The organism is Achromobacter sp. AONIH1 (assembly GCF_002902905.1).
Lineage (GTDB): Bacteria > Pseudomonadota > Gammaproteobacteria > Burkholderiales > Burkholderiaceae_B > Achromobacter.
The window spans coordinates 1,126,406-1,239,715 of record NZ_CP026124.1 but is presented as its reverse complement, the minus strand read 5'-3'; the positions used below and the strand labels follow the sequence as shown (position 1 = coordinate 1,239,715).

Genomic DNA, 113,310 nt, shown 5'->3' with positions numbered 1-113,310 from the left:
CGGTCGCGCGGCTGATCTCCGGGCTATATACGCCGTCGGCCGGATCGGTGCACTTCGGCGGCACCGACCTGACCGCGCTCAAGGGCGAGAAGCAGCTCAATCCCTTCCGCCGCCAGATCCAGATGATCTTCCAGGATCCGTATTCCTCGCTGAATCCGCGCATGCGCGTGCTGGACATCATCGCCGAGCCCATCCGCTTCCACCGGCTGGCCGACAGCGAGGCGCAGGCGCGTCGCATCGTCGCCGACCTGCTCGATGTGGTGGGCCTGGGCGAGCGCGCGGCCCAGCGCTATCCGCACGAATTCTCCGGCGGCCAGCGCCAGCGCATCTGCATCGCGCGCGCCCTGGCCACGCGTCCGCGCTTCCTGATCTGCGACGAGCCCACCTCGGCGCTGGACGTGTCCATCCAGGCGCAGATCCTGAACCTGCTCAAGGACCTGCAGGAACAGCTCGGCCTGACCATGCTGTTCATCAGCCACGACCTGCCCGTGATCCGCCAGATGTGCGACCGCGTCGGCGTGATGCGCCATGGCGAACTGCTGGAAGTGGCGGACACGGAAACCCTGTTCGATCGCCCGCAACACCCTTACAGCCAACACCTGCTGGGCCTGATGCCGCGCCTGCAATCCATGTCCCGCGAGGGGCTGGACGTGGCCGGCTAGGGCCGCATGCACAGAACCAAGGAACGAGACATGAGCACCTCGCAGCAAACCCTGTTCATCGGCGGCCTGGTATTCGATGGATTGGGCAAGACCCTGGCCGGACACGGCGTGCTGGTGCAGGACGGCCGCATCGCGCGCGTGGCGCCGGCGGCCGAGTTCGAAGGCTATGCCGGCCGCAAGGTCGACACCGCCGGCATGACGCTGATGCCCAGCCTGGCGGACTGTCACGTGCACCTGGTCTACACCGGCGGCCCCGACCCCAACGCGCAGATGAACAAGCAGGGCCCGGCGCAGATCACGCTGACCGCGCTGGAGAATGCGCAGGCCAGCCTGCGTGGCGGCGTCACCGCGCTGCGAGACTGCGGCGGCAAGGACTACCTGGAATTCGGCGTGCGCGACGCCATCGCGCGCGGCGTCTTCCCCGGTCCGGCGATCAGGGCGTCCGGCCGCATCATCTGCATGACCGGCGGCCACGGCAACCGCATCGGCCGCGTGGCCGACGGCTGCGAGGAAGTGGTGAAGGCCGTGCGCGAGCAGGTCCACGCCGGCTGCGACCTGGTGAAGATCATGGCCACCGGCGGCGTCATGACGCCGGGCGTCAGCCCCATGGACGCGCACTACAGCTTCGCCGAGATGAAGGCCGGCGTGCACGAGGCCAAGCGCTTTCGCAAGAGCACGGCCAGCCATGCGCAGGGCACGGAGGGCATCCTGAACGCCGTGCGCGCCGGCATCGACTCCATCGAGCACGGCATCTTCATGGACGAGGAATGCCTGCGCGAAATGCTGGAGGCCCGGACCTACCTGGTGCCCACCATCGCCGCCGTGCGCAACATCGTGGCCAATGCCGACAACGGCATTCCCGCCTACGCGGTGGAAAAGGCCCGCGCCGTCGAGCAGCGCCACCGCGAGTCCATCCAGATGTACTACAAGGCCGGCGGCCGCATCGCCATGGGCACCGACGCGGGCACGCCGTTCAACCTGCATGGCGAGAACGCCATGGAGCTGGCCTACATGGTCGAGTTCGGCATGACGCCGGTGGACGCGCTGGTCGCGGGCACCTCGCGCGGGCACGACCTGATGGGCATGGATGGGCACGGCGCCATCCAGGACGGCAACGCCGCCGACCTGCTGCTGGTGCAAGGCGACCCGACCGAGGACATCATGAAGGCGGCCGACAAGCGCTTCCATGTGGCGGTGCTGCAGGGCGGCGTGGTCCAGGCGGGCGCGCTGCCCGGATAAGGTCCGCCCCGATGCGCCACGCTGGCGGGCGCCAATGAAAAACGGGCCGATGCGCGCAAGGCGCATCAGCCCGTAATATTGCGACGCCGGCCTCGCGGGGCCGGCAGGGCGCGCTTAGCGCTTGCCCATGAAGCCACCCATGGCCATCATCAGGAACTGTTCCAGCGGCATCTTCTTGCCGTTGAAATCGACCTGACCGTCGGCGTAGTTCAGGTAGGAAACGACGTTGTCGTTCTCGACCTTGGCCAGGCCCATGGCGCCCGCCATGGTGCCGACCATGTCGGCCTGGCCCTTGGCGGTCTTGAGGGCCTGGTCGGCCGGCGCGCCGTCCTGCTGGGCCTTGAAGGCCATCAGGTCGGCCAGGCTGGCCTTGGACAGCACGACCTTGGCGTCCAGCTTGCGCACGGTCTGCATGGCCACGTCCGGGAAGGGCGCGTCCAGCGATGCCGGCTTGGCCAGGTTCAGATCCAGGTTGAAGGTCGACGCGCCGTTGGCGGTGCGCAGTTGCAGCGGCGCCACCGACAGGCTGGGGTTGCCGGCCAGCAGCAGCTGGACGTTGTCCTTCAGGATCTGCTGCTCTTCGGGCGTGAACTGCGGCGTCTTTTCCTCGCCGCCGCTCTGCAGCATGCGATGCGAGGCCTTTTCATAGACTTCGTTCAGGGCCTTGAGCGCCTTGGGATCCAGGTTCTTCATGTCCAGCGCGAACTTGACGCCGGTGACGTCCTGGTTCTGCACATTGATCATGCCGAAGTCGAGCACGGCCTTGGCGTTGACGCCGGCGTCGGCCTCGCTCGTGTCGATGGCCATCGAGGTGTCCTTGACGATCACGGGCGGCTGGGTGGCCGAGTTGATCGTCAGGGCCTTGAAGCCGATCTTCTGGCTGCCCATGTACATGTCGCTCTTGCCCGGCGCGCCGTTGCCGGCGATCGTCAGGCCCTGCAGCGCCATGCTGGTGATATCGCTGTCGTCGGACTTGCCGGCGATGACCAGGCTGTCCGACTGCGCGTTGAAGACGGCGTGCTTGGTGCCGGTGTTGACCTCGATATCGCCCTTCATGCCCGAGAACTTCAGGCTGTTCGCATCCTTGGCGAATTCGACGGCGGCCAGGTCGAACTTGCCGTCGACATTCTTGCCATAGCTGACGCTGTACGAGCCCGACAGCGGCACCGAGCCCTTGGCGGCGGCGAACCATTCCTTGACCGAAGGCGTTTCCACGAGCTGGAAGCGGCTGGCGACCATGGCCGGAGCCAGCTTGCCACGGCTCAGGTTCGACAGCGGGAAGGGGCCGTGGTCCAGGTATTCGACGAACTCGATCTCGCCGTCATGGCCGGGCTTGCCGTCCTTGGCCGGGATCGAGAACTTGACGCGAAAGCGCTCGGTCGACGAGAACACGCCGCGCTCGAACGAGATCAGCTCGATCGAGGGCGTGATGCCGGTGCGCTCGCCGAGCTTCTGCAGATCGACGTTGCCATCCTGAATCAGTTGCTTGACGAAGGTTTCGGCCTTCTTGCCCGTGTACCAGGCAGAACCGGTCCAAACCGCGCCCAGCGCCACGACGATGCCTGCAATTGCCGCCTTTTTCATAGCAATCCTTATTTTCAAATGGATGAAAGCGCACGGATTATAGGGAGTGTGACCTAGGGAATGTACTTATTTCGTAGATAGGTCGTGCAATTTGTTACCTGGTTATACCAGGACACCCCGGCGCGCCCATGCCCGGCTGCCACATCGGCTACAATCCCGCCGTGCGCTTTGCCAATCTGCGCACGTTCGCCGGGCCCTTCGCCGCCTGGCTTCGCCCTGCAAGGGCGCTTCCCTTTTCTCCTTATTCGTACGCCTGGATTGGAGTCTCTCAACTTGAGCGACGGGCTGCCGCTGGAGTTGTTTTGACTGCCTCTTCTAATTTCGCCGACCTCGGGCTGGCTGATTCCCTGTTGCGCGCCATCGCCGAGACCGGCTACACCGCGCCCACCCCCATCCAGGCCCAGGCCATTCCGCAGGTCCTGAAGGGCGGCGACCTGCTCGCCGCCGCCCAGACCGGCACCGGCAAGACCGCCGGCTTCACCCTGCCCATCCTGCACCTGCTGTCGCAGACCAAGCCCGCCCAGCGCAAGCCGGGCCGCCCGCGCTGCCTGATCCTGACGCCCACGCGCGAACTGACCGCGCAGGTGGCCGAATCGGTGCAGACCTACGGCAAGCACACCGCGCTGTCGTCCATGGTGATGTTCGGCGGCGTCAACATCAATCCGCAGATCAGCGCGCTGAAGAAGCCGCTGGACATCCTGGTGGCCACGCCCGGCCGCCTGCTGGACCACTGCGGCCAGCGCACCATCGACCTGTCGGGCGTCGAAATCCTGGTGCTGGACGAAGCCGACCGCATGCTGGACATGGGCTTCATCCGCGACATCCGCAAGATCCTGGCGCTGCTGCCGCAGAAGCGCCAGAACCTGCTGTTCTCGGCCACCTTCTCGGACGAGATCCGCTCGTTGGCGCGCGGCGTGCTGAACAACCCGGGCGAAGTCTCGGTCACCCCGCGCAACACCGCCACCGAACTGGTCACGCAGACCGTGCACCTGGTCGAACAGCACCACAAGCGCGACCTGATCAGCCACATCATCCGCGAAAGCGGCTGGCACCAGGTGCTGGTGTTCACGCGCACCAAGCACGGCGCCAACCGCCTGGCCGAAAAGCTGGTCAAGGACGGCCTGACCGCCGCCGCCATCCACGGCAACAAGAGCCAGTCGGCCCGCACCCGCGCGCTGGCCGGCTTCAAGGAAGGCACGGTCACGGTGCTGGTGGCCACCGACATCGCCGCCCGCGGCCTGGACATCGACCAGCTGCCGCAGGTCGTGAACTTCGAACTGCCCAACGTGCCCGAAGACTACGTGCACCGCATCGGCCGCACCGGCCGCGCCGGCGCCACCGGCGCGGCGGTCTCGCTGGTCGACAACAGCGAAATCAAGCTGCTGCGCGACATCGAGCGCCTGATCAAGAAGACCATCGACCGCAAGCCGGTCGAAGGCTGGACCCCGCCCGCCACGACCGCGGCCTCGTTCGAGCGCCAGGAACGCGACGAAGACTCGCGCCAGCCTCGCGGCGGCCAGCGCAACGGCCGTGGCGGTGATCGCGGCGGCGACCGTGGCGATCGCGGTGGCAATGGCGGCGGCCGCGGCCAGCAGCGCCCGGCCGGCGCCGCGCCGCGCGCGCCCTCGGGCAACCGCGCCCCCGCCCCGGCCCGCGCCGGCGGCGACGGCCGCGGCCACGCCCCGCGCGATGGCGAGCGCAAGCCGTCCGACCGTCCGGCCCACGCCGGCCGCAACGAAGGCCGCCCGCAGCAACCGCAGAACCACCGCCGTCCCGAGGGCGCCGCGCGCCCGGCGGGCAACGGCGGCCGTCCCGGCGGATCGCCGCGGGCCGCGCTGCTAAGCAAGTAATATCTGCGGATAGCCCCCACCCAGACAGCGACCCACGGACCCGCGCGCATCATGCCCTTATCGACCTGGTTGACGTTTTTCCTGGCCTCCTGGGCCATTTCGTTCTCGCCCGGCGCGGGCGCGATCTCGGCCATGTCCTCCGGGCTGAAGTACGGCTTCGCGCGCGGCTACTGGAACACGGCCGGCCTGATCATGGGCATCCTGTTCCAGTTCGTGGTCGTGGCCGTCGGCCTGGGCGCGGTGCTGGCCACCTCGGAGATGGCCTTCAACGTGGTCAAGTACCTGGGCGTGGCCTACCTGATCTACCTGGGCGTGCGCCAGATCCGCACCGACGCCGCGCCGGTCGCGGTCGACGCCGGCGATCCCAGGCAGGCGTCGATCCGCGAGCTGGTCATGCGCGGCTTCCTGATCAACACCATGAATCCCAAGGGCACGGTGTTCCTGCTGGCCGTGGTGCCGCAGTTCGTCGATCCGGCGCTGCCGATGGTGGCGCAGTACGCGGCGCTGGCCGGCACGCTGGCCTTCACCGACTTGGTGGCGATGGGCGTGTACACGCTGCTGGCGGCCCGCGTGCTGCGTCTGCTGCGCGACGCCAAGCACATCCGCTGGATGAACCGGACCTTCGGGTCGCTGTTCATCCTGGCAGGCGTGTTCCTCGCCTCGTTCCGCCGCCATTCCTGAACCCGACCGAACGGGGCTCGCCGCCTTCCCGGCGCGAGCCCCGCGCTTTTTTGCACGCAGCAGGACCGCGCCGGACCTGAAACACGGCGCCCGAATATTCCACCGATCATGAGCATTCAACAAGAAGTCGCGCGACGCCGGACGTTCGCCATCATTTCCCACCCCGACGCGGGCAAGACCACGCTGACCGAAAAGCTGCTGCTGTTCGCGGGCGCGATCCAGATCGCCGGCAGCGTCAAGGCCCGCAAGGCCTCGCGCCACGCGTCCTCCGACTGGATGGAAATCGAAAAGCAGCGCGGCATCTCGGTGGCCTCGTCGGTGATGCAGATGGAATACCGCGACTGCGTCATCAACCTGCTCGACACCCCGGGCCACCAGGACTTCTCGGAAGACACCTATCGCGTGCTGACCGCCGTGGACGCCGCGCTCATGGTGATCGACGCCGCCAACGGCGTGGAGCCGCAGACCATCCGGCTGCTGCAGGTCTGCCGCGCGCGCAACACGCCCATCATCACCTTCATCAACAAGATGGACCGCGAAGTGCGCGAGCCGCTCGAACTGCTGTCCGAGATCGAAGGGCACCTGGGCATGGATGCGGTGCCGTTCTCGTGGCCGGTGGGCATGGGCAAGGCCTTCGGCGGCGTGTTCGACATCCGCCGCGACCGCATGCGCGTGTTCCGCGCCGGCCAGGAGCGCCGCTCTGACAACGACGACTTCATCGAGGGCCTGTCCAATCCCGAGATCGGCCGCCGCTTCGGCTCGGCCTTCGAACAGGCCAGCGGCGAGATCGAGCTGATCAACGAAGCCGCGCCCGCCTTCGACCGCGCGCAGTTCCTGGCCGGCAAGCAGACCCCAGTGTTCTTCGGCTCGGCCATCAACAACTTCGGCGTGCAGGAAGTGCTGGACGCGCTGGTCGAGCAGGCCCCGCCGCCCGGCCCGCGCACCGCGCTGCAGCGCGAGGTGCAGCCCGAGGAACCCAAGTTCACCGGCGTGGTGTTCAAGGTGCAGGCCAACATGGACCCCGCGCACCGCGACCGCGTCGCCTTCGTGCGCGTGAGCTCCGGCCGCTTCGAGCGCGGCATGCGCCTGAAGGTGGCGCGCACCAACAAGGAAATGCGGCCCAACAACGTGGTGTCGTTCCTGTCGCAGCGGCGCGAGCTGCTGGACGAGGCTTATGCCGGCGACGTCATCGGCATCCCCAACCACGGCGTGCTGCAACTCGGCGACGTGCTGACCGAAGGCGAAACCCTGCAGTTCACCGGGCTGCCGTTCTTCGCGCCCGAGCTGTTCCAGGCGGTCGAAGTGAAGGATCCGCTGCGCACCAAGCAATTGCGCACCGGCCTCACGCAGCTGGGCGAGGAAGGCGCCATCCAGGTGTTCCGTCCCGAGGCGGCCGGCGGCTCGCTGCTGCTGGGCGCGGTCGGCCAGCTGCAGTTCGAAGTGGTGGCGCACCGGCTCAAGACCGAGTACGGCGTGGACGCCCGCATGCTGCCTTCGCGCTACACGATGGCGCGCTGGATCACGTCCGACAACCCCAAGGCGCTGCGCAAGTTCATGGATGCCAATGCTGCCCATATCGCCTATGATGTGGTCGATGCGGCGGCGTTTTTGATCGGTTCGCCCGCGCAGCTGCGCGTGGCCGAGGAACTGTATCCGGATGTGAAATTCCACGCCATGCGCGAGCACGGCGGCAAGGTTTTCGGAGACAAGGCGTAGACCCGTCCGGGTTCCGCACGGCAGAAGAGGTTTAGCAATGTCTTGGCGTTTTTTGTTCGCAACGCTGCTGGTCGCGCTGGGCGCGTCGGCCTGGGGCGGAATTCAACTTGGCGACTGGCTGGTGGCGCATGCCCCGGTCGCCGCGCCCGCGCCCGGCCAGGATGGGGCCGACGGCCAGCAACCGGTGCTGGACGCCAACGGGCGTCCCTATGTGGCGCAGCCACCGCAGCCGCGCATCGACGGCACGCTGGGCGTGCCCGACAAGCCGGCCGACCGCGAGTGGGCCATCAACACCGTGTCGCTGTTCGATTCCGTCAGCGATCCCAACGTCAAGCTGTCGCGCGAGCGCATCTCGGCCGACCAGGCGCGCGAAATCGCCGCGGCCTCGCAGCAGGTGCCGCTGCCCACGGGCACGTCCGACGTCAGCACGCTGGATCTGCAGGCGCCTGGCACCTCGACCGCCGTCAACGGCGGCGCGGGGCAGGGCCAGGTCCAGGCCGGCGGCTACGGCTCCGGCCAGATGATGCCCGCGCCGCCGCCCCCGAACACCGCCCAGGCACCCGGTGCTCCCGGCTGGCAGGACGCGCTCAAGCGCGAGCTGGCGCATTGCGCCACGCAGGGCTTCTTCGAGCGCCCCTCGTGTTCCTGGGCCGCGCGCAACAAGTACTGTGCGCCGAACCGCGCCTGGGGCACGATGGCCGAATGCCCGGCCCGTCCGCAGTAACGCGATCGCAACGCTATCGACGCGGCACTCTGGCCGCGTACCAAGACAAAGGCGCCCCTCGGGGCGCCTTTGTCTTGGCCGGCGATCCTGTGACCGCCGCCAGGCCGGCAACCGTTATTCCGGCACCGACATCTGGCTCTGCAGGTAGTTCTGCAGGCCGACCTTGTCGATCAGGTCGATCTGGGTTTCCAGATAGTCGATGTGCTCTTCGGTGTCGTCCAGGATGTCCTGGAACAGATCGCGCGACACATAGTCGCGCACCGATTCGCAATACGCGATGGCTTCCTTGACCGTGGCTTGCGCGCCTTGCTCCAGCTTGAGGTCACAGGCCAGCAGTTCCGGCACGTCTTCGCCGATCAGCAGCTTGTGCAGGTCCTGCAGGTTGGGCAGGCCGTCGAGCATGAAGATGCGCGCGATCAGGCGGTCGGCATGCTTCATCTCGCCGATCGACTCTTCGTATTCGTGCTTGCCCAGCTTGTCGAAGCCCCAGTGGTTCAGCATGCGCGCATGCAGGAAATACTGGTTGATGGCCGTCAGCTCGTTGGTCAGCTGCTTGTTGAGATGCTGGATGACGGTTTTATCGCCTTTCATGATGAGACTCCTTGCAGTCAGGCGCGATGCGAGCACATCGCGACAGGAAGACGCGCGATGCCGCGCGTACGCAACCCCGGCAGACTAACATCCGGCGCGGGGCCGCGCCTAGCCTTGCTCTGCATTTGGTAAACGGCTTTGCAAGCGCAACATGAAAGCGACAGGATAATGAGAATGAGTTTGCGTGAGCGATGCCTTGCACGCACTACGCAGACTTCATGCGGCCTGGAAGCGGCCATACCGCCCGATTGTGCGCCTTGATGCACGTCAAGCGCAGCGCGGATCGCACGCCGCCTCGCTGAAAAACCCGCGTGCGACGCGTGCTCCGCGCTGTTGCATATCTACGACCGCATGAGCGCGCGCGCCACCATCACGCATCGACTCGATGGATATCGCGGACTCAATCGGCGCGCCGCGTGGCCAGCCAGATGCCGAATGCGATCGGCACGATGCCCAGCAGGTCCAGCCACGACACCGGCTCGCTCAACACCAGCCAGCCGAACAGCAAGCCCAGCGGCGGCATCAGGAAGTGCAGCGCGCTGGCGGCGGTGGCGCTGGCGCGGCCAAGAATCATGAACCACAAGTAATAACCGCCAATCGACACGGCCACGATCATGTAGGCCATGCTCCAGAACAGACTGGCCGTCATGCGCGCCGCGCCCAGGTCATCGACGACCAGCGCGATCGGCATCATCGCGGCCGCGCCGGCCAGCGACTGGATGCCGGTGGCCATCCACAAGTCCGCGGACGGCTTCAGGCGCTTGTACAGCAGCGTGCCCGCCACCAGCGCGATCAGTCCGCCAACCACGAGCAAGGTGCCGTGCGCGTCTTCCTGCATGCCGCTCAACCGCGAACGCAGCACCACGGCCACGCCGGCCAGCCCCAGCAGCAGGCCCAGCAGCTTGCGCCAGCTCAACCGCTCGCCCAGCACCGGCCCGGCCAGCACGCCGATCAGCAGCGGATTGGTGCTGATCAGCACCGCGGTGAACGCGGATGACACCCGCGTCATGCCCGACCAGCTCAAACCCAGATACAGGGCGTTGTTCAGCAGGCCCAGCAGCGCCAGCGCGGCGACGTCGCGCCGGCTCGGCCAGCGCCAGCGGCCGCTGGCCGCGGCCACGCCCAGCATCAGCGCGCCGGCGATCAGGAAACGAAACGCCAGCAGGGTCATCGGCGGACAGTCGCGCACCGCGATCTTGGCGGCGGCGAACGCCGAACTCCACAACAGGCAAAACGCGGCGATGGGCAACCAGGCGACAGCGGCTGGAGAATCGGCGCGAGCGGGAGATGCGACGGCGAGCGAGGGGGTTTTCATGCGAGTCCCGGAGAGAGGGCGCCGCCGCTTTGGCGACAGGCTGGCGGCCATTTTGCGCGCCGCCCCATCCATTGACAAATGCTTTATTCAGATTAAAAGTATTCGATAATCGAATGGATAAACCCGCCGCCTGTCCAGGCTGCACGACTGCTTTCCAGGCCCCGCCATGCTCGATCTCGATCTACTGCACAGCTTCGTTTCCGTCGTCGACGCCGGCGGCTTCACGCGCGCCGGCGAACGCGTGCACCGCAGCCAGTCCACCGTCAGCCAGCAGATCCGCAAGTTGGAAGAGGCGCTGGAGTGTGCGCTGTTCATCCGCGACGGCCGCCAGGTCCAGCTGACCGAAGACGGCGAGCGGCTGCTGGGCTATGCCCGCCGCATGCTGGCGCTGTCCACCGAGGTGCGCGAGGCTGTCAGCGGCCGCCAGCGCGTGGACGTGGTGCGCCTGGGCATCCCGGACGATTTCGCGCCCGAAGCCTTGACCGCGCTCCTGGCGGCCTACGTGCGCGAACGGCCGACGCTGCGCCTGTCAGTGCGCTGCGATCTCAGCGCCGCGCTGACGCGCAGCCTGGAGCGCGGCGATCTGGATGTGGCGCTGCTCAAGCGCGAGCCCGGCGCCGGAATGGACACGGGCGCGGCCCTGGCCGCGTGGCCGGAGCACCTGCATTGGATCGCCGCCAGCGCCTTGCCGCTGCCCGATGTCGAGCCCGTGCCGCTGGTGGCGTTTCCGCAAGGCTGCATCTACCGCAACCGCGCCATCCATGCGCTGGAAGCGGCGGGCCGGCGCTGGCGCATCGCCTATGAAAGCCCCAACCTGCTGGGCCTGCAGGCGGCGCTGGCCGGCGGCCTGGGCGTCGCGCTGCTGGAGCGCCGCTGTCTGGCGCCCAACCTGCGCATCGTGGACGAGCATCTGCCGCCGGCGCCGCCCACCGAACTCGCGCTCTGCCTGGGCCGCGCGGCGCGCGAGCCGGCGCGCCAGGTGGCGCAGACGGTGCAGGCGTTCTGCGCAGCGCAGTGGCGCCAGCCCTCATCCTGAACGGGAACGGCTCCGCCGGACGGCCCAACGGCCGCAAGCCGCCAGGCGTGGAAAGGACACAGGCCGCCTGTGTGTGGAAGGAACCGCGCAGACAAAGACGCGAAAATCCACGCCGACCCATCCGCACAAAAACAAAAGCCACGGCAGGCGCCGTGGCTTCGTTGGATCAGGAACGGGGTCAGGCTACCGCGACCTGGATGACCGGATAGGTATTGGCCGCCGGCGCGCTGGGCTGTTCAGCCAGGGCGGCGGGAGGATTGACCGGAACGGCGATCGAGCGCACGTCGCAGACGCTGGAGCAACGACCGCCGGGCAGGTATTCCGTGGCGGTGGCTGCGCAACAGCCGCAACAGGTCGCCACGCCCAGCTCGAACTGCAGGTCGGCCAGCGTGGTAGCGCCCGCGTCCACGCTGGCGCGGACTTGGCGTTCGGTGATCGCGTTGCATACACAAATGTACATGAGAATAATTATCGAAAATTATTCTCGAACTGGCAAGCGGCTTGCGCAAAAAAAATTGCAACCGAGATGTCACGCAAGTGTTTGAAATCAGGGACGAATTTACAGTCATTCGTCCCTGATTTCAGCGAACCGAGGCCTGCGCCTTGCGCAGCGCCGCCGGCGCGATGCGCAGCGCCTCGCGGTATTTGGCCACCGTGCGCCGGGCGATCACGATGCCCTGGTCGGCCAGCTTTTCCATGATCTGACTGTCGGACAGCGGCTTGGCACGGTTCTCGTCCGCCACCATCTGCCGGATATGGGTCTGCACCGCCGTGGCCGAGGTGGCATCGCCGCCATCGGTCGACACCCCCGTCCCGAAGAAGCGCTTGAGCTCCAGCGTACCGAACGGGGTGAGCATGTACTTCTGCGTCGTGGCCCGCGAAATCGTGGATTCGTGCAGGCCCAGTTCGCCCGCGATGTCCTTCAGGATCAGCGGACGCATGGCCGCCGGCCCCTGGCTGAAGAAAGCCGTCTGGCGTTCGACGATGGCCTGGGACACGCGCAGGATGGTGTCGAAGCGCTGCTCGACGTTGCGGATCATCCACTTGGCCTGCTGCAACTGGGCCTGCAGGCCAGCGTGGGCCGATTCCTTCTGGTTGCCCAGCATCTGCGCATACAGGCCGTTGATCTGCAGGCGCGGTACGGCGGCGCTGTTGAGCGTGACCTGCCAGCCGCGCCGGGTTTTGCGCACGATCACGTCCGGCACGGCGTAGTCGGCGGCCGGCACGGTCCAGGCGCGTCCCGGACGCGGCTCCAGGCGCAGGATCAGGGCGTGCGCGGCGCGGAACCGGGTTTCGTCGCACCCCGCCGCCGCGCACAGACGGGCGACATTGCCGGTGGCCAGCAGCGGCAGGTGACGGGCGCAGATCTCGCGGGCGCAGGCCAGCGCCGCCGGGTCGGCCGCCTCGGGCAGGCGCGTGATGTCCGGGTGGCGCAATTGCAACAGCAGGCATTCCGCCATGTCCCGCGCGCCGATGCCGGGTGGATCGAAGGACTGCAGCAGCGACAGCGCCGCCTTCAGCTCGTCGATATCCGGCTCCAGCTCGGCCGGCAGCCAGCCCAGGATTTCCTCCAGCGGCGAGCCCAGGTAGCCGTTCTCGTCCAGCTCGTCGATCAGCAGGGCGGCCAATGCGGCGTCGCGCGGCGCCGCCCGGGTCAGCACCAGCTGGCCCAGCAGGTGCTCGCGCAGCGTGTCCGGCATGGCGGCCTCGGGCGGGCCGCCGTCCTCGTCTGGGTAGACCCCGCCGGAGCCGGGCATTTCCTCGATGGGCGCGTCGCGCTCGGCCGCCGGCTCGTCGTCCTGCACCGAGGACTCGCGTTCGGACTCTGCCTGCGCCTCGGGCGCCACGGGTTCGTCGTCGCGCTCGAGCAGCGGGTTGTCCGCCAGCACCTGCGAGATCTCGGCTTCCAGCTCGAGCGTGGACAACTGCAACAATCGGATCGATTGCTGCAGCTGTGGGGTCAGCGTCAGATGCTGACCGGGACGCAGTTCTAAAATCGGACGGGTCATAGGTACAATATTTTGCATGATGAATCAGACTTCGCCCGAGCGCGTTCGCCAGGATAGCCGCCTGATCGGCCAGACCCTGCTCAAACTTGCGCTTCCCAGACTCCTCCTGCGCGCGATCGTGATCGCCGTCGCCCTCATCATCTGGTATTTCGTCGCCAACTGGATACTGGACGCGGGCAAGCGCGTGAGCTTCGAATTCCTGCACTCGCTGGGCCAGCCCACGATGGACATGGTGCAGAAGTTCAGCCCCTACCTGTGGTGGGTCGGGGTCGGCATCTGGAGCCTCATCGTCTTCTTCGCGCTGCGCGCCTGGCTGAGCGCCAGCCTGGCCTCCGGCCGCGCCACGCCGGTGCAGACCGAGGTGCTGGCCGAACTGGCGCCGCAACTGTCCGACGAATCGCTGGGCGTGCTGCGCTGGACCTGGGGCGACCGCGAAGAACCCTTCACCGTGGGCGACCTGCGCCGCTCGCTGTCTGAAATCCGCCACAGCCGCATCGCCAAGATCGACATGGTGGCGCGTCAGGCCGAGATCCTGGAAGGCGGCGGCAAGCCCCGCGCCGGCTCCCGCGACGACGACGCACCGCGCCGCGAACCGCGCGCCGACCGCTACGTCGAGCCGCGCATCGGCCCCGCCCGATAAGCGACACCCTTCCGCGCAACCCGCCAGAAGCCGCCGTCCAGGCGGCTTTTGCATTTCAGTGCGCTGCCAGCAAGCCGCTCCTATACTGGCCTGCCACGCTCGCGCAACCGCGGGCCGCGCGTCATACCGACACCATGCGCCGGCGGCCCCGCCGCGGCGACCGCGCGGCCGACCTCCTGGAGTCCGCTTTCCATGTTCCGTACTTCCGTCCGGTTCGCCGCCAGCATGGCGCTGGCCTGCTCTGCCGCGCTCTCGTTCAGCGCGCCGGCGCGGGCTGCCTGGCCAGACAAGCCCATCACCTTCGTCGCCCCGTTCACCGCCGGCGGCGCCAATGATCTGGTCGCCCGCATCATCGCCAAGGCGGTCGGCGCCGCGCTGAACCAGCCCGTCATCGTCGAGAACCGTCCCGGCGCCGGCGGCGTGATCGGCGCTGCCCACGTGGCGCGCAGTCCGGCCGATGGCTACACCTACCTGGTCGGCAGCAACGGCACCGTCACCAACAGCCTGATCCGTTCCGACCAGCCGTACAAGGACGAGGCGCTGACGCCCGTGGCGCTGCTGTCGATCACGCCCTCGGTGATCGTGACCCACCCGTCCAACCCCGCCAAGGACCTGAAGGACTTCGTGGCGCGCGCCAAACAGGCCAAGACCGATCGCATCACCTTTTCCACGGCCGGCAACGGCAGCACGCCGCACTTCGTGGCCGAAATGCTGAAGGAAGCCACCGGCCTGCCGGTAGAGCCCATCGCCTACAAGAGCGGCTCGGAAGGCGTGAGCGCGGTGATCGGCAACCAGGTCGACGCCACCTCCGAGGCCAGCATCGTGACGCTGCCGCTGGTCCAGAGCGGCAAGCTCAAGGCGCTGGCCACCACCTGGGACAAGCGCATGGCCAGCGCGCCGGACATTCCGACCACGGCCGAGGCCGGCTTCGGCACGGTGCGCATCGGCCACTGGGCCGGCCTGTACGCGCCGACCGGCACGCCGGCGGACGTGCTCGACAAGATGAACGCGGCGGTCGAGCAGTCGTTGCAGACGCGTGAAGTGCAGAATGCGTTGCGCCAGAGCAGCATCGAGCCGGGCGGCGGTTCGCGCGCCAGCTTCGCCGAGTTCGCCGCCAACGAGCGCAAGCGCCTGGGCGAAGTGGTCAAGAACGGCCATATGCAGACGCAGTAAGCGCCTGAGCCGGAGCGCGCTCATGCTGTTGCGCGTCCGGCTGCGCGAGCCCCGCGCCACCGCGAAACGCGTGGCTCGCGCCGCGCCTGCCGGCCTGTCGAAAGAACCAGGGAATACCCTGAGGCGCCACCGTAAGACAGATACGTCCCCGGCTTTTTCATTTGCGCTTGCACAAAAAGTATGTTTGACTAGCATCCCTATGGCCGCTAACCGCAACCCCCTCGCGATTGCCACCGGACGCTACGACGCTCCGGTCGCCGGCCTGCGCGCCTCCTCCCTCAGCGTTGCCTCCTTCGCCGCGCTATCGCTATACCTACCGATCGGTTGCCGGGCCTAGTGCCTCGTGGTAGCTCGGCAGCCACACGCTCGCCACACGCGTATTCCCCTTTCTTTTCCTGTTTTCAAGACTGAATCCTGCCGGCCTGGCCAGTAGTTTCCGGGCATATCCACGGCAAATCCAGGCGCCAGACCGTCATCCGGGCGCGCGCCGCTTGCGGGACCCCGTCCCCGGGATTCAAAAGAAACCGATCGAGGTGTAGAGATGATGCTTGCCAACCCCGCCACCAAGTACGTACCGTTCAAGCCCTTCGCCAGCGACTATGCCGAGCGCACCTGGCCCAGCCGCCGCATCACGCAGCCGCCCATCTGGATGAGCACCGACCTGCGCGACGGCAACCAGGCCCTGATCGAACCGATGAGCGTCGAGCGCAAGCTCCGCTTCTTCGAGCAGCTGGTGAAGATCGGCTTCAAGGAAATCGAAGTCGGTTTCCCGTCGGCCTCGCAGACCGACTTCGATTTCGTGCGCAAGCTCATCGACGAGAAGCGCATTCCCGAAGACGTGACCATCATCGTGCTGACGCAGTCGCGCGAAGACCTGATCAGCCGCACGGTCGAAGCCGCCGCCGGCGCCAGGCAGGCCATCGTCCACTTGTACAACGCCTGCGCCCCGGCGTTCCGCAAGGTCGTGTTCAACATGAGCCGCGACGAAATCAAGAATATCGCCACCACTGGCACGCGCCTGGTCAAGCAATACGTGGCCCAGCATCCGGAAACGCAGTGGCGCTACCAGTATTCGCCTGAAGTCTTCAGCACCACCGAACCCGAGTTCGCGCTGGAGGTGTCCAACGCCGTCGCCGACGTCTGGCAGCCCACGCCCGACAGCAAGATGGTGCTGAACCTGCCCGCCACCATCGAGGCCACCACGCCCAACCTGTACGCCGACCAGATCGAGTGGATGCACAAGAACCTGGCCCGCCGCGACAGCATCGTGCTCAGCGTGCACCCGCACAATGACCGCGGCACCGCCGTGGCCGCCGCCGAATTCGCCGTCATGGCCGGCGCCGACCGCATCGAAGGCTGCCTGTTCGGCAGCGGCGAGCGCACCGGCAACGTCGACCTGGTGACGCTGGCCTTGAACCTCTACACGCAAGGCGTGCACCCCGGCCTGGACTTCTCGGACATCGACGAAGTGCGCCGCTGCGCCGAGTACTGCAACCAGCTTCCCGTGCACCCGCGCCATCCCTATGCCGGCGACCTCGTGTTCACCGCCTTCTCCGGCTCGCACCAGGACGCCATCAAGAAGGGCTTCGCGCAGCAGAAGCCGGACGCCGTCTGGGAAGTGCCTTACCTGCCGATCGACCCGGCCGACCTCGGCCGCAGCTACGACGCGGTGATCCGCGTGAACAGCCAGTCGGGCAAGGGCGGCGTGTCCTATCTGCTCGAACAGGAACACGGCCTGGTGTTGCCGCGCCGCCTGCAGATCGAATTCAGCCGCGCCATCCAGCGCGTCACCGACGAAACCGGCCGCGAAGTCACGGCCGACGATGTGCACACCATCTTCAACCGCGAATACCTCGAACAGAAGTCGCCGTGGAAGCTGGTGCGCCATCGCATCGACGGCAATCCGTCGGCCGGCGAAGGCCAGCACTTCAGCATCGAGGCCGAACTCGAATACAACGGCGAACGCCGTATCGTGACGGGCAAGGGCGACGGCGCCATCTCGGCCTTCGTGGCCGCGCTGGGCGTGCCGGTGCGCATCATGGACTACCACGAGCACGCCATCGGCACCGGCACCGACACCCGCGCCGCGTCCTACGTCGAACTGCGCGTGGGCGATTCCGGCACGGGCTTCGGCGTCGGGATCGACCGCGACATCGTCACCGCCTCGTTCCAGGCCGTGCTCAGCGCCGTCAACCGCCACATCAACGCCGGCGCCGACGCCACCGAACAAGAAACCGCCGAGGCCGCGTGATCCGCGCCCAGGCATGAAACGTCCGCGGCGGCGCGCCACATGCGCCGCCGACCGCCCGCCGCGCGCACCAGCGCCGGGCGCGAGGGAGACGAAGCAGCCCGCAGCAGCCAAACAGGCTGTTGCGGGCTTTTTTCATGGCCGGGCCGCCCCAAGAAAAAGCGCCCCCTTCGGGGAGCAGCAGCGCGCGCAGGGCGCGCGGCGTGGGGGTATTTCATTGAGCCGGACCGTCTGAATAGACAAAGCCCCCTTGCGGGGGCTTTGCATCACGCCACGGACTCAGCCGCGCGGCCAGATATCCGCAGCGCCGATGTCCGGCGCCTGCGTGGCCAGCAAGCGTTCATGCATCCAGGCTGAGATGGCCAGCGTGCGATGGTCCGCGTGACGCGGGCCGACCACCTGCAAGCCCACCGGCAGCCCTTGCGGCCCTGTGGCGAAGGGCAGGTTCAGGCAGGGCAGGCCGAACAGCGTCCAGCCGCGCGAGAACTGCGGATCGCCCGTGCCCAGGTCGGCGAAGGGCGCCTCGCCGCTGGCGCTGGGAGTGAACAGCACGTCGTAGCGGTCGAACCACAGGTCCACCCGCGCGCGCACCTCGGCGGCGCGCGCCAGGTTGCGTTGATGTTCCTCGGCCGTGATGCGCGCGCCGGCTTCGAGCACGGACTGGATCTTGGCGCTGAGCTGCGCGGCATGCTCCAGGCGTTCGTAGGCCAGCGATTGCGAGGCCTCGTAGGCCATGATGTCGGCGTGCAGCTGCACCAGCATGCAGTCGCCGGCCGGCGGCTGCGGCACTTCCTCGACCTGGGCGCCGGCCCGCGCCAGGATGGCGGCGGCCTGCGCATAGGCTTCCTTGGTCTCGGCCTGCGCGTGACGCCATTGCAGGCTGCGGTACATGCCGATGCGCGGCTTGGCGTCGTAGTTCAGGTCCAGCATGCGCGGATCGCGCATCAGCACCGACGCGAACAGGGCGATGTCCGGCACCGAACGGGCGAAGCCGCCCACGGTGTCCAGCGATTCCGCCAGGCTCTTGACGCCGGCGCGCGGAATCGCGCCGAAAGTGGGCTTGAAGCCGACGATGCCGCAATACGAGGCCGGACGGATGATGGAGCCGGCGGTCTGCGAGCCCAGCGCGAAAGGCACCATGTCGTCGGCCACCGCCGCGGCCGAGCCGCTGGACGAACCGCCGGGCGTATGGGCCTCGTTGCGCGGATTGCGCGTGGGGCCGGCCGTGTAGGTGGCGAATTCGGTGGTGACGGTCTTGCCGACCACGACCGCGCCGGCGCCTCGGCACAGCGCCACCGCGGCGGCATCCAGGCCGGGATGATGGCGTTCGTAGATGGGCGAGCCGTAGCGCGTGGGCAGGTCGACGGTGTCGAACAGGTCTTTCACGCCGATGGGCAAGCCGTGCAGCGGACCGCGCAGCGGGCCCTTGTCGAGCTGCTCGGCATGCTCCAGCGCCGCCTGCTTCTGCAGCGCGGTCCAGGCATGGATGGTGTTTTCGCGTTGTTCGATGCGCGCGAAGCAGGCGCGCACCAATTGCACCGCGGTCAATTCGCGCCGTTGCAGCTTGCGCGCCGCGTCAAGCGCGCCAAGTCTGTTCAAGGCAATGGACATTTGCTTTCCTCGTTCCCGGTGCCGCGCCCTGCGCGGTACTGACTTACGCACCCGGTCCCCTTGACCGTGGCCCGCGTGCGCGGACCTGCCAATTCATGCGACGCGTCAATTAGGAAAACTACCGAAAAACCCCGGTGATTTTCATGACTCGCGTCATGCTCGCGCATGTTGGCTTCGTGTTGTTGCGTTGCTGCCAGCATAGCGCAAACCCGTGCAACACAAAGGTCATATTTGTCTTGTAAGATGAAATCGTTTTCAGCATATAAGCAAAACACAGAGACATGGCCGCGCGTCCGTCGCCCCGCTTTTCCATCATCGAAGTGGCCCGCAAGGCAGGCGTCTCGCCGGCGACGGTTTCGCGCGCGTTCAACCAGCCCGAGATCGTGCATCCGGACACGCTGGCCCATATCCGCAGCATCGCCAAGCGCGCGGGCTTTCGCCCCAACCGCGTGGGTCGCAGCCTGCGCTCGGGCAGCACCCGAACCATCGGCCTGATCCTGCCCACGCTGTCGAACCCGGTGTTCGCCGAATGCTTCGAGGGCGCCGAGCGGCGCGCGCGCGAATCCGGCTACAGCGTCATGCTGACCGCCACCGGCTACGACCCCGCCGTGGAATCGGCGGCCGTGCAGGGCCTGATGGACCATCAGGTCGACGGCCTGATCCTGACGGTGGCCGACGTGGCCAAGAGCGCCACGCTGGACGATCTGGACAGCGCCGGCATGCCCTACGTGCTGGTCTACAACGAGTCGGCCTCCCATCCCTATGCCTCGGTCGACAACCGCGCCGCGGCCTGCGACATGGTCACTCACCTGGCCCAGCTCGGCCACAAGCGCATCGCGCTGGTGACCGGCCCGCTGACGGCCTCCGACCGCGCGCGGCGACGCCTTGTCGGCGCGCGCGCCTGCGCCAAGAAACTAGGCCTGGACGCCGTCCAGCACATCAGCATGAGCTCGCACACCGGCAGCGACGTCGAGGCGCTCAAGGCCGCGCTGCGCGGCAAGCAGGCGCCCACCGCGCTGTTCTGCTCCAACGACTTGCTGGCCACCGCCGTCATCGCCGACCTGGTCGGGCTGGGCCTGTCGGTGCCCGCCGACATCTCGGTCTGCGGCTTCGACGGCATGCGCTTCGGCGCCTTGCTCACGCCGCCGCTGACCACGGTGGCGCAGCCCAGCGACGGCATCGGCCAGGCGGCCTGTTCCAACCTGCTGGCGCAGATCCACGGCCAGCCTGCGCAATCGAACCGCCTGCCGCACTGCATCGTGGTGGGCGGCACGGCGGCGGCGGTGCGGCGCTGAACGCGCGCGCCGCCCTCACACCCCACGGATTCTTCATGCTCATCGCACAAATCACAGACCTGCACATGCGCACGCCGGGCGACAAGGCCTACGGCATCATCGACCCCGCCGCGTTCCTCGGCCCGGCCGTGCGCGCGCTCAACGCGCTGTCGCCGCGCCCCGATTGCGTGCTCATCACCGGCGACCTGACCGACCTGGGCCGCCCGCATGAATACGCGCAGCTGCGCGCGCAGCTGCAGGCGCTGGAAATGCCGTATTTCCTGCTGCCCGGCAATCACGACGACCGCGCAGGCCTGCGCGCCGCGTTCCCCGACCACGCCTACCTGCAAGGCGAGAGCCCGTTCATCCAGTATTCGGTCGACACCTATCCGCTGCGCCTGCTGGCGCTGGACACCGTGGTGCCGATGAAGAGCCACGGCGAACTCTGCGGCGAGCGCCTGGCCTGGCTGGAGCAACAGCTGGCGCAGCAGCCGGGCCGGCCCACGCTGGTGCTGATGCACCATCCGCCGTTCCTGACCGGCATCGAGCACATGGACGCCATCGGCCTGTTGGCCGGCGCGCCCGAGCTGGAGCGCATCGTGTCGCGCCATCCCAACGTCGAGCGCGTGCTCTGCGGCCACCTGCACCGCACCATCTTCCAGCGCTTCGGCGGCACCATCGCCTCGACCTGTCCGGGCACCGCGCACCAGCTGGCGCTGGAACTGGGCCCGCGGCCGACGCTGCAATACATCATGGAACCGCCGGGCTACCAACTGCACTGGTGGAACGACGGCCGGCTGGTCACGCACCACGCGGTGATTGGGGAATACCCCGGTCCTTACCCCTTCGCCTGAGGCCGCATCCGGATTAAAAACACAGGGCTGCCATACACCCGTCATGTTTGCGCCGCACAATGAAAAGGATTTCATCAGCGGCGACAATGCGGCTCCACCACACGCAACGACCCGATAGATCTACGAGAAAGCATGTCATCCATCGTCCTGGATAAGCTGACCAAGCAATACAACGGCGCCGCCGCCATTCACGGCGTGAGTTTCACGGTTCCGGCCGGCAGCTTCACGGTGCTGCTGGGCCCGTCGGGCTGCGGCAAGTCCACCACGCTGCGCATGATCGCCGGACTGGACACGCCCACGTCCGGCACCATCCACATCGGCGACCGCGACGTCACGCAGCTGCCGCCGGCCAAGCGCCGCATCTCCATGGTGTTCCAGTCCTATGCGCTGTTCCCGCACCTGTCGGTGCGCGAGAACATCCTGTTCGGCCTGAAGGTGCGCAAGGAGCCGGCGCGCGACTACGAACGCCGCCTGCAGCGCGTGGCCGGCCTGCTGGGCCTGGGCCACCTGCTGGACCGCAAGCCGTCGCAACTGTCCGGCGGCCAGCAGCAGCGCGTGGCGCTGGGCCGCGCCGTGATTTCCGAAGCGCCGGTCTGCCTGATGGACGAACCGCTGTCCAACCTGGACGCCCAGCTGCGCCATGACATGCGCCGCGAGATCCGCGCGCTGCAGCAGGACCTGGGCATCACCATGGTGTACGTGACGCACGACCAGACCGAGGCCATGAGCATGGCCGACCAGGTGGTGCTGCTGCGCGGCGGCCAGATCGAGCAGCACGACACGCCTGACGGCCTGTACGCGCGCCCGGCAAGCGAATTCGCCGCGCGCTTCATCGGCACGCCGCCCATGAACCTGATCGGCCTGGCCGCGCTGCAAGGCGCGACCATGATCGCCGGCGCGCAGGGCCCGGCCGTGACCGGCGCGCCCGCCGGCGCGGTCAAGCTGGGCGTGCGCCCCGAACATATCCGCATCGACGGCGAGGGCCGCGAGGCCACCGTGGAAAGCGTGGAGTTCTTCGGCGCCGACTCCATCGTGGTCTGCCGCATGGGCGACACCAGCGGCGTGGCCGTGCGCGTGGGCGGGCACATGCGCGCCCGCGCCGGCGAGACGCTGCGCCTGTCCTGGCCCGACGAACAACAGCATTTCTTCGCCGCCGATTCGGCGGCCATCAACACCGCCGGGCGCTGAAGCGCCCACCTCAGGAAAGGAAACACGACATGCGACGCATCGTACTCAAGACCCTGGCCGCCAGCCTGGCCGCCGCCTGCCTGTCGCTGCCGGCGCAGGCCCAGCAGAAGCCGGTGGAAGTGGAGTTCTACTACCCGGTGGCCGTGGGCGGCCCGATCACCAAGATCGTCGACGACATGGTGACGGACTTCCAGAAGGAAAACCCCAACATCAAGATCAAGCCGATCTACGCGGGCTCGTACCAGGACTCGATCGCCAAGGCCTTGACCGCGCTGAAGGGCGGCACGCCGCCGCAGCTGGCCGTGCTGCTATCGACCGACATGTTCACGCTGATCGACGAAGACGCCATCGTACCGATCGACTCGCTGGCCAAGAGCGATGCCGACAAGAAGTGGCTGGGCGGCTTCTACGACGCCTTCATGCAGAACAGCCGCAGCGGCGGGCATACCTGGGGCGTGCCGTTCCAGCGCTCGACCATCGTGATGTACTACAACAAGGACCTGTTCAAGGCCGCCGGCCTGGATCCGGAGCGCGCGCCCGCCACCTGGGCAGAACTGGTCGAATACGGCAAGAAGCTGACCAAGCAGGACGCCTCGGGCAACACCACGCAATGGGGCATCGAGATCCCGTCGGGCGGCGCCTTCGCCTACTGGCTGTTCCAGGCCCTGACCACGCCTAACGGCGCAATCCTGATGAACGAGGCCGGCAACGAGGTCTACCTGGACAAGCCCGCCGTGGTCGAGGCCGCGCAATACTGGCGCGACCTGGCCGCCAAGCACAAGATCATGCCCAGCGGCACGATCGACTGGGGCACCACGCCCAAGGACTTCCTGGAAAAGAAAGCCGCCATGGTCTGGACCACCACCGGCAACCTGACCAACATCCGCAAGAATGCCGACTTCCCGTTCGGCGTGGCCATGATGCCGCAGCAAAAGCGCGGCGGCAGCCCGACCGGCGGCGGCAACTTCTACATCTTCAAGAGCGGCACGCCCGAGCAGCAGCAGGCCGCCCTGAAGTTCGCGCAATGGGTCACCACGCCCGAGCGCGCCGCCGACTGGAGCATCGCCACCGGCTACGTGGCCGTGACGCCCGCCGCCTGGCAGACCGAAAAGATGAAGAAGTATGCGCAGGAAGTGCCGGCCGCCGCCGTGGCGCGCGACCAGCTGGAAGTCAGCGTGGCCGAATTCTCGACCCACGAGAACCAGCGCGTGACCAAGGTGCTGAACGACGCGCTGCAGGCCGTGCTGACCGGCTCGAAGGCGCCGCAGCAGGCGCTGACGGACGCCCAGCGCGAAGCCGACCGCATACTGCGTTCCTACAAGTAATCACGTTCTAGCACGATGAGCCGCTCTTTGAATGCGCTTTACGGCTGGCTGTTACTGCTGCCAGCCGTCGTGCTGCTCGCCGCGTTCACGCACTACCCGGCGCTGGCGACGCTTTGGCACAGCTTCTACTCCACGCCCAAGGGCGCGCGTCCGGCCCGCTATGTCGGGCTGGACAACTACGCGGTCATGCGCGACGACCCGGTGTTCTGGCAATCGCTGTGGAACAACCTGTGGTTCGCGCTGGGCACTATTCCCACCTCGATCGGCATCGCGCTGATCATGGCGCTCTGGGTCAACCGCAACCTCGCGGGGCGCGGTTTCCTGCGCATGGCCTACTTCACGCCGACGGTACTGCCCATGGTGGCGGTGGCCAACATCTGGCTGTTCTTCTACACGCCGCAGTACGGCCTGATCGCCCAGGTGATGCAGCTGTTCGGCGCGCCCGGCCCCAACTGGCTGGGCGACCGCGCCACGGCGCTGCCGGCGCTGATGCTGGTCACGGTGTGGAAGGAGGCGGGCTTCTTCATGATCTTCTACCTGGCCGCGCTGCAGACGGTGTCGCCGTCGCTGCGCGAGGCGGCCATGCTGGAAGGCGCGTCGCGCTGGCAGTATTTCCGGCGCGTGCTGTGGCCGCTGCTCATGCCCACCACGCTGTTCGTGCTGATCAATGCGCTGATCAACGCCTTCCGCCTGGTCGACCACGTGGTCGTGATGACCAAGGGCGGGCCCGACAACGCCAGCACGCTGCTGCTGTACTACATCTACCAGGTGGGTTTCAGCTTCTGGGACACCGCCTACGCCGCCACGCTGACCGTGGTGCTGCTGGTGGTGCTGGCGCTGACCGCGCTGATCAAGTTCCGCTGGCTGGACCGCAGGACGCACTACCAATGAAAGACAAGCTAGACACCCTGGGCGCCTGGGCGCTGGGCCTGCTGTGGATCCTGCCGCTGGCCTACGCCATGTGGGCCGCCTTCCATCCGCCGGCCTACGCGACCCGCTTCGACCTGTTCGCGCCGCTGACGCTGGACAACTTCGTGCGCGCGTGGAATGCGGCGCCTTTCCCGCGCTACTTCCTCAACACCTTCCTGCTGGTCACGATGGTGCTGGCCGCGCAGCTGGTGCTGTCCACGCTGGCCGGCTACGCCTTCGCGCGTTTCGAGTTCCGTGGCCGCGACTTTGTCTTCATGCTGGTGCTGCTGCAGCTGATGATCATGCCGGACGTGCTGCTGGTCGAGAACTACCGCTCGATGAGCCAACTGGGCATACGCGACACGGTGTTCGCCATCGGCCTGCCGTACTTCGCCTCGGCCTTCGGCATCTTCCTCCTGCGCCAGACCTTCAAGACAGTGCCGCGCGAACTGGAAGAGGCCGCGCGCATGGAAGGCGCCAACGCGCTGCAGGTGCTGATGAAGGTCTATGTGCCGCTGGCCAAGCCGATCTACGTGGCCTACGGGCTGGTGTCGGTCAGCCACCACTGGAACAACTTCCTGTGGCCGCTGATCATCACCAACTCGGTGGAATCGCGCCCGCTGACCGTGGGACTGCAGGTGTTCTCGTCGACCGACCAGGGCATCGACTGGTCCGTCATCACGGCCGCCACGCTGATGTCCGCCGCCCCGCTGCTGATTGCGTTCCTGCTGTTCCAGCGCCAGTTCGTGCAGTCGTTCATGCGTGCGGGAATAAGGTAGGCCCACCCCGAGCGCTACGCGCTCCCCCTCAAGGGGCGCCGCTACGGACCGGCAAAGCCGGCTCCGTGCGGCCCAGATAAAGGCAGGCGCAGTGCTGCGGGTGCGTGAGCTTTAGTCTAGTTTCACGCCGGCGCGCTTGACTACCTCGGCCCACTTCGGGATGTCGCTGCGCATCAGGTCCTTCAGCGCCTCGGGCGTCGAGGATTCCAGGATCAGCCCTTCCTCGGCGAAGCGCTTTTTCATGTCGGGATTGTCCAGCGCCTTCACGAGCATGGGCTGCAGCTTGTCGATGACCGGCTGCGGCAGGCCCTGGGGCGCGACGACCGCGTACCAGGTGGTGGCGTCCAGGCCCGTCACGCCTGCCTCAGCGGCCGTGGGCACCTCGGGAATGGCTGACAGGCGCTGATTGCCGGTGATGGCCAGCGCGCGCACCTGCTTGGCGCGGTATTGCTGCAGCATCTCGGCCACCTGGGTCACGCCCATGTCCAGCTCGCCCGACACCATCGCCATGACCACGGGCGCGCTGCCCTTGTAGGGCACGTGCACCATCGCGCCCTTGGTGTTGACGTTGAGCAGCTCGCCCGTCAGGTGCGTGATGCTGCCTGCGCCCGACGAGCCATAGTCCAGCGCGCCGGGCTGCGCCGTGGCGGCGGCGATCAGTTCTTTCAGGTTGTTGGCCTTGACGCCCGGGTTCACGGCGAAGACCAGCGGGCTGCGGCCCACCAGCGTAAGCGGCGTGAAGTCCTTCAGCGGATCATAGGTGAGCTTGGTGTACAGGCTGGGCGCGGTCGCCAGCGTGGAGACGTTGCCCAGCAGCAGCGTGTAGCCGTCGGGCGCGGCCTTGGCCACCGACGCCGTGCCGATGGTGCCGCCCGCGCCGGCGCGGTTCTCGACCACCACGGTGGCCCCATGGGCTTCGCTCAGGCTCTTGGCCAGCGCGCGCGCCAGCGTGTCGGCCGCGCCGCCTGGCGGGAAGGGCGTGACCAACCGGATGGGCTTGTCGGGGTAGCCCTGCTGGGCAAGCGCGGCGGAAGGCGCGACGGTGGCGAGCGCCAGAATGCCGGCAAACAACCCGAGCTTGCTTTGGACCCACAGGTTCATGCTTTTCTCCTCGTTGTGATGATTCGTCTTGCCTATGCTTTCGATGCCTCGCGTCGACCCGCTTGCTGCGCCGAGTCGATGCGCTCGATGTTCCGCGCCCTTGCCTGCCGCGCGCGCCCCTAGCGCGGCGGATGCGTGGCCAGCCAGTGGCGTGCGATGTCGGCGCGGCCGCAGACCCATACGCCGGACTGGCGCGCCACATGATCCAGAAAACGTTCCAGGCCCGCCGCGCGGCCGGGATGACCCACCAGCCGCAGATGCAGGCCCACCGACATCATGCGGGGCCGCTGCGCGCCTTCGCGGTACAGCATGTCGAACGCGTCCTTCAGGTATTCAAAGAAATCCTGGCCCGTGGCCATGCCGCCGCGAATGAACTTGGCGTCGTTGTTGGCCAGGCCATAGGGCAGCACCAGATGCGGGCGGCCATGCACCTGCACGTAGTAGGGCAGCTCGTCGTTGTAGGCGTCGGAGTCGTACAGGAAGCCGCCTTCCTCGGCCACCAGCCTGCGCGTGTTGACGCTGGGACCGTAGCGGCAATACCAGCCCAACGGACGCGCGCCGACCGAGGCCTCGATCGAGGCGACGGTGCGGCGGATGCGCTCGCGCTCTTCGGCCTCGGTCAGCGTCTGGTGGCGCTCCCAGCGCCAGCCGTGCGCGCACACGTCCCAGCCGGCGTCGCGGATGGCGGCGCAGACCTGCGGGTTGCGTTCCAGCGCCAGCCCGCAACCGAAGATGGTGGCCGGCATGCCGCGCGCTTGCAGCAGCCGCGCGACGCGCCAGAAGCCGACGCGGCTGCCGTACTCGAACATGGATTCGGCCGCCAGGTCGCGGCCGGCGAAGCCGCCGCCCCCGCCTTCGGTCAGCGCCGATTCCGAGGCCTCGTCGCCGTCCGGCACGGACAGCTCGCCGCCTTCTTCGTAGTTGACGCAGAGGTTCAGCGCGATGCGGGCGTCGCCGGGCCATCGCGCGTGGGGCAGGTCGGATCCGTAGCCGACGAAGTCGCGCCGCAGGTGGGGATGATCAGGTTGCATGAGCGTGAGCGAGTCCTTGAGCAGATCTTGAGATGACGGGATCAACGCGCAGGGCGGGATGCGGGCAGGGTGCAGTCGATGGCGATGGAGACGCTGTTCGGCACCTTCCAGAACACATCGTCGTCGCCGGCGCCGGTCAAGGTCATGGTCACGGCGAACTGGGCCGGCGCGCGCAGCGCCGACAGGCCCTGGTGCCAGACGCCAGTCCGATAGCACACGCCCTGGCTGCCGCTGGCGACGAAGGCGCGCAGCCGTTCCAGGTCCGGCTCGCCCTGCGCGTCGTCCGGCGCCACGACGACGAGATAGGGGGTGTTGTCCAGCGGGATGAAGGTCTGCGAGGAATACGGATGACGTTCCAGCAGCAGCACCGGGCAGGGCTGGGGTATGGCGCCATCCACCCGGCTGACCCAGATGGCCGTGCGCGCGGCCGGCGCCGAGTGCGCGTAGGGCAGGGCCAGATGCCTGCGGCGTTCATTGCCGGCATGCTCCACCACTTCGCCGAATTCGGCGAAGGCCTGCGATGTCAGCGGTTCGGCGACGATGCAACGCGCCAGGCGCGCGGCGTCAGTCTTCATGCGGCAGATACCCCAGCGTGCGCGCGAACGCACGCCGCACGGCGCCCAGGTGCGCCGTCATGGTCGCGCGCGCCCGTTCGGCGTCGCCGGCCTGCAGCGCCAGCACGATGGCCAGGTGCTCGGCCCGCGCCTGCACCGCGCGCTGCGACAGGCGCTCGACGTTGCACAGGCGCGCGCGCCGGCGCGCGTCGGCGATCATGGCGGCCATGGACTTGTTGCCGCAATAGGCGGCCACCAGCTCGTGCACCTCGTTGTCGGCGGTCCAGGTGGACTCGCCCCCGGCCGCGCTGTGGCGCATCACGTCTTCCAGCCGCGCCTTGACCGCCGCCAGCTTGTCGCCGGGAATCCGGCCGGCCGCCATGGCGGCGGCCTGGCCTTCCAGCAGCTGGCGGATCTGCAGCAGCTCCAGCAATTCGGTCACGCCGAAGGCATGGACCACCACGGAGCCATTGGACAGGCGCTTGAGGATGCCTTCGCCCAGCAGCCGGTTCAGCGCGGCCCGCATGGGCGTGCGCGACACGTTCAGTTCTTCGGCCAGGCGGCGCTCTTCCAGCACTTCGCCCGGGCCGATCTGGCGCGCCGCGATGCGGTCGAGCAGGGCCTGGTAGGTGCGTTCGGACACGCTCAACGCCGGGCCGTCGCAGCCGGCGACGTCCGTGTCGAGGGAAGGATCGGTCAGTTCGATGTTCATGTTCCCATTGGAATCCTGCTGGGATCCCACCTGAATTCCAACTGACTATAGCCTGAAGCCAAGGGGGTGCCGCCTGGGAAATACCCTAGCTGGGAAAGGCAGCGCGTGACGCCGTCGCCCGAGGCACGACCGGGCCACGCGGCATGCGGAAAGGAAACGTCAGATGCGGGCGATGCCCGGGCGGGTCGGCGGGCGCCAGGCCCGGCCGGAAAATCATGTTGCGGCGGGGCCTGCCCCGCCGCGTCACGAACGTCCGCCCCGTTGCGGGGCGGACAGGCGGATCAGTAACCGACCGTCAGGCCGGGCAGGTCCACGGTGATGCGCGGGCGCTCCAGCGCCAGGGCCAGGTGTTCGGCGAACTCGCGCGCTTCCTTCTCGTCGGTGGAGAGCACGTCATAGCCCAGCGCGTCGGCCACGCCCAGCACCTTGTCCAGCAGCAGGACCTTGCCGCTGGGACGCAGCGGCTCGCAGCCCAGGGTTTCCCAGGCGCTGTCGAACCAGTCGCGCGCGTCGCTCTGGCGCTGCGGCGAAGGCTCGACGGTGGCATTCAGGTCCAGCGAGCGCCGGGTGTCGAAAACGATGGTGATGTCGCTGCGCATGGGGCAGGTTCCTTGATGTGGCGTCAGCCGGCAAGCGTAGGCAAAATTCGCCGGACAGATTGTCCGTCCGGCGACATTGCTACCAGCCGCGCGACACTTCCCAGGTGACTTCGGCGCCGGCGGCCTGCGACTGGCGCATCATGTCCAGCAGCGGAAAGGCGCGTTCCTTCAGGCCCACGGCGCGCGCCATCGGCGCCACCGGCTGCTTGTCGTCGTCCTCGTCGTCATCATGGCCGCTCTTCTGGTAGTCGGCGATGGCGCGCTCGATGCCCTGGATGGCCGGGCCGAGCTGGTCCGCGGTGAACACGCCGCGTTCCGGAATCTTGTCCCCGAAGGACTTGCCCGCGGCCTGCAGCAGCGCGCCGGCGTGGTCGGTCAACATCAGCACTTCGGCCACGACCTTGGAATGAAAAGTGATCAGCATATTCCTGTCTCCGGGATAGGGTGGGACTCCATAACACTACCGCAACCCCGCCCCGGATGCCACCGGCCATCCGGAGCCTGGCCTAGCGCCTTGATTTCATTGGCGCTTTGAACGCGCCGCCAGAAACGCCGCGGCATGCCTGCACAGGCCGGCCCGCCCCCGGCAAGCGACGGTCCGGCCGCCAAATCAACTATGATTCAGGGGATTCCCGTGACAGCAGGACCTGCGGCAGCCACGAATCCGGCGCCGACGCGCCGCGCATCCCTGGACGCCCCCGGCCCGCCCGGCCCGGCCGCCTGCGCCACTCCTACCGAACTACTCCGGACGCCCATGCTCCTCGAGCAACAGAAACAACTCATTTCCCTGATCCAGGCCGCCGTCGCGCAAAGCCTGCCCGACGCCCAGCCCAACGTGCTGCTGGAGCGCCCCAAGGTCGCCGCCCACGGCGACGTCGCCACCAATGTGGCCATGCAGCTGGCCAAGCCGGCCAAGCGCAATCCGCGCGAGCTGGCCCAGGCCATCGTCGACGCGCTGATGGCGCAGCCCGACGCCCGCGCCCTGGTCGAGAGCGCCGAGATCGCCGGCCCCGGCTTCATCAACCTGCGCGTCACCCCCGCCGCGCGCCAGGCCGTCATCGCGACGGTGGCCGAGCAGGGCGCCTCCTATGGCCGCGCGCCGCGCACGGGCGAGAAGATCCTGGTCGAGTTCGTGTCCGCCAACCCCACCGGCCCGCTGCACGTGGGCCATGCCCGCCAGGCCGCGCTGGGCGACGCCCTCTGCCGCCTGTACGACGCCAGCGGCTGGGACGTGACCCGCGAGTTCTATTACAACGACGCCGGCAACCAGATCGAGAACCTGGCCATCAGCGTGCAGGCCCGCGCCCGCGGCCTGACGCCGGATTCGCCCGAATGGCCCGCCGACGGCTACAAGGGCGACTACATCAGCGACATCGCCCGCGACTTCCAGGCCGGCAAGACGCTGCAGGCCTCCGACGGCGCGCCGGTCACCGCCAGCGGCGACATCGCCAACCTGGACGATATCCGCGCCTTCGCCGTGGCCTACCTGCGCCGCGAACAGGACCTGGACCTGCAGGCCTTCGGCCTGGCGTTCGACAACTACTACCTGGAAAGCTCGCTCTACACCTCCGGCCGCGTCGAGGCCACGGTGAAGGCGCTGATCGCCGGCGGCCACACCTACGAAGACGGCGGCGCGCTGTGGTTGCGCACCACCGAACTGGGCACCGGCGACGACAAAGACCGCGTCATGCGCAAGAGCGAGGGCGGCTACACCTACTTCGTGCCCGACGTGGCCTATCACAAGGCCAAGTGGGAACGCGGTTTCCACCGCGCCGTGAACATCCAGGGCAGCGACCACCATGGCACCGTGGCGCGCGTGCGCGCCGGCCTGCAGGCGCTGGGAGAGGGCATCCCGAAGGACTACCCGTCCTACGTGCTGCACAAGATGGTCAAGGTCATGCGCGGCGGCGAAGAGGTCAAGATCTCCAAGCGCGCCGGCAGCTACGTCACCATGCGCGACCTGATCGACTGGGTCGGCCGCGACGCGGTGCGCTACTTCCTGATCCAGCGCCGCGCCGACACCGAGTTCGTGTTCGACGTGGACCTGGCGTTGTCCAAGAGCGACGAGAACCCCGTCTACTACATCCAGTACGCGCACGCCCGCATCTGCTCGGTGATCGCCAACGCCGGCATGCCGGCCGACGACGTGGCCCGCGCCGACGCCGCGCTGCTGACCGCGCCCACCGAATTCGCGCTGATGCAGCGCCTGGCCGAGTTCCCGCAAGTGGTGGCCCTGGCCGCCCAGGATCTGTCGCCGCACCACATCGCCTTCTGGCTGCGCGATTGCGCGTCCGACTTCCACGCCTGGTACAACGCCGAGCGCGTGCTGGTCGACGACACCGCCCTGAAGCTGGCGCGCCTGCGCCTGGCCGCCACCACCCGCCAGGTGCTGGCCAACGGCCTGGAGCTGATGGGCGTGTCGGCGCCGGAGCGGATGTAACATCGGCACATGGCGACCAAGCGCAAATCCTCCGGCCGGTCGGGCGAAAGCGGCAGCACCCTGTACGGGGCGCTTGCCGGCCTGCTGATCGGCCTCATCGTCGCCGCGGTGGTGGCGTTCTACGTGACCAAGGCGCCGGTGCCCTTCGTGGACCGCGCCAGCCGCGACGCCGGCAAGCTGCCAGACCCGCGCCAGGCGCCGGATCCCAACGCCGGCCTGTACGGACGCGACGGCGCGGCGGGCACGCCGCCCAGCGGACCCACCGCGACCACGCCGGCGCCGCTGCCCGGCACCGGCACGGCCGGCGCCGATACGCCGCCGTCCAAGTCCGACGACCTGGGCGCGCTGATCGCCACGTTGCCGACCTCCAACAACAAGCCGGCCGCCGCGGCCGTGGCGCCAACTCCCGCCGCGCCCAATCCGCTGCCCACGCCGATCGCCAAGGTCGCGCCGACGCCAGCCCCGGCGCCCAAGGCCAGCGCGCCGGCGGCATCGGCGTCCGCCTCGGCATCGGCCAACGGCTCCTACTATCTGCAGGCCGGCGCCTTCCGCAGCGCCGACGACGCCGAATCGCTCAAGGCCCGCATCATCCTGCTGGGCCTGCCGGTGTCGGTGCAGAAGGCCGAAGTCAACGGCAAGGCGCTGAACCGCGTCCGCGTGGGGCCGTATGCCCGCCTGGACGACATGAACCGGGCGCGCGGGCGCCTGGGCGAGAACAAGATCGAAACCGCGGTGGTGCGGCAGTGAATGGCCGCATTGAACTAATCCGGCCTTGGGCCTGTCTGTAACGTTTTCTCCAGGAACCTCATACCCATGCTGTCCCAAAAGCTCATCCGCCTTATGGCCGCCGCCGCCCTCACCGCGACGGCCTTCCTCAGCCCGGCGAGCCACGCCCAGGGCGGCGCCCAGCAATACCAGGCGATCAACCCGCCGCTGCCGTCGGACACCCCGGGCAAGATCGAAGTGCTGGAATTCTTCGCCTACACCTGCCCGCACTGCGCCGCCATGGAACCGCTGGTCGAAGACTGGGCCAAGACCGCCCCGCCCGACGTGGTGCTCAAGCAGGTGCCGATCGCCTTCAACGCCGGCATGAAGCCGCTGCAACAGCTGTACTTCACGCTGATCGCGCTGGAGCGCCCCGACCTGCACGCCAAGGTCTTCACCGCCATCCATGGCGAGCACAAGCGCCTGATCGACAAGAAGGCCATGGGCGAATGGGCCGCCGCGCAAGGCGTGGACCGCGCCAAGTTCGATTCCGTGTTCGATTCGTTCAGCGTCCAGACCCAGGTGCAGCGCGCCAACCAGCTGGCCGACGCCTATCGCATCGAAGGCACGCCGTCCTTCGCCGTGGGCGGCAAGTTCATGACCTCGCCGGTCATGGCTGGCAACAGCTACGAAGGCGCGCTGAAGGAAGTGACGCGCCTGATCCCGATGGCCCGCGGCAACTGAGCGCCAGGCTGCGCCCGACAGGGCGCGGGAAAACAAAATGCCCCCGGGATTCCCGGGGGCTAATGAGATGGTCAGCCCGATCCCCACGAAGCGGTACGCTGAGTGGGGATTGTTCTTTTTGGGAGACCTCTCATGAGCACCGTCACGCTGATTGGCATCGATCTGGGCAAACACAGCTTCCATCTGCATGGGCAGGACGCGGCCGGCAGGATGATGTTTCGCAAGAAGTGCTCGCGCCAGGATCTGTTCAAGTTACTGGGCAACACACCGCGCAGCACAGTGGTGATGGAGGCCTGCGCCGGCGCGCACTGGATGGCGCGCCGCATCGAAGAACTGGGCCACCAGGCCAAGCTCATTTCCCCCCAGTTCGTGCGCCCCTTCGTACAGGGCAACAAGAATGACTTCGCCGATGCCCAGGCGATCTGCGAGGCGGCCTCGCGCCCGAGCATGCGGTTCGTGAGCGTGCGCAATCAGGCTCAGCAGACCGTCTCTGCCCTGCATCGGGTGCGTGAATCACTGGTCGCTCAGCGCACGGGCGTGATCAACCAGGTGCACGCCTTTTTGCTGGAGTTTGGCATCAGCCTGCCTCGTGGTCAGGCGATCCTGCGACGCTTGCCAGCGGTTCTGGCCGAACACGCGCTGCCGCCCCAACTAGGCGCGCTGCTGGAGCGGCTGCGATCGCACTTTCAGTATCTGGATGAGCAGGTAGGCCAGATTGAGCGTGAGCTGTGTCTACAGCTGCGCGAGGATGAACGCAGCCAGCGGCTGCTTCAGATCCCCGGCATCGGGCCAATCACTGCTAGCGTGCTGATGACTGAGCTGGGCGATGCGCGGCAATTTGGTTCGGCGCGCCAGTTCGCCGCTTCGGTAGGCTTGGTGCCTCGCCAGTACAGCACGGGCGGCAAACCCACGCTCCTGGGCATCAGCAAACGGGGCGACAAGAACCTTAGACGATTGTTGGTACAGGGCGCTCGCGCGATCATGCGACACGTGGAGCGACGAACCGACCGGCTAGGCGCCTGGGTGCGCGAGCTGCAGGCCCGACGTCACTCGAACGTGGTCGCTTGTGCGCTGGCCAATAAATTGGCGAGGATCGCCTGGGCCATCCTCGCCAATGGAACGAACTACCGAAGTGAGCAGACTGTAGCGCCAGCCTGACCTTCATCACCGTTTTACGTAGTCACTTCCTGGTTTTGCGACGCGAGTACGTGAAGACATAAACGGCTCAACGGCCTGGCAAGAAACCTGACATGAAATCCAGCACCGCGATGCTGAGGGGCTTTTTAGGTTTGCCGGGCGCGACTCTCATCATGGAGCGGGGGGCCTAGCCCCAACTGACTCCGAATAGATTTGAGCAAGCCCAATTTACGCCTACACCGCCTCGCTTGCAAAAATCGGGCTGACCATAGATTTTCATGGGCGCCGTTCACACGCGCCCGATTTCAGACCGGTCCTATTTCGCCTGATCCAGCGCCTGCGCCAGATCCGCGATCACGTCCTCGGTCGATTCCAGGCCGATGTGCAGCCGCACCAGCGCGTTCTGGCCCTCGCCCCAATACCGGTGCTTGGACAGGTCCTTGGGCGAGACCAGCTGCACCAGGCTCTCGTAGCCGCCCCAGGAAAAGCCGATGCCGAACAGCGTCAGCGCGTCGACGAACTTGCGCGCGTTCTCGGGCGACAGGCGCAGCTCCACCGACAGCATGCCGTTCGAGCCGGTGCAGTCGCGCTGCCACAGCGCATGGCCGGGATCCTCGGGCCAGGCGGGATGGAACAGGCGCACGGTCTCGGGCCGGCTCTTGAAGAATTCGCAGACCTGCAAGGCGTTGCGCGCATGCTGGGCCATGCGGATCGGCATGGTACGCACGCCGCGCAGCGCCAGCCAGGCGTCGTCGGCGCTGATGGAATAGCCCATCGCGTACTGCGTGCGGTTGAGCTTGCGCGCGATATCTTCATCGTTGGTCACCACCGCGCCCAGCATCAGGTCGGAGTGGCCGCCCACGTACTTGGTGCCGGCGATCACCGACACCTGCGCGCCCAGCGTCAGCGGACGATAGATATAGCCCGAGCCCCAGGTGTTGTCGGTGGCCAGCACCAGGCCGTGGCGCTGCGCGAAGGCCGCCATCGCGCCCATGTCCAGCATCTCGAACAGCAGCGAGCCCGGCGATTCCACGTACAGCAGGCGCGTGTTCGGACGCACCAGCTCGTCCAGCGCGTCGTCGGCCGAGAAGTACGTGATGTCGATGTTCAGGCGCTTGAGCACGGCGTCGTCCAGCTCGCGCATCGGGCCGTACACGCAGTCCGAGATCAGCGCGTGATCGCCGGCCGAGCACAGCGCCAGCATCACCATCGTCATGGCAGACAGGCCCGACGAGGCCAGGTAGCAATGCGTGCCGCCTTCCAGCTGCGCGAAGACCTCTTCCAGCGCGGCATGCGTGTCCATGCCCATGCGGCCGTAGGTCGTAGCGCGCTGGCCGGCGGCCTTGGTGCGCTGCGCGTTCTCCAACGCGGCCAGGTTCTGGAAGCGCACGGTGCTGGCGCGCATGGCCGGCAGCGGCACCGGCGCGGTGCCGGTGGCGGGGTTGAACGGGGCCGTGCCGGCATGCTGCAGGACGGTGTCGATGTGCGGATGGGGCGTCTTCAAGGCAGGCTCGCGTAGTTCGATGTTCGGAAAGCGACAGTCGGAAAATAGTACCGCGCGGGCGTGCCGCGCGGTGTTCAGCGCGATGGTCAGCGCGACAGCCAGGTCACCGCTTCATCCAACGTGGCGCGGCTGGTGCGATAGCTGTTGGCCGGATGGGCCGTGTCTTCATAACCAAAGGAAATGCCGCAGACCACGCGGCGCGCCGGATCGATGTCCAGCGTCTCGCGCAGCACCTCGGGATACATGGCCAGGGACGCCTGCGGCACCGCGGCCACGCCGTTGGCCTGCGCCGCCAGCAGGAAGGTGGCCACATAGCCGCCGCAGTCGATGGCGCCGTACTCGCCCAGCGCGGCATCGGTGCTGATCACCGCCACGTGCGGCGCGTCGAACAGCTGGAAGTTGCGCAGCTCCTGGCGGCGGTAGCCTTCGCGGTCGCCGCGCGCCACGCCCACGGCGCCATAGAGCTGGAAACCGGCCTCGCGGCGGCGCGCCAGATAGGCGTCGCGGTACTCGGCGGGGAAGGGGAAGTCCGGCGTGAAGCCGGGCTGTTCGGCGCGCGCCAGCAGCGCCTGCCGCAACCGCTCGGTGGCTGCGCCCTCGGTCACCGCCACCTGCCAGGGCTGACAGTTGCACCAGGACGCGGTGCGCTGCGCCAGCGCCAGGATGCGCTCGATGACGGCGCGCGGCACCGGCTCGGGCAGGAAGGCGCGGCAGCTGTGGCGCTCGCGCAGCCAGGTTTCCAGCGGCTGATCGCCGGCAATAGGGCTTTCGGTGGACACGGTGTCTCCTGTCTGATGTTCGTCTTGCGCGCCGGCGGTCCTCCGCGCTTATGGTTCGCGGTTCGTGGCCCTGGCGGCGCGCCGGAATGCCGGCGCGCCGTCTCGCGGTTTGCCCGTATCATGCCACTTCCGGCCGATGACGGCCGGCAACACCCTGCCGCCGGAACTCCCATGCTGCCCCTGGACAACCTGATCGCCTTCTTCGGCATCGCCGTGCTGCTGGCCCTGACGCCGGGGCCGGACAATCTTTTCGTGCTGATGCAATCGGCCATCTGGGGCCGCAAGGCCGGCATGTTCGTGGTGCTGGGGCTGGCCACGGGCATCCTGGGCCATACGATGGCGGTGGCGATCGGACTGGCGGCGGTGTTCGCCGCCTCGCCCATGGCCTTCACCGCGCTCAAGCTGGCGGGCGCGGCCTACCTGCTGTATCTGGCCTGGCAGATCCTGCGCGCGCCGGTCGGCCCGGAACAAGGCCAGCGGCCCGAGCCGCAGAAGCCGGCCGCGCTGTACCGCCGCGGCATCATCATGAACCTGACCAATCCGAAGGTGCTGCTGTTCTTCTTCGCCTTCCTGCCGCAGTTCACCTCGCCCGCGCTGGGCCCCATCGGCCCGCAGACGGTGCAGCTGGGCGCGGTGTTCATGCTGGCCACGCTGCTGGTGTTCGGCGCCATCGCCTTCTTCTCGGGCGCGTTCGGCGAGCTGCTGCAGCGCTCGGTGACGGCGCGGCGCTGGCTGAACCGGATCGCGGCGCTGGTGTTCGTGGGACTGGCGCTGCGGCTGGCGACGGCGTCGCGCTGAGGCGCGACGCGTCCACGCCTGACAATCAGGCCGCCGTGAAGCGCACGACGCCGTCGGCGTCCTGCGCGCGCTTGAGCTTGCCTTCGAAGTACAGCGCATGCAGGTGCGCCAGGGCCTCGCCCATGGCGAAGGTCAGCTGGTGCAGGTCCAGCTTGCGCTTGAACAGCACCGGCACGATGTCCGACGTGGACTTCGGCCCCTGCGCACAGGCCTCCAGCACTTCGGCCAGGCGATCGCGGTGATGCTCGTGCTGCTGCGCGATGCGCGCATGCAGCCCCTTGAACGGACGGCCGTGCGAGGGCAGCACCAGCGTGTCCTCGGCCAGGTCGGCGTAGCCGTCCAGCGAACGCAGGTACAGCGGCAGCGGATTGGCGTCGGGCTCGTAGTCGAACACGCTGACGTTGGTGGAAATGCGCGGCAGCACCATGTCGCCGGAGATCAGCACGCGCAGGTCGGGCGCGTACAGCGAGGCATGCTCGGGCGCATGGCCGTAGCCCACGATGACGCGCCAGTCGCGGCCGCCGATGCGGACCTGATCACCGTGCAGGATGCGCGTGTAGCGCGTCGGCATGGCCGGCACCAGGCCGGGATAGTAATTGGCGCGCTGGCGGATCTGTTCCTGCGAAGCCGGGTCGACCAGTCCGTGGCGCGCGAAATGGTCCACCGCCGACTGGCCGCCGGGGCCCACGCCGTCGCCGCCCCGGCGCGAGGACCAGAGCGAGGCCACCATGAAATCCGTCATGGTCATCCACAGCTCGGCGTTCCAGCGCTCGCACAGCCAGTGCGCCAGGCCGACGTGGTCGGGATGCATGTGCGTGACCAGCACGCGCAGCACCGGCAGGCCGTCCAGTTCCTGCTCGAACACCCGCTCCCACAGCGCCTTGACCTCGTCGCGGGCGATGCCGCAGTCGACGATGGTCCAGCCCTGGCGTCCGTTGAGCTCGTCGCGCAGCAGCCACAGGTTGATATGATCCAGCGCGAACGGCAGCGGCATGCGGATCCACTTCACGCCGTCGGCGACCGCCTGGGCCTTGCCGGGTTCGGGCTGGACATCGCCCCATGGGTACTGCAGCTGGTGCTCGTTGGGATTCATTGCCTTGCGCTCCGTGCTTGACGATCGGGTCAAGGCATCATAATTTACGTTTACGTAAACTGCCACCCACCACTACTACCCCCCCCCCCGCCACCCGCCGCATGTCCCCGTCAACCTGGACCATCTCCGAACTCGCCCGCGAGTTCGACGTCACGCCCCGCACGATCCGCTTCTATGAAGACCAGGGGATCGTCAGCCCGGCGCGCGAGGGGCGCAACCGCATCTTCGGTCCGCGTGACCGCACGCGGTTGAAGCTGGCGCTGCGCGGCAAGCGGCTGGGCCTGCAACTGTCGGAAATCCGCAGCCTGATCGACATGTACGACGGCCCCGGCGACACCGACGTCCAGCTGCGCCAGTACCAGAGCGTGCTCGCGCAGCACCGCGCCATGCTGGAGCAGCAGCGGCGCGACATCGACGACACCCTGCACGAGATCGCGGAACAGGAACGCCAATGCAGCGACCTGTTGGCGCACAAGTCCTGAACGCACCGTGGCGGTCCTGCAAACCTTCCTGCTGTTCGTCCTGACGGCGCTGGCCGAGATCATCGGCTGCTATCTGCCGTACCTGTGGCTACGCAAGGGCTATTCCGCCTGGCTGCTGCTGCCCGCCGCCGCCAGCCTGGCGCTGTTCGCCTGGTTGCTGACGCTGCATCCCGAGGCCTCGGGCCGCGTCTACGCGGCCTATGGCGGCGTGTACATCAGCATGGCGCTGCTGTGGCTGTGGCTGGCCGACGGCGTGCGCCCGGTCGCCAGCGACTGGATCGGCGCGGGACTCTGCCTGGCCGGCATGCTGGTGATCATGTTCGGCCCGCGTTCGGGTTAGCGTGCGCAGGCCGGCATCGCCAGGGCCCGCGATCAGCGCGGGGCCCCTGGCGAAACGCCGGCCGTCACTCGGCCTTGATGCCACCTTCCTTGATGACGCGGGCGTTGCTCGCGTACTCGTCCTGCACCTGCTTGACGAAGGCATCGCCGGCGGCGGTGCCCGGCTGCAGATAGGACTTGGCCAGCAGGTCCTTGAAGTCGGCGCTGGCGGTGGCCTTGGCCAGCGCGGCCTGCACCGACTGCACCACGGCCGGCGACAGCTTGGCCGGGCCGAACACGCCGAAGTTCGAGTAGTACTGCAGCTGCGGCAGCTTCAGTTCGGCCATGGTGGGCACGTCCGGCCAGGCGGCCAGGCGTTGCGGCGCCATCACCGCCAGCGGCTTGAGCGCGCCGCTGGCCACGTGCGGCAGCACCACGTCGCTGTTGATCACCAGCAGCTCGACCACGCCGCCCAGGCCGTCGGTCAGCGCCTGGCTGTTGCCGCGATACGGCACGTGCAGCATCTTGGTGCCGGTCTGCGCGGTCAGCGCCGACATGCCGATGTGGGCCACGGTGCCCTGACCCGGCGTGCCGTAGCGCACGCCGTCCGGACGCGACTTGGCGAATTCGATCAGGCCGGCGAAGTCCTTCACCGGCAGCGCCTTGGTGGCGACGATGGCGACCGGAGCGACGGCCACGCTGGCCAGCGGCGTCAGGTCCTTCAGCGGGTCGTAGTTGGTCTTGGCCAGATGCGGGTAGATCGTCAGCGGGCTGGTCGAGGCCAGCAGCAGGGTGGTGCCGTCCGGCTGCGCCCGGGCCACCACGTCGGTGCCCACCGAGGCGCCAGCGCCCGGCTTGTTCTCGACGATGACAGTGATGTTCGATTCCTTGCGCAGCACGTCGCCCAGGCGGCGCCCGATCGCGTCGGCGCTGCCGCCGGCGGTGTAGGGCACGACCAGCGTGACGGGCTTGGCGGGCCAATCCTGGGCCATTGCGCCGCTTGCCATGATTGCCAGGGCCGCCCCCGCGGCCTTGATCAGCAATGTCTTCTTTTTCATATCTTCCTGATGATGTTGCGTAGCACTGCGTTGAAGTAAAGCGTGTGCCGGTCGACGGACCGGGTAGAACAACCTGCGGGTAAGACTAGGGAAAAGCGGGGTAAGACATCGGTCGGGCGGCCCGCGCGCGTAGCGCCGGCCGCCCTGGATTCGGAAACGGGATCAGGCCGCCAGATAGCGCTGCGCCAGCCGCACCCAGTAGCTCGCGCCCGGCGCGATCAGCGCGTCGTTGAAGTCGTAGCTGGCGTTGTGCAGCATGCAGGGGCCCAGGCCGTGGCCGGCATGGCGGTGATCGCCGTCGCCGTTGCCCAGGAATATGTAGCAGCCGGGCTTGGCCTGCAGCAGGAACGCGAAGTCCTCGGACGCCATGGCCGGCTCGATGATCCGGGCGCGGCCTTCGCCGGCCACTTCGCGCGCCACCTCCAGGCAGAACGCCGTCTCGGCCTCGGTGTTCACCAGCGCCGGGTAGCGGCGCTGGAAATAGACCTCGGCCTCGCAGCCGTGCGCGGCGGCGAGGCTGCCGGAGATCTCGTGCATGCGGCGCTCGATCAGGCCGACCACTTCATCGCTGTAGGCGCGCACCGAACCGCCCAGCCAGGCGCTGTCGGGAATCACGTTGATCACGCTGCCGCCGGCCTGCACCTGCGTGATGGACAGCACGGCCGCGTCCAGCGGGCGCTTGCTGCGGGTCAGGATGGTCTGGAACGCCTGGCCGATGGCGAACAGCGCGGGCACGGGGTCGGCGCAGTCCTGCGGCGCGGACGCGTGGCCGCCCTTGCCGCGCACAGTGATCTTGAAGCCATTGGCCGCCGCCATCATGGGACCGGCGCAGACGCCGAACGTGCCGGCTTCCATGCCCGGCCAGTTGTGCATGCCGAACACGGCCTCGCAGGGGAAGCGCTCGAACAGCCCGTCCTGGATCATGGCGCGGGCGCCGGCGCCGCCTTCCTCGGCCGGCTGGAAGCACAGGTACACCGTGCCGTCGAAGCCGCCGTGCTGCTGCAGGTGGCGGGCCGCGGCCAACAGCATGGCGGTGTGGCCGTCATGGCCGCAGCCGTGCATCTTGCCGTCATGGCGCGAACGGTGTTCGAACTGGTTTTCCTCCTGCATCGGCAGGGCGTCCATGTCGGCGCGCAGCATGATGGCGCGGTCCGACGTGCCCTGGCGCAGCACGCCGACCACGCCGGTCTTGGCGATGCCGGTATGGACCTCGATGCCCCAGCCGCGCAGCGTGCCGGCCACCACCTGGGCGGTGCGGTGCTCTTCGTAGCACAGCTCCGGATGGGCGTGCAGATCGCGCCGCAGCGCCACGATGTCTTCCAGGTTCGATAGTTCGGGCACCGCCAACTCCGTTGCAATGTTTCGAAATAAAACAGGAGCCCGATAATACTCAGACACCGTGACCGGCACACAATCATTTGCCTAGGGAAAACCCCAATCTAATTTACGTTTACGTAAACGTAATATTTGCGGTGCATCATTGCGCGGCGACGACGGTTCGGCGCATGATGCGAGCACGCGACGGATCTGGCGCGGTAGTTGGCGCCTACAAGAACATGTAAGTACCTACTATCACGGAGACATCGATGAATCTTCCCGGACTGAACTTCGACCTGGGCGAAGACCTGGATATGCTGCGCGATGCGGTGCGCACTTTCGCGGCCGCCGAGATCGCCCCGCGCGCCGCCGAAGTCGACCGCAGCGACCAGTTCCCGATGGATCTGTGGCGCAAGTTCGGGGACCTGGGCGTGCTGGGCATGACCGTCGGCGAGGAATACGGCGGCGCCAACATGGGCTACCTGGCCCACATGGTGGCGATGGAGGAAATCTCCCGCGCCAGCGCCTCGATCGGCCTGTCCTACGGCGCGCACTCCAATCTGTGCGTGAACCAGATCAACCGCAACGGCACCGCCGCGCAGAAAGCCAAGTACCTGCCCAAGCTGATTTCCGGCGAGCACGTCGGCGCGCTGGCGATGAGCGAGCCGGGCGCCGGCTCCGACGTGGTCAGCATGAAGCTGCGCGCCGACAAGAAGGGCGACCGCTACGTGCTCAACGGCACCAAGATGTGGATCACCAACGGCCCCGACGCCGACACCCTGGTGGTCTACGCCAAGACCGATCCCGAGGCGCATCAGCGCGGCATCACCGCCTTCCTGGTGGAAAAGGGTTTCAAGGGCTTCTCGGTGGCGCAGAAGCTGGACAAGCTGGGCATGCGCGGCAGCCACACCGGCGAGCTGGTATTCCAGGACTGCGAGATCCCCGAGGAAAACGTGCTGGGCCAGGTCAACGGCGGCGTCAAGGTGCTGATGAGCGGCCTGGACTACGAGCGCGCCGTGCTGTCCGGCGGCCCGGTCGGCATCATGCAGGCCGTGATGGACGTGGTGGTGCCCTATATCCACGACCGCAAGCAGTTCGGCCAGGCCATCGGCGAATTCCAGCTGATCCAGGGCAAGGTCGCCGACCTGTACACCACGCTGCAGGCCAGCCGCGCGTTCTGCTACCAGGTCGGCAAGAACCTGGACCGCCTGGGCGCCGAGCACGTCCGCCAGGTGCGCAAGGACTGCGCCGCGTTGATCCTGTACACGGCCGAGAAAGCCACCTGGATGGCGGGCGAGGGCGTGCAGATCCTGGGCGGCAACGGCTACATCAATGAATACCCGGTGGGCCGCCTGTGGCGCGACGCCAAGCTCTACGAGATCGGCGCCGGCACCAGCGAAATCCGCCGCATGCTGATCGGCCGCGAGCTGTTCGCCGAAACGGCCTGATCCACCGCCCCGCCCGCGTGCCGCCATGATCCGCATGTCCGACGTCCAGCGCATCGAGCAGGCGCCCGTTCCCGGGCCCTCGCCGCGCGACGTCGCCCAGCGCATCCTGGCCGGCTTCGACCGCCACTACGCGCTGTTCCGCTACAGCGCGCAGCGCGCCAAGTCGCTGTATGAATCGGGCGACTGGCACGGCATCCAGCGCCTGTCGCGCGAGCGCATCGAGTACTACGACATGCGCGTGCGCGAATGCACCGCGCAGCTCGAAGGCGCGCTGCGCGGCCGGCCCGGCGGCGCGACGGGCCCGAACGGCGCGGACGCGGCCAACGGCAAATCCACCGCGAACGGCGCCGGCGGCGCGGACGGCAGGTCCGCCGCGCTGGACGATGCGCAGACCGCGTTCTGGCAGCAGGTGAAGCAGGAATTCGTCGGCCTGCTGGCGGACCACCGCCAGCCCGAGTGCGCCGAGACCTTCTTCAACTCGGTGTCGTGCCGCATCCTGCACCGCGACTACTTCCACAACGATTTCCTGTTCGTGCGCCCGGCGGTGGCCACCGACTACCTGGACAGCAGCCTGCCGTCGTACCGGGTCTATTACCCGGTGGCCGACGGCCTGCAGAAAAGCCTGATCCGCATGGTGGCCGACTTCGGGCTGGCGCTGCCGTTCGAGGACCTGCCGCGCGACACGCGCCTGCTGGCCCGCGCCGCCGTCAAGCAACTGCGCGCGCAACTGCCGCGCCACGTCGGCCGGCGCATCGCCAGCGATTGCCAGATCCATGCGCTGGGCTCGCTGTTCTTCCGCAACAAGGGCGCCTACATCGTAGGCCGGCTGATCAACCAGACCACCGTCTACCCCTTCGCCGTGGCGCTCACGCGCAACCCGGCCGGACAGGTGACGCTGGACGCGCTGCTGCTGGGCGCCGACGACCTGAGCACGCTGTTCAGCTTCACGCGCGCCTATTTCCTGGTGGACATGGAAACGCCGGCCGCCGTGGTCAACTTCCTGTCCACGCTGCTGCCGCGCAAGCCCAAGGCCGAGCTGTACACCATGATCGGGCTGCAGAAGCAGGGCAAGACGCTGTTCTACCGCGACTTCCTGCACCATCTGGCGCATTCGCGCGACGCCTTCGACATCGCGCCCGGCATCAAGGGCATGGTGATGTGCGTGTTCACGCTGCCGTCCTATCCCTATGTGTTCAAGCTGATCAAGGACCGCATCGACAAGGACGGCATGGACCACGCCACCGTGCGGCGCAAGTACCAGATGGTGAAACTGCACGACCGCGTCGGCCGCATGGCCGACACCTGGGAATACTCGCAGGTGGCGCTGCCGCGCGCGCGCTTCGCGCCGGCCCTGCTGGACGAGCTGCGCCGCCTGGTGCCCGAGCTGATCGAGGAAACCGCCGACACCGTGGTCATCCGCCACGTCTACATCGAACGCCGCATGACGCCGCTGAACCTGTACCTGCAGCAGGCGCCCGACGCGCTGCTGGAGCCGGCGGTGCGCGAGTACGGCGACGCGATCCGGCAGCTGGCCGCGGCCAATATCTTCCCCGGCGACATGCTGTACAAGAATTTCGGCGTCACGCGCCTGGGCCGCGTCGTGTTCTATGACTACGACGAAATCCAGCGCATGACGGAAATGAATTTCCGCCGCATCCCGCCCGCCCCGAACGAAGAGGCGGAAATGTCGTCGGAACCCTGGTACGCCATCGGCCCGAACGACGTGTTCCCCGAGGAGTTCGGACGATTCCTACTCGGCGACGCAAGGGTGCGCGCCGCCTTCATGCGCCACCACGCCGAACTGCTCGAACCGGAATGGTGGCAGGCCTGCCGCGCGCACGTGGCGCAAGGCAGGATCGAGGAATTTTTCCCTTACGATACAGACAGGCGACTGCGCCCCCGACACGCCGCGGACACCCACGCGGCGGCGGGCGCAGCCTCGCAAACCCCGAGCTGACCAGAACCTCACAGGAGCTAGCCATGTCAGATCCCATCGTTATCGTTTCCGTCGCCCGCACGCCCATGGGCGGCATGCTGGGCAGCCTGTCCGGCCTGGCCGCGCACGAACTCGGCTCGGTCGCCATCAAGGCGGCCGTCGAGCGCGCCGGCATCAAGCCCGAGCAGGTCGACGAAGTCATCATGGGCAACGTGCTGCAGGCCGGCCAGGGCCAGGCGCCCGCCCGCCAGGCCGCGCTGGGCGCGGGCCTGCCGCTGGGCGTGGCCTGCACCACCATCCACAAGGTCTGCGGCTCGGGCCTGAAGGCGGCGATGTTCGGCCACGACCTGCTGGCCTCGGGCAGCGCCACCATCGTGGTGGCCGGCGGCCAGGAAAGCATGAGCAACGCTCCCTACCTGATGCTCAAGGGCCGCCAGGGCTACCGCTACGGCCACAGCACCGTGTACGACCACATGGCGCTGGACGGCCTGGAAGACGCCTACGACAAGGGCAAGGCCATGGGCGTGTTCGCCGAGGACTGCGCGTCCAAGTATTCCTTCACCCGCGAACAGCAGGACGCCTTCTCGCTGGAATCGCTGCGCCGCGCCCGCGCCGCCTCGGAAGACGGCAGCTTCAAGTGGGAAATCGCCCCCGTCACCGTGGCCGGCCGCAAGGGCGACACCGTGATCGACACCGACGAGGCCCCCACCAAGGCCATGCCGGAAAAGATCCCCACCCTGAAGCCCGCCTTCAAGAAGGACGGCACCGTCACCGCCGCCAACTCCTCGTCGATCTCCGACGGCGCCGCCGCCATGGTGCTGATGCGCGCGTCCACCGCCGAAAAACTCGGCGTCAAGCCGCTGGCCCGCATCGTGGCCCACAGCCAGCACTCGCAGGAACCGAACTGGTTCACCACCGCCCCCGTGGGCGCGCTGAAGAACCTGTTCGCCAAGACCGGCTGGAAGGCCGAGGACGTGGACCTGTACGAGATCAACGAAGCCTTCGCCGTGGTCACCATGGCCGCCATGACCGACTTCAAGCTCCCGCATGACAAGGTCAACGTCCACGGCGGCGCCACCGCCCTGGGCCACCCGATCGGCGCCTCGGGCGCCCGCCTGATGGCCACCCTGGTCGGCGCGCTGCGCAAGACCGGCGGCAAGCGCGGCGTGGCCACGCTGTGCATCGGCGGCGGCGAAGCCGTGGCGATGGCCATCGAGATGGTCTGATCCCGCACCCCGCTCCGCTTTCCGGGGCGGGCTTCGCGCCCGCCCCGGAAACGGATGCCGCTGCGCCTGCTGCCGCCACGGCCCGCAGAGGCGCAACGATATCCGCGCAGTCCCTTGCCACACCCCGCGCGACACAGACAACCATGCCCGGACCACCGGGCGGCGAGACAAACCGCTCCCCGAGCGCCTTCAAATCCCAACCAGCAGGACGGGTGGAACCCCATGCCCATCATCGAATCCCGCATCAATACGCGATCGCAGGACTACACCGACAACGCCCGCGCCATGCAGGCGCAGCTGGACGACCTGAACCAGCAGCTGGCGCGGACCGCGCTGGGCGGCAACGAGGCCGCGCGCGCCAAGCACGTGGCGCGCGGCAAGCTGCTGCCGCGCGACCGCGTCGAACAGCTGATCGATCCGGGCAGCCCCTTCCTGGAACTGTCGCCGATGGCGGCGCACGGCATGTATGAAGGCGAGGCGCCGGGCGCCGGCGTCATCACCGGCATCGGCCGCGTGTCGGGCACGGAATGCGTGATCGTGTGCAACGACGCCACGGTCAAGGGCGGCACTTACTACCCGATGACGGTCAAGAAGCACCTGCGCGCGCAGGAGATCGCCGCGCAGAACCGCCTGCCCTGCGTCTACCTGGTCGACTCCGGCGGCGCCAATCTGCCGCGCCAGGACGAGGTCTTCCCCGACCGCGACCACTTCGGCCGCATCTTCTACAACCAGGCCACCCTGTCGGCCCAGGGCATCGCGCAGATCGCGGTGGTGATGGGGTCCTGCACCGCCGGCGGCGCCTACGTGCCCGCCATGAGCGACGAGTCCATCATCGTCAAGAACCAGGGCACCATCTTCCTGGGCGGCCCGCCGCTGGTGAAGGCCGCCACCGGCGAGGAAGTCAGCGCCGAAGACCTGGGCGGCGGCGACGTGCACACGCGCCTGTCCGGCGTGGTCGATCACCTGGCCGCCAACGACATGCACGCGCTGCAGCTGGCGCGCAACGCCGTCGCGCGGCTGAACCTGCAAAAGCCGCAGCCGCTGGCGCTGCGGCCCGTGCGCGAACCGCGCTACGACCCGTCCGAACTGAACGGCATCATCCCGGCCGACACCCGCAAGCCCTATGACGTGCGCGAGGTCATCGCGCGCATCGTCGACGGCTCGGAATTCGACGAGTTCAAGGCCCGCTTCGGCCCCACGCTGGTCACGGGCTTTGCCCACATCCAGGGCATGCCGGTGGGCATCGTGGCCAACAACGGCATCCTCTTCTCGGAGTCGGCGCAGAAGGGCGCGCACTTCATCGAGCTGTGCGCGCAGCGCAAGATCCCGCTGGTGTTCCTGCAGAACATCACCGGCTTCATGGTCGGCCGCAAGTACGAGAACGAAGGCATCGCGCGTCACGGCGCCAAGATGGTGACGGCCGTGGCCACCGCCGCCGTGCCCAAGTTCACCGTGCTGATCGGCGGCTCGTTCGGCGCCGGCAACTACGGCATGTGCGGCCGCGCCTATTCGCCGCGCATGCTGTTCATGTGGCCCAACGCGCGCATCTCGGTCATGGGCGGCGAGCAGGCCGCCAGCGTGCTGGCCACCGTCAAGCGCGACGGCATCGAGGCGCGCGGCGGCAACTGGCCGGCGGCCGAGGAAGACGCGTTCAAGGCGCCCATCCGCGAGCAGTACGAGCGCGAAGGCCATCCGTACTACGCCACCGCGCGCCTGTGGGACGACGGCATCATCGCCCCGGCCGACACGCGCCGCGTGCTGGGCCTGGCGCTGTCGGCCGCGCTCAACGCCCCGATCGAAGACACGCGCTTCGGCGTATTCCGGATGTAGGGCGGCGCAGCCGCCCCTCGCGCAGCCCCAGAACAATCCCGCCTGGATGAACTCCATGTTCGATACTTTGCTGATTGCCAACCGCGGCGAAATCGCCTGCCGCGTGGCCGCCACCGCCCGCCGCCTGGGCATCCGCACCGTCGCGGTGTATTCCGATGCCGACGCCAACGCGCGCCACGTCGCCGCCTGCGACGTGGCCGTGCACATCGGCGGCCCCGAGCCGCGCGCCAGCTACCTGCGCGCCGACGCCATCCTGCAGGCCGCGCGCGACACCGGCGCGCAGGCCATCCACCCCGGCTACGGCTTCCTGTCGGAAAACGAAGCCTTCGCCCAGGCCGCCACCGACGCCGGCATCACCTTCGTCGGTCCGCCGGCCTCGGCCATCGCCGCCATGGGCAGCAAGTCCGCCGCCAAGTCGCTGATGGAAAAAGCCGGCGTGCCGCTTGTGCCCGGCTACCACGGCGACAATCAGGACCCGCAGTTCCTCAAGACGCAGGCCGACGCCATCGGCTATCCGGTGCTGATCAAGGCCAGCGCCGGCGGCGGCGGCAAGGGCATGCGCGTGGTCGAATCGTCCGGCGCCTTCCTCGACGCGCTGGCTTCCTGCCAGCGCGAGGCCGCCTCCAGCTTCGGCGACGACCGCGTGCTGATCGAACGCTACCTGCAGAAGCCGCGCCACATCGAGATCCAGGTCTTCGCCGACACGCAGGGCAACTGCGTCTACCTGTTCGAGCGCGACTGCTCGGTGCAACGCCGCCACCAGAAGGTCATCGAGGAAGCGCCCGCGCCCGGCATGACCGAAGAACGCCGCCGCGCCATGGGCGAGGCCGCCGTGGCCGCCGCGCGCGCCGTCGGCTACGTGGGCGCCGGCACGGTGGAATTCATCGCCGAGCCCGACGGCCGCTTCTACTTTATGGAAATGAACACGCGCCTGCAGGTCGAGCATCCGGTCACCGAGATGATCACCGGCCACGACCTGGTCGAATGGCAGCTGCGCGTGGCCGCCGGCCAGCCGCTGCCGGCGCGCCAGGAAGACCTGCGCATCGAGGGCCATGCCATCGAGGCCCGCATCTACGCCGAGAACCCCGAAAAGGGCTTCCTGCCGTCCATCGGCACGCTGGCCTACCTGAGCCTGCCCGCGCACACCGCCTTCGCCAACGGCGACATCCGCGTGGACGGCGGCGTGCGCATGGGCGACACCATCACGCCGTTCTACGACCCCATGATCGCCAAGCTGATCGTGCGCGGCGCCGACCGCGACCAGGCCCGCGCCCGCATGCTGCAGGCGCTGGCGCAGACGCAGGCCGTGGGCGTGCAGACCAACGTCGCCTTCCTGTCGCGCCTGATGCGCGACAGCGCCTTCGCCGCCGCCGACCTGGACACCGGCCTGATCGAGCGCCAGCGCGACACCCTGCTGCCCGTGCCGCGACCGGCCGGCGCCGACGCGCTGGCGCTGGCCAGCGCCGCCGTGCTGGCGCGCCAGGGCCTGGCCCAGCCCGGCGCGGCCGCGCAGGCCTCGGCCGATCCCTGGGACGCGCGCGACGGCTGGCGCCTGGGCGGCCAGTACCGCCGCGAGCTGCAATGGGTGGACAACGGCGAAACGCGCCGCGTCGCCATCGCCCGCCACGGCAAGGACTGGACCCTGGATGCCGGCGACGGCCCGCAACCGTTCCTGTGGCGCGCGCAGGCCAACGCCGGCGGCGCCTTTGCCCTGCGCGTCACGCTGGGCGGCCATGAAAGCGCCGGCACCGTGGCGCTGCACGCCGACCGCGCCTACGTCTTCACCGACGCCGGTTCGCACGCGCTGGAGCTGTACGATCCGCTGGCGCACTCGCAGGACACGCAGGGCGAGCACGGCGGCGGCCTGACCGCGCCCATGCCGGGCAAGATCATCTCCATCGCCGTCAAGGCCGGCGACACGGTCGAGAAGGGCCAGCCGCTGCTGGTCATGGAAGCCATGAAGATGGAGCACACCATCTCGGCGCCGGCCGACGGCAAGGTCGCCGAGGTGTTCTACGCCATCGGCGACCAGGTCACGGAAGGCGCGGAGCTGGTGGCGATAGAGTAGTCCAGGCGGCGTGGCGAGCGGGCCATGTGGCCGCCGCGCCGCGCCGCTTGCCCGCGCGCTGGCGGGACTCCGCGACAATAAATGTCAAGGCTGGGGTAACTCCGGAGCGCGACGCGGCATGGCGGTGATACTCTGGTCAGCTGTAGTCCGACACAGGCGATCCGGCCAACACGCCATGCCGAAATCACTGCCTCTTTTCCGAGCCGCCGCCGTCACGGCGGCGCTCCTGGTCCTGCAAGGCTGCGGCCCCGGCGGCGCGCCGTCCTATGTGATCTTCGGCGCCTACTTTCCCCGCTGGCTGCTGGCGGGCCTGATCGGCATCGTCGCGGCCCTGGTCGCGCACCGGCTGTTCGTGGCCAAGGCCTGGAACGGCAAGCTGCCCCTGCAACTGTCCGTGTGCTGCGCCATCGGCATGGTCGTGGCCGTCCTGTTCTGGACGCTGGCGACGAGGTGACCCCATGAAACTCGCCGGCACGCGCAAGACTCCCGCCCTCGGCCGCCTGATCGCGCTGGCCATCATCGCGCTGGGCGTGGCCGCCCTGGCCTACGCCTGGCACCGCAGCGCGAACTACCCCGCCACCGACAGCGCCGGCATCGACGCCGACCTGGTCCACATCGCCACACCCGTCGGCGGCCGCCTGGTCGGCCTGCCGGTCAAGGAGAACCAGCGCGTCGCCAAGGGCGATGTGCTGCTGGAGATCGACCCCGAACCCTACCGCCTGACCGTGCAGCAGGCCGAGGCCGACCTCGCCATGGCGCGCGCCTCGCTGGAATCGCGCCGCCGCATGCTGATCTCGGAACGCGCCAATTCCGCCATCGCCGACGAACAGCTGCGCCGCGCCGAGGCCAACCACGCGCTGGCCGCGCGCACCGTCAAGCGGCTGGCGCCGCTGGCGGCACAGGGCTACATCCCGACGCAGCAATACGACCAGTCCCAAGTCACGCTGCGCGACGCCGAGGTATCGCTGAAGCAGGCCCAGCAACAGCAGGCGGCCGCCGCCAGCACCATCGGCGACGAGGCCGAGGCGCAGGCCGCCGTGCAGGCCCGCGAGGCCGCCCTGGCGCGCGCCCGCCACTCGCTGGAACAAACCGTGGTGCGCGCCCCCCACGACGGCTACGTGACCGGGCTGTCGGTGCTGACCGGCGAGACCGTCGCGCCCAGCCAGTCCCTGTTCACGCTGGTGGCGTCGGATGAATGGTTCGCCGTCGCCAACTTCCGCGAAACCGATCTGGCGCAAATTGCCATCGGCGACTGCGCCACGGTCTATTCCATGATCGACCGAGGGCAGGCCATGCGCGGCAAGGTCGTGGGCATCGGCGCCGGCGTGCTCGACGGCGACCGCGTCAACCTGCCGCATTCGCTGCCGCTGGTGCAGCGCTCGGTGAACTGGGTGCGGGTGGCGCAGCGCTTCCCGGTCCGCGTCGAACTCGAGGAGCCGCCGGCGCAGCTGGTGCGCATGGGCGCCAGCGCCGTGGTCGAGATCCGCCATGGACCGGCCTGCCGCTAGGCCCGGCTTCCCGCGCCCGGGCGATCTGGCGCGGCTGCTGGCGCCGTTCCCCGGACGCGGCGAGATGACGCTGCGCCTGACCGTCATCTGCGCGCTGACCGCGCTGGTCGCCAGCGCCTACGGCACGCCGGAAGCGGCGCTGTCGGTCTACATCGCCTTCTTCCTGATCCGCTCGGACCGCGTGCTCAGCGCCATCCTGCCCGCCATGATGCTGCTGCTGGTCTCGGTGATCCTGGGCGTGATCCTGCTGGTCACCACCGCCAGCATCGACTATCCCATTCTGCGCGTCTCGGCCATGGCGCTGCTGTCGGCGGGCTTCCTGTTCCTGGCCTCGGCCAGCAAGCTGCGGCCCATCGGCGCCATCCTGGCGATGATTGTCGGCTTCGGGCTGGACCAGATGGGCCGCGTGCCGATCGGCGAGGCCAGCACCCGCATGCTGCTGTATGCGTGGCTGCTGGTGGCCATCCCGGCCGGCGCGGCCATCGTCGCCGGCCTGCTGCTGGCGCCTTCGCCACGACGCCTCGCCTGTGATCGGCTGGCGCGCCGGCTGAGGCTCGCTGCCGAACGGCTGAGCGGCAGTGCGGACAGCACCCCCGCCTTCGCCCTGACCTTGCGCGAAGGCAACAAGCAGATCCTGACCTGGCTGAAGCTGTCCGCGCTGGAAGGCAGTTCAAGCCGCGCCGACGTGGCCGCGCTGCGCCAGGCCGCCGTCTCCAGCATCGCCATTCTGGGCGCCGTGGATGTGCTGCGCGGCGAGGGCGGCACCGGCCTGCCCGACGCGCTGGCGCGGTCCTTGGCCGGCACGCTGGAGGACATGGCGGCCATGCACGAACAGGGCGGCTATCCCGTCGAGATCGACCTGGCGTTGCCGTCGGTCACGCTGCCCCCGGCCGCGCGCGCCGCCCTCGATGAAATGCACGACGCCATCATGCGCTACGCGGAATCGCCGGATGCGCCCGCTGGAGCAACCGGCGTCTCCGACGCGTCTGCCGCGGGGTCGCCCGCCGCAGGGGCGCCTGCCGCAGGGTCGCCCCCCACGGATGCGTCCACCGCGCCGACCGCGCCCAAGCGCGGCGGCTTCTTCCTGTCCGACGCCGGCACCAATCCCGAACACATCGCCTACGCGCTCAAGACCACCGGCGCGGCGATGTTCTGCTACCTGCTGTACACGCTGCTCGACTGGCCCGGCATCCACACCTGCGTCATCACCTGCTACATCGTGTCGCTGGGCAGCGCCGGCGAGACCGTGCAGAAGCTGCGCCTGCGCCTGGCCGGCTGCGTGATCGGCGCGCTGGCGGGCACGGCCGCCATCGTGTTCATCGTGCCGCACATGGACTCCATCGCCTCGCTGCTGGCGCTGGTGTCCATCGCCGCCGCGCTGTCGGCCTGGATCGCGGTGGGCCCGCCGGCCATCGCCTACGCGGGCTTCCAGATCGCCTTCGCCTTCTTCCTGTGCGTCATCCAGGGCGCCGGCCCGGGCTTCGACCTGACCATCGCCCGCGACCGGACCATTGGCATCCTGCTGGGCAACATGGTGGTCTACCTGATCTTCACGCGCGTCTGGCCGGTCAGCATCGCCGCCAGCGTCGACCGCGCCATGACGGCCCTGCGCGCGCAATGGCGCGCGGTCGCGGCCGGCGGCGCGGCGCGCCATGCCCTGGCCGCCGAGGCGCTGGCCGCCGGCCGCGACGCGCAGCGACAGCTCTCGCTGACCGCCTATGAACCCGCATGGCTGCGACCGCCGCAAGCCTGGCAGGATGCCCGCCGCGACACACTGGCGGCGCTGTCCGCCACGGCCGCGCCGCTGGTCCTGGCCGCCGGCCGCGCGCCAGGCGATGCCGCGCTGCTGGCGCGGATCGACGGCGCGGGCCTGGCCAGTCCGCCATCGCCCCCCCTGCCGGCCACGCGGGGCGACGCGGCGCTGCCCGCCTTGCTTCAGCTGATGGACGCCCGGGCCGCGCGCGCCGTCGCCGGCCCGTCCACCGAACCCACCCAGGAAGCCCCGGCCCATGCCCCTGCCTAAGATGCCGAGCCTGTCCGTCCGCCCATCCTGGCCAATCCCGCTGCCGCGCCTGTCCTGGCCGGCCCTGCTGTTGAGCCTGGCCGGCTGCGCCACCTCGTCGCTGGACCTGGCCCCACCGCGCGCCGACCGGCCCTGGACGCCACCCGTCGACGCCAGCGGCGCCATCGTCTCCGGCCCGGCCCGGCCCGACAGCCCCGACGCGCGCTACGTGCTGCCGGCCAACGCCGCCGCCGGCGCGGTGCCGCAAGACAACGCCATCGATCCCGGCCACGAATACACCTTGGCCGAACTCATCGACCTAGCGCAATCGTCCAATCCGCGCACCCGCATCGCCTGGAACGCGGCGCGCAACGCCGCGCTGGCCACCGGCATGGTCAAGAGCGTCTACCTGCCGCAGCTGGCCGCCACCGCCATGACGGGCTGGCGCCACAGCAACGGCTCCAGCAACATCGGCCTGGGAGACTCCTCCAGCAACAGCAGCACGCACGGCACCGTGGGCGTGCTCTCGCTGCAATGGCTGCTGTTCGACTTCGGCGGCCGGCAGGCGCGCGTGCAGGCCGCCGAACAGGCGACCATCGCCGGCAACGTCGCCCTGACCGCCGTGCACCAGCAGCTGGTCCAGGAGGTCAGCGTCGCCTACCACGGCTATATCGCGGCGCGCGCGCGCACCGTCAACGCGCGGCAGGGCCTGGTCAATGCCGGCACCCTGCTCGATGCTGCCAACGCGCGCTACCGGCAAGGCCAGGGCACCGTGGTCGAGGTGGCGCAGGCGACCCAGAACCGCGAACAGGCCCGGCTGGCCACTGTCACCGCCGACGGAGCCGAACAGGACGCTTATCTGGCGCTGATCACCGCCATGGGCATCTCGCCGCTGGCGCAGCCGCGCATCGCCGCGCTGCCCGATCACGCGCTGTCGCCCGCGCTGGCACAGCCGGTCGAACAGATCATCACCGACGCGCTGGCGCGCCGCCCCGACGTGCTGGCCGCCTACGCGGCCGAGCAGGCCGAACAGGCCAAGGCGCGCGCGGCGGACTCGGACTTCCTGCCCAAGGTCTTCCTGTCCGCGTCGACCTCGCACACCTCGGGGCGCTCGTCCATCACCGCCGTGCCCGCCATCGGCCAGCAGGCCGGCACCGTCAACCTGGACGGCAGCCGTTCCGGCTCCAGCGTCTTCCTGGGCGTGACGCTGCCGCTGTACGACGGCGGCCTGCGCGCGGCGGCGCGGATGCAGGCGCGCAACGACGCCGCCAGCGCCGGCGAACGCCTGACCCGCGCCAAACAGGACGCCACGCGCCAGATCGTCGCCGCCCGCAATGCGCTGCGCTCGGGCATCGCCGCGAACGAGGCCGCCGTCGCGCTGCTGAAAGCCGCGCGCGTCACCTACGACGCCGCGTCCGCCGCCTATCGCAACGGCGTGGGCTCGCTGACCGACGCCACGCTGGCGCAGAGCCAGATGCTGGTCGCGCAGAACGCCTACGCCGACAGCATCGCCAATGCGCGCTCGGCGGCGGCGGTGCTGGCGGTGGCGACGGGCAGGGTGTCGCTGCTGGACGAACGCTAGGACGGCGCGGCCGCTGGTCCGCCCCCTTTAGCTCGCCGTCAGCCCGCCGCGCCTAGAATCGGAAGCTTTCGCCCGCGCCGCGCGACCCGCCATGCCTGCCCCAGACACCTCCGGTCCCAGTCCGTTAGGACGCCCCGCCTTCCTGCATTTCCTCTTCGCGCGCGTGAGCGCGTCGCTGGCCTTCCAGATCGTCTCGGTCGCCGTGGGCTGGCAGATCTACGAACTGTCCGGCAGCGCGCTGGACCTGGGCCTGATCGGGCTGGCTCAGTTCCTGCCGATGGCGGCGCTGACGCTGGTGGTGGGCCACGTGGCCGACCGATACGACCGCCGCAAGATCGTGGCCATCTGCATGGCGGTGGAAGTGCTGGCCACGCTGATGCTGGCGGTCGCCGCGCTGCACGGCCTGGGCGGCAAGCCGCTGATCTACGCCACGCTCATCATCATGAGCTCGGCGCGCGCCTTCGAGGCGCCCACGCTGTCCACGCTGATCCCCGCCGTGGTGCCGCGCGAATGGCTGCCGCGCGCCACGGCCCTGTCCTCGTCGGGCGGGCAGATCGCGCAGATCGCCGGGCCGGCGCTGGGCGGCGTGGGCTACGGCCTGGGCGCGGGCTGGATCTACTGCGTGGCCGCCGCTCTGTACCTGACCGCCTTCGCCGCCGTCGCCAGCATGAAGATCGACAGGACGCCGCCGCGCAAGGAGCCGACCACCTGGCACACGCTGTTCGCCGGCATCACCTTCATCTTCCAGCGCCGGCTGCTGCTGGGCACGCTGTCGCTGGACCTGTTCGCCGTGCTGCTGGGCGGCGCCGTCGCGCTGCTGCCCATCTACGCCAAGGACATCCTGCAGGCCGGCCCCTGGGCGCTGGGCGCGCTGCGCGCCGCGCCCGCCTGCGGCGCCATGCTGATGTCGCTGACCCTGGCGCGGCTGAGCCTGGGCAACCAGGTCGGCCGCCTGCTGTTCAGCGCGCTGATGGTGTTCGGACTGGCCACCACGGTGTTCGGGCTGTCCACCTCCATCCCGCTGTCGATCGCCGCGCTGGTGGTGCTGGGCGCGGCCGACGCCGTCAGCGTGGTGCTGCGCTCGTCGCTGGTGCAGCTGAACACGCCCGACCACATGCTGGGCCGCGTCAGCGCCGTCAACACGCTGTTCGTCAGCGCGTCCAACCAGCTCGGCGAATTCGAGTCCGGCGTGATGGCCGCGCTGGTCGGCGCGGTGCCGGCCGTGGTGATCGGCGGACTGGGCACCGTGGCGGTGGCCGGGTTGTGGATGTGGTGGTTCCCGGAGCTGCGCAAGCTGCGCACGCTGGTTCCGGCCTGACGCCGGGTCGGGCTGGCCAGGTATCGCCTGATTGGCGGTTGCCACGACATGGGCCTTCTGCGTCAAGAAACTCACATATCGCGGTTTGCCTAAGCTGCGATTTATTTGTACGATTTGTACAAAACGTACGGAGCAAACACCATGCGCACCATTACCGCCAGCGAAGCCAGGCAGGAATTCGCAGATGTCATCGAAGCCGCCCGCCGAGAACCCGTCATCATCCAGCGCCAAAAGCGGGATGTGGTGGTGGTCATGTCCGTGGACGAGTATGAACGCCTGGTCCATCTGAACGTGGCGGAATTCCAGCGATTCAGCGACCGGGTGGGCGCCAAGGCGCAAGAAGCCGGCATGACCGAAGACGTGCTGCGGGAATTGCTAGACCGTGAGGACTGACCGCAAGCTGGTGATCGACACCAACCTCTGGATCAGCCGTTTGCTCATGCCCGGCGGCCAAGCCGCCAAAGCCGTGGATCACGGCCTGGCCTGGGGTCTTCCCCTCATGTCGGAAGACACGCTGACGGAATTGGTCGACGTGCTCGCACGGCCCAAGTTCGACCGCTACGTTTCTCTCGCCGACCGACAACAATTCATCCGCCTGCTGGGGGGCATTGTGCGCGTCATTCCCATCACGCAACGCATCACGGCGTGCCGAGACCCCAAGGACGACAAATTCCTGGATATCGCCCTGAACGGCGACGCACGGATGATCCTGACAGGGGACAACGATCTGCTTGAGCTGCATCCGTTCCATGGAATCGAAATTCTGAAGCCAGCCGACTTCCTGAATCGACCGGCCGATTGACCCCGTTGCCCCTCTACTTCTCCAACCCCGCCTTCCTCACCTGACAGGCAATCGCCGTCAGCACCCCGATGCGCCGCAGCGGATCGGGCGGCAGCCAGTTCGGTTTCTCCAGGGCTTCCAGGTCATCCAGCATGGCGCTGCGCTGGCCGGCGATGCGCTCGGCCAGCAGGCGGCCGTGGATCGTGCCCTTGATGACGCCCGCGCCATTGCAGCCAACGGCGGCGTAAAGCCCGGGCCGGACCTCGCCGACGAAGGATGCGCCGTTGCCGGTCAGGGCGGTGGAACCGCTCCACACGTACTCGAAATCATGCGCGGCTAGTTGCGGATAGCGGCGCTGGAACGACGCGCGCAACTGTCCGGCCATGCGCTCCAGCGGTTGCTCGGCCTCGTAGGAATAGGCGCTGCGCACCATGAACCTACCGCCACGGATGCGGCGCAGCGTGGTGCCCAGGCGGTTGGCGGGAATGACGCCCCACTGGTCGCGCTGGCCCAGCAGCGCCTGCTGCGCCGCGTCCAGCACCGGCGTCACGCCCGCGTAGGTGTAGATGGTGACCAGCCGGCTGCGCAGGAAACCCAGCCGCCGCGCGAAGGCATTGTTGGCCAGGATCACGTTGTCGGCGCTGAACGGGCCATTGCGCGTGCGCACGATGTAGGGACCGCCGCCATCCACCGATTCGACCGGATTGTTCTCCATCAGCCAGACGTTGTCCGGCAGCGTGTCGGCCAGTCCGCGAATCAGCGCGGCGGGCTGCACGAAGACGTTGTTCATCGAGTGGTAGCCGAACTGGTAGTAGTCCGTGCCCAGCTGCTCGCGCATCGCGTCGCGGTCCAGCTCGGTGTACGCCACACCCCAGTCGCGATACTGCGCCAGCGACGCGCGCAGGTTCCGGCTGCCCCCCTCGGTGGCGGCGGCGTGGTACTTGCCAGCCAGGTCCCAGCCGCAATCGAAGCCGCCCTGTTGCGACAGCTGCGCCAGCCAGTCCAGCCCGGCCTGGTACATGGCGATCTGCTTGCGCGCGATCTGCAGCGGGCTGTGATGCCCGCTCATGCGCGTGTTGTGGGGCAGGTTGATCAGGAAGCCCGAGTTGCGTCCGGCCGAGCCTTCGCCGGCGCTGCTGGCGTCCAGCACCAGGATGGGTTCCTGCGGCTGCAATTCAGCCAGCCGGCGCGCGGCCGCCAGGCCGGTGTAGCCGGCGCCGATGACCACATGCTTGAAGCGCGACTGCGGCGGCGCGGCCACGCGCGGCGCGCGCGCCGGCAGCATGGCGTTCCAGCCCGAGCCGCTTTGGTAGTGGGGAAAAGTCCGCGATTGCCCTGAGGGGTGAGACATGATGATGGGTTCAGTGTTGCGGTTGGAATAGCGTTCGCCGGCGCGCCGCCGCGCGTCTCATTGGTCGGCGCGCGCCTGCAGGCTGCGCATGACTTCGTTCTGCACGATGCCCCAGATCTGCGACTTCAGCTCGATGTAGCGCGGCGACAGCTGCACGTCGGCATTGCGCGGAAAGGGCAGGTCGTTGGGAATATCGCAAGCCACGCGGCCCGGCCGCGCGCTCATGATGACCATGCGGTTGGACAACAGCAGCGCCTCGTCGATGGAGTGCGTGATGAAGATAATGGTCTTGCCGCTGCGCTCGTAGATGCGCGTCAGCTCTTCCTGCAGCACCTGCCGCGTCATCGCGTCCAGCGCCGCGAAGGGCTCGTCCAGCAGTATCACGTCGGGATCGTTGGCCAGCACCCGCGCGATGGACACGCGCTGGCGCATGCCGCCGGACAGCGCCTTGGGATAGGCGTCCTCGAAGCCCTTCAGGCCCACCATCTCGATGAACTGCTGCGCGGTGGCGCGGCGCTCGGCGGCCGGCACGCCCTTGAGCTTCAGGCCGAAGGCCACGTTCTCGGCCACCGTCAGCCAGGGAAACAGCGCGTACTGCTGGAACACCATGCCGCAATGCGGATCCACGTCGCGCACCTCGCGGCCATTGACCACGATGCGGCCGGCGCTTGGCTGCTCGAAGCCGGTGATCAGGTTCAGCAGCGTGGACTTGCCGCAGCCCGAGGCGCCCAGCACCACCAGGAACTCGCCGCGCTTGACCTCCAGATCCACGCCTTGCAGCGCATGGAAGGAGCCGAAGGACTTGGAGATGCCTTCGAGCGAGATCATCGTGTCGTTCGCCATCGTATCCGCCTTCGTATTCACCGCGACCATGCCAGCACCCTGTTTTCGATGACGCGGAACACCACGTCGGTGATCAGCACCGTGACGCTGATGAGCGCCATGCCCAGCACCACCGTGTCGGTCTGGAAGAATTCCTTGCCGTTCATGATCAGAAAGCCCAGCCCTTCCTTCGCCGCCACCAGCTCGGCGGAGATCACGCAGGTCCAGGACAGCCCCAGGATCACCTTGAAGCCGCTGAAGATCTGCGGCAGGCTGGCCGGCAGGATCACCAGGCGCATCACCTGCGGCCCGCTCGCGCCCAGGTTGCGCGCGGCGCGGATCAGCAGCGGATCGATATTGCGCGTGGCCTCGATCACGTACAGCAGCGCGGGCGCGAAGGTGCCCATGAAGACGATGCTGTACTTCTGCGTCTCGGTGATGCCGAACCACAGCAGCGACAGCGGAATCCAGCTCATCGACGGCAGCGGCCGCAGGAAGGACAGGATCGGATCGAAGGCCGCGCGGGCGCGCCGCGACGTGCCCAGGAAAATGCCCAGCGGGATCGCCAGCGCGGTGGCGGCGGCGAACCCCACCATCACGCGGCGCGCGGACGCCAGGATGTGGGACATCAGGGAACCCTGTTCCCACATGCCCGCCATGCGGGCGTAGACGGAAGAGGGCGGAGGCAGGAACAGCGGGTCCACCCATTGCAGGCGGCACGCGGCCTCCCAGAACAGCAGCAGCGCGATCACGGACACGCTGCTGATCAGCATCAGGTCGGGACGCCGCTTGCGAGTCGGGGCGTTCATCATTCAATTCATTCCAGGCGTTGAAGGTTCAGGTGCGCGAACAACGCGGCGCCAGGCCGGCGCCGCGCGTCCTACAGATAGGCCGGGTCGATCCACTCGCGCACCGGCGGCGCCTTGTCGATCTGGCCGTAGCGCACCATCATCTCGGCCAGCTTCTGCAGGCCGTCGATGTACTTGCCGCCCGGATCCAGCAAACCGCGCTGGTCCGCCGCGCCGTACCAGTCGGCGCCCTTCACCATCGCCAGCTGATCCGCCGGCGCCAGCTTGGTCAGCTCCACCAGCGCGGTCACGGCGCTGTCCGGCTGCGCGCGCAGCTGCTCATTGGCGCGGAAATACGCCTTCAAGAAACGCTTCACCGCGTCCGGGTTTTTCTCCAGGAAGGCGCGGCGCGCCACCAGCACGTCCGGTCCCGGCGTCACGCCGTAGTCGCGGTAGAGCGAGAACTGCGTGTCATCCGCCAGCACGCGCGCGCCCGGCATGGCGCTGATGGCGTTGAACTGCGGCGTCCAGGCCGCCGCCGCATCGATCTGGCCGGACTGGAACGCGGCCGGCATTTCCGGCGCGGGCACGTTCAGCACGGTCACGTCCTTGTCCGCCTTCAACCCGGCCTGATCCAGCAGGTTCAGCACCAGCAGATGCGCGCTGGACGCGAAGGTCACGCCGACCTTCTTGCCCTTCAAATCAGCCAAAGTCTTGACGCCATCGCGCACGATCAGCCCTTCCACGCGGCCGAAATTCTCCGGCACGCCGATGATGGCGAAGTGCTTCGACCCGCGCGCCATCACCGCCAGCGCCGCCGGCGCGGCCGTGACCGCCATGTCGATATTGCCCGACAGCAGGGCGCTGACGCGCGCCGACGTGGTGCCGAACGATTCCCAGCCCACGTCCAGCCCCTCGGCCTTGAAATAGCCGGCCTGGATGGCCAGCCAGGCCGGGTAATGGCCCAGCCAGGCCGAGCCGCCGTAGCGCACGGCCTGCGCGCCCGCCGCCCAGGCGCGGCCGGTCAGCGGCAGCGACAGCGCCGCCGCCCCCAGCGCCACGCCCTGGATGAATCTCCGTCTTGTCTCCTGCATGTCCTTCTCCCTTTGCGTTGTTATGGTCTGGCCGCCCCAAGGCTGACGACGGTCCCGCGGGGGCAGCGTGCGCACCTCAGGCGCGCGACGCGGGGACCGCCTTGATTCACCGATTTCACCCACCGCGATACGCGCGTCATCGGGATCGCGCGGAGCCGGCTTTTTCAGTCAGCAGCGATGCCCTCTTGAGGGGGCCGCCCAGATCGGCGGCGCACAACGCTTCAGGGGTGGGTCCTGCCTTTCAATACAGGCGCATCCGCCGTCCCAGCCACGGCAGCCGCGCGTTGATCTGCGGAAAGATCTCCGTCTCCAGCGCGGTCCGGCTGTACTGCCAGAACGCGTCCGCCATCTCCTCGAACTCGCCCTGCCGCGACACCTGGTGCAGCGTGCGCGCCAGGCCCGGTCCCGGCAGCGGCAGCACCGCCACCTGGTCCAGCCACGAACGCCCCTGCAACAGGCACAGCGGCGTGGTCAGCGCCCAGCCCAGGTTGGCCGCGATCATCGCCATCACAACGTCGCTGGTATCGATCTCCAGGAACGGCGGCGCGGTCACGTTGGCGCGGCGCATATGGCGCTCGATCATGGCGCCGAAATGCGAGCGGCGGCTGAAACGGATGAACGGCGCCGTCTGCGCCAGCTGCCGCAAATCCATGCGCGCGAATTCGTCCGCGCGCGCTGTCGGCGCCACCAGCACGAAAGGCTCGTTCAGGATCGCGCGGCGCGCCAGTCCATCCACATCCTCCAGCGCGTCCGTGGTGACGATGATGTCCACCTGCCTGTTCAGCAGCGCCTGCGCATGGCCGTAGGCCAGCCCCGACCACACCAGCACCTGGCTCGCGCTCTGCGTCAGCCGCTTGACGATGGCCGGCCCCGTCGTGGCCGCGAAGGAATCGATCATGCCGATGCGGATCGCCGGCCGGTTCATCAGGTCGGCCTCGCGCACCTGCGCGATCAACCGGTCCACGTCATCGACGATCTGCCGCGACTGCCGCTGCAACGTCACGCCCGCCGGCGTCAGCCGGTACGGTCGGCGTGAACGGTCCAGCACGCGCATGCCCAGCGTGGTCTCGATCTGCGAAATCGTCTGCGACACCGCCGACTGCGTCACGCCCAGCGCCTCGGCCGCCGCCGACAGGCTGTCGGCACCGGCCACCGCCGCGAAAATACGCAGCATGCGGATATCGAGTCCGGAATCGTTTTTCAGCGCGCCCATGGTGTCTCCTATGAGAAATGCTAAGAATGCCTATCTTTGTGGTCAAAAATATCGGCTTGTTTAAGCAAATCTAATAGTTGGCATTAGGGCGTGTGAAGTGGGCGGATGGCGGAGTGACCGCGAGCCGGTGGGAAAAGAGGGGGGAATTTGCCGACGCCCGCAGGCTCGCGGGCTGGCCTTGGCCGTTGAACCGCGCGTGTTCGGGCCGGGGAAAATCCGGCGATCAGCGACGGGTCACACTGCCGCCAGCCGCTCGACCGTGTCGGGGAATTTCTCGACCAGGCGGATCAGCAGCGCGGCCTGGGCTTTCGGCTTGGCGCGGGCTTGAGCTCCACCTCGTGCGTGCGCAGCGTGTGCTTGCCCGCGCGCGCGTTCGACATCGCGTCGAAGCCTTCGGCGATTTCCGTGTACAGGTTGCGCTTCTTCATCGTCTGGCCTCCAGTTCGGCATGCAGCAGCGCCTGAGCGCATGCGCTTTGGTCGACGTTGAATATACGTAGGCAGCGTAGGAGCATCAACCCGCGACGCATGGCGCATCGTCTGATAATCGCTGGCCCCTGCCGGATTACGGGACCGGCCAGCGCGCACGAACGCGCGCCCGGCCAATGGCTACAGCCGCGCAACGCGCACCTGGACTGGGGCAACAACCTAATCACACTGATACGTCAACCGCGCCCGATCAAACCGGCGCGCGGCGATATCCTCTTCGCGCATCGTCACGTAGTAGGCGCCCGGCTGCGGAATGCCTGCATTCGGATCCGCGCCAATCTGCAGCACCAATCGCCACTCATGCGCGGACGCCATCAGCTTGCGCGCCTGCTCGGTCTGCCAGACCTCGCTGGTGCCGCAATACAGGCCGTTCGCGACCAGCTGGCAGGTTTCCTGCATGCCGCTCTGTATCGTCTGCGGAAAGCCGCCCAGCTGGTGGTTGTCGCGGTCTTCACTGTCCGGCGTGCCGAACTGTTCCAGCCAGTCTTCGTAAGCGTCGCAGCTTTCCTCGTCGTCCAGATCGAAGGCGTCCCAGGACGCGTCGTCGGTCTGGATCGGCGTGTAGACGGTCTGGGCCGAGGCCGGCGCCGCGCGGAACACGCAGGTCCATTCCTCATCGGAGATCGACGACAGCGCTTCCGGCACCGGCGCGCGCACCAGCGCGGCCGCCGGCGTCGCGTCCCACAACACGCGCCAGCCCACCGAGGCGGCGGGCGAGAAGCTCTCGGCCTGTTCCAGGAAGTCGTAGAACACCAGCAGCCGGCCTTCGTTCGGCAGCGCGGCGTCGAAGCCCGCATGCGTCGACAGATCAGCCAGATTGAACTGGCCCAGGAAAGACAGCGGGAACGCCGTTTCCACCGCGTCCGCGCGCCGCCGGTATTCCTCGCTGAACAGCTTGCCCTGGGCGGGCGTCATCCACGAACCCTTCTTCTTCGAATCCGCCAGCGTGCGGTCGGCATTCTGGCGATGCCCCTGCGCGCGCTGCGCCGCATCCGGATAGGCAGGCCGCGTCGGCCAGGCCATGCCCGGCGGCAGATCAGGGCTGCCGCCGATCTTGGTCGCGCCCAGGGGAATCGCGGCCTCGTCGGCGGCGGAGGTGGCCAGCACCAGGGCCGGACGCGCTTGCGCGACCAGGTGCGCGACGACGGTCTCGGGCAGCTCGGTCTCGGCGAGCGACTGGCGCAGGGCGTCCAGGCTTGCGGGGAATGGGGTAGGCATGTCCAGCGAATCCTTCGGGATGAAGCGCAATGCCGTCGCGGCCTCACGCTGCCGGACCGGGCGCTGCGCGAATCACTCAACCGCCGCGGGCAAACCAGGCCAGGCAAGCAGAAGCGGGCCGCGCACGCTCCATCCCGCGGCGGCTTTCGAGTGCGAAGCCGCCATTCTAAGGCGAGGGCATGACGAGACCCGTCACGCCATCCCACAGCAGCTTCGTCGCCGTCACCACCAGCAGCCCGTAGCACAGCCGGTACATCTGCGCCTGGTTCAGCCTGTGATGCAGCCGCCATCCCGCCCATACCCCGACGAAAGCCGCCGGCACGCACAGCGCCACCAGGCTCCAGTAGCCGCGCGACAGCTCGCCCACCGCCAGCCACGGCCCCGCCTTCAGCAGATTGCCGATGGTGAAGAACATGCTGGTGGTGCCGCCGTAGACCTCCTTGGACAGCCCCAGCGGCAGCAGGTACATGGCCAGCGGCGGCCCGCCGGAATGCGCCACCATCGTGGTGATGCCCGACGCGCCGCCGGCCAGCAGCGCCTTGCCGTTGGAACGCGGCCGCGCGACCACCGTGGCGCCGCCGCGCCACCACAACCAGGCGAACAGCAGGGTCGTCAGCGCCATCAGGATTTCCACGGCATGACGATTCACGTGCCGCAACACGAAATATCCCGCGAACACACCCGCCAACAGCCCTGGCAGCAGCCAGAGCAGGTCCGGCCGCGACCAGGTGCGTGGCCGCCAGTAGCGCAGGGCGAATACGTCCATGGCCACGAACAGCGGCGCCAGCAGGCTTCCCGCGGCAATCGGATCCATCACCAGCGCCAGCAGCGGAATGCCGATGATCGCGAAGCCGCCCCCGAACGCCCCCTTCATGAAACCGATCACGCCCACGGCGAGTAGAGCGACTGCGACGACCTGGACATCGAGACTCATGGTGTATGGCGACGAAAATGGACAAGTGGAAACGCGACGACGTGCAACGTTGCTGCGTTGTCGATGCGGCTTTGCGGCATCCTGGCGCCGTGGACTGTGGCGCGGCAGCGTTGTGCGGCGCCATCCTAGACCGGATAATCAGCGCATCCAAATAATCGTCCTGGATACGCTTGCCCATACCCACGTCCCGCTACAAGCAACTGGTGGACCAGTTGGCGTCCGACATCCGCGCCGGGCGCCTGCGCCCCGGCACGCGGCTGCCCACGCACCGCGACCTGGCGGCGCGCGAAGGGCTGGCGCTGGCCACCGCCACGCGCGTCTATGCCGAGCTGCAAGCCATGGGGCTGGTCAGCGGCGAATCGGGCCGGGGCACCTTCGTCAAGGAAGCCCTGCCGCGCGGCCACGGCATCGACCTGCGCGCCTGGAACGACGATACCGCCGAACTGGCCTTCAACTCGCCGACGCTGCCCGGCCAGGCCGAGCTATACCGCGCCGCGCTGCGCCGGCTGGCCGAACACGGCGATCCCGGGGCGCTGCTGCGCTACCGCCCGCACGGCGGCAGCGACGCGGAACGGGCCACAGCCGCCACGCACCTGGCCCGCCGCGGCTTCGACGCCGACGCCGACTCGACGCTGCTGGTCAGCGGCGCGCAGCACGGATTGACGCTGGCCGCCATGGCCCTGTTCGAACCCGGCGACGTGATCGCCGTGGACGCCCTGACCTACCCTGGCTTCAAGCTCGCCGCCGAATGCGCTCGACTGGAGCTGGCGGCCGTTCCGGCAGCGGCTCCCGCCGCGGACGCCGCGGCCAACGACGGCGGCGGCATGGACCTGGACGCGCTGGCCGAGCTATGTCGCCGGCGGCGCGTGCGCGGGGTCTACACCATGCCCACGCTGCACAACCCGCTGGGCTGGGTTGCCGGCCCGGCCTGGCGCGCGGCGCTGGCCGCCATCGTCCGCCAACACGGACTGACACTGATCGAAGACGGCGCCTACGCCTTCCTGGCCGACAAGGCCCCGCCCGCGCTGGCGGCGCTGGCCCCCGAAGCCACCGTCCACGTGACCAGCCTGTCCAAGAGCGTGGCCACCGGCCTGCGCGTCGGCACGCTGCACGCCCCGCGCGCATGGATCCCCCGGCTGGAACGCGCCATCCGCGCCACCACCTGGAACACGCCCGCCACCATGACCGCCATCGTCTGCGGCTGGATCGAAGACGGCACCGTCGCCCGCCTGGAAGCCGAGAAACGCCGTGACGCCCGCCAGCGCCAACAGATCGCCGCCGAGATCCTGGGCCACCTGCGCCCCGTCAGCCATCCGGCCTCGTACTTCACCTGGTTGCCGCTGGCGCAGGAAGTGCGCGCCGACACAATCGCCATGGCCCTGATGCGCGAACGCATCTCCGTCTCCACCGCCCATCCCTTCGCCGCCACGCCGCACGTGCCGCACGCGATCCGGCTGGCGCTGGGATCGGTCGGCCTGGACGCGCTACAGCGAGCGCTGGAGGCGGTGGCGCGGGTGGTCGCAGACCAGACCGACCGCTAGCGCCAGGACGCCGGCGCGCCAACGCGCTATAACTGGCCGCTGTCCCCATTGCAGACGGACACAATTGGCAAATGGTTGTCCGACGCGAAGCGCGACGGCTCATTAAGATGGCGTCGCATATCGCGGCATGCCGTGGCGGAGCCAACACCGGCGTCATGAACCCGCCCGCCGCGTGCCTCTCAACGCAGGCCCAAGAGCAGATCTTCCATCCATGAAAACCATACGGAAAGCCCGCCTCACCCCCCGCGCCGCGCTGTTGCGCACCACGATGGCGGGCCTGGCCGCGTCGGCCCTGGCCGCCGCCTTCAGCCCGGCCGCGCAGGCGCTGAAACCCGCCAGCGACGCCAAGCAGCAGGCCACCGCCACCGCCGTCGCGCCGCCCGACGTGCGCACCGTGATGCAATCGATCTACCAGGTCGACGGCCAGGGCAAGGATTCGTATGAAGTCGCCAATGGCAGCGTCGCCACCTATTGGTACGGCCACGCCTTCGAGCTGAACGGCACGCGCTACTTCACCGGCTTCACCTGGGACACCCGCGAGCGCTACGGCAAGCCCGGCGAGGACGACGCCGGCCCCGACACCCAGGTCAATCTGGCCGAAGCCACCTACACGCTGACCGGCTCCACGCCCGACAAGCCCTGGCAGTTCCGCGGCATGACAAACACCATCGGCAACTTCGGCGCCTACGAAAAGCCCGAGTTCGTCGACCCCAAGCGCAAGCCCGTCGAATATCGCACGCCGGCCGGCAAGCTGGTGCTGGCCGTGCCCACCGACGGCTTCGACAACGGCACCAGCTTCACCGGCTACGCGCTGTTCGTCTTCAACCCCGGACCGCGTGACGAGGTCAAGGACAAGGTCTGGACCTACGTGGGCAGCGTCAACACCGGCAGCGACAACAGCGCGGCCTGCGCCGACGGCGACGTCATGCCCTGCGTCAGCAGCCAGGGTGAACTGAGCTTCGCCGCGCACGGCGGCAGCGACATGCCCCGCATCAGCATCAAGGTCAGCGGAACCACCATCACCGGGCCGGGCAAGACCCGCCAGCTCGGCGCGGCCGACACTGTCACCTACCACTACGACGCGGCCGGCAAGAAGTACGCCAGCCAGTAAGCGGCATCGCCGGCGCGGCCGTTCAGTACCGCGCCGGCCGACACGCAAGACGGGATGGGCATCACCCGCGATGCCCATCCCGTCATTGCATCCACCCCGTCAAAACGCCGTGCTACAGTCGGCCGTCCTTCCTGTCGCGGAGCGGAGCATGAGCCCCCAGACCCCGGTTTTCGATCCATCACGTACCGCCTTGCTGGTCATGCATTACCAGACCGACATCATGGAACTGTTCCCGTCGGTCGCCTCCGCCTTGCTCTCCAATACCCGACAGCTGTGCGACGCCGCGCGGCACGCGGGCGTGGCGGTCTACTTCGCCAAGATCCATTTCAGCCCCGGCTACCCGGAAGTCAGCCCCTTGAACAAGAACGGGCAGGGCATCAAGCAGCTGGGCCTGTTCGTGCACGACCGCATCTCGCCCGAGCTGGGGCAGCGCGACGACGAACCGCTGATCATCGCCCACCGCGCCAGCGTGTTCTACGGCACCGATCTGCAAGTGCGGCTGTCGGCGCAAGGCATCGACACGCTGATCCTGGTCGGCGTCGCGTCCACCGGCGTCATGCTGTCCACCATCGCGCACGCCAGCGACGCGGACTACCGGCTGTATAGCGTCAAGGACTGCTGCTACGACCCGGACGCGGTGGTACATGAACACCTGTTCGCCACCGCCTTCGAATCGCGCTCCACGGTGCTGTCGCTGGCGGACGCCCTGGCGCTGCTGCGCTGACCGCCCCTGGCCCGCGCGCACCGCAAGCCCGCCGGAGACACGCATGGAGACCATCGAAGGCCAGACCTTCCTGATGAGCTACGACAAGGGCGGTTCGCACTTTCACGACCTGCACCTGCGCGATTGCACCTTCGACAACGGCGCGCTGTCGATGGTGAAGCATCCCAAGCGCATGTCACGCGTGCGCAACCTGCGCCTGAGCCAGTGCAGCGCCATCAACTCGATGATCAAGCCTTGCGTCTTCGAGGACGTGCTGGTCGAAGACCTGTCCACCAACCCCATCCTGCTGGTGTGGGCCTCGTTCTTTCGCCGGGTCACGCTGCGCGGCAAGATCGGCAAGATCAATCTCAACCTCGTGCCTGAGGCCTTTTGCACGGACGCCGCCATCCTCGATCAATTCGCGCAGGCGCGCGCCGCGTTCTATGCCGAGACCGACTGGGCGCTGGACATCAGCGAGGCCAAGCTGCTGGGGCTGCGTTGCGAGGGCGTGCCGCTGCATCTGATCCGGCGCGATCCGCAGACGCAGGTCATTCTGGACAAGCAGGGCCGGTATCGCGGGCAGCAGGTGCTGGACCAGGGCTTCGCACAGGCGTTTCCCGTGACGGACAGCGTGCTGCGCGGTTTCGATGAATCGGACACGCAGTCCATGCTGCTGGCCGCCTCGCTGGGCGCGCCGAAAGCGCGGCGCGAGCAAGAGCAGGGCGCGATTGCCGAGCTGCGCAAGCTGGGGTTCGTGGAAGACTGAACGTCGCGCGCCAGCTTCGAGTCCTGCACGTGACATGACACAGGATGACGGACGACAGCTGCAATATTGGCAAGCGCCGCACAGAGTAGACTGATCCCCTGTCTCCCCGATCGAGTCCCTTTCCATGCTAGTCAAAGCCATACATGCCGGCCTGGCTCAAATCATCCTGCTGGGCGACGCCCTGACCCGGCCGCGCCCGCAACAGCGCTCGGCGCAAGGCCAGGCCAAGGTCAACGCCGAAGCGGCCCAGCTGTCGCTGTATCAATTCCACGCCTGCCCGTTCTGCGTCAAGACGCGGCGCGCCATGCGCAGGCTGAACGTGCCCATCACGCTGCACGACGCCAAGCGCGATCCCGAAGCGCGCGCGCGGCTGCTGGCAGGCGGCGGCAAGGTGAAGGTGCCGTGTCTGCGCATCGACGACGCGCAAGGCACGCGCTGGATGTACGAGTCCAATGACATCATCGCCTACCTCGAACAACGCTTCGCGGGCGTGGCCTGACAGGAGTTCATGGGGCATGATGCGCCGGACTTGTCTTTACCTCGTCAGCTTGGGCGCCGCAATCGCGCTGGCCGGCTGCGACGACTCGTCGCTGGACCCCGCGCCGCCGGGATCGAAACTCAACGCCGAGACCATCGCCACGCGCGACACGCCGCCTGAGTTGCAGTTCAAGGGCACGCTGGCGGGGCAGCCCGTGCATCTGCTGATGCATAAATGCAAGGTGTACAAGGTCGAACCGGGCGCGGGCGAGAACGTGAAGTGGACGCTGGTGCTGGAAGGCGACTCGTCTCTGCTGCCGACCGTCTGCGTTCAGCAATCGCTGACCGAGAGCAAGGGCGTGGTGACCGCGTTTATTGGAAGGCAGGCGTTTGGAGCGGGAGGGTGTTGCACGGGGACGCCGGAGTATCGCTCCAGGGATGGGGTGAATTGGAAGCCGCGTTGAGTGTGGGCTTGCTGTTCACGGAACCCTCAGAGGCAGGCCGGCTCCTGCCACTCGGCTATTGAATCGATATCGGCGCGCTGTACGTTGTACCGGCTTCCTGGCCTCCATCAACGACGGCTGTCCGTGCGGACCTACGCCAGCCAGCGTTTTCCGTCTTTGTGATTAGCAATAAGGCAACAACATGCAGGTCATCGTGCGAGATTTTGTAGAAACCGACCGGGAAGCTCTGCGTCAGCTATTTGTTGTGTCCCGCGACGCCGCTTTCTCGTGGGCTGCCATTGGCATCCATAAGCTTGAAGACTTTGATGTGAGCACCGCAGGTGAGAGGATTCTGGTGGCAGAGCATTCGTACCATCCCATCGGCTTTGCGTCTGTATGGCAGGATGACAGCTTCTTGCACAACCTATTTGTTCACCCTCGGTATCAGGGACTCGGTGTAGGAACGATGCTGTTGGCGGGCTGCGACAAGTACTTTTCCGGCACACCGACACTGAAATGCCTCAAGGCCAATGAGCGCGCCAAGCAGTTCTATCAGTCTCAGGGGTGGCGAGTACGTAGTGAAGCCGACGGTCCGGAAGGCCCGTATTTCCTTATGGAGGCCGACCCGCGCCAGCAGGTCTAGCTCCAGTCTTCGGCTCCGAGTTTTCACCTGGTGCCGCGCGGTTTTCTCAGGGCGCATCCGCTTGGGCGAATCGGCTAACGCAGCGCTGCAACATCGACGGTGCTTGCCTTGCATGCCCGCACCAGCTCTGGGTCATGGCTGGCAAACAACACGACGCGATCCTTGCCCCACGCCATGAATAGCTCGGCCAACACCGCGCGACCCCGCGCATCGAAACCATTGCTGGGCCCATCCGCAATCACCACCGCCGGATCCCCCAGCGCCGCCGCCGTCACAAACACCTTCCGCCGAGTCCCCGTCGACATCTGCTCGAAGCGCTTATCCAGATGCGGCTCCAGCCCCAGGTCATAGGCCAGCTCCAACGTGGCCTGATCCAGCGCCACGTTCTTGTCCGCCGCCACCTCCTCCAGCAAGCCGCGCCCCGTCATCTCGGGAAACAGCAGGCAGTTGTCCGGCACATAAGCGAGACGCGCCTTGGCCTGCGTCGGCGCATGGAGCATCGAGTGACCGTCGATCCACACATCCCCGCTATCCGGCGTGATCACGCCCGCGATGATGTTCAGCAGGCTGGATTTGCCGGTGCTGTCTTCTTCGCATAGCGCCACGCAGCCGGGCGTGAAGGTATGGGTCAGGCCCTGGAAGACGAGGTAGTCGCCGTAGCGTTTGCTGAGGTTTTCGATTCGTAGCATGTGGGGGAGTTTATGCAGGAACACCAAAGACGAAAGCAGAGAGGCTCGCCTCCGTGAAGGATCGGGTCAAGGAGCAGCTCAAAATCAGACCAATTCAGCTCATTAAAGCTCATAAATGGCTTTTTCTTGAGCTGATTACTGCTAAATTGAGCTGATTCGACTTGGCTTGATCACATCATGACCGTTCGCGAAGACATACTCCAGATACTCCGCGCCCGCCAATGGGAAGCGCGTCCGTGGCTGAGTTCCAGCGAGCTGGCCGTCGACATCGACACCAGCTGGTCCACCGTGAAGCGTCAACTGGACGCCCTGCTCAAAGCCGGCATGGTGATACGCGAGGGGCGCGGCCGAGCCACTCGCTACAAGATCGCGGACCCGGCGGCTATCTGGGCATTCCCGGCGCCCGACAACGCGACTCGGCTGGCTGAACCGGCGCCCATGGCCAACAGGATGCTCTGGTCAGAGCAGGGATTGGCATTGCTGGCCCATCTCCGGCAACCGCTGGCATCGCGCACGCCGGTAGGCTATCAGCGCAGCTTCGTGGACGATTACGTTCCGAACCAGAGTTCCCTGTTGCCACCCGCTCTGGCTCAGGCCTTGGCCGACGAAGGGCGCATGCAGGGCCAGCAACCTGCCGGCACGTATGCGCGCCGCGTGCTGGAACCGCTGTTGCTTGACCTATCCTGGTCATCCTCACGGTTGGAAGGCAACCGGTATTCGCTGTTGGCCACGCAAGAGCTCTTCAAGCGCGGCACGGCAGACAATGACCTGGACGCGATCATGCTGCTCAATCACAAGGCCGCCATCGAGTTCATGGTCGATGCCGTGCCCCTGCACGGCCTGACGTCTGCTGTCATTGGCAATCTGCACACGCTCCTGATGGAGCATCTGTTGGCTCACACCGACGGTCTGGGTCATGTCCGCCGTACCGTGGTCAACATCCGCGACACAACCTACATCCCTATCCAGGCGCCCGCGCTGCTGCAGGAAATGCTCGATCGCATCGTGGATAAGGCACGGCTGATCAAGAATCCCGTGGAAGCGGCGTTCTTTCTCTGGGTGAACCTTGCTTACCTGCAACCCTTCGAGGACGGCAACAAGCGCACCAGCCGCTTGTCGGCCAACATTCCGCTGATGCTCTACAACTGCGCGCCGCTGTCCTTCCTGGACGTGGAGGCGCAGGACTACGCCTACGCCATGATGGGCGTCTACGAGCGCGGCGATGTCGCGCTCGCGGTGGATCTGTTCACCTGGTCTTATCGGCGCTCAATTCGTAAATACACCGTTCAGCTCGATGCGGCGGGCGTGCCGGATCCCGTGCGGCTGCGGTTTCGAGAGAAGCTGAACCAAGCGATCAGCCGGGTGGTGCGTGCACGGCAGACTGCCGATACGGCGGTGGCGGCGCTGGCCTTGTCTGAAGACGATGCGCGCGTGTTTCGTCCGATGTTGGCGGAAGAGTTGCGGGTGCTGGATCTGTATAACTGCGCGCGGTATCGATTGGCGATGGAGCAGGTGCAGGAATGGATCGAGGCGGGGCGACCGCAGTAACGTTCATTTTCGTCATATCGCGCAGCCGGCAAGGGCCAGCCTTGTTGTTGGCTACCTTCCTTGCCATGCCATAGCAGTTAACACCAAAGCGCCGGACAGTGCATGGAAAGTTGCCGCTTTTCTTGCCGGTTTCTCTCACCCATTCATTCGGTTCACGTCCGACACGCAGCCGCGTTCAGGAACAGAATCCAGTCACCCAAAAACAAGGGCCGCGAATTCATCGCGGCCCTTGCCCGTACTACTCAAAAATCAACGCAGCAGCGCCTTACTTACGCACCTGCGCAATCAACCCATCCAGCTGCGCCAGCATCGTATCGATCTCCTCAGCCGTCACATTCAACGCCGGCATGAAGCGCAGCAGATTCCCACGCGGCGCATTCAACAGCAAGCCATTCGGCGACAACTTGCGCGCAGCCTCGACAATCGCCGGACCATCATCCCGATCCATCACCAGCGCGCGCAGTAGACCCATGCCGCGCTCACCCTGCATGCCGTACTTCGCCGACAGCGCCAGCAGTCCTTCCGACAGCTGCTTGGCACGCGCATTGACCGATTCCATGAAGCCCGGCGCGGCCAGCGCATCGAACACCGCGACACCAACAGCCGCCATCAACGGGTTGCCGTTATACGTACCGCCCTGGTCGCCATGCGAGAACACGCACACTTCCTGGCGCGCCAGCAGGGCGGCCAGCGGCACGCCGCCGCCGATGCCCTTGGCCAGCGTCATGATGTCCGGCACCACGTCCGATTGCTGGTAGGCGAACATCGTGCCGGTGCGGCCCATGCCGGTCTGCACTTCGTCGACGATGAAGAGCAGCTTGTGCTCGTCGGCCAGCTTGCGCAGGCCCTGCATGAATTCCTTGGTGGCGGGGATGACGCCGGCCTCGCCCTGCACCGGCTCCAGCATGATGGCGACGGTCTGGTCGTCGATCAGCTTGCGCACCGATTCCAGGTCGTTGATCTCGGCCTTGGGGAAGCCTTCGACCTGCGGGGCGAACATCTTGTCCCAGCCCGGCTTGCCCGACGCGGACATGGTCGCCAGCGTGCGGCCATGGAAGCCGTGGTTCATGGTGATGATCTTGTAGGCGCCCTTCTTGTTGACCTGGCCCCACTTGCGCGCCAGCTTGATGGCGCCTTCGTTGGCTTCGCCGCCGCTGTTGGCGAAGAAGACGCGGTCGAAGACCGACGCGCTGGTCAGGCGCGAGGCGAGCTCGATGGACGGCAGGTTGTAGAACGCCGGCGACGGGTTCATCAGCAGCTTGGACTGGTCCAGCAGGGCCTTCTGCATTTCCGGAGCGCTGTGGCCCAGGGTGTTGACGGCCCAGCCCTGGACGAAGTCCAGGTATCGCTTGCCCGCGTGATCCTCCAGCCAGGATCCCTGGCCTCGCACGAACACGAGGTCCGGGCGGGCGGTGATCTCCATGAGGGCGTTGACGTTGAACTGGCTGAATTCCATGGCGGTTCCTGCGGAATGAGGGTACAGGGTTGAAAGACGGGGAAACGCTAAAACGCGAATTTAGCACCGGCGGGGGGATGCTATCGTGACGCACCCCCTGCCGATCCGCCCCAGGCCGCCTCAAAAAGGCCGGCGACGCGGGCGCTCTATTTTATGCAACAGGCGCTACCCCGCGCGCAGACCTTCATCGCTTTTTACTGACCAATCATGAAACGTATTCTTTCCAGCCTCGCGGCTGGCCTGGCGCTGGCGGCCGCCGGCGCCCCGGCGCATGCCGAGTATCCCGACCGTCCCCTGCGCCTGATCGTGCCGTTCCCGCCGGGGCAGGCGACCGACATCTTCGCCCGCGCGCTGGCTGAAAAGCTGGGCGCGGCGGTGAAGCAGCCGGTGGTGGTTGAAAACAGGGCCGGAGCCGGCAGCAATATCGGCATGGAGCAGGCGGCGCGCTCGGCGCCCGACGGCTACACGCTCGTGATCGCGGGCAGCGCGGCGGCGGTGAACCAGACGCTGTACAAGACCGTGAACTACAAGCTGCCGGACGATTTCGCGCCGGTGTCGGGCGTGTTCTCGGTGCCGCTGATGTTCCTGGCCACGCCGGCCTCGGGCATCCACTCGCTCAAGCAGCTGGTGGAGCAGGCGCGCGCCAAGCCGGGCGACCTGGCCTATGCCAGCGCGGGCATCGGCGGCACGCAGCACCTGTCGGCCGAGATGTTCAAGGCGGCGGCCCAGATCGACATCCGCCACATCCCGTACAAGGGCAGCGGCCCGGCGCAGGCGGATTTCCTGGGGCACCAGGTGCCGCTGATGGTGGACTCGGTGACCGCCGGCCTGCCACATGTGCAGAACAAGAAGGCGGTGGCGCTGGCGGTGACGACGGCCAAGCGGCTGCCGCAGCTACCCGACGTGCCGACGGTGGCCGAGTCCGGCTATCCGGGTTTCGAGGCGATCGGCTGGGCGGCGGTGCAGGCGCCTCGCGGCACGCCGCCGGAGGTGACGAACTATCTGAGCCAGCAGATCGGCCGCGTGCTGGGCACGCCCGAGATGCAGAAGTTCTTCCGCGACCGCGGCGCCGAGCCGATGCCGATGACGCCCGAGGCGACCGGCAGCTTCATCAGCGGCGAAGTGAAGAAGTGGGGCGAGGCGGTGAAGCAGTCGGGCGCGCAGGTCGACTGAACGCTGGCATCGTCTTGCAAACGGGCCGTCGCCGCGTTGCGGGACGGCCCGTTGCTTTATGGCCTCGCCATGCTCAGTGCAGGGCGTTCACATCGGGCCTGCCCGGATCGCCAGGCCGGCGGGGCTGGTCCGGGTTGTGCGGTTGCCGGGGATCTCCCGGTTGCCCCGGCTGGCCAGGCTCGCCGGGCTGCCCCGGTTGGTTAGGCTTGCCGGGCACTTCCGGCGGCACGCGGCCCGGTTGATTGTCGTCCTGCCCGGGTTTGCCTGGCTGCTGCTGCTGACCGGGGGCTTGCTTGGCCGGCGCGTCGCCGGGCGGATGAGTCGTGTTCATGGTGGTCTCCTGAAAATTCGCGCAAGGCGATACAGATGAGGGGCACGCATAACGAGCGCAGGACCACGATAGAAGCAGCTCGTAACCGCGCACAGAGCTCGCGGGACGAATTTATCTAGTACTTTCTTCCTACCTCCGGGCCGCGCCGCGCGGCCCGCCTCGCGCATCAGGGAGACAGGATGAAGAAGACCGCCACGGCGTTCACGACGGAACGCCGCCATCTGCTGGAGATCATCGACGGCCTGATCGAGGGCATCATCCTGCTGGACAACAACCGGCATATCGCCTGGGCCAACGACACGGCGCTGGCCATGCACGGCGTGGCGGACCTGGCGGGGCTGGGCGGCACGGCGGCCGGCTATCGCAAGGCGTACACGCTGCGCTACCGCAACAACCGCAAGCTGGACGCGGCGCAATACCCGATGGATCGGGCGCTGGCGGGCGAGGCCTTCAAGGACATGGTGGTGGAAGTGTGCAGCCGGCGCGATCCGGATTTCCGCCGCATGCACCAGGTGCGCAACCTGGTGCTGAACGATGCGCAGGGCGCGGTGGAAGGCATGGTGCTGGTCCTGCTGGACGTGACCGAGCGCTACAGCGCGGAAGAACGATTCGAGCGCACCTTCAACGCCAATCCCGCGCCGGCGGTGATCTGCTCGCTGGCGGACCTGCGCTATGTGAAGGTCAACCAGGGCTTCCTGGAAATGACGGGTTACGCACGCCAGGACGTGCTGGACAAGACCGTGCGCGAACTCGACGTGCTGGGCGACACGCCGCAGCGCGAGGATGCGCTGCAACGGCTGGCCGAAGGCCGCACGATTCCGCAGACGGAGTCCTGCATCGCGGTGCAGGGCGGCAGCAAGCTGGTGGTGGTGGCGGGCCAGCCCATCGAGGTGGCCGAGCAGCCCTGCATGCTGTTCACCTTCAACGACCTGGAGCCGCGCCGCAAGGCCGAGACGGCGCTGCGCCACAGCGAACAGCGCTTCGCCACGGCGTTCCGGCTGGCGCCGGTGCCGATGACGCTTAGCACGGCGGAAGGCGAGCTGCTGGAGGTCAACGACGCCTTCGTCGCCACCACCGGCTACGACGCCGCGACGCTGTCGCGCGACGAGGACGCGCTGGCGCGGCTGTGGACCGATCCGCGCGCCTACGACCGCGCCATGGCCTCGCTGGAGCAGGGCGCCAGCGTGCGCAGCCTGGAAATGGCGCTGCGCACGCGCGAGGGCGCGCTGCTGGACTGCCTGCTGTCGGCCGCGCCGGTGAAGATCCAGGACCTGCCCTGCGTGCTGGGCGCGATCCAGGACATCACCGAGCGCAAGCGCAACGAACTGGAGCTGATGGAGGCCATCGAGACGGTGATGCAGGACACCTCCTGGTTCAGCCGCACCGTGATCGAGAAGCTGGCGCAGATCCGCGCGCCCGGCGCGCCGCAGTCGCAGGGCGAGCTGGCCGACCTGACGCGGCGCGAGCGCGAGATCCTGGGCCTGATCTGCGACGGCCACACCGACGCCGAGATCGCGGCCACGCTGCACCTGTCGCGCAACACGGTGCGCAATCATGTGGCGGCGCTGTACGGCAAGCTGGACGTGCACCGGCGCAGCGCCGCCATCATCTGGGCGCGCCAGCGCGGCATCGTGGGCTACGAGAAACCGCCGCGCAAGCGCGCGAGGAAGTAGGCGTGGCGCGGGCAGGCTGCTCGGGCGCCATCCATCAAACAAGTAGAAAAGTACCAGTCGATCTGGTGCGTGCGTTTCTTACGCGCGCGCGCCGCCATTCCTATATTGGGTTCGTCCGCGGCCACGGCCTGCAAGCCGCCCGGCGCGCGATTTCCCCGCAACTGGAACCCAAGGAGCAACCCCATGGACAACGACCGCATCAAAGGCGCCGCCAAGGAAGTGAAGGGCGCGATCAAGGAAACGGCCGGCAAGCTGACCGGCAACCGCCAGACGGAAATCGAAGGCAAGGCCGAGAAGGCCGTCGGCAAGGTGCAGCGCAATGTCGGCGAGGCCAAGGACAAGGTCCGCGACGCGCTGGACAAGAAGTAGGAAGGACGCGCGCCAGCCCGTTCTCGTTCTTCGCACTGACAGGAGTTCACCGATCATGAAGCACTACCGAAACGCCGCCCTGGGCCTGGCCCTGGCGCTGGGCGCCGCGCTGGCGCCGGTCCATGCGCAAGGCACCACCATGTCCCAGGACCAGATCGACGCGCGCTACGACGCCGCCAAAAAGCAATGCGACGCCCGCAGCGGCGACTCCAAGGATCTTTGCCTGAAACAGGCGCGCGCCGACAAGGACGTGGCCGAGGCGCAGGCCAAGGCCGGCAAGCAGAAGGCCGAGGCCAACCACGACGCGGCCAAGGCGCGCCAGGACGCGGACTACGACGTGGCCAAGAAGAAGTGCGCGGCCATGTCCGGCGACGCCAAGGACGCCTGCCTGGCCGAAGCCAAGACGCGTTACGGCAAGTAGGGCATCGGCAAATGAACACAACAAGGAGAACCGCAATGGCGCAACGGATCTGGATCGTGCTGGTCATGGCCGTGGCCGGCATGACGGCGGGCTGCAACACGGTCGAAGGTGCCGGCAAAGACATCGAACGTGGCGGGGAGAAGATCCAACAGCAGGCACGCTGATCGCCCCGTAGCACCCTGGCCTTGCCGCCGGCGCGCCTTGTGCGCGCCGGCGTTTTTTTCGGCGGCCGCGCCTGTCGCCGGGCATCCCCCGCGAATCCGCGCACGCGCGCACATCACGACACGCCCCGCGCGCCACGCCTGCCGGCTTCCCGCCATGGCGCGCCTGCGCCCGACCACTTTAAGAAAATTCCTACTCACAAGTCCGGCCCGCATCGCAAGAATGCAGCAATGAATACCCGAATGCCGGCAGGACCACGGATTTTCTCGCTCGACACAGAGACGCCGCACCCACTCATGGCGCCACTGCCCTCAAGTCCGCTCCTTCCAAGCGAACCGTAACTCGCGGGTTGCGGCATGCCCTGGTCGCGCCAGCGGCCACCCGCCCGCCCCCATCCCGGCCTCTCGTTTCAACGGCGCGCTGTCCGCTCGCGCATTTCGCGTTCCCGCCCGCTCGGCGGCATCCGCATGACCTCCTGATTGTCAGGCATTGCAAGGCGTCGGACCAGGCTGATTTCCTCGTGGCGCCGCAATCGCGAGACTCAAGCCAGGTGAGCAACGCGAAGCTTGTGGAGCGCCGCCCATTTCGCAACCAGGAGAATCCTCATGAAGCCCGGCAAACACCTGCTGCTCCCCGTCTTTTATTTGCTGGCCGCCAGCGCGGCGTGGGCGGACGATTGCAGCGTTGCGGGAAATGCGCTGTCCTGCGCGCCTGACGGAACCTACAACCCGGCGGACCATGGCGGCAAGGGCATGCAGGACTATGCATCCGTCTCGCTGGAAACCACGGCCGCCAACCGCCACGGCTACGCGCAGTACTCGGGCCAGGTCCAATTCAACGATCTCGCGGTCACCACGTCCGGCAGCAGCGCGGACGGCATCCGGCTCATGAACTGGGGCCCGACGGTCAGCTTCGACAATCTGACGGTCACCACCACGGGCCTGAGCGCGGACGGCATCAACCTGGGCCGGGACAATTCCGCGGGACGCGTCACGGTGAACAAGAAGGCGACCATCAACGTGGCCCAGGGCATGGGCGCCCGCGCCTCGTCCGCCGCGCCCGGCTATGGCGGCGGCGAGCACATCATCACGTTCAACGGAAGTTCCGAAATCCGCACGCAAGGCGATGGTTCCTTCAATGGCGGCCACGCGGTGTACGCGGGCGTGGACGCCGGCTGCGGCGCCGGGCTATTCCAGTGCAAGTCGATGGGCGCCGCCGAAGTGCGGCTGCTGGGCGGCGCGAACGATGTCCACCAGATCGCCACCACCGGAAACCAGGCGAACGCCGTCTACGCGGCGGGACGCGGCTTCATCCAGGCGGGCAACCTGGACATCGAAACCTCGGGCGCGGCCGCGCACGGCATCGCCGCGCGGCGGCTGCCGGGTCTTTACTACAACGGGCTCGCCGACATCGGCGGACAGGACTACGCAGGCAGCGTCGAGCTGACGGGAAACGTGTCGGTCCGTACTTCCGGCGCGGGCGCGTATGCGTTCTACGCGGACAGCTACAGCGCCGCCTCGGGGCAGGACTCGCAGGGAACTGTCGCCGCCATTCGCTCATACGACAGCGCGACGGGCCTGCCCGTCACCGACAAGGTCTACCGTGTGACGGGCGACATGCTCGCCACCCGCTCCGGCGTGATCGACCTGCGCATGGGCAATGCCAGCCGCTACACGGGCGCCACGACCATCACCGACAACGGCGTGCTGAACCTGGCCATCGCCGGCGGCGACAGCGTCTGGCGCATGACGCGGGACTCGAGCCTGAGCGCCGTGACGCTGTCATCCGGCGCCACGCTGGCGCTCGCCGACGCAGCCGCGCCCGTCAACGCGCTCACCCTGCGCGGCACGGTGCTGAACCAGGGCGGCCTGATTGACCTGGCGGGCGGGCGCGGCACGGCGGGCAACCGCCTGACCATCATCGGCGACTACGCCGGCCAGGCAGGCACGGTCTTGCTGCGCACCGTGTTGGGCGGCGATGATTCGCTCACCGACCGCCTCGTGATCGACGGCGGCGCGGCCACCGGCGACACGGGCCTGCTTATCCTCAATACAGGCGGCGCGGGCGCACAGACCCAGCAGGGCATACGCGTGGTGCAGGCCATCAACGGCGCGCGCACCGCCGCCGACGCCTTTCATCTGGACGCGGGATCCACGGGCTATCGCGCCGGCACCGGCACGCTGGCCGCCGGCGGATACGACTACAGCCTGGTGCGCGGCGGCAGCGGCGGCGTCGAGTCCGACTGGTATCTGACTTCACGGGCCACGCCGCAGCCGCCTGTACAGCCTCCCGTTCAACCGCCTGTACAGCCCCCCGTGCAACCGCCGGTCCAGCCTCCCACGCATACGGATCCGCCCGAGGCCGGCGACCGGAACGTGTCTCCCGAAAGCGGCGCGTATGCCGCCAACCAACGGGCCGGCATGACGCTGTTCTCGCACAGCCTGCACGATCGCCAGCCGGTGCCGGTCGACGCGAACGAGGCGGACCATCGACGCATGCTCTGGACCCGCGCGGTCGGTCGCCGCGATCACGGTCTGCGCATGGCCGAAGGCCGGGTTTCCATCGACAGCGACAGCTACGTGATGCAGATAGGCGGCGACCTGCTGCACGCGCAGGCGGGCCATGACGGCGCGGTCCGCGTCGGCCTGATGGCCGGCTACGGCGAAGCCCGCGCCGACTCCGTGTCCACGTTGATCCGTCCCGATGGCACGGTCCGCGCCCGGGCGCGCGGCAGGACGTCCGGCTACGCCGGCGGCCTGTATGGCACCTACCATGCCGAAGAAGCCAGCCGGCTGGGCGCCTATGCGGATGCCTGGATCCAGTTCGGCCGTTATGACAACCGGGTCGGCAGCGACCTGGGTACCGCCCGCTATGCATCGCGCGTCTGGTCCGCGTCGCTGGAAGGCGGCTACGCGGTCAAGCCGTTCGCGCCTGACAGCGCGCTGGCCAACCTGGTGATCGAGCCACACGCCCAGATCATCCACGCTCGCTACCGCGCCAACGACGCCACGTTGCAGGACACCCGCATGCGCAGCGGCCGCAACCGCGCGACGCTGCTGCGCGGCGGCGTGCGCCTGTACCCCGGGCTCGCGGCCGACAAGGATCGCGGCGCGATCCGCCCCTTTGTCGAGGCCAACTGGCTGCGCCGCGACGCGGCGCCGTCCGTCCGGATGGACGACAACACACTGGCCACCGCCGCGTCACGCAACGCGCTCGAACTCAAGCTGGGCATGGACGCCCAAGTGACCCGGCGCACGCAAGTGTCGGCCCAGCTCATCGGACAGTTCGGCGGCGGCGAGCGCGGCTATGGCGGCATGCTCAATCTTTCCCATGCCTGGTGACAGGCATCGCGGGCAGGCGCGCGGGCCGCGCCCTCAGCGCGAATACCCGCGCGCCGAAATCTCCCAGATATCCTCCACCACGCCGTCCCGGAACACCACCAGCCCGTCATGCAGGTTGAAGGTCGGATCGACGTGCGCCGGCACCAGCCGCAACACCGCGCCCAGCTCCGGCGCGCTAGCGCCCGGCTCGACACGCACCACGCTGTGCTCGTCGTTGATGGCGGTGCAGGTCAGGCCGGGCTCGCCGTAAACGGCGGGCGGGCCGCATTCGGCGGAGGCGGACTTCAGGCCGGCGTCGAGCACGGCGCGATCGGGCGCGGGCGTGCTCATCACGGTGGACAGCAGGAACAGGCTGTGCTGGAACGTCAGCGGTCCGCCCCATTCGTTGGCGCCGTAGTCGCCGTCCATGAAGGCGTAGGAACCGGCCTGCAGCTCGGTGTAGACGCCGCTGGCGGCATCGAACTCGACGCTGCCGGTGCCGCCGCCGGTGATGGTGTCGCAGGCGATGCCGCTTTCGCGCAGCAGCTGGGCATAGGACGCGGCGATGCGCGCGGCGTCGCGACAGATGCGGGCGCGTTCCTCGCGGCCGCGGGCGTGCTGGACCGAGCCGTGATAGGCCTGCAGGCCGGCGAAGTTGACGCCCGGCAGGTCGCGCGCCTGCTGCGCCAGGGCCAGCACGGTGGCCTCGTCGGACGCGCCGCAGCGGCCCTGGCCCACATCAATCTCGACCAGCACGTCGACCTCGACGCCGGCGCCGGCCATGGCCCGCGAGATCTGCGCCAGGTTGGCGGCGTTGTCGACGCAGACGCTGATGCGCGCGGCGCGCGCTAGCTGGGCCAGCAGCGCCAGCTTGGCCGGGCCCACCACCTCGTTGCTGATGTGGATGTCGCGCACGCCGGCGGCGACAAAGGGCAGGGCCTCGCTGACCTTCTGACAGCAGATGCCGCGTGCGCCCAGCGCCAGCTGGCGCAGCGCGACCTGGGGACACTTGTGGGCCTTGGCGTGAGGCCGCAGCGCCACGCCATGGCGGTCGGCCCAGGCCTGCATGGCGCGCAGATTGGCTTCGAAGGCCGCCAGGTCCAGCGCCAGGCTGGGCGTGTCGACGCGCGCCAGCGGATCGCCGGGCTGGGCGGCGGGAGGCAGCGCTATGCCGCGTATGACTTCCTGGGACATCGGGATGGCTCCGTTTTTTCGTTCGAACATTCAACAATCAGGCGGCTGACGACTGCGGGCGATGCGTGGGGAAAAGCGGCAGGGCGGCATGCCGGCGATACAGGCACGAACACGCGGCTCGTCATAACCAAAGCGCGCCTGTCCATAACCAAACCGCGAGCCTACCCCCAGGTAAACCATAGCCCCGCGGCCATTGGCGGGGCGGGGACAGCATGACAGAATTTCATCACAACAAACGCCCCCGCGCTTGCCTGTTCATCAGGCCTGACAAAAGGGGCTTTTCCGCTTCGGGCCACGGCGCGCGGCGGAAAGATATCAAGGGGAACGGACGGCCCGCGCGACGGAGATGACGCAAGGGCCCTGTGCCGACATGCCGCCCTCGGGCTCCGCCCCAAGGCGCAGCGCGGCATGCAGGCATCGTCCTTGCCGGCGGCGTGGCCACGGCAAGGCATACCGACTCAGAGCACACACAGAACCGGAGAAGCTCGCATGAAACTCAAGAAGTGGATCACCACCCTGACCCTCGCCGCGGCCGCCGTCGGCGTCGCCGGCGCCGCGCAGGCGCAACAGTTCTTCCGTATCGGCACCGGCGGCACCGCCGGCACCTACTACCCGGTAGGCGGCATCATCGCCAACGCGGTGTCGCAGCCGGGCAAGCTGATCGCCACGGCGGTCGCGTCCAATGGCTCGGTGGCCAACATCAACGGCATCCTGGGCGGCTCGTTCGAGGCCGGTTTCACGCAGTCGGACGTGGCGTTCTGGGCCTATAGCGGCACCGGCACCTTCGACGGCAAGCCCAAGGCCCAGGACCTGCGCCTGATCGCCACGCTATACCCGGAGAGCATCCACCTGGTGGCGCGCAAGGGCTCGGGCATCAAGAGCGTGGCCGACCTGAAGGGCAAGCGCGTGTCGATGGACGAGCCCGGCTCGGGCACGCTGGTCGACGTGCGCCTGATCCTGGGCGCCTACGGCATGACCGACAAGGACATCAAGGCCGAATACCTGAAGCCCAACCAGGCCGGCGACAAGCTCAAGGACGGCGGCCTGGACGCGTTCTTCTTCGTCGGCGGCGCGCCGGCCGGCGCCATCGCCGAGCTGGCCTCCAGCGGCGCGGGCATCGAGATCGTGTCGATGGTCGGCCCCGAGATCGACGCGCTGCGCGCCAAGCAGGAGTTCTTCACGCCCGACACCATCGCCGCCAACACCTACCAGAACGTGGGCGAGGTCAAGACCATTTCCGTCAACGCGCAGCTGGTGAGCTCGGCCAAGGTGCCGGAGGCCGTGGTCTATGAAGTGACCAAGGCGCTGTACAGCGACGCCACCCGCAAGACGCTGGACAACGGCCACGCCAAGGGCAAGCTGATCACGCGCGACAACGCGATCAAGGGCGCGGGCATTCCGTTCCATCCGGGCGCCGAGAAGTTCTACAAGGAAATCGGCCTGCTGAAATAGGCCACCCCCGAGGCGCCTGTGGCGCCTCCCCCTCAAGGGGGCCCGCTGGCGGACCGGCGGAGCCGGATCCGCTGCGGTGCGATCGGGGAGCGCCGGAGGCTTGCGTCGGGTATGCCGCGAGGCTCGATCGATTGGCTGCCCGCATAGGGCCCGGAGCTTGGCGCGCCAATGCAGGATCCGAAGCAGCAAACCAATAGGCAAGCCAGTAGGTACACATCAGCAAGCACACATGCTAGCCACGCGGGCATGTCCGGCGCGGTATGCGTCGCATGGGCAGGGCCGCCGCGAGCGGCCCTGTTTGTGGAATCACCCAGAGAAATACGGCTATGGAAATAGACCACGATAAAACCCAGCAGCTGGCGGAAAAGTACGATTCGGAAATCCGTTTCCGGCCGCTGGACAAGACCGCCACCTGGATCGTCTCCGGGCTGCTGGTGGCGCTATCCCTCTTTCACTACTACACCGCCGGCTTCGGGCTGTTGCGCGAGGCGACGCACCGCGGCGTGCACCTGGCCTTCGTGCTGAGCCTGATCTTCCTGGTGTTCGGCTTCTCGAAGTCGCACTACCAGCGCCAGCCCAAGTCCACCTGGTTCGCTCCCGGCGGCGTGCCGCTGTACGACTGGGCCATGGCGATCGCGCTGGCGCTGTCGGTGCTGTACATCCCCTACATCTTCGAGGACCTGGCGTTCCGCGTGGGCAATCCGCTGCCGGTGGATGTGCTGATGGGCTCGATCCTGCTGGTGGGCCTGCTGGAAGCCACGCGCCGCGCCATGGGCTGGCCGCTGCCCATCATCGCGCTGGTGTTCATGGCCTATGCCATGTTCGGGCCGTACTTCCCCGGCCTGCTCAAGCACGCGGGCAATACCTGGCCGCAGATTGTCAACCACATGTACCTGACCAGCCAGGGCGTGTACGGCGTGGCGGTGGGCGTGGTGGCGACCTACGTGTTCCACTTCGTGCTGTTCGGCGTGCTGGCCACGCGCATCGGCCTGGGCCAGCTGTTCCTGGACGTGGCCTCGACCATCGCCGGCCGCTACGCGGGCGGCCCGGCCAAGGTGTCGGTGTTCGGCTCGGCCATGTTCGGCATGCTGTCGGGCTCGTCGGTGGCCAACGCGGTCACGGTGGGCTCGCTGACCATCCCGGCCATGATCCGCATCGGCTATCCGAGGCACTTCGCCGCCGGCGTCGAGGCCGCCAGCAGCACGGGCGGGCAGATCACGCCGCCCATCATGGGCGCGGCCGCGTTCCTGATGATCGAGTTCCTGGGCATCCCGTACCAGCAGATCGCCATCGCCGGCATCTTCCCGGCCTTCCTGTACTTCTTCGGCATGTTCATGCAGGTCCACTTCGAGGCCAAGCGCGAAGGGCTGCGCGGGCTGACGAACGAGGAAATGCCCAAGCTGCGCGAGTCGTTCAAGAAGCGCTGGCCGACGCTGATCCCGCTGATCCTGCTAATCGGCGTGCTGGCCAGCGGCCGCACGCCGTACCTGGCGGCCTTCGCCGGCATCACGGGCTGCATCATCGTGGGCCTGCTCAATCCGTTCCAGCGCCTGCGCCTGCGCGACCTGTACGAGGCCTTCGAGACCGGCGCCAAGTACGCGCTGGCGGTGGGCGCGGCGGCGGGCACGGTGGGCATCGTGATCGGCGTGGTCACGCTGACGGGCGTGGGCTTCAAGATCTCGTACATCGTGATCTCGGCGGCGCAATCGCTGGCGGGCGGGGCCTCGGCCTTCATCCCGGAAGCGATCGCCAACATGCAGACGCTGACGCTGATCGCGGCGCTGATCATGACCGGTCTGGTCTGCATCCTGATGGGCTGCGGCATTCCCACCACGGCCAACTACCTGATCATGGTGGCGGTGGCCGCGCCCACGCTGGTGCAGCTGGGCGTGCAGCCCATCGCGGCGCACTTCTTCGTGTTCTATTTCGGCATCCTGGCGGACATCACGCCGCCGGTGGCGCTGGCGGCCTATGCGGCGGCGGGCATGGCGGGCAGCGATCCGTTCAAGACCGGCAATACGGCCTTCAGGCTGGGCATCACCAAGCTGATCGTGCCTTTCGTGTTCGTGTTCTCGCCGTCGCTGCTGATCTCGGTGCAGGGCTTCACCTGGTACGACTTCTTCGTGACCCTGGTCGGCTGCATGGTCGGCCTGGTGCTGCTGTCGGCGGCCTTCTCGCGCTACATGCTGGTCGGCATGAAAAGCTGGGAACGCTGGCTGTGCACGGTGGGCGCGCTGCTGACCATCATCCCCGGCCTGATGAGCGGACTGATCGGTCTGGCCATCTGCATCCCGGTGTTCATCCGGCAGCTGGCGGAACTGAAGCGGGAAAACGCGCTGCGGCCGGCTTGAACCTGGCCGGTGCTGGGGCCGATGCGGCCCCAGCCTTGCCAACGTCGATACGCTTCGTTAACAGTCGCAAGCCATCGGCCTGCGGCCACGCGGCACCGCAGGCCATCAGAGAATAGCCTGCAGCCCCTTGTCCGCGATGACATTGAGCAGCTTGAGCGCGGGGCCGGCAGGGCGGGTTTCGCCCTGCTCCCACTTGCGCACTGTCGAAGCGGTGGTGTGCAAATGCAGCGCGAACACTGGCTGGCTGAACTTCAGGGAGTCGCGCAGGCGCTTGATGTCGGCCGCCTCGAATTCCCGCACCGGCGCTGGACAGATCGCGTCGAACTGACGCATCGTCACCTTGCTGATCGCGCCCGCTTCGTGCAGCGCAGCCAGGTCGCCACGCAGGGATTCAATGATCTTGCTCACAAGGTACCTCCAGTAGCACGCCCAGGCTCAGGGCAGTCGCAAGCGCATCGGCGGACAGCTCCAGGAACACCTTGCCCGCGAATTGCAACGCCTGCGTTTCTTCCCTTGTGATGTTCGCCTTGTCGCGCTTGGGAAACCCGTGCAGGAATATGTGGCGCTTGCCGATCCGGGCCGACAGCAGGGTTCGATAGCCGCCGCGCTTGCCTGCGCCGCAGCGGGCGACCCGCTGCTTGTAGAGACCACCGCCCAGATTCGCATCGACCAAGCCGCTCTCCATCTCCTGAACCGCCTTGCACAACGCGGCGTCGGCCAATTTCTCGCGTGCCTGCCAGCGCGCAAAATCCCTGCGTTTGAAAGTACGCGTCATCACTATCCCAAAACTATACCCGAAACGGGTATAGTTTTCGATACTCATAAATCGGAGTTACTGCTAGTGCGGCAACTGTGAACTTAGCCCAGGAGCATCGCCTTCTGCCTGGCGACAGTGAGCATTTCGTCCCTCCGACACAGGCTCAGCAACAGGCCTATGCCCGTTGTAATAGCACTGCGAAAAAAGGGGCGGGTCAGGAATACCTCCCAACCTGCCCCTTGTCCGACCTGCCGAATCATTCATTCTGAAAGCAAAATGCCCGCAGATATGTGACAGTTCCCGCACGATGACGGCCATACAACAACCGTCCGTCCTCTCGGTTGCCCGAGGAAATATTTCGGCGTACAGTAAAATTCATGTTTGCTGGTCTGCCGATATCCGGGCCGACTGTGCAAACAAGCACTAGAGTGCGCAACATGTTCGATATCCTGGTTTATCTGTTCGAGAACTACTACACGCCGCAAGCCTGTCCCGCGGCCGACGTCCTGGCAAAGCGGCTCGCCGCGGCCGGCTTCGAGCATGAAGACATCGACGACGCCCTCGGCTGGCTGTACGGCCTGGCCGAGACCACCGAACGCTGCGTCGATCTCGCCCAGGTGCCCAACACCGGCACCCGGATCTACACCGACAATGAATACCAGCAGCTCGGCTCCGAATCCATCGGCTTCATTGCCTTCCTGGAATCGGCCGGCGTGCTGCCCGCGCCACTGCGCGAAATCGTCATCGACCGTGGCCTGGCGTCGCCCGAAACCCCGGTGCCGCTGGACAAGATCAAGATCATCGCCCTCATGGTGCTCTGGAGCCAGGAAGCCGAGATCGACAATCTGGTCCTGGAAGAGCTGCTGGACGACGAGGGCGTGCGGCGCCTGCACTGATCGCGGCCGCGCCTTGCCGGCCGTCCGCCGTTCTCCCCATTTCCTTTCCGGCGCCGCGCGCATGCGCGGCGCCTTGCCTTTTGCCCTGAACTGATCTGTCCGTGACCTACGTCGGCCGCTTCGCCCCCAGCCCCAGCGGCCCGCTGCACGCGGGCTCGCTCGTGGCCGCGCTGGCCAGCTGGCTGGACGCGCGCGCCAGCGCCGGACGCTGGCTGCTGCGGATCGAGGACGTGGACACGCCACGCACCGTGCCGGGCGCCGCCGAATGCATCATGGCGCAGCTGCGGGCGCTGGGCCTGGACTGGGACGGCGAGATCATGTGGCAGTCGCGGCGCGGCGATGCCTACCAGGCGGCCTTTGACGCGCTGGCCGCGCGCGGGCTGATCTACGGCTGCGGCTGCACCCGGCGCGAGATCGCCGACTCGGCGCTGCGCGGCCAGACCGCGCCCGGCGCCGACGGCGAGCGGCCCTATCCAGGCACCTGCCGCCACGGCCTGCCGCCAGGCCGCGAGGCGCGCGCCTGGCGCCTGCGCATGCCGGACGGCGTGGAACGCTTCGAGGACCGCTGGCTGGGGCCGCAGGAGCAGGACGTGGCGCGGGCGGTGGGCGACATCGCCCTGCGCCGCGCCGACGGGCTGTGGGCCTATCAATTGGCGGTGGTGGTGGACGACGCCGCCCAGGGCGTCACCGACGTGGTGCGCGGCGCCGACCTGCTCAGCTCCACGGCGCGCCAGCGCATGCTGGGACGGCTGCTGGACCTGCCGCTGCCGCGCTACATGCACGTGCCGCTGATCCTGGACGCCGACAGCGGCCTGAAACTGTCCAAGCAGAACGGCGCGCCGGCCATCGACACGAACGCTCCGCTGGCCGCGCTACAGGACGCCTGGCGCGCGCTGGGCTTCGAGACCCTCGACGGCGCGGCCGACCCGGCGGGTTTCCTGGCGCGGGCCACGGCGCAATGGGCGCGCCGCTTTCCGCCTCCGGGCGGCTGAGCGTGCGCCCGGGCCGCCTTTATAGCGGCTGCAAGTCCGCCCCCAGCATCCGCACCAGCAGCGCCTCGCCGTTCTCGCCCACGCGCAGTTCGCCGAACCGCGCGACTTCATAGCGCTTGGCCTGGCCCTCGGGGAAGAAATACGCATTGGTGACGATGCGCACGCTGTTGTCGCGCACGCGGTAGCGCAGCGGCACCTCGCCATCGGCGCGCGGCTGGGTGCCGGGCTGGATGCGCAGGACCTTGCCCACGCCGCGCTCGTCCTGCGCCAGCACCAGGTAGCCGTCCGGCTCGTAGTTGAGTACCTCGTCCTGGGTCAGGGCCGGGTCGCGCGAGCCGTCCTTGCGCAGCCGCGTGACGTCGCGACTGGCGGCGAAGTTCAGCGCCATGTAGTCGCCCTGCATCAGCGAACGCGGGTCCACCGGCGCCAGCTCCAGGATCACGACGCGGCCGCTGCCCAGCAGCTGCTCGCGCTGCCAGATGCTGCCATTGGCCACCGCCAGCACCAGGGCCAGCCCGCCCAGCACGCCCACCGTGCGCCAGCGCAGCACGGCCGAGACCGGCGGCAGGATGGCGCGCGGGCCATCCTCGCGGGTGCGCATCAGGCGCGGCACCAGCCACACCATGACGCGCAGGAAGAACAGCAGCAGGGCGCCGCCGCCCAGCCAGACAGCCTTCTGCAGCAGCGGCACTTCCAGCTGGTAGTAATAGACGCCCAGGTAGACCAGCAGGCTGCCCACGCCGAACACGGTCAGGCTGCGCAGGCCCAGGCCGAAGCCCAGCAGCAGCCAGGCCAGCGCGAAGCCCACGCCGGGGCTGGGCAGCCAGAACAGCGCCAGGATCAGCAGGGCCAGCGGCACGCCCCACAGCAGGCCGGCCGTCAGCACGCGGCGGCGCGGCCACAGCACGGACAGCGCCGCGGCGGCCGGCAGCAAGGCGCCGGCAACCACCAGCACGGCCGAACGCGGGTTGACCGCCCACATGGCCGGCAGCTGCTGGGCGGAAATGCCGCCGGCCAGCCACACCATGCACTGCACCGACAGCAGGAAGGCCCAGGCCAGCGGCGCCAGCGCGCGGGCGCGCGGGCTGGCATCGCGACGGCTCAGACTGAAGGCCACCGCTGCGCCCCAGGCGCCGGTCACGGCGATGGGCAGCCACAGGAAGGCGGCGCGCGCGGAATCGAAGCGCCACAGGGCGTCGAACAGGTTCTCGTCCACCAGCGCGGGCGACAGGCCGCGCCAGATCAGCCCGGCGGCGGCGCCCGCGATCAGCAGGCCGCTGAGGAAGCGCAGGATGAGATCGGTACCCAGCACGTACACCGCCACGGCCAGGGCCAGCACGAACAGGCAGGCGTTGGTGAATGACGTGGAGTCTGATATTCCGAAAATGACCAGCAGCTCGCCGGCAAAGGCCATCGCCGTGCCGCACTGCCGCCAGAACGGACCGGCCTCGCTGCGCAGCACGGCCACGCCGGCCGCGCACAGCACCAGCCCGGCGACCAGCGCGCCTTCCTGCGTGTTGACGATCTGGGACAAGCCGATGAACAGCAGCAGCAGCAGTGTCGCCAGCCAGGCGCTCAGGCCCAGCAGGCATTGCACGTACCAGGGCGCATCGGCGGCGGGCGTCGCGGGCGGAGTGACCTGGGCCACCGGCTCGCCGGCCGGGGCCGGGTCCACGGGATTGCCGGCCGAGGCGCTGGCGGGCTCGGCATCGGCCGCCGGCGCGGCCGTCTTGCCCTCGGCGGCCAGCCCGCGCAGCCAGCGCGCGGCCCAGACCGCCTCGGCCATGAGCAGCGCGGCCAGGGGCAGCGCCGCCCAGGCGCCGGGCTCGAGCCGCAGCAGCCATTCCCCCACGACCCGCAGGGAGACGCAGATCACGCCGGCGGCCAGCATGGCCAGGATGACCAAGTCGCGGCGCACCTTCTGATAATAGAAACCCAGGACCAGCGTGACCACCAGCCAGGCGATGCTGCCGGTCGTGCTGCCGTAGCTGCGGCCGATGAAGAGGTCGGTGTACATCGTCGACATCACCAGCGCGCCGATGGCCAGCGCGGCCAGCAGGCGCGGACCGACCAGGGTGCTGGCGCGCCAGCGGCGCGCGGCCAGTTCCCAGCCCGCCAGCATCGCCAGGTTCAGGCCGGCCACGATCAGGGCGGGCAGGTACGTCGCGCCCAGGAGTCCCCACCAGCTGAAGACCCGCTCGCCCAGCCACAGGACCATGGCCACGTTGACGACCAGGGTCCATAGCAGCCAGACCGCCTGGCTGGCCGCGGCCAGCGCCCAGGGCAGCAGCAGCACGGCCCACCAGGCGAACAGTTCCCAGGTATCGGCGCCGGTCTGGTATGTTTGGCCCAGCAACGCGAGCAGGGCGCCCAGCAGGATGCCGGCCAGCGCCAGCAGGGCGCCGGGGATGGCGCCGCGCGCGCCGGCGGCGGTCCGCAGGCGCAATCCGGCCCAGGCGGCGGCCAGCGCGCAGACGGCCAACAGGGTCTGGGCGCCGGCGAATCGCTGGACCTTGCTCATGTCCTGCCAATTGGCCGCGACCCAGCAAATGGCCGCGCTGCCCAGCAGCAAAACGCCCAGCCAGAGGGTGCTTCGCGCCAGGAATTGACGCCAAGCGTGCAGTTCGGATCCCGCTTGCCTTTCAGTGCCGACTTGCATGTCGAGAATCTCCGATCTTATTATCCGCGCTACTAAGGCGGGTCCGCCGCCACTGGATACACATGAATAAAACGCTGATTATTGCCGAGAAGCCCTCGGTGGCCCTTGATATATCACGCGCCTTGGGAGGCTTCGCGCGCGAGGGCGACTATTTTGAAAGCGAACGTTACGTACTGGCTTCCAGCATCGGCCATTTGCTGAGCCTGGTCGCGCCCAACGATCCTGTCAAAGGGAAGTGGAGCTTCACGCACCTGCCCGTCATTCCGCCTGAATTCGAGCTGGGCCCCACGGACAAGAAATCAGCCGAACGCCTGAAACTGCTGGTCCGCCTGGCCAAGCGCAAGGACGTGGACGCCATCATCAACGCCTGTGACGCCGGGCGCGAGGGCGAACTGATCTTCCGCTACATCATTCAGTATGCCGGCGTGAAGAAGCCGATCCAGCGCCTGTGGCTGCAGTCCATGACCCAGGCCGCGATCCGCGACGCCTTCGCCAACCTGCGCGACGACGTCCAGCTCAAGCCGCTGGAAGCGGCCGCGCGCTCGCGCGCCGAGGCCGACTGGCTGGTCGGCATCAACGGCACGCGCGCCATGACCGCCTTCAACAGCAAGGACGGCGGCTTCTTCAAGACCCCGGTCGGCCGGGTGCAGACGCCCACGCTGGCCATCGTGGCCGAGCGCGAGGAACGCATCCGCGCCTTCGTGCCGCGCGACTACTGGGAGGTGCGCGCCCAGTTCGTGGCCGCCGCCGGCCTGTACGAAGGCCGCTGGATCGACCCGGACTTCAAGAAGGACGAGCGCGACCCGGAAAAGCGCGAATCGCGCCTGTGGTCGCAAGCCGCCGCCCAGAGCGTGGTGGCGGCCTGCCGCGAACAGCCCGGCAGCGTGACCGAGGAATCCAAGCCCTCGACCCAGATGTCGCCGGCCCTGTACGACCTGACCTCGCTGCAGCGCGAGGCCAACGGCCGCTTCGGCTTCTCGGCCAAGACCACGCTGGCGCTGGCCCAGACCCTGTACGAACGCCACAAGGCGCTAACCTACCCGCGTACCGACTCGCGCTACCTGCCCGAGGACTACCTGAACACGGTCAAGGAAACCATGCGCGCGCTGGCGCAGGGCGGCTCGAACGCCGTCGGCGGCCTGGCGCGCCATGCCGGCACCGTGGTCGGCGAGGGCTGGGTCAAGCCCAACCGCCGCATCTTCGACAACAAGAAGGTGTCGGACCACTTTGCCATCATCCCCACGCTGCAGATCCCGCATGACCTGAGCGAGGCCGAGGGCAAGCTGTACGACCTGGTGCTCAAGCGCTTCCTGGCGGTGTTCTTCCCCGCCGCCGAATACCGCGTCACCACCCGCATGACCGAGGTGCAGGGCCATCGCTTCCGCACCGACGGCAAGGTGCTGGTCGCCCCCGGCTGGCTGGCCGTCTACGGCAAGGAAGCCCAGGGCGAGGACGCCAACCTGGTGCCGGTGGCCGACGGCGAGACCGTGCGCACCGAGGACGTCGAAGCCGTGGGCCTGACCACCAAGCCGCCCGCGCGCTACAACGAAGGCACGCTGCTGTCGGCCATGGAAGGCGCGGGCAAGCTGGTCGACGACGAAGAGCTGCGCGAAGCCATGTCCGAGCGCGGCCTGGGCACGCCGGCTACGCGCGCGGCCATCATCGAAGGCCTGCTCAACGAAAGCTACCTGCGCCGCGAAGGCCGCGACCTGGTGCCCACCGCCAAGGCGCGCCAGCTGATGACGCTGCTGTCCGGCCTGGACGTGACCGAACTGACCTCGCCCGAACTCACCGGCGAATGGGAGCACAAGCTCAAGCAGATCGAGCAGGGCGGCCTGGGCCGCGAGGCCTTCATGCGCGAGATCGCGCAGATGACGCAGGTCATCGTCAAGCGCGCCAAGGAATACGAGCGCGACACCGTGCCGGGCGACTACGCCACGCTGCGCACGCCCTGCCCGAAGTGCGGCGCCGTGGTCAAGGAAAACTACCGGCGCTTTGCCTGCACCAGCTGCGATTTCTCGATCGGCAAACACCCGGGCGGGCGCACCTTCGAACTGCCGGAAGTCGAGGAACTGCTGGCCAAGCGCGAGATCGGCCCGCTGCAAGGCTTCATCAGCAAGATGGGCCGGCCCTTCGCCGCCATCCTGCGCATCAGCGACGAGAACAAGCTGGAATTCGACTTCGGCCAGAACGACGAGGACGACGCCGAAGCCGTGGACTTCTCCGGCCACACGCCGGTCGGCGCCTGCCCCAAGTGCTCGTCGCGCGTCTTCGAGCACGGCATGAGCTACGTCTGCGAGAAGTCCGTGGGTCCGGCCAGGACCTGCGATTTCCGTTCCGGCAAGGTCATCCTGCAGCAGGAAATCTCGCGCGAGCAGATGGAAAAGCTGCTGACCGAAGGCCGCACCGGCCTGCTCGACGGTTTCGTCTCCAGCCGCACCAACCGCAAGTTCAAGGCCTTCCTGGTGCGCCAGCCCGACGGCAAGATCGGCTTCGAGTTCGAGCCCCGTCCTGAAAAGCCGGGCCGCGCGCCGGCCAAGACGGCCAGCAAGACGGCGGCGACCAAGACCGCCACCAAGACGGCCACGAAAACGGCCGCCAAGAAAGCCCCCGCCAAGAAGGCGGCGGTGAAGAAAACCGCGACCAAGACCGCCGCCAAGAAAACGGCCAAGAAGACCGCGGCCTGAGCCGGAATGATCGGCAGCCATTGAGGAACGCCCGGGAGACCGGGCGTTTTTCATTGGCGGGCCGCTTGCGACAGGCGCATGACAAACGCCCGGAACCCCGCCGTATTGCGGTATTGTTTACCCCGCTGTACCGCACACGACCGAAGAGGACGACATGACCGCAAGCCCCCGCTCCCCCGCCCGCCGCCGCATCCTGACCGCCGCCGGCGCGCTGGCCGGCCTCAGCCTGATCGAGGGCCGCGTGGCGCTGGCCCAGCCCAAGCTGGGGCGCGTGGTCTACGGGCAGGGCAGCATCGACCCCTTCTTCGCGGCCGGCTATGTGGCGCTCAAGCGCGGCTATTTCGGCGAGGCCGGGCTGGAGGTCGAGTACCTGAATTCCCAGAGCGGCCCGCGCACCAATCAGCTGCTGGCCGCCGGCCAGATCGTGTTCGGCGCCACCGCCGCCACCGCCGCGCCCGCGCTGACGCTGGCCGGCAAGCCGGCCACGCTGGTGTTCGGCTTCGACCGCAAGCTGACCTACGCCAACGTGATCGTGCGGCGCGAGGACTACGACAGCGGCAAGATCAAGTCGCTGAAAGACCTGGCCGGCAAGCGCGTGGGCGCGACCCAGCCGCAGTCCAGCACCTGGCTGATGGCGCTGTACCTGATGCAGAAGGCCGGCGTGGCCGACAAGGTGGACATCCGCCCGCTGGGCGACCTGGCCACCATGCTGGGCGCGCTCAAGACCGGCTCGGTCTCGGCCAGCATGGCCACCATGTCGATGATGGAGCAGGCCCGCCAGGAGGGCTGGGGCGTGCCGATCTTCGACGCCACCACCGAGGCCTCGTGGAACGAGTTCATGGGCGGCGACGTGCCCGGCATCGCCGCGCTGACGCTGGCCGACACCATCCAAAAACGCCCCGAAACGGTGCAGGCCTTCGTCGGCGCGCTGGTCAAGGCGCAGGATTTCATCAGCGCCCATGACGCCGCCGCCATCACCGAGGCGATCTACGACGACTATCTCAGCGCCTTCCCCAAGAGCGCCATCGAGAAAACGCTGGGCGTCTACAAGCAGACCGTGTTCCTGTCGGACAACCTCATCACCGAGGACGCCTACCAGCGCATGAGCGCCATCATGGGCGACGGCCGCCAGTTCTCGAACGACGAGCTCAAGACCGTGCCGTACTCGCGCTGCGTGGACATGAGCTTCGTGCGCCGCGCCCGGGGCCTGTAATGATCGAGCTGGACCGGGTCGGCAAGGCGTACCCCGCGCGCCAGGGCGTCACGCATGCGGTGGGCGAGGTCAGCCTGACCATCGGCGCGGGCGAGTTCGTGTCCATCGTCGGCCCCTCGGGCTGCGGCAAGAGCACGCTGCTGAACATGATCGCGGGCTTCCTGCCGCCCACCGCCGGCGAGATCCGCGTGGACGGCCAGCGGGTCAACGGCCAGGTGCCGCCCAGACTGGGCTATATCTTCCAGAAGGACACGCTGCTGCCCTGGTTCAGCGTCCGGAAGAACGTGGCCCTGGGACTGAAGTTCCAGGGCGTGGCGCCCGACCGGATCGCCAGCCGCGTGGCCGAGCTGCTGGAGCTGGGCCATCTGGCGGACTTCGCCGACGCCTATCCGCACCAGCTCTCTGGCGGCATGCGGCGGCGCGTGGCGCTGTTGATGAGCCTGGCGGTGGAGCCGCGCATCCTGCTGCTGGACGAGCCCTTCGGCGCGCTGGACACGCACACCAAGACGCACCTGCACCGCGAGCTGATCGAGATCTGGCGCACGCTGGGCCAGACCATCGTGATGGTGACGCACGACCTGGACGAGGCCATCACGCTGTCGGACCGCGTCGTGGTGCTGTCCGGACCGCCCAGCCGCGTACTGCTGGACGAGCGCATCGCCATCCCGCATCCACGCGACGTGTTCACGCTGCGCGAGACGCCGCAGTTCACCGCCCACGTGCAAAGCCTGTGGAGCGTGCTGGGCCAGCAGTTCCGCGCCGCCGCCTGAGACCGGACGCCATGACTTCCGCGACGACTCCCCGCCATGAATCCGCCCCCGCGCCGCAGGACCCGCTGCGTCTGGACCGCCGCGCGGCCATCGCCCGCCGCGTCCGCGTCACGCTGTGGCAGGTGCTGATCCTGGCCGTGATCCTGGGCGCCTGGGAGACACTGACGCGCATTCCCTGGTTCACGCAGAACACCCTGTTCGATCCCTTCTTCATCAGCCAGCCCTCGCGCGTGGCCGTGCGCCTGTGGGAATGGCTGCAGCCCGGCCCACGCTCGGTCTGGCCGCATCTGTGGCTGACGCTGCAGGCCACGCTGATCGGGCTGGCGGTGGGCGTGGGCAGCGGCTTCCTGGTGGGCATGACGCTCAGCCGCAGCCGCTTCCTGGCCGATGTGTTCAATCCTTACATCGTGGCCTTCAACTCCATGCCGCGCATCGCCTTCGTGCCGCTCATCACCATGTTCTTCGGGCTCGGGCTGGCGTCCAAGGTGGTCACGTCCTGGTTCGTGGTGTTCTTCCTGGTGTTCTTCAACACCTACAAGGGCGGGCGCAGCGTGGAGCGCGAGCTGGTGGACTTCTGCCGCACGCTGGGCGGCTCGCCGCGCCAGATCCTGTGGCGCGTGCGCGTGCCCACCGCCGCAGCCTGGACCTTCGCCGCGCTGCCCAACGCCATCAGCTTCGCGCTGATCGGCGTGGTGCTGGCCGAGTTCGTCGGCTCCACCACCGGCATGGGCTACCTGATGATCACCGCGCTGGCCACGCTCAACGCCACCGACATGTTCGCCGCGGTCACGCTGCTGTCGCTGGTGGGGATCGCGCTGGTGTATTGCGTGACGTGGCTGGAGCGGCGGCTGCTGCACTGGGCCCCGGAATTCCGCGAATGAGCGGGCCCACCCCCGAGGCGCTGCGCGCCTCCCCCCTCAAGGGGGCGCCGCTGCGGACCGGCAAAGCCGGATCCGCGCGGCCCCGGTCGGGGCGAGCCTGCGATCCAACAAGCACGACGTTTCTTCCCGGTTCCCGTTCCCAGCCATAGGCGAATGACATGAATACCCTGCCTTATCTGCGCAACTTCGAACTCGGCGGCCAGGTCGCGCTGGTGACCGGATCGGCCCGTGGGCTGGGTCTGTGCATCGCGCGGGCGCTGGCCGGCTGTGGCGCGCGCGTGCTCATCAACGGCCGCAATGCCACAGCCGCCGAGGCGGCCGCCGACGCGCTCAGGCGCGACGGGCTGGACGCGCACGCGCTGGCCTTCGACGTGGCCGACGACGCCGCCATGGCGCAGGCTTTCGCCCGCATCGACGCCGAGCATGGCCGGCTGGACATCCTGGTCAACAACGTGGGCGCGCGCAACCGCAAGACGCTGGCCGACACCACGCCCGCCGAGATCCGCGAATTGATCGACACCGACCTGGTGGCCGGCCTGCTGCTGTCCAAGCTCGCGGCCGAGCGCATGGTGCGCCAGGGCGGCGGCCGGCTGATCGCCATCACTTCCGTGGTGGGCGAATTCGCGCGCGCGGGCGACGCCGTCTATCCGGCGGCCAAGCAGGGCCTGACCGGCATGATGCGGGCGCTGGCGGCGGAGTTCGGCGGGCGCGGCATCACCAGCAACGCCATCGCGCCGGGCACCTTCGCCACCGAGACCAATGCCGCGATGATTGCCGACCCCTCGGTCGGCCCGCGCGTCGCGGCGCGCAATCCGACGGGCCGCTGGGGCGAGCCGGAGGAAATCGCCGGCGCCGCCGTGTTCCTGGCCTCGCGCGCCGCGTCCTATGTCAACGGACACGTGCTGGTGGTGGACGGCGGACTGTCGATCCAGTTCTAAGGGAACGCGCCGCCACACTGCGTGCTGCGCGCTTGCGGCCCAGCGAGGGAAACGCCCCCACGCCGCGCGCTACGCGCTTGCTGGCCCCCAAGGGGGCCGTCCTTCCTCGGGGCGGCCCAGCGGAAGGACGCTACCGCTACCGCTACCGCTTCCGCTCCCGCCTCCGCCTCAGCTCGTCTCGTCCTGGTACCAGACGCCTTCGGCCAGCATCATGCGCTGGTGGCCGTGGCCGGCGGGCATCATGGGGAAGCAGTTTTCCTGCGCGGCCACCGCCACGTCCAGGAAGTAGGGGCCGTCGTGGGCCAGGCACTCGGCCAGCGCGGCGTCCAGCTGCGCGGGATCGTCCACGCGCGCCGCGCCCCAGCCGAAGGCGCGCGCAAGCGCCACGAAGTCGGGCAGCGAGGCGTTGTAGCTGTGGCTGTAGCGGCCGCCGTGGATCAGCTCCTGCCATTGCCGCACCATGCCCATGTAGCCGTTGTTGCACAGCACGACCTTGACCGGCGTCTGGTGCTGCATGGCGGTGGACAGTTCCTGGATGTTCATCAGCACGGACGCGTCGCCGCTGACGCAGACCACGGTCTTGTCCGGGTGCGCGATCTGCGCGCCGATGGCGGCGGGCACGCCGTAGCCCATGGTGCCGGCGCCGCCCGAGGTCAGCCAGCGATTGGGCCGGTCGAAGCGCAGGTACTGCGCGGCCCACATCTGGTGCTGGCCCACGTCGGTGGAGACGACGGCGTCGCGGCCGTCCAGCGCGGCGTTCAGGCGCGCCATCAGGTGCTGCGGCAGGATGGACTCGGCCGAGGGCGTGTAGCCCAGGCAGTCCCGGGCGCGCCAGGTAGCGACGCGGTCCCACCAGGGTGCGAGCCGCGCCGGGTCCAGCGGCGCGTCACCCAGCTCGGCGCGCAGCGCCTGCACCAGCGGCAGGCAGTCGCCGACCAGCGCCACGTCCACGCGCACGACCTTGTTGATCGAGGCGGGGTCGATGTCGATGTGGATCTTGCGCGCGTGCGGACAGAATTCCGAGAGCTTGCCGGTGATACGGTCGTCGAAACGCGCGCCGATGCAGACCACCAGATCGGCGTTGTGCATGGCGAGGTTGGCCTCGACCGTGCCGTGCATGCCCAGCATGCCGACGAACTGCGGGCTGGACGCGGGAAAGGCGCCCAGGCCCATCAGCGTCAGCGTGCAGGGCGCGCCGGTGTGGCGCACCAGCTCGGTGAAGGCGGCGCAAGCCTCGGGGCCGGCGTTCACCAGCCCGCCACCACCATAGAAAATAGGACGCTTGGCTTGTGCGATTAGCGCGGCGGCGCGGCGCACGGCCGACTGCGGCAGCTTGGGGGCCAGCTTGCCGGCCTGTCGGCGCGCGCGCAGCGCGGCCAGCTTCTGCTGCGAGGGCGCTGCCGGCACGTCGATGTCGGCGTCATGCGGCACGGCCAGCTGCACGTCCTTGGGGAAATCCAGCAGCACCGGGCCGGGCCGGCCCTGGCGCGTCAGTTCGAAGGCGCGGCTCACCACGGCGGCCACGTCGTCCACCGCGCGGACCTGGGTGTTCCACTTGGTCACCGAGCGCGAGATGCCGATGGCGTCGCATTCCTGGAAGGCGTCGGTGCCGATCGCGGCCGTGGCCACCTGGCCGCTGATGCACAGCACCGGGATCGAATCGCACATGGCGTCCAGCAGGCCGGAGGTGGTGTTGGCCATGCCCGGGCCGGACGTCACGAAGACCACGCCGGTGCGGCCGGTGCTGCGGGCATAGCCCTCGGCGGCATGGACGGCGGCCTGCTCGTGACGCACCAGCACATGGCGCAGGCGCGGCTCGGCGTAGAGCGCGTCGTACAGCGGCAGCACGGCGCCGCCGGGGTAGCCGAAAATCGTGTCCACCCCATGCGCGATCAGCGTGTCCAGCAGGATCCGGGCGCCGTTGGCGGCGGGGCCGGCGGCCGGGCGCGAGGCGGTGGAATCGGCGTCCGGCAGGACGGCAAGGGCGGCGGAGTGGAGGCGATCGTTCATGCTGACTATCTTATTCGTGGATGGGAAGAATTTTTATCTTCTTTTCCACGGATAACGGCCATACGGAGTAAATTCATCTTCAACATGGAGAATTTGAAGAAAATGAACCTGGACAAGTTTGACCTGGCCATTCTGAAGGTGCTGCAGCAGAACGCGCGCGCCAGCCTCAACGACATCGGCGCGGCCGTGGGCCTGTCATCCACGCCCTGCTGGAACCGGATCAAGCGCATGGAAAGCGCCGGCGTGATCCGCGGCTACACGGTGGACATCGACCCGGCCAGCCTGGGCTTCATGGACACGGTGATCGTGCACGTCACGCTGGAAAGCCACAGCGAGGAAACCCTGTACGAATTCGGCCGCGCCCTGGCCCAGATTCCCGAGGTGCTGGAGGCCTTCCTGGTGTCGGGCGACTACGACTATTACATCCGCATCGCCGTGCGCGACACGCGGGACTACGAGCGCCTGCTGCGCGAACAGCTGTACCGAATACCGGGGATCCGGCACAGCAAGTCTTGCTTTGTGCTGCGCCGGTTGAAGGAGACGATGCTGCCGCTGACGGGCGCGGCAACGGCCTAGGTCCGTGCAAACCAGACATGGGCCCTGACCATTCAGGTGTGGCCCGGTTTTCGGATACCGAACATCAGGAGTTTTCCGGCCCGCAAATTCGCAATGGATTTTCGCAGGCGCTTGGCGTTGGCTTTCGTACTAAGCAGATGCAGTGTTTCTTGCATGCCGCTGTCGCTGGTCGCAGGTGCCAGAATAGGGCGTTCGCTGCTCGTGCAAGTAGTCTCGGCAGAGGTATGAGCCTTGCATTCGTCGTGATCCATCACAGCGTAGGTCTCCCAAACAGCATGCCGCATCGAAGCGCCATGCCATTTCACGAGGCGCCTGTGCTCACTGTAGCCGGGCAACTGAACCCAATCTATTGTGGGTCCCCGCAAATTCGCGGCATCCCCGCCCCCTACCTCAGCACATAATCCACCGGCACCGCCGGCTCCGGCAGTGGCCGCACGCCCAGACCTTCCAGCAGGTCGATCTCGATGACGCGCGCCAGCGCGGACAGGGGCAGGTCGTTCTCGTCCTTGCCGAAGGGGTCTTCCAGTTCGTCGCCCAGCGCGTCCAGGCCGAAGAAGGTGTAGGCGATGATGGTGACCGCCACCGGGGTCAGGTATTCCAGCGCGCCCACCAGCCCGAAGGGCAGCAGCAGGCAGAACAGCCAGGCGGTGCGGTGCAGCAGCAGCGAATAGGCGAAGGGCGAGGGCGTGAACTTGATGCGCTCGCAGGCGGCCTGGATGGCGGCGCAGGCGGCGGCGCGCTGGGTCAGGGCCTGGTAGAGGATGTCGGTCAGCTCGCCGCGCCGCAGACAGGCGGCCAGGTCGCGGTTGATGGCCAGCAGCAGCGCGTCCGGCACGTTGCGGCAGCCGGCCAGGGTTTCGGCCTCGTCCAACTGCACCCAGGGCCGGGCGGCGGCAAGGGCGTCCTCTTCGCGCAGGCGCGCGGCCAGCGCGTAGGCGAAGCCGATGCAGCGGCGCACGATGCGCTCCTGCACCGGGTTGGCGGTGCTGGCGGCCAGGAGCACCGCGCTTTCGCGCGCCAGGCTGCGGCACTGGACGATGAGTTCGCCCCATTGCTTGCGCGCTTCCCACCAGCGGTCGTAGCAGACGTTGTTGCGGAACCCCATGAACACCGACAGCGCCAGGCCGAACAGCGAGAAGGGCACGGCGGACAGGTGGGCCGGCGAGAACATGCGGTCGTGGTACATCCACACGACCAGGCCGGCCAGCAGGGTGATGACGAGAATGCGGCTGAAGATGCGCGGAATGATGGAGCCGCGCAGAATGAAGAACAGGGCCAGCGCGGAAGGACGCGGACGGACGATCATGATGGGGTGGGAAGGAAAGGCGAGATGGAAAGAGGAACCGGAAACGAAAACCGGAAAGCAGATACGCGGCGCGCTCACTATACGCCTGTCAAACCGTCATGGACGCGCCGATATAATTCTGTTTCGTTTCATCGCCCCCAAAGGCCCGCAGCCCCATGACCACCGCCTCCGAAGACACCCCCATCAAGCCCTGGCACGCCGTCCGCCGCTCCAAGCTGCACGGCAACGGCGTCTTCGCCGCGCGCAAGATCCCCGCGGGCACGCGCATCATTGAATACGGCGGCCAGCGCATCAGCGCCAAGGAAGCGGACCGCCGCCATCCGACCAATCCGGACGACCCGTTCCACACCTTCTTCTTCGCCCTCAGCTCGGGCCGCGTGATCGACGGCGGCGACGAAGGCAACGACGCCCGCTGGATCAACCATTCCTGCGAACCCAACTGCGAGGCGCAGGAAGGCAAACACGGCAAGCGCGTCTATATCGTGGCCGTGCGCGACATCGCGCGCGGCGAAGAGCTGTCCTACGACTACGGCCTGGTGCTGGACGGCCGCATCACCAAGGCGCTGCGCGACGGCTACCGCTGCCTCTGCGGCACGCCGCCGTGTCGCGGCACCATGCTGGCTCTGTCGGACAAGCAGAAGAAGAAGGCGCAGAAGAAGCTGGCCGAGGCCAGGCAGGCCGAGGCGCAGCCCGTGGCCAAGAGCGCGGACGCGCCCACGAAAAAACGGGGCGGTTCGAAGCAAGCGGTGAAGCCGGGCGCCAAACAGGACGCACTGTTGGACGCAAAGCCGGACGCCAAACCCGCAGCCAAGCAGGACGCGCCCGCGCAAGCGAACGGCCAGGCCGCCACCAAGCCGGCGCGGAAACCCGCCCGCAAGCCGGCCGAAGCCACTGCCCAGCCGGAAGCAGCCCAGTCCAAGTCCCCCGCCGCCAAGCGCCGCGCCACGCACAAGACCGCGCCGGTTCCGTCCCCCGCCTGAAACCCCACCGGCGGCAGGCGTATTGCCCCGTCCCGCCCCGGCAGGCGTACAATCAGCCGGTCGTTAACACGACATGCAGTACGTCTTCAGGGCGGGGCGAAATTCCCCACCGGCGGTATGCCACGCAATGTGGCGAGCCCGCGAGCGCCCGGTGTTCCCCAGGAACGCCGGGGTCAGCAGACCTGGTGAGATGCCAGGGCCGACGGTCATAGTCCGGATGAGAGAAGATGTGCCGGCACATACTCGGCTGCCCGGGCGCTTGCGTCCGGCCAGCGGTTTTCTGTTCGGCTGTCGCATAGCCCTGAAACGTTTTTCGCCCACTTTTTCCGCGAGAGCGTTTCACATGTCCAATACCAATCCGCAGCAATCCCTTCCCAGCCTGGCTTCCCAGCCGTTCGAGGCCCGCTTGCAGCGCGCCCTGCATCACCTGCGCCTGGGCCGTCCCGTCATCCTGATGGACGACTTCGACCGCGAGAACGAGGCCGACCTGATCGTCGCCGCCGACAAGCTCACCGTGCCCGTCATGGCGCAGCTGATCCGCGACGGCAGCGGCATCGTCTGCCTGTGCCTGCCCGGCGAGGCGCTGGACCGCCTGGGCCTGCCGCCCATGGTGCAGAAGAACGAAAGCCGCCACGCCACCGCCTTCACCGTGTCGATCGAGGCGCGCGAGGGCGTGAGCACCGGCGTGTCGGCGGCCGATCGCGTCACCACCATCCGCGCCGCCGTCTCGCCCACCGGCCAGCCCGGCGACATCGTCAGCCCCGGCCACGTGTTCCCGCTGCGCGCCCAGCCCGGCGGCGTGCTGACGCGCCGCGGCCACACCGAAGGCTCGGTCGACCTGGCCGTGCTGGCGGGCCTGCGTCCGGCCGGCGTGCTGTGCGAGCTGATGAACGCCGACGGCACCATGATGCGCGGCGCCGCGCTGGAGCGCTACGCCGCCCAGCACGGCCTGGTGGCGCTGACCATCGCCGAGCTGGCCGATCATCTGCAGAAGCTGCGCGATGGCCAGGCCACGCCGGTCGACGACGAAGTGCTGGAGATGGCCGCCACGGCCTGATCCGGCGCGCCACACCGGCGCGGCCCGGCCTTCAGCCCCGGACCGCGCCGATATGAACACCCGACCCGCACCAAACCCGCCGGTGTCGATGCCGCTGCCGGCGCTGACCAAGGCCAATGCCGGCGCCGCGACCCGCCGCGCCGGCATCCTTCCCCCGGGCGATGCGCGTTCAGCGCTGCCCGTCGTGCGCCGACACCGCCTCCCTGGTCAGCCCGCCCAGCCGCGCATGCACGCGGCCGCCCGTGCCCATGACCAGCGCGAACAGGATCTCGCCCGGCCTGGGCGCATCCTGGATGCCGATCTCGATGCTGTTGAAGTGGCTGCGCACATAGGAAGCGTGGATATAGTGCACCGGCACCATCATGCGGTAGCCGGCCACGGCCACCGCCTTGACGGCCGGCACCATCGCCTTGGGCTCGCCCAGCACGCTGCGCATGGCCCAGCCGCCGGCCTCGTGCCAGACCGCGCCGTGCTCCATCTCGCCGTCCAGCCCGACGATGGCGGCCTTGCTGTAGACCTCGATGCTGTCCTTGCCCAGCGTGTCGACCAGCTCGGTCGCCAACAGCGTGCCCAGCCCGCGTAGTTCGGCCATGAAGGGCATCAGGTCCGGCTCGTAGCGGCCGGCATAGGGATTGCGAATCACGGCGCAGGACGCGGCCAGCTTCAACGGCACGGCCGGCGGCGGACCGTACTCATGGAACGTGGTTTCGACGATGAGGCAACGCTTGCGGATATCGATCAGGGACATGGGATGGCCTCCGGGAACAGGATGGAATGCGGGGATGACATGCGGCGACGGCGCGCCTTTCATTGCGGCTCGATGCCGGTTTCCCTGACGATGGCGGCCCACTTGTCGATCTCGGCGCGCACGAAGGCGCCGAATTGCGCGGGCGTCTGGGTTTTCACGGAAAGGCCCTGCGCCGCGTAGGCTTCCTTCAATTCGGCATTGCCCAGCGCCTTCTCCAGCGCGGCCGCCAGGCGCCGGGATACCGGCTCGGGCAGATCCTTCGGACCCATCAGGCCGAACCACACGGTCAGGTTGAAGCCGGGCGCGCCGCTCTCGTTCAGCGTGGGAATGTCGGGCGCCGGCGGGAACCGTTCCGGCGTGCTGACGCCATAGGTCTTGACCTTGCCGGCGCGCGCCTGCTGCAGGCCGTTGGCCAGATCGGTGAAGGTCAGGTCCACGGTGCCGCCGATCACGTCGGTCAGCGCCTGCGGGCCGCCGCGATAGGGCACGGCCGTGACGTCGATGCCACCCATCCGCGCCCACTTGGCGCCGAACACCTGCGCGCTGCCCGAGCCGTAGGCATAGGTCAGCTTGCCCGGATGCCGCGCGCCGTAGGCGTACAGCTCGGCCACGCTGGCGCCCGGCAGGCGCGGCGAGCCAACCAGCAGATAGGGCGTCTCGGCCACGGCGCCGATGGGCGACAGGTCGACGGCCGGATCGTAGGGCAGGTTCTTGAACAGGCTGACGCCGCTGGCGGCCGTGGACACGCCGACCACCACCACGGTATAGCCATCCGGCTTGCTGCGCGCCACGTCATGCGTGCCGATGATGCCGTTGGCGCCGGGCTTGTTCTCGACCACCACCGGCTGGCCCAGGTCGTCGGCCATGGCCTTGCCCAGGCTGCGCGCCACCACGTCGGTGATGCTGCCCGGCGGAAAGGGCACGACCATGCGGATGGGACGGTCGGGATAGGCGGCCCGCGCCGGGTGCATGACAGCCAGGGCGAGCAGGGCCGCGCCCAGGCCGGCCGCCAGCCGCCGCGCGGCGATGATGGGTTGCATGGCTGTCTCCTGTTGATGTGTTCTTGTCACCGCCCCGAGGCCGCTGCCGCGCGCCACGGGACGACATACCCGCGCCAGCCAGCGCGGCGCAGGACTGCTCTCTTTGCCGGACGGATCCGTTGCCAACCCGCCCGTGCGACCCACGCGTCCGCCACGACGGACAGCGTCGTTACGCCGGATGCGCCGCCATTTCGGACGCGTTCAACCGCTCCAGGTATTGGTGGATCCGCGTGTTGTCCACGCCCGGCTCCATCTCCGCCAGCGCGCGCTGCCACAACCCGGCGCACAGCGACAGCTGCCCGACGCGCACGCCGGCGTGCGCCTGCAGCGCGTCGGCGGTGCGCAGGTCCTTGGCCATCAACGCCAGCGCGAAGCCGCCGGCGTAGCTGCCCGGCACGATGAACTGGCGCAGCTTGGTCTCGGTGGCGACGTTGCGGCCGCTGGACGCATTGAGCACGTCGGTGAAGACGTCCAGGTCCAGGTCCATGCGGCGCGCGATCAGCAGCGCCTCGCTGGCCGCCAGCAGACCGGCGGCGTACACATAGTTGTTCAGCGCCTTCATGGCATGGGCCGAGCCGACCGCGCCGGTGGGGATCAGCGTGGCGCCCATGCGCGACAGCAACGGACGCGCGCGCTCCAGGTCGGCGGCGTCGCCGCCCGCCATGATGGCCAGCGTGCCGGCGGCGGCCTTGGCCACGGCGCCGGAAACGGGCGCGTCGACCAGCGCCAGTCCGGCCGCGCGCAGCAGCGGCGCCAGCCGCAGCGTCTGCGCGGGATCGGACGAGCCCATGTCCAGCAGCAGGGCGCCGGGGCGCAGCAGTGTCATCAGTCCTGGACGGCCCGGCGCGCCCTCGATCACGGCGTTGGTCACGGCGCTGTCCGGCAGCATGGTGATGAGGATGTCGCAGCCGGCCAGCTCGTCCAGGCTCCCGGCCCCGCGCAGCGTGCGGCCCCAGGCGGGATGCGCGTGCAGCCGCTCCAGGCGGGCCGGGTCGCGGTCATGGGCCAGGATCCGGTCGTCCGAGTCGGACCGCGCCAGGTTCTCCAGCATCGGCAAGCCCATCATTCCCAGTCCGACGAATCCGATTTCCATGCTCATGCCTTCTACTTATCGATGATGCCTTTTCCAGAACGAAAAGCGCATGGGGATGCTACCGGCTGTGGATTTTCACGGCCTATGCTAAGTTGGCCGGGGGATATAACAAACGATTATCGAGACAGGACGGAAAGCGCCATGCGCTTCAAGCTCAGGCAGATGGAGGTGTTTCGCGCGGTCATGCTGACCGGCTCGATGAACGGCGCGGCCAAGCTGCTGTTCGTGTCGCAGCCCGCCGTCAGCCGGCTGATCGCCCATGCCGAGCAGAGCCTGGGCCTGCAGCTGTTCGCGCGCGACAAGGGCAAGCTCACGCCCACGCCCGAGGCGCAGCGCCTGTTCGAGGAAGTCGGGCCGCTGTTCGAGGAAGCGTTGCGCATCGACGAGCTGGCGCGCGACCTGGCCGCCCGGCCCGAGGGCGCGCTGACGCTGTGCGCCAGCCCCAGCCTGGCGCTGAACTTCCTGCCGCCGGCCATCGCCCGCTACCTGGAGCTGCACCCCGGCGTGCGGCTCAAGTTCCACACCACGCTGCTGGCCGACATGGCGCACGAGCTGCTGGGCCGCAAGGCCGAGCTGGCGATCTCGGTGCTGCCGGTCGACCATCCCAACCTGGTGGTCGAACCGCTGGCCACGGGCGAGATGGTCTGCATCCTGCCGGAAGGCCATCCGCTGGCCGCGCAGCCGCGCGTGAGCCTGGCGCAGCTGGCGGCCTGCCGGCTGGTGCTCTACAGCCGCAACATTCCCTTCGGCCAGCTGGTGGCGGCGGCCTTCCAGCGGGCCGGCGTGAGCTGGAGCGCGGCGGTCGACATCATGCGCGCCGAAGTCGCCTGCGCGCTGGTGCGGGCGGGCGCCGGCGTCGCCATCGTCGATCAGTTCTCGGTGGGCGGCCAGGGCTGGCCCGGCGTGGTGGCGCGGCCGCTGCGCGAATCGATCCCGCTGTCGCTGAGCCTGGCGCGCTCGCGCTTCGAGCGGCCCAGCCGGCAGGTGCAGCGTTTCGTGCGCCTGATCAGGGAACATGTGCGCGGCCTGCCTGACCTGAAAACACCGGGATAGCGCTTGCCGCCGCCCGCCGTCGCGACGGCCGACATGCAAGGAAGTCCTTCAAATGGAAAGAGGGAACGGGATAGCGCGAGGCCCGCCTGGGCGATGGCATAATTCCGGGACTCGCGCCCCCCGCGGGCACAGAAGAATTTAATGAGCCACAGCTCGCATTAGATACACGCATCACCCGGTTTTCATGACATCCATCCCGCAGCCCCGAAAAGCGCCGCGCCAGCAGCGCTCGCAACAGACCGTCGACGCCATCCTGCAAGCCACCGCCCGCGTGCTGGCCGAACATGGCTACGCAGGCACCAACACCAACCTGATCGCCGAAACCGCGGGCGTGAGCGTGGGTTCGCTGTACCAGTACTTCCCGAACAAGAACGCGCTGATCGCCGCCCTGCACGACCGCCACGACCGGCAGATGCTGGACCTGATCGACCAGACGCTGGAGGCCAATCCCGCCGCCACGCTGCGCGACCGGGTCGCCGCCATCGTCGGCGCCATGCTGGGCGCGCACCTGCTGGAACCGGCGCTGCATCGCGTGCTGGAACGCGAGTTCCCGCTGTTCGACCAACCGCGCGAGCACAGCCTCGCCGACCAGGACATCCACCGCCGCATGCGGCACCTGCTGGAGTTCCACCGCGACGAGATCGCACAGCCGGACCGCGATCTGGCCACCTATGTGGTGCTGCGCATCATGGAATCGCTGGTGCACGCGGCCGCGCTGGAACCGCCGGCCGGCTTTTCGTCGGCGCAATTGGAACAGGCGGTGGTGGACGCCATCATGGGCTATCTGAGCGTGCCGGCGCCGGCCGCCCGCAGGCGGGCCGCGCCGCGCAAGGCGGGCTGAGACAGGCTGCCGCCGCCAGCGTATCCAGGAAGCGGGACGCCAGTTCCGGCGCGCTCGACACATCCAGCCTCGCATAGGCATTCTTGCGATGCGTCTTGACGGTCTCGATGCCGATCTTGAGCTTTTGCGCGATCTCCTTCGAGCAATAGCCCCTGAGAATCAGGCCGACGATCTCGGCTTCGCGCGGCGACAGCCTTTCCCGCCAGCCGCGCATGCCGGCCAGGCGCAGGCCGTCCCGCGACGCGCATTCGCGTTCCGCCAGCCACGAGGCCAGATGCCGCCTGAGCAGCGACTGGACCAGCGGAAACACGCTGTTCAGCCGCGCGGCCTCGTGGCGGGTGAACCGCGCGCCGCCTTGGCGGTACAGGCCCACCTGCAAGGTGCGCGAGCCGGCCAGGCGCACGCTCAGGTCCAGCTCCTTGAGCGTGGCGGGAAAGTCCCGGGTCAGATAGCCGATCTCTTCGTCGCGGCTCAGCCGGATGCTGTCGCAATCGCGCTCGGGCCGGTGCAGGAAGGGCGAGCGGCACAGCTCGGGCAGGAAATGGACGCCGCTTTCGATGCCCCGCAGGTGATGCTGGAAGAACGGGTGATAGCGGAACGTGCCACCCGAGTAGCGATGCAGCGAGCGTTCCGGCGCGCCGGACGGGAAGTTGCTATGCAGACAGGCCGGCGCGGATTCCCCGTCGTAGAAGAACACGGCATACAGGTCGAACGGCACCAGCGTTTCCAGGCGCTCCAACAGCAGGGCCGGGAAGTCCTGCCGGTCCAGGGCGTCGACGAGCTGGCTCATGTGATCGATGGTCATCACGGCGGACATGCGGGACCTCCGGCGCGGGATGGATTCGCGGATTCCCGAGCATGCCAAATCGCGGCGGGAGCGGCAATGCCGCGGGTGACGCAAAAAGATCCGCCCATGGGTCCGCCGCTGTTCATTCGTCTGATTCTTCATGCGAGCGTGATGCCGCGCCGCTTGCACGGCCCGCGCGCGCCATCCCCCCAAGAGGGGATTACCGCTCCCATGCCCGCTTGCTAAGGTCGCTGTCACCACAACGACAAGCGCGCTTCCCAAGGAGACGGTATGAACAGCATATGGACCACGCCCGCCGTGGCGGCCTGCCTTTCCCTGGCCGCCACCGCCAGCCTCGCGGCCGACCTTCGCGTCGCGGTCAACCAGGGCAATCCGCCTTTCGAATTCGAAGACCGCAACGGCAAGCTGACCGGTTTCGAGGTCGAGGTGATCCAGGCCGTGGCCCAGCGCCTGAACAAGTCGGTCGAATTCTCGTCGATGCCGTTCAACATGCTGTTCGCGGCCGTGCAATCCGGCCGCGCCGACGTTGCCCTGGGCGCCATCACCATCACCGCCAAACGGCTCGAGAACGTCGCGTTCACCCAGCCCATCATCGATTCCAATCAGTGCGTGGCCGCGCTCTCGGACGGTCCCGTCAAGCGCGTGGAGCAGCTAAAGGGGCGCGATGTCGGCGTCATCACCGGCACGGTGGGCGAGATCTGGGCCGCCCGGTCCCAACAGGAACACGCCTACAAGGAAATCCGCCGCTACGACGGCAATATCGAGCCGATGATGGACCTGGCCTCGCAGCGCACCGCCGCGAGCATCAACGACTGCCCGATCATGGCCTGGTACATCCGCGACAAGCCGCAGTTCTCCATCATCCATGAAGTGATGACCGGTGACAGGAACGCGCTGATGCTGCCCAAGGCCAGCCCGCTGCTGGACGCGATCAACCAGGAAATCGGCCGCATGAAGACCGACGGCTCGCTGCCCGGCCTGTACCGCAAATGGTTCAACGCCGAGGCCGGCCCGCAATCCAGCACGGTGAAGATCGAAGCCATTCCGGCCGTGCAATGAACCTGGCCGACACTTTCTTCAACACCAGCGTGCTGGCCGACTCCATCGGCTCGTTGCTGGCCGGCTTCCGCCTGACGGCGCTGCTGGGCGCGACCAGCCTGGTCCTGGCGACCGCGCTCGGGCTGCTGCTGGTCGTGCTGCGCCTGTACGCGGTCAAGCCGCTGCGCTGGGCCGCCATCGCGCTGATCGACGTGCTGCGGGCGATTCCGCTGCTGGTGCTGCTGGTGATCGTCTACTACGCGCTGCCCTTCGTCGGCCTGCGACTGCCGCCGTTCTGGGCCGCGACCGCCGCGCTGTCTCTGGTGGCGTCCGCCTACATCGCCGAGACCTTCCGCGCCGGCATCGAGGCCGTTCCCGCCGGCCAGGTCGAGGCCGCCCGCGCGCTGGGCCTGTCCTGGCCCCGGATGATGACCGACATCGTGCTGCCGCAGGCGATCCGCTTCACCATCCCGCCCGGGACGGGCATCGCGATCAGCCTGATCAAGGACACCGCGCTGGCCTCGGTGGTGGCCATGCCGGACCTGCTCAAGCAGGCCACGCAGGCGCAGGCCTATTACGCCAATCCCACGCCGCTGATCGGCGCGGCCATGCTGTACCTGCTGCTGTTGCTGCCGCTGGTGCGCGTGGTCAGCGCCATCGAGAACCGCGCCAGCCGCCGGGGAGCCCGATAGTGCGCATCCCACCCTGCCCCGCGCCGCAGGACGCCGACGCAGCGGCGGCCTCGAACCCGCCCCCGCTGCTGCGCCTGCGGCGGCTGGAAAAACACTACGGCGCCTTCACCGCGCTGGACGGCATCGACCTGGACGTGGCCCGTGGCGAGGTCATCGCCCTCATCGGCCCGTCCGGGTCCGGCAAGTCGACGCTGGTGCGCTGCGTGAACCTGCTGGAAACCTATGATGGCGGCAGCGTCGAGGTCGACGGCATCACGGTGCGCGACGACCGGCGCCTGGCGCGCGTGCGCGCCGAGGTCGGCATGGTGTTCCAGCAGTTCAACCTGTTCCCGCACATGAGCGCGCTCAGGAACGTGGCGCTGGCGCCGGTGCGCGTGCGTGGCCTGTCCTGGCCCGAGGCCACGGCGCGGGCCGAGGCCCTGCTGGAACGCGTGGGCCTGCGAGACCACCAGCACAAGCGGCCGGGCCAGCTGTCGGGCGGACAGCAACAGCGCGTCGCCATCGCGCGGGCCCTGGCCATGCAACCCGAGCTGCTGCTGTTCGACGAGCCCACGTCGGCGCTGGACCCGGAAATGGTGCAGGAAGTGCTGGACGTGATCCAGGACATCGCCAGGACCGGCGCCACGCTGCTGATCGTGACCCATGAAATGTCCTTCGCGCGCAAGGTGGCAGACCGTGTCGTGTTCATGGAGCAGGGCCGCATCGTGGAAATCGCGTCGCCCGAGACGTTTTTCACGAACCCCGCCACGGACCGCGCCCGGGCCTTCATCCATACCGCCACGCGCGGACGCGGCGGCATGTCCGCCTGAGCCTTCCACACGAGTCCTGCCCATGCGCCACGACCCACGCCCGGCCCCGGAACCAGATCCCGCCCCCAACGCAGGCCCTGGCCTCGATACAGGCCCCAACCCCGGCCCCAACCCAGCCCCGCCTCCCCAGCCCCTGCCGCGCGCCACGGTGCGGGCGCTGACGGCCTCGCCGATCCGGCAGCTGGCGAACGCGGCGATGCACCGCGCCGACGTGCTGCCCTTCTGGTTCGGCGAATCCGACAGCCCGACCGTGGGC

General features: G+C 68.1%; 105 protein-coding genes, 1 pseudogene and 1 riboswitch (2 of these 107 only partly in view). Of the genes and pseudogenes, 67 read left to right on the top strand and 39 right to left on the bottom strand.

From position 1 onward, the window contains the following. Positions 1–662, top strand: the end of a protein-coding gene (locus tag C2U31_RS05725; protein WP_103271958.1) for an ABC transporter ATP-binding protein. 1,066 nt of this gene lie to the left of the window's left edge; 662 of the gene's 1,728 nt are visible here — the last part of the coding sequence; its start codon lies beyond the left edge, outside the window; its stop codon occupies positions 660–662. 30 nt (positions 663–692) lie between these two features. Continuing rightward, positions 693–1,901 carry an amidohydrolase family protein gene (locus C2U31_RS05720; protein ID WP_103271957.1) on the top strand — a complete coding sequence of 403 codons (1,209 nt, stop codon included), beginning with the start codon at positions 693–695 and terminating at the stop codon, positions 1,899–1,901. Positions 1,902–2,015: 114 nt separating this feature from the next. Here the strand turns inward: C2U31_RS05720 and C2U31_RS05715 are convergent, their stop codons facing one another. Next, positions 2,016–3,485 (bottom strand): YdgA family protein, encoded by a 1,470-nt coding sequence (locus C2U31_RS05715; RefSeq protein ID WP_103271956.1) that lies wholly within the window; start codon positions 3,483–3,485, stop codon positions 2,016–2,018. A 302-nt stretch (positions 3,486–3,787) separates the two neighbouring features. Here C2U31_RS05715 and C2U31_RS05710 point away from each other — a divergent pair, with 302 nt between their 5' ends. The 4 genes from C2U31_RS05710 to C2U31_RS05695 all read left to right on the top strand — a co-directional run bounded on the left by C2U31_RS05710 (position 3,788) and on the right by C2U31_RS05695 (position 8,456). Continuing rightward, positions 3,788–5,335, top strand: a complete 1,548-nt coding sequence (locus tag C2U31_RS05710; protein ID WP_199770957.1) for a DEAD/DEAH box helicase — start codon at positions 3,788–3,790, stop codon at positions 5,333–5,335. A gap of 51 nt (positions 5,336–5,386) precedes the next feature. Continuing rightward, entirely contained in the window at positions 5,387–6,016 is a 630-nt protein-coding gene (locus C2U31_RS05705) for a LysE family translocator (RefSeq protein WP_103271954.1), read from the top strand. Positions 6,017–6,124: 108 nt separating this feature from the next. After that, entirely contained in the window at positions 6,125–7,732 is a 1,608-nt protein-coding gene (locus C2U31_RS05700; protein ID WP_103271953.1) for a peptide chain release factor 3, read from the top strand. Positions 7,733–7,769: 37 nt separating this feature from the next. Beyond that, positions 7,770–8,456 (top strand): hypothetical protein, encoded by a 687-nt coding sequence (locus C2U31_RS05695; protein WP_103271952.1) that lies wholly within the window; start codon positions 7,770–7,772, stop codon positions 8,454–8,456. Between the two features lie 114 nt (positions 8,457–8,570). Here C2U31_RS05695 and bfr read toward each other — a convergent pair whose 3' ends face one another. Beyond that, positions 8,571–9,047, bottom strand: a complete 477-nt coding sequence (gene bfr / locus C2U31_RS05690; RefSeq protein WP_103271951.1) for a bacterioferritin — start codon at positions 9,045–9,047, stop codon at positions 8,571–8,573. 400 nt (positions 9,048–9,447) lie between these two features. Continuing rightward, on the bottom strand, positions 9,448–10,362 hold the full coding sequence (locus C2U31_RS05685; protein WP_103271950.1) for a DMT family transporter: 915 nt from the start codon (positions 10,360–10,362) through the stop codon (positions 9,448–9,450). A 166-nt stretch (positions 10,363–10,528) separates the two neighbouring features. Here C2U31_RS05685 and C2U31_RS05680 point away from each other — a divergent pair, with 166 nt between their 5' ends. Next, a complete protein-coding gene (locus C2U31_RS05680) occupies positions 10,529–11,398 on the top strand; it encodes a LysR substrate-binding domain-containing protein (RefSeq protein WP_103271949.1) in 870 nt (289 codons plus the stop codon). Between the two features lie 178 nt (positions 11,399–11,576). On the opposite strand, the gene C2U31_RS05675 is transcribed toward C2U31_RS05680, so the two are convergent. Both C2U31_RS05675 and rpoN read right to left on the bottom strand, forming a co-directional pair. Then, positions 11,577–11,858, bottom strand: a complete 282-nt coding sequence (locus tag C2U31_RS05675; protein ID WP_103271948.1) for a bacterioferritin-associated ferredoxin — start codon at positions 11,856–11,858, stop codon at positions 11,577–11,579. Between the two features lie 121 nt (positions 11,859–11,979). Continuing rightward, positions 11,980–13,425 carry an RNA polymerase factor sigma-54 gene (gene rpoN / locus C2U31_RS05670; protein WP_103271947.1) on the bottom strand — a complete coding sequence of 482 codons (1,446 nt, stop codon included), beginning with the start codon at positions 13,423–13,425 and terminating at the stop codon, positions 11,980–11,982. Between rpoN and C2U31_RS05665 the strand changes: the two genes are divergently transcribed. The 3 genes from C2U31_RS05665 to leuA all read left to right on the top strand — a co-directional run bounded on the left by C2U31_RS05665 (position 13,424) and on the right by leuA (position 17,471). Beyond that, the gene (locus tag C2U31_RS05665) at positions 13,424–14,047 is read left to right on the top strand and encodes a hypothetical protein (RefSeq protein WP_103271946.1); all 624 of its coding nucleotides are present in this window, start codon (positions 13,424–13,426) and stop codon (positions 14,045–14,047) included. The genes rpoN and C2U31_RS05665 overlap by 2 nt on opposite strands. A gap of 192 nt (positions 14,048–14,239) precedes the next feature. Further along, positions 14,240–15,220, top strand: a complete 981-nt coding sequence (locus C2U31_RS05660; protein WP_103271945.1) for a tripartite tricarboxylate transporter substrate binding protein — start codon at positions 14,240–14,242, stop codon at positions 15,218–15,220. 541 nt (positions 15,221–15,761) lie between these two features. Next, on the top strand, positions 15,762–17,471 hold the full coding sequence (leuA, locus tag C2U31_RS05655; protein ID WP_103271944.1) for a 2-isopropylmalate synthase: 1,710 nt from the start codon (positions 15,762–15,764) through the stop codon (positions 17,469–17,471). A 276-nt stretch (positions 17,472–17,747) separates the two neighbouring features. Here the strand turns inward: leuA and C2U31_RS05650 are convergent, their stop codons facing one another. After that, positions 17,748–19,079 carry an amidase gene (locus C2U31_RS05650; RefSeq protein WP_103271943.1) on the bottom strand — a complete coding sequence of 444 codons (1,332 nt, stop codon included), beginning with the start codon at positions 19,077–19,079 and terminating at the stop codon, positions 17,748–17,750. A gap of 281 nt (positions 19,080–19,360) precedes the next feature. On the opposite strand from C2U31_RS05650, the gene C2U31_RS05645 reads away from it, so the two are divergent. From C2U31_RS05645 to C2U31_RS05620, 6 genes are all read left to right on the top strand, one after another. Beyond that, positions 19,361–20,374, top strand: coding sequence for a LacI family DNA-binding transcriptional regulator (locus tag C2U31_RS05645; protein WP_103271942.1), 1,014 nt, complete (start codon positions 19,361–19,363; stop codon positions 20,372–20,374). A gap of 35 nt (positions 20,375–20,409) precedes the next feature. Next, positions 20,410–21,207, top strand: coding sequence for a phosphodiesterase (locus tag C2U31_RS05640; protein WP_103271941.1), 798 nt, complete (start codon positions 20,410–20,412; stop codon positions 21,205–21,207). A 132-nt stretch (positions 21,208–21,339) separates the two neighbouring features. Beyond that, positions 21,340–22,395, top strand: coding sequence for an ABC transporter ATP-binding protein (locus C2U31_RS05635; RefSeq protein ID WP_103271940.1), 1,056 nt, complete (start codon positions 21,340–21,342; stop codon positions 22,393–22,395). A 29-nt stretch (positions 22,396–22,424) separates the two neighbouring features. Next, complete coding sequence (locus tag C2U31_RS05630) at positions 22,425–23,720, top strand: ABC transporter substrate-binding protein (RefSeq protein ID WP_103271939.1); 1,296 nt, start codon at positions 22,425–22,427, stop codon at positions 23,718–23,720. Between the two features lie 15 nt (positions 23,721–23,735). Next, positions 23,736–24,611, top strand: coding sequence for a carbohydrate ABC transporter permease (locus tag C2U31_RS05625; protein ID WP_103271938.1), 876 nt, complete (start codon positions 23,736–23,738; stop codon positions 24,609–24,611). Continuing rightward, positions 24,608–25,408: a carbohydrate ABC transporter permease gene (locus C2U31_RS05620; protein WP_103271937.1), complete on the top strand. Its 801-nt coding sequence runs from the start codon at positions 24,608–24,610 to the stop codon at positions 25,406–25,408. The genes C2U31_RS05625 and C2U31_RS05620 overlap by 4 nt, the downstream gene beginning before the upstream one ends. Before the next feature lie 111 nt (positions 25,409–25,519). Here the strand turns inward: C2U31_RS05620 and C2U31_RS05615 are convergent, their stop codons facing one another. From C2U31_RS05615 to C2U31_RS05590, 6 genes are all read right to left on the bottom strand, one after another. Beyond that, a complete protein-coding gene (locus C2U31_RS05615) occupies positions 25,520–26,509 on the bottom strand; it encodes a tripartite tricarboxylate transporter substrate binding protein (RefSeq protein WP_103271936.1) in 990 nt (329 codons plus the stop codon). Between the two features lie 119 nt (positions 26,510–26,628). Then, positions 26,629–27,540, bottom strand: a complete 912-nt coding sequence (locus tag C2U31_RS05610; RefSeq protein WP_103271935.1) for an allantoinase PuuE — start codon at positions 27,538–27,540, stop codon at positions 26,629–26,631. Between the two features lie 41 nt (positions 27,541–27,581). Further along, entirely contained in the window at positions 27,582–28,115 is a 534-nt protein-coding gene (locus C2U31_RS05605) for an ureidoglycolate lyase (protein WP_103271934.1), read from the bottom strand. Further along, complete coding sequence (locus C2U31_RS05600) at positions 28,105–28,806, bottom strand: GntR family transcriptional regulator (RefSeq protein WP_233772657.1); 702 nt, start codon at positions 28,804–28,806, stop codon at positions 28,105–28,107. The genes C2U31_RS05605 and C2U31_RS05600 overlap by 11 nt, the downstream gene beginning before the upstream one ends. A gap of 281 nt (positions 28,807–29,087) precedes the next feature. Then, on the bottom strand, positions 29,088–29,405 hold the full coding sequence (locus C2U31_RS05595) for a hypothetical protein (RefSeq protein WP_103271933.1): 318 nt from the start codon (positions 29,403–29,405) through the stop codon (positions 29,088–29,090). A gap of 79 nt (positions 29,406–29,484) precedes the next feature. Further along, positions 29,485–29,829 carry a DUF1840 domain-containing protein gene (locus C2U31_RS05590; RefSeq protein ID WP_103271932.1) on the bottom strand — a complete coding sequence of 115 codons (345 nt, stop codon included), beginning with the start codon at positions 29,827–29,829 and terminating at the stop codon, positions 29,485–29,487. Between the two features lie 330 nt (positions 29,830–30,159). On the opposite strand from C2U31_RS05590, the gene argS reads away from it, so the two are divergent. The 4 genes from argS to C2U31_RS05570 all read left to right on the top strand — a co-directional run bounded on the left by argS (position 30,160) and on the right by C2U31_RS05570 (position 34,452). Next, positions 30,160–31,845: an arginine--tRNA ligase gene (gene argS, locus C2U31_RS05585; protein ID WP_103271931.1), complete on the top strand. Its 1,686-nt coding sequence runs from the start codon at positions 30,160–30,162 to the stop codon at positions 31,843–31,845. A 9-nt stretch (positions 31,846–31,854) separates the two neighbouring features. Further along, the gene (locus tag C2U31_RS05580; protein ID WP_103271930.1) at positions 31,855–32,592 is read left to right on the top strand and encodes an SPOR domain-containing protein; all 738 of its coding nucleotides are present in this window, start codon (positions 31,855–31,857) and stop codon (positions 32,590–32,592) included. 66 nt (positions 32,593–32,658) lie between these two features. Next, positions 32,659–33,294: a thiol:disulfide interchange protein DsbA/DsbL gene (locus C2U31_RS05575; protein WP_103271929.1), complete on the top strand. Its 636-nt coding sequence runs from the start codon at positions 32,659–32,661 to the stop codon at positions 33,292–33,294. Positions 33,295–33,426: 132 nt separating this feature from the next. Then, entirely contained in the window at positions 33,427–34,452 is a 1,026-nt protein-coding gene (locus C2U31_RS05570) for an IS110 family transposase (protein WP_103271115.1), read from the top strand. A 295-nt stretch (positions 34,453–34,747) separates the two neighbouring features. Here the strand turns inward: C2U31_RS05570 and metC are convergent, their stop codons facing one another. Next, positions 34,748–35,935 carry a cystathionine beta-lyase gene (metC, locus tag C2U31_RS05565; RefSeq protein ID WP_103271928.1) on the bottom strand — a complete coding sequence of 396 codons (1,188 nt, stop codon included), beginning with the start codon at positions 35,933–35,935 and terminating at the stop codon, positions 34,748–34,750. A gap of 86 nt (positions 35,936–36,021) precedes the next feature. Then, positions 36,022–36,714 (bottom strand): nitroreductase, encoded by a 693-nt coding sequence (locus C2U31_RS05560; protein WP_103271927.1) that lies wholly within the window; start codon positions 36,712–36,714, stop codon positions 36,022–36,024. 171 nt (positions 36,715–36,885) lie between these two features. On the opposite strand from C2U31_RS05560, the gene C2U31_RS05555 reads away from it, so the two are divergent. Continuing rightward, positions 36,886–37,512 carry a LysE family translocator gene (locus C2U31_RS05555; RefSeq protein ID WP_103271926.1) on the top strand — a complete coding sequence of 209 codons (627 nt, stop codon included), beginning with the start codon at positions 36,886–36,888 and terminating at the stop codon, positions 37,510–37,512. Positions 37,513–37,537: 25 nt separating this feature from the next. On the opposite strand, the gene C2U31_RS05550 is transcribed toward C2U31_RS05555, so the two are convergent. Further along, the gene (locus C2U31_RS05550; protein ID WP_103271925.1) at positions 37,538–38,605 is read right to left on the bottom strand and encodes an MBL fold metallo-hydrolase; all 1,068 of its coding nucleotides are present in this window, start codon (positions 38,603–38,605) and stop codon (positions 37,538–37,540) included. Between the two features lie 101 nt (positions 38,606–38,706). On the opposite strand from C2U31_RS05550, the gene C2U31_RS05545 reads away from it, so the two are divergent. Together C2U31_RS05545 and C2U31_RS05540 are read left to right on the top strand one after the other, a co-directional pair. After that, positions 38,707–39,087: a MerR family DNA-binding transcriptional regulator gene (locus tag C2U31_RS05545; RefSeq protein ID WP_103271924.1), complete on the top strand. Its 381-nt coding sequence runs from the start codon at positions 38,707–38,709 to the stop codon at positions 39,085–39,087. A gap of 7 nt (positions 39,088–39,094) precedes the next feature. Beyond that, a complete protein-coding gene (locus tag C2U31_RS05540) occupies positions 39,095–39,427 on the top strand; it encodes a YnfA family protein (RefSeq protein WP_103271923.1) in 333 nt (110 codons plus the stop codon). Between the two features lie 64 nt (positions 39,428–39,491). Here the strand turns inward: C2U31_RS05540 and C2U31_RS05535 are convergent, their stop codons facing one another. Further along, entirely contained in the window at positions 39,492–40,463 is a 972-nt protein-coding gene (locus tag C2U31_RS05535) for a tripartite tricarboxylate transporter substrate binding protein (RefSeq protein WP_103271922.1), read from the bottom strand. 162 nt (positions 40,464–40,625) lie between these two features. Further along, a complete protein-coding gene (locus C2U31_RS05530; protein WP_103276269.1) occupies positions 40,626–41,804 on the bottom strand; it encodes a M20 aminoacylase family protein in 1,179 nt (392 codons plus the stop codon). A gap of 245 nt (positions 41,805–42,049) precedes the next feature. Here C2U31_RS05530 and C2U31_RS05525 point away from each other — a divergent pair, with 245 nt between their 5' ends. The 12 genes from C2U31_RS05525 (at position 42,050) to C2U31_RS05470 (ending at position 57,500) form a co-directional block, all read left to right on the top strand. Beyond that, complete coding sequence (locus C2U31_RS05525) at positions 42,050–43,228, top strand: isovaleryl-CoA dehydrogenase (protein WP_103271921.1); 1,179 nt, start codon at positions 42,050–42,052, stop codon at positions 43,226–43,228. 25 nt (positions 43,229–43,253) lie between these two features. Next, a complete protein-coding gene (gene aceK / locus C2U31_RS05520) occupies positions 43,254–45,185 on the top strand; it encodes a bifunctional isocitrate dehydrogenase kinase/phosphatase (protein ID WP_103271920.1) in 1,932 nt (643 codons plus the stop codon). Between the two features lie 23 nt (positions 45,186–45,208). Beyond that, positions 45,209–46,390 carry an acetyl-CoA C-acetyltransferase gene (locus C2U31_RS05515; RefSeq protein ID WP_103271919.1) on the top strand — a complete coding sequence of 394 codons (1,182 nt, stop codon included), beginning with the start codon at positions 45,209–45,211 and terminating at the stop codon, positions 46,388–46,390. Positions 46,391–46,612: 222 nt separating this feature from the next. Beyond that, the gene (locus C2U31_RS05510; protein ID WP_103271918.1) at positions 46,613–48,220 is read left to right on the top strand and encodes a carboxyl transferase domain-containing protein; all 1,608 of its coding nucleotides are present in this window, start codon (positions 46,613–46,615) and stop codon (positions 48,218–48,220) included. Positions 48,221–48,275: 55 nt separating this feature from the next. After that, positions 48,276–50,288 (top strand): acetyl/propionyl/methylcrotonyl-CoA carboxylase subunit alpha, encoded by a 2,013-nt coding sequence (locus tag C2U31_RS05505; protein WP_103271917.1) that lies wholly within the window; start codon positions 48,276–48,278, stop codon positions 50,286–50,288. A gap of 175 nt (positions 50,289–50,463) precedes the next feature. Next, the gene (locus tag C2U31_RS05500) at positions 50,464–50,742 is read left to right on the top strand and encodes a hypothetical protein (RefSeq protein ID WP_103271916.1); all 279 of its coding nucleotides are present in this window, start codon (positions 50,464–50,466) and stop codon (positions 50,740–50,742) included. A gap of 4 nt (positions 50,743–50,746) precedes the next feature. Next, on the top strand, positions 50,747–51,796 hold the full coding sequence (gene mdtN / locus C2U31_RS05495) for a multidrug transporter subunit MdtN (RefSeq protein WP_103271915.1): 1,050 nt from the start codon (positions 50,747–50,749) through the stop codon (positions 51,794–51,796). Next, positions 51,777–53,819 (top strand): FUSC family protein, encoded by a 2,043-nt coding sequence (locus C2U31_RS05490; protein WP_103271914.1) that lies wholly within the window; start codon positions 51,777–51,779, stop codon positions 53,817–53,819. The genes mdtN and C2U31_RS05490 overlap by 20 nt, the downstream gene beginning before the upstream one ends. 1 nt (position 53,820) lies before the next feature. Beyond that, on the top strand, positions 53,821–55,380 hold the full coding sequence (locus C2U31_RS05485) for a TolC family protein (RefSeq protein WP_369869780.1): 1,560 nt from the start codon (positions 53,821–53,823) through the stop codon (positions 55,378–55,380). A gap of 91 nt (positions 55,381–55,471) precedes the next feature. Continuing rightward, the gene (locus C2U31_RS05480) at positions 55,472–56,698 is read left to right on the top strand and encodes an MFS transporter (protein WP_103271912.1); all 1,227 of its coding nucleotides are present in this window, start codon (positions 55,472–55,474) and stop codon (positions 56,696–56,698) included. Positions 56,699–56,839: 141 nt separating this feature from the next. After that, the gene (locus C2U31_RS05475) at positions 56,840–57,091 is read left to right on the top strand and encodes a type II toxin-antitoxin system Phd/YefM family antitoxin (RefSeq protein ID WP_103271911.1); all 252 of its coding nucleotides are present in this window, start codon (positions 56,840–56,842) and stop codon (positions 57,089–57,091) included. A gap of 10 nt (positions 57,092–57,101) precedes the next feature. Further along, entirely contained in the window at positions 57,102–57,500 is a 399-nt protein-coding gene (locus tag C2U31_RS05470; protein ID WP_233772655.1) for a putative toxin-antitoxin system toxin component, PIN family, read from the top strand. Positions 57,501–57,513: 13 nt separating this feature from the next. Here the strand turns inward: C2U31_RS05470 and C2U31_RS05465 are convergent, their stop codons facing one another. The 8 genes from C2U31_RS05465 to C2U31_RS05430 form a co-directional block, all read right to left on the bottom strand. Further along, complete coding sequence (locus tag C2U31_RS05465) at positions 57,514–58,830, bottom strand: FAD-binding oxidoreductase (RefSeq protein WP_103271909.1); 1,317 nt, start codon at positions 58,828–58,830, stop codon at positions 57,514–57,516. 57 nt (positions 58,831–58,887) lie between these two features. Next, positions 58,888–59,658, bottom strand: a complete 771-nt coding sequence (locus C2U31_RS05460; protein WP_103276268.1) for an ABC transporter ATP-binding protein — start codon at positions 59,656–59,658, stop codon at positions 58,888–58,890. Between the two features lie 32 nt (positions 59,659–59,690). Then, complete coding sequence (locus C2U31_RS05455; RefSeq protein ID WP_103276267.1) at positions 59,691–60,461, bottom strand: ABC transporter permease; 771 nt, start codon at positions 60,459–60,461, stop codon at positions 59,691–59,693. 71 nt (positions 60,462–60,532) lie between these two features. Continuing rightward, positions 60,533–61,534 (bottom strand): ABC transporter substrate-binding protein, encoded by a 1,002-nt coding sequence (locus tag C2U31_RS05450; protein WP_103271908.1) that lies wholly within the window; start codon positions 61,532–61,534, stop codon positions 60,533–60,535. 241 nt (positions 61,535–61,775) lie between these two features. Continuing rightward, a complete protein-coding gene (locus C2U31_RS05445; protein WP_103271907.1) occupies positions 61,776–62,747 on the bottom strand; it encodes a LysR family transcriptional regulator in 972 nt (323 codons plus the stop codon). A 287-nt stretch (positions 62,748–63,034) separates the two neighbouring features. Further along, entirely contained in the window at positions 63,035–63,175 is a 141-nt protein-coding gene (locus C2U31_RS05440) for a hypothetical protein (RefSeq protein WP_369869744.1), read from the bottom strand. A gap of 219 nt (positions 63,176–63,394) precedes the next feature. Continuing rightward, positions 63,395–64,453, bottom strand: coding sequence for a YwqG family protein (locus tag C2U31_RS05435; RefSeq protein WP_158658319.1), 1,059 nt, complete (start codon positions 64,451–64,453; stop codon positions 63,395–63,397). A gap of 166 nt (positions 64,454–64,619) precedes the next feature. Continuing rightward, positions 64,620–65,387, bottom strand: a complete 768-nt coding sequence (locus tag C2U31_RS05430) for a sulfite exporter TauE/SafE family protein (protein ID WP_103271905.1) — start codon at positions 65,385–65,387, stop codon at positions 64,620–64,622. A gap of 176 nt (positions 65,388–65,563) precedes the next feature. Here C2U31_RS05430 and C2U31_RS05425 point away from each other — a divergent pair, with 176 nt between their 5' ends. The 7 genes from C2U31_RS05425 (at position 65,564) to C2U31_RS05395 (ending at position 71,071) form a co-directional block, all read left to right on the top strand. Continuing rightward, positions 65,564–66,928 (top strand): PLP-dependent aminotransferase family protein, encoded by a 1,365-nt coding sequence (locus C2U31_RS05425; protein ID WP_103276266.1) that lies wholly within the window; start codon positions 65,564–65,566, stop codon positions 66,926–66,928. A gap of 211 nt (positions 66,929–67,139) precedes the next feature. Further along, positions 67,140–68,039, top strand: a complete 900-nt coding sequence (locus C2U31_RS05420) for a hypothetical protein (RefSeq protein ID WP_103271904.1) — start codon at positions 67,140–67,142, stop codon at positions 68,037–68,039. A gap of 148 nt (positions 68,040–68,187) precedes the next feature. Beyond that, positions 68,188–68,763 carry an isochorismatase family cysteine hydrolase gene (locus C2U31_RS05415; protein ID WP_103271903.1) on the top strand — a complete coding sequence of 192 codons (576 nt, stop codon included), beginning with the start codon at positions 68,188–68,190 and terminating at the stop codon, positions 68,761–68,763. Between the two features lie 43 nt (positions 68,764–68,806). Next, positions 68,807–69,508 carry a hypothetical protein gene (locus C2U31_RS05410; protein WP_103271902.1) on the top strand — a complete coding sequence of 234 codons (702 nt, stop codon included), beginning with the start codon at positions 68,807–68,809 and terminating at the stop codon, positions 69,506–69,508. Between the two features lie 124 nt (positions 69,509–69,632). Further along, positions 69,633–70,007, top strand: coding sequence for a glutathione S-transferase N-terminal domain-containing protein (locus C2U31_RS05405; RefSeq protein WP_103271901.1), 375 nt, complete (start codon positions 69,633–69,635; stop codon positions 70,005–70,007). A 16-nt stretch (positions 70,008–70,023) separates the two neighbouring features. Continuing rightward, complete coding sequence (locus tag C2U31_RS05400; protein WP_103271900.1) at positions 70,024–70,449, top strand: hypothetical protein; 426 nt, start codon at positions 70,024–70,026, stop codon at positions 70,447–70,449. Between the two features lie 181 nt (positions 70,450–70,630). After that, positions 70,631–71,071 (top strand): GNAT family N-acetyltransferase, encoded by a 441-nt coding sequence (locus C2U31_RS05395; RefSeq protein ID WP_103271899.1) that lies wholly within the window; start codon positions 70,631–70,633, stop codon positions 71,069–71,071. 74 nt (positions 71,072–71,145) lie between these two features. Here C2U31_RS05395 and C2U31_RS05390 read toward each other — a convergent pair whose 3' ends face one another. Further along, positions 71,146–71,760, bottom strand: coding sequence for an ATP-binding cassette domain-containing protein (locus tag C2U31_RS05390; RefSeq protein ID WP_103271898.1), 615 nt, complete (start codon positions 71,758–71,760; stop codon positions 71,146–71,148). Between the two features lie 177 nt (positions 71,761–71,937). Here C2U31_RS05390 and C2U31_RS05385 point away from each other — a divergent pair, with 177 nt between their 5' ends. Further along, positions 71,938–73,308: a Fic family protein gene (locus C2U31_RS05385; protein WP_103271897.1), complete on the top strand. Its 1,371-nt coding sequence runs from the start codon at positions 71,938–71,940 to the stop codon at positions 73,306–73,308. Positions 73,309–73,573: 265 nt separating this feature from the next. Here the strand turns inward: C2U31_RS05385 and C2U31_RS05380 are convergent, their stop codons facing one another. Further along, positions 73,574–74,764 carry an acetylornithine transaminase gene (locus C2U31_RS05380; RefSeq protein ID WP_103271896.1) on the bottom strand — a complete coding sequence of 397 codons (1,191 nt, stop codon included), beginning with the start codon at positions 74,762–74,764 and terminating at the stop codon, positions 73,574–73,576. Positions 74,765–74,971: 207 nt separating this feature from the next. Here C2U31_RS05380 and C2U31_RS05375 point away from each other — a divergent pair, with 207 nt between their 5' ends. Beyond that, the gene (locus tag C2U31_RS05375; protein WP_103271895.1) at positions 74,972–75,937 is read left to right on the top strand and encodes a tripartite tricarboxylate transporter substrate binding protein; all 966 of its coding nucleotides are present in this window, start codon (positions 74,972–74,974) and stop codon (positions 75,935–75,937) included. 73 nt (positions 75,938–76,010) lie between these two features. Here C2U31_RS05375 and C2U31_RS30455 read toward each other — a convergent pair whose 3' ends face one another. Then, entirely contained in the window at positions 76,011–76,268 is a 258-nt protein-coding gene (locus tag C2U31_RS30455) for a hypothetical protein (protein ID WP_158658318.1), read from the bottom strand. 179 nt (positions 76,269–76,447) lie between these two features. Here C2U31_RS30455 and C2U31_RS05365 point away from each other — a divergent pair, with 179 nt between their 5' ends. The 5 genes from C2U31_RS05365 to C2U31_RS05345 all read left to right on the top strand — a co-directional run bounded on the left by C2U31_RS05365 (position 76,448) and on the right by C2U31_RS05345 (position 82,234). Then, positions 76,448–77,941 carry a PAS domain S-box protein gene (locus tag C2U31_RS05365; RefSeq protein WP_103271893.1) on the top strand — a complete coding sequence of 498 codons (1,494 nt, stop codon included), beginning with the start codon at positions 76,448–76,450 and terminating at the stop codon, positions 77,939–77,941. A gap of 183 nt (positions 77,942–78,124) precedes the next feature. Next, positions 78,125–78,310: a CsbD family protein gene (locus C2U31_RS05360; protein ID WP_103271892.1), complete on the top strand. Its 186-nt coding sequence runs from the start codon at positions 78,125–78,127 to the stop codon at positions 78,308–78,310. A gap of 55 nt (positions 78,311–78,365) precedes the next feature. Then, positions 78,366–78,731, top strand: a complete 366-nt coding sequence (locus C2U31_RS05355) for a hypothetical protein (RefSeq protein ID WP_103271891.1) — start codon at positions 78,366–78,368, stop codon at positions 78,729–78,731. A 65-nt stretch (positions 78,732–78,796) separates the two neighbouring features. After that, positions 78,797–78,895 (top strand): entericidin A/B family lipoprotein, encoded by a 99-nt coding sequence (locus C2U31_RS05350; protein ID WP_369869779.1) that lies wholly within the window; start codon positions 78,797–78,799, stop codon positions 78,893–78,895. Positions 78,896–79,498: 603 nt separating this feature from the next. Next, on the top strand, positions 79,499–82,234 hold the full coding sequence (locus tag C2U31_RS05345) for an autotransporter outer membrane beta-barrel domain-containing protein (RefSeq protein WP_103271889.1): 2,736 nt from the start codon (positions 79,499–79,501) through the stop codon (positions 82,232–82,234). Positions 82,235–82,267: 33 nt separating this feature from the next. Here the strand turns inward: C2U31_RS05345 and C2U31_RS05340 are convergent, their stop codons facing one another. Further along, complete coding sequence (locus tag C2U31_RS05340; RefSeq protein ID WP_103271888.1) at positions 82,268–83,407, bottom strand: DSD1 family PLP-dependent enzyme; 1,140 nt, start codon at positions 83,405–83,407, stop codon at positions 82,268–82,270. 489 nt (positions 83,408–83,896) lie between these two features. Here C2U31_RS05340 and C2U31_RS05335 point away from each other — a divergent pair, with 489 nt between their 5' ends. Continuing rightward, positions 83,897–84,859, top strand: a complete 963-nt coding sequence (locus tag C2U31_RS05335; protein ID WP_103271887.1) for a TAXI family TRAP transporter solute-binding subunit — start codon at positions 83,897–83,899, stop codon at positions 84,857–84,859. A 326-nt stretch (positions 84,860–85,185) separates the two neighbouring features. Then, complete coding sequence (locus C2U31_RS05330) at positions 85,186–87,210, top strand: TRAP transporter permease (protein ID WP_103271886.1); 2,025 nt, start codon at positions 85,186–85,188, stop codon at positions 87,208–87,210. 105 nt (positions 87,211–87,315) lie between these two features. Here the strand turns inward: C2U31_RS05330 and C2U31_RS05325 are convergent, their stop codons facing one another. Beyond that, the gene (locus C2U31_RS05325; protein WP_103271885.1) at positions 87,316–87,618 is read right to left on the bottom strand and encodes a DNA-binding transcriptional regulator; all 303 of its coding nucleotides are present in this window, start codon (positions 87,616–87,618) and stop codon (positions 87,316–87,318) included. Further along, positions 87,602–87,985 (bottom strand): type II toxin-antitoxin system RelE/ParE family toxin, encoded by a 384-nt coding sequence (locus C2U31_RS05320; RefSeq protein ID WP_103276265.1) that lies wholly within the window; start codon positions 87,983–87,985, stop codon positions 87,602–87,604. The genes C2U31_RS05325 and C2U31_RS05320 overlap by 17 nt, the downstream gene beginning before the upstream one ends. 419 nt (positions 87,986–88,404) lie before the next feature. Between C2U31_RS05320 and C2U31_RS05315 the strand changes: the two genes are divergently transcribed. Both C2U31_RS05315 and gluQRS read left to right on the top strand, forming a co-directional pair. Then, entirely contained in the window at positions 88,405–88,863 is a 459-nt protein-coding gene (locus tag C2U31_RS05315; protein ID WP_103271884.1) for a DUF494 family protein, read from the top strand. 101 nt (positions 88,864–88,964) lie between these two features. Further along, positions 88,965–89,855 (top strand): tRNA glutamyl-Q(34) synthetase GluQRS, encoded by an 891-nt coding sequence (gene gluQRS / locus C2U31_RS05310; protein WP_103271883.1) that lies wholly within the window; start codon positions 88,965–88,967, stop codon positions 89,853–89,855. A 19-nt stretch (positions 89,856–89,874) separates the two neighbouring features. Here gluQRS and C2U31_RS05305 read toward each other — a convergent pair whose 3' ends face one another. After that, complete coding sequence (locus C2U31_RS05305) at positions 89,875–92,514, bottom strand: GDYXXLXY domain-containing protein (protein WP_103271882.1); 2,640 nt, start codon at positions 92,512–92,514, stop codon at positions 89,875–89,877. 62 nt (positions 92,515–92,576) lie between these two features. On the opposite strand from C2U31_RS05305, the gene C2U31_RS05300 reads away from it, so the two are divergent. The 5 genes from C2U31_RS05300 (at position 92,577) to C2U31_RS05280 (ending at position 99,003) form a co-directional block, all read left to right on the top strand. Next, positions 92,577–95,201, top strand: a complete 2,625-nt coding sequence (locus C2U31_RS05300; protein WP_103271881.1) for a DNA topoisomerase III — start codon at positions 92,577–92,579, stop codon at positions 95,199–95,201. Positions 95,202–95,355: 154 nt separating this feature from the next. Next, positions 95,356–96,414, top strand: coding sequence for an ABC transporter substrate-binding protein (locus C2U31_RS05295; protein ID WP_103271880.1), 1,059 nt, complete (start codon positions 95,356–95,358; stop codon positions 96,412–96,414). Continuing rightward, complete coding sequence (locus tag C2U31_RS05290; protein WP_103271879.1) at positions 96,414–97,184, top strand: ABC transporter ATP-binding protein; 771 nt, start codon at positions 96,414–96,416, stop codon at positions 97,182–97,184. Before C2U31_RS05295 ends, C2U31_RS05290 begins: the two co-directional genes overlap by 1 nt. Positions 97,185–97,195: 11 nt before the next feature. Next, on the top strand, positions 97,196–98,065 hold the full coding sequence (locus tag C2U31_RS05285; RefSeq protein WP_233772653.1) for an ABC transporter permease: 870 nt from the start codon (positions 97,196–97,198) through the stop codon (positions 98,063–98,065). Positions 98,066–98,223: 158 nt separating this feature from the next. Continuing rightward, positions 98,224–99,003 (top strand): SDR family oxidoreductase, encoded by a 780-nt coding sequence (locus C2U31_RS05280; RefSeq protein WP_103271878.1) that lies wholly within the window; start codon positions 98,224–98,226, stop codon positions 99,001–99,003. A 168-nt stretch (positions 99,004–99,171) separates the two neighbouring features. On the opposite strand, the gene ilvB is transcribed toward C2U31_RS05280, so the two are convergent. Next, a complete protein-coding gene (ilvB, locus tag C2U31_RS05275; protein WP_103271877.1) occupies positions 99,172–101,022 on the bottom strand; it encodes a biosynthetic-type acetolactate synthase large subunit in 1,851 nt (616 codons plus the stop codon). A 93-nt stretch (positions 101,023–101,115) separates the two neighbouring features. Here ilvB and C2U31_RS05270 point away from each other — a divergent pair, with 93 nt between their 5' ends. Further along, the gene (locus C2U31_RS05270; protein ID WP_103271876.1) at positions 101,116–101,589 is read left to right on the top strand and encodes an Lrp/AsnC family transcriptional regulator; all 474 of its coding nucleotides are present in this window, start codon (positions 101,116–101,118) and stop codon (positions 101,587–101,589) included. Positions 101,590–101,621: 32 nt separating this feature from the next. Here C2U31_RS05270 and C2U31_RS30450 read toward each other — a convergent pair whose 3' ends face one another. Then, positions 101,622–101,840 carry a hypothetical protein gene (locus C2U31_RS30450; RefSeq protein ID WP_158658317.1) on the bottom strand — a complete coding sequence of 73 codons (219 nt, stop codon included), beginning with the start codon at positions 101,838–101,840 and terminating at the stop codon, positions 101,622–101,624. A 134-nt stretch (positions 101,841–101,974) separates the two neighbouring features. Further along, the gene (locus C2U31_RS05265) at positions 101,975–102,895 is read right to left on the bottom strand and encodes a bestrophin family protein (protein WP_103271875.1); all 921 of its coding nucleotides are present in this window, start codon (positions 102,893–102,895) and stop codon (positions 101,975–101,977) included. Between the two features lie 155 nt (positions 102,896–103,050). Here C2U31_RS05265 and C2U31_RS05260 point away from each other — a divergent pair. Both C2U31_RS05260 and ribB read left to right on the top strand, forming a co-directional pair. Next, positions 103,051–103,548, top strand: a pseudogene (locus C2U31_RS05260) (SET domain-containing protein); the annotation flags it as partial. Between the two features lie 405 nt (positions 103,549–103,953). Then, positions 103,954–104,108, top strand: a riboswitch (FMN riboswitch). Between the two features lie 110 nt (positions 104,109–104,218). Then, a complete protein-coding gene (gene ribB / locus C2U31_RS05255; RefSeq protein ID WP_103271874.1) occupies positions 104,219–104,932 on the top strand; it encodes a 3,4-dihydroxy-2-butanone-4-phosphate synthase in 714 nt (237 codons plus the stop codon). A 169-nt stretch (positions 104,933–105,101) separates the two neighbouring features. Here the strand turns inward: ribB and C2U31_RS05250 are convergent, their stop codons facing one another. From C2U31_RS05250 to C2U31_RS05240, 3 genes are all read right to left on the bottom strand, one after another. Continuing rightward, complete coding sequence (locus tag C2U31_RS05250) at positions 105,102–105,680, bottom strand: amino acid synthesis family protein (protein WP_103271873.1); 579 nt, start codon at positions 105,678–105,680, stop codon at positions 105,102–105,104. A 59-nt stretch (positions 105,681–105,739) separates the two neighbouring features. Beyond that, complete coding sequence (locus tag C2U31_RS05245; RefSeq protein WP_369869743.1) at positions 105,740–106,720, bottom strand: Bug family tripartite tricarboxylate transporter substrate binding protein; 981 nt, start codon at positions 106,718–106,720, stop codon at positions 105,740–105,742. A 169-nt stretch (positions 106,721–106,889) separates the two neighbouring features. After that, positions 106,890–107,819 (bottom strand): NAD(P)-dependent oxidoreductase, encoded by a 930-nt coding sequence (locus tag C2U31_RS05240; protein ID WP_103271872.1) that lies wholly within the window; start codon positions 107,817–107,819, stop codon positions 106,890–106,892. A gap of 135 nt (positions 107,820–107,954) precedes the next feature. Between C2U31_RS05240 and C2U31_RS05235 the strand changes: the two genes are divergently transcribed. Further along, complete coding sequence (locus C2U31_RS05235) at positions 107,955–108,866, top strand: LysR substrate-binding domain-containing protein (RefSeq protein ID WP_103271871.1); 912 nt, start codon at positions 107,955–107,957, stop codon at positions 108,864–108,866. Between the two features lie 184 nt (positions 108,867–109,050). Further along, positions 109,051–109,707: a TetR/AcrR family transcriptional regulator gene (locus C2U31_RS05230; protein ID WP_103271870.1), complete on the top strand. Its 657-nt coding sequence runs from the start codon at positions 109,051–109,053 to the stop codon at positions 109,705–109,707. Here the strand turns inward: C2U31_RS05230 and C2U31_RS05225 are convergent. Continuing rightward, the gene (locus tag C2U31_RS05225; RefSeq protein ID WP_158658316.1) at positions 109,640–110,524 is read right to left on the bottom strand and encodes a helix-turn-helix transcriptional regulator; all 885 of its coding nucleotides are present in this window, start codon (positions 110,522–110,524) and stop codon (positions 109,640–109,642) included. The genes C2U31_RS05230 and C2U31_RS05225 overlap by 68 nt on opposite strands. Positions 110,525–110,785: 261 nt before the next feature. Between C2U31_RS05225 and C2U31_RS05220 the strand changes: the two genes are divergently transcribed. The 4 genes in view from C2U31_RS05220 to C2U31_RS05205 are tightly spaced (at most 22 nt apart) and all read left to right on the top strand, a layout consistent with a single transcriptional unit that may run on beyond the window. Beyond that, positions 110,786–111,574, top strand: coding sequence for an ABC transporter substrate-binding protein (locus C2U31_RS05220; protein ID WP_103271868.1), 789 nt, complete (start codon positions 110,786–110,788; stop codon positions 111,572–111,574). Continuing rightward, positions 111,571–112,245, top strand: a complete 675-nt coding sequence (locus C2U31_RS05215; protein ID WP_103271867.1) for an amino acid ABC transporter permease — start codon at positions 111,571–111,573, stop codon at positions 112,243–112,245. The genes C2U31_RS05220 and C2U31_RS05215 overlap by 4 nt, the downstream gene beginning before the upstream one ends. Continuing rightward, positions 112,245–113,054: an amino acid ABC transporter ATP-binding protein gene (locus C2U31_RS05210; protein ID WP_369869742.1), complete on the top strand. Its 810-nt coding sequence runs from the start codon at positions 112,245–112,247 to the stop codon at positions 113,052–113,054. The genes C2U31_RS05215 and C2U31_RS05210 overlap by 1 nt, the downstream gene beginning before the upstream one ends. 22 nt (positions 113,055–113,076) lie before the next feature. Beyond that, a protein-coding gene (locus C2U31_RS05205; RefSeq protein ID WP_103271866.1) for a pyridoxal phosphate-dependent aminotransferase crosses the window boundary here: on the top strand, positions 113,077–113,310 show its 5' end (the start). It continues 1,041 nt past the right edge of the window; the window shows 234 of its 1,275 coding nt (coding positions 1–234); it begins with the start codon at positions 113,077–113,079; its stop codon lies beyond the right edge, outside the window.

Bases quoted from the DNA above. Each gene is read 5' to 3' on its own strand.
- C2U31_RS05700 (WP_103271953.1), top strand. From the start codon at position 6,125: ATGAGCATTCAACAAGAAGTCGCGCGACGCCGGACGTTCGCCATCATT.
- C2U31_RS05610 (WP_103271935.1), bottom strand. From the start codon at position 27,540: ATGCAACCTGATCATCCCCACCTGCGGCGCGACTTCGTCGGCTACGGA.
- C2U31_RS05385 (WP_103271897.1), top strand. From the start codon at position 71,938: ATGACCGTTCGCGAAGACATACTCCAGATACTCCGCGCCCGCCAATGG.
- C2U31_RS05445 (WP_103271907.1), bottom strand. From the start codon at position 62,747: ATGGGCGCGCTGAAAAACGATTCCGGACTCGATATCCGCATGCTGCGT.
- ribB (WP_103271874.1), top strand. From the start codon at position 104,219: ATGTCCAATACCAATCCGCAGCAATCCCTTCCCAGCCTGGCTTCCCAG.
- C2U31_RS05410 (WP_103271902.1), top strand. From the start codon at position 68,807: ATGGAGACCATCGAAGGCCAGACCTTCCTGATGAGCTACGACAAGGGC.
- rpoN (WP_103271947.1), bottom strand. From the start codon at position 13,425: ATGCAAAATATTGTACCTATGACCCGTCCGATTTTAGAACTGCGTCCC.
- C2U31_RS05315 (WP_103271884.1), top strand. From the start codon at position 88,405: ATGTTCGATATCCTGGTTTATCTGTTCGAGAACTACTACACGCCGCAA.
- C2U31_RS05295 (WP_103271880.1), top strand. From the start codon at position 95,356: ATGACCGCAAGCCCCCGCTCCCCCGCCCGCCGCCGCATCCTGACCGCC.
- C2U31_RS05615 (WP_103271936.1), bottom strand. From the start codon at position 26,509: ATGAACCTGTGGGTCCAAAGCAAGCTCGGGTTGTTTGCCGGCATTCTG.
- C2U31_RS05390 (WP_103271898.1), bottom strand. From the start codon at position 71,760: ATGCTACGAATCGAAAACCTCAGCAAACGCTACGGCGACTACCTCGTC.
- C2U31_RS05600 (WP_233772657.1), bottom strand. From the start codon at position 28,806: ATGAACATCGAACTGACCGATCCTTCCCTCGACACGGACGTCGCCGGC.
- C2U31_RS05625 (WP_103271938.1), top strand. From the start codon at position 23,736: ATGAGCCGCTCTTTGAATGCGCTTTACGGCTGGCTGTTACTGCTGCCA.
- C2U31_RS05510 (WP_103271918.1), top strand. From the start codon at position 46,613: ATGCCCATCATCGAATCCCGCATCAATACGCGATCGCAGGACTACACC.
- C2U31_RS05320 (WP_103276265.1), bottom strand. From the start codon at position 87,985: ATGACGCGTACTTTCAAACGCAGGGATTTTGCGCGCTGGCAGGCACGC.
- C2U31_RS05685 (WP_103271950.1), bottom strand. From the start codon at position 10,362: ATGAAAACCCCCTCGCTCGCCGTCGCATCTCCCGCTCGCGCCGATTCT.
- C2U31_RS05355 (WP_103271891.1), top strand. From the start codon at position 78,366: ATGAAGCACTACCGAAACGCCGCCCTGGGCCTGGCCCTGGCGCTGGGC.
- C2U31_RS05505 (WP_103271917.1), top strand. From the start codon at position 48,276: ATGTTCGATACTTTGCTGATTGCCAACCGCGGCGAAATCGCCTGCCGC.
- mdtN (WP_103271915.1), top strand. From the start codon at position 50,747: ATGAAACTCGCCGGCACGCGCAAGACTCCCGCCCTCGGCCGCCTGATC.
- C2U31_RS05335 (WP_103271887.1), top strand. From the start codon at position 83,897: ATGAAACTCAAGAAGTGGATCACCACCCTGACCCTCGCCGCGGCCGCC.
- C2U31_RS05455 (WP_103276267.1), bottom strand. From the start codon at position 60,461: ATGAACGCCCCGACTCGCAAGCGGCGTCCCGACCTGATGCTGATCAGC.
- C2U31_RS05340 (WP_103271888.1), bottom strand. From the start codon at position 83,407: ATGTCCCAGGAAGTCATACGCGGCATAGCGCTGCCTCCCGCCGCCCAG.
- C2U31_RS05230 (WP_103271870.1), top strand. From the start codon at position 109,051: ATGACATCCATCCCGCAGCCCCGAAAAGCGCCGCGCCAGCAGCGCTCG.
- C2U31_RS05375 (WP_103271895.1), top strand. From the start codon at position 74,972: ATGAAACGTATTCTTTCCAGCCTCGCGGCTGGCCTGGCGCTGGCGGCC.
- C2U31_RS05450 (WP_103271908.1), bottom strand. From the start codon at position 61,534: ATGCAGGAGACAAGACGGAGATTCATCCAGGGCGTGGCGCTGGGGGCG.
- C2U31_RS05300 (WP_103271881.1), top strand. From the start codon at position 92,577: ATGAATAAAACGCTGATTATTGCCGAGAAGCCCTCGGTGGCCCTTGAT.
- C2U31_RS05590 (WP_103271932.1), bottom strand. From the start codon at position 29,829: ATGCTGATCACTTTTCATTCCAAGGTCGTGGCCGAAGTGCTGATGTTG.
- C2U31_RS05555 (WP_103271926.1), top strand. From the start codon at position 36,886: ATGCTGCCCCTGGACAACCTGATCGCCTTCTTCGGCATCGCCGTGCTG.
- C2U31_RS05215 (WP_103271867.1), top strand. From the start codon at position 111,571: ATGAACCTGGCCGACACTTTCTTCAACACCAGCGTGCTGGCCGACTCC.
- C2U31_RS05605 (WP_103271934.1), bottom strand. From the start codon at position 28,115: ATGAAGACTGACGCCGCGCGCCTGGCGCGTTGCATCGTCGCCGAACCG.
- C2U31_RS05480 (WP_103271912.1), top strand. From the start codon at position 55,472: ATGCCTGCCCCAGACACCTCCGGTCCCAGTCCGTTAGGACGCCCCGCC.
- C2U31_RS05720 (WP_103271957.1), top strand. From the start codon at position 693: ATGAGCACCTCGCAGCAAACCCTGTTCATCGGCGGCCTGGTATTCGAT.
- C2U31_RS05345 (WP_103271889.1), top strand. From the start codon at position 79,499: ATGAAGCCCGGCAAACACCTGCTGCTCCCCGTCTTTTATTTGCTGGCC.
- C2U31_RS05460 (WP_103276268.1), bottom strand. From the start codon at position 59,658: ATGATCTCGCTCGAAGGCATCTCCAAGTCCTTCGGCTCCTTCCATGCG.
- leuA (WP_103271944.1), top strand. From the start codon at position 15,762: ATGATGCTTGCCAACCCCGCCACCAAGTACGTACCGTTCAAGCCCTTC.
- C2U31_RS05680 (WP_103271949.1), top strand. From the start codon at position 10,529: ATGCTCGATCTCGATCTACTGCACAGCTTCGTTTCCGTCGTCGACGCC.
- C2U31_RS30455 (WP_158658318.1), bottom strand. From the start codon at position 76,268: ATGAACACGACTCATCCGCCCGGCGACGCGCCGGCCAAGCAAGCCCCC.
- C2U31_RS05435 (WP_158658319.1), bottom strand. From the start codon at position 64,453: ATGCCTACCCCATTCCCCGCAAGCCTGGACGCCCTGCGCCAGTCGCTC.
- C2U31_RS05635 (WP_103271940.1), top strand. From the start codon at position 21,340: ATGTCATCCATCGTCCTGGATAAGCTGACCAAGCAATACAACGGCGCC.
- C2U31_RS05525 (WP_103271921.1), top strand. From the start codon at position 42,050: ATGAATCTTCCCGGACTGAACTTCGACCTGGGCGAAGACCTGGATATG.
- C2U31_RS05250 (WP_103271873.1), bottom strand. From the start codon at position 105,680: ATGTCCCTGATCGATATCCGCAAGCGTTGCCTCATCGTCGAAACCACG.
- C2U31_RS05515 (WP_103271919.1), top strand. From the start codon at position 45,209: ATGTCAGATCCCATCGTTATCGTTTCCGTCGCCCGCACGCCCATGGGC.
- C2U31_RS05440 (WP_369869744.1), bottom strand. From the start codon at position 63,175: ATGAAGAAGCGCAACCTGTACACGGAAATCGCCGAAGGCTTCGACGCG.
- C2U31_RS05545 (WP_103271924.1), top strand. From the start codon at position 38,707: ATGTCCCCGTCAACCTGGACCATCTCCGAACTCGCCCGCGAGTTCGAC.
- C2U31_RS05715 (WP_103271956.1), bottom strand. From the start codon at position 3,485: ATGAAAAAGGCGGCAATTGCAGGCATCGTCGTGGCGCTGGGCGCGGTT.
- C2U31_RS05270 (WP_103271876.1), top strand. From the start codon at position 101,116: ATGAACCTGGACAAGTTTGACCTGGCCATTCTGAAGGTGCTGCAGCAG.
- C2U31_RS05235 (WP_103271871.1), top strand. From the start codon at position 107,955: ATGCGCTTCAAGCTCAGGCAGATGGAGGTGTTTCGCGCGGTCATGCTG.
- C2U31_RS05570 (WP_103271115.1), top strand. From the start codon at position 33,427: ATGAGCACCGTCACGCTGATTGGCATCGATCTGGGCAAACACAGCTTC.
- C2U31_RS05575 (WP_103271929.1), top strand. From the start codon at position 32,659: ATGCTGTCCCAAAAGCTCATCCGCCTTATGGCCGCCGCCGCCCTCACC.
- C2U31_RS05225 (WP_158658316.1), bottom strand. From the start codon at position 110,524: ATGTCCGCCGTGATGACCATCGATCACATGAGCCAGCTCGTCGACGCC.
- C2U31_RS05535 (WP_103271922.1), bottom strand. From the start codon at position 40,463: ATGAAAAAGAAGACATTGCTGATCAAGGCCGCGGGGGCGGCCCTGGCA.
- C2U31_RS05420 (WP_103271904.1), top strand. From the start codon at position 67,140: ATGAAAACCATACGGAAAGCCCGCCTCACCCCCCGCGCCGCGCTGTTG.
- C2U31_RS05405 (WP_103271901.1), top strand. From the start codon at position 69,633: ATGCTAGTCAAAGCCATACATGCCGGCCTGGCTCAAATCATCCTGCTG.
- C2U31_RS05415 (WP_103271903.1), top strand. From the start codon at position 68,188: ATGAGCCCCCAGACCCCGGTTTTCGATCCATCACGTACCGCCTTGCTG.
- C2U31_RS05285 (WP_233772653.1), top strand. From the start codon at position 97,196: ATGACTTCCGCGACGACTCCCCGCCATGAATCCGCCCCCGCGCCGCAG.
- C2U31_RS05485 (WP_369869780.1), top strand. From the start codon at position 53,821: ATGCCGAGCCTGTCCGTCCGCCCATCCTGGCCAATCCCGCTGCCGCGC.
- C2U31_RS05465 (WP_103271909.1), bottom strand. From the start codon at position 58,830: ATGTCTCACCCCTCAGGGCAATCGCGGACTTTTCCCCACTACCAAAGC.
- C2U31_RS05595 (WP_103271933.1), bottom strand. From the start codon at position 29,405: ATGCGCAGCGACATCACCATCGTTTTCGACACCCGGCGCTCGCTGGAC.
- C2U31_RS05500 (WP_103271916.1), top strand. From the start codon at position 50,464: ATGCCGAAATCACTGCCTCTTTTCCGAGCCGCCGCCGTCACGGCGGCG.
- C2U31_RS30450 (WP_158658317.1), bottom strand. From the start codon at position 101,840: ATGGATCACGACGAATGCAAGGCTCATACCTCTGCCGAGACTACTTGC.
- C2U31_RS05645 (WP_103271942.1), top strand. From the start codon at position 19,361: ATGGCCGCGCGTCCGTCGCCCCGCTTTTCCATCATCGAAGTGGCCCGC.
- C2U31_RS05630 (WP_103271939.1), top strand. From the start codon at position 22,425: ATGCGACGCATCGTACTCAAGACCCTGGCCGCCAGCCTGGCCGCCGCC.
- aceK (WP_103271920.1), top strand. From the start codon at position 43,254: ATGATCCGCATGTCCGACGTCCAGCGCATCGAGCAGGCGCCCGTTCCC.
- C2U31_RS05705 (WP_103271954.1), top strand. From the start codon at position 5,387: ATGCCCTTATCGACCTGGTTGACGTTTTTCCTGGCCTCCTGGGCCATT.
- C2U31_RS05660 (WP_103271945.1), top strand. From the start codon at position 14,240: ATGTTCCGTACTTCCGTCCGGTTCGCCGCCAGCATGGCGCTGGCCTGC.
- C2U31_RS05220 (WP_103271868.1), top strand. From the start codon at position 110,786: ATGAACAGCATATGGACCACGCCCGCCGTGGCGGCCTGCCTTTCCCTG.
- C2U31_RS05640 (WP_103271941.1), top strand. From the start codon at position 20,410: ATGCTCATCGCACAAATCACAGACCTGCACATGCGCACGCCGGGCGAC.
- bfr (WP_103271951.1), bottom strand. From the start codon at position 9,047: ATGAAAGGCGATAAAACCGTCATCCAGCATCTCAACAAGCAGCTGACC.
- C2U31_RS05265 (WP_103271875.1), bottom strand. From the start codon at position 102,895: ATGATCGTCCGTCCGCGTCCTTCCGCGCTGGCCCTGTTCTTCATTCTG.
- C2U31_RS05580 (WP_103271930.1), top strand. From the start codon at position 31,855: ATGGCGACCAAGCGCAAATCCTCCGGCCGGTCGGGCGAAAGCGGCAGC.
- C2U31_RS05245 (WP_369869743.1), bottom strand. From the start codon at position 106,720: ATGCAACCCATCATCGCCGCGCGGCGGCTGGCGGCCGGCCTGGGCGCG.
- C2U31_RS05290 (WP_103271879.1), top strand. From the start codon at position 96,414: ATGATCGAGCTGGACCGGGTCGGCAAGGCGTACCCCGCGCGCCAGGGC.
- C2U31_RS05330 (WP_103271886.1), top strand. From the start codon at position 85,186: ATGGAAATAGACCACGATAAAACCCAGCAGCTGGCGGAAAAGTACGAT.
- C2U31_RS05675 (WP_103271948.1), bottom strand. From the start codon at position 11,858: ATGTACATTTGTGTATGCAACGCGATCACCGAACGCCAAGTCCGCGCC.
- C2U31_RS05650 (WP_103271943.1), bottom strand. From the start codon at position 19,079: ATGTCCATTGCCTTGAACAGACTTGGCGCGCTTGACGCGGCGCGCAAG.
- C2U31_RS05430 (WP_103271905.1), bottom strand. From the start codon at position 65,387: ATGAGTCTCGATGTCCAGGTCGTCGCAGTCGCTCTACTCGCCGTGGGC.
- C2U31_RS05240 (WP_103271872.1), bottom strand. From the start codon at position 107,819: ATGAGCATGGAAATCGGATTCGTCGGACTGGGAATGATGGGCTTGCCG.
- C2U31_RS05490 (WP_103271914.1), top strand. From the start codon at position 51,777: ATGGACCGGCCTGCCGCTAGGCCCGGCTTCCCGCGCCCGGGCGATCTG.
- C2U31_RS05695 (WP_103271952.1), top strand. From the start codon at position 7,770: ATGTCTTGGCGTTTTTTGTTCGCAACGCTGCTGGTCGCGCTGGGCGCG.
- C2U31_RS05475 (WP_103271911.1), top strand. From the start codon at position 56,840: ATGCGCACCATTACCGCCAGCGAAGCCAGGCAGGAATTCGCAGATGTC.
- argS (WP_103271931.1), top strand. From the start codon at position 30,160: ATGCTCCTCGAGCAACAGAAACAACTCATTTCCCTGATCCAGGCCGCC.
- C2U31_RS05305 (WP_103271882.1), bottom strand. From the start codon at position 92,514: ATGCAAGTCGGCACTGAAAGGCAAGCGGGATCCGAACTGCACGCTTGG.
- C2U31_RS05550 (WP_103271925.1), bottom strand. From the start codon at position 38,605: ATGAATCCCAACGAGCACCAGCTGCAGTACCCATGGGGCGATGTCCAG.
- C2U31_RS05365 (WP_103271893.1), top strand. From the start codon at position 76,448: ATGAAGAAGACCGCCACGGCGTTCACGACGGAACGCCGCCATCTGCTG.
- C2U31_RS05280 (WP_103271878.1), top strand. From the start codon at position 98,224: ATGAATACCCTGCCTTATCTGCGCAACTTCGAACTCGGCGGCCAGGTC.
- C2U31_RS05360 (WP_103271892.1), top strand. From the start codon at position 78,125: ATGGACAACGACCGCATCAAAGGCGCCGCCAAGGAAGTGAAGGGCGCG.
- C2U31_RS05395 (WP_103271899.1), top strand. From the start codon at position 70,631: ATGCAGGTCATCGTGCGAGATTTTGTAGAAACCGACCGGGAAGCTCTG.
- C2U31_RS05620 (WP_103271937.1), top strand. From the start codon at position 24,608: ATGAAAGACAAGCTAGACACCCTGGGCGCCTGGGCGCTGGGCCTGCTG.
- C2U31_RS05665 (WP_103271946.1), top strand. From the start codon at position 13,424: ATGATGAATCAGACTTCGCCCGAGCGCGTTCGCCAGGATAGCCGCCTG.
- C2U31_RS05350 (WP_369869779.1), top strand. From the start codon at position 78,797: ATGGCCGTGGCCGGCATGACGGCGGGCTGCAACACGGTCGAAGGTGCC.
- C2U31_RS05400 (WP_103271900.1), top strand. From the start codon at position 70,024: ATGATGCGCCGGACTTGTCTTTACCTCGTCAGCTTGGGCGCCGCAATC.
- C2U31_RS05380 (WP_103271896.1), bottom strand. From the start codon at position 74,764: ATGGAATTCAGCCAGTTCAACGTCAACGCCCTCATGGAGATCACCGCC.